Here is a 115,343-nt window from a genome sequence, read left to right on the forward strand (position 1 = left end):
CACTTTCTCATAGTCTGCCAATGTTTTTACTTGCGGGTAGCCCAGTTCTTTCAGCACGCGGTGCTGAATTTCAAAGCCGCCGCCAGCGTCGAAGGATTGTTGGTCAACCCCCATGTTTGTAGGAATGGAATAGATTTTTTGATCATCATTGCTGTATTTCAGACGGTTCATGTTTTCGCCGTAGATTTTCTTGAGGTTCGGAGCATACTTGTCGATCAGATCGGTCAGATCAAGAATCAGGCCTGCATCTACCAGGGTACCGAGGTTCCCTTTTGCAAAGATCATATCCGGCACGTCGCCGCTGGCAGCCATCATCGCAATCTTTTGGTCGCCGCCGCCGCTGCCTACGTCAAATTCCGCATCCAGTGTTACGCCTGTCTTTTCAGTAATAACTTTACCCACATCATCCTGCATCTTGTTCCAGTTCGGACTTGCATCCGCACCAAAGAATGTGAATGTAACCGGGCTTGTATCCATAGCTTCATCTGCTGGTGCACTTGCTTCCGCATTGTTGCCTGTGTTTGCTGGTGCATTGGTAGCAGTGCTGTCAGCTGCATTATTATTGTTGTTGCCGCCACAGCCTGCGATCAGCATAGAACTCATGAGCATAAGTGTAAAAGCGGTTTTAATGCTCTTGCTTTTCATTTGATATCCCCCTTGATAATTTGTGTAATTGATCTATGCATATCAGGTTAAACCTGAATATACCATTGTTAGCGCTTGCAATATAACCATAATAATAAATTCTGTTTTTCCAATTTCTGATGAATAAGCCGGGACGCTGTTTCTGACTGGCTACTTGCTAGCCAGAAATACGTCCCTCTTATTCAATCCCTGACCAGCAGGGATTAAGCTTTTACTGCACCGAGTGTCATGCCGCCTACGAAATACTTCTGCAGGAACGGATACACTACAAGGATAGGTACGGTTACTACAATGGTAATCGCCATCTTGATCGATTCAGGCGAGATTTGCGCCATTTGCTGCGCCATATCGTTGGCATTCACCATGCCGCTGCCCTGGTTGGTAGATGATAATACCTTCATGAGCTCATACTGGAGCGTGGTAAGATGCGGCTTATTGCCGTTGTACAGATAAGTGCTGAACCATTCATTCCACTGTCCTACGGCCAGGAACAACGCAATCGTTGCCAGAACCGGCTTACACAGAGGCAGGATGATCTTGTAAAAAATCACAAAGTCATTGGCTCCATCCAGCTTGGCGGATTCCTGAAGAGCGAACGGCAGCCCGTCCATAAAGGACCGGATGACGAAGACGTTGAAGGCGGAAACCGCACCCGGCAGGATGTAAATCCAGAAGGTACCGATCAGGTTCAAGTCTCTCATCAGAATGTACATTGGCACCATACCGCCGGAGAAATACATTGTCAGGGCCAGGAAATAAGAGACAAACTTTCTGGCTCTGAACTCCGGACGGCTGAGCGTAAAGGCCAGCATGGAAGAACTCAGGAGTCCCAGTAGCGTACCGGTAATGGTACGGAGTACAGATATTTTGAAGCCTTGTATCAGGCCGGTATAACTGAAGATACGCTGGTAATTCTCAAGCGTCCAGGCTCTTGGCCAGATATAGATGCCGCCCCGAACAGTGTCTGTAGATTCGTTAAAAGAAATCGCCAGTACGTTCAGGAAGGGATACAACGTCACGATCATGATTAGTCCAAGAGCAATGTATAGAAAGATGTCGAATATACGCTCACCTTTTGACATTTGAAATGCTTTGCCACCCACTTAAGATCCCCTCCTTTACATAATGCTTTCTTTAGTAACTTTCTTCATTACACCGTTAGCAACAAGCAGCAGGATTACACTGACTACCGAAGTGAACATACTGATTGCCGTACCGTAAGAGAAGCGGGTTATCTGTATACCATACTTAAGCGCATACATATCCAGCACTTCCGAATAATCGGTTACCATGTTATTGCTGAGCTGGAACTGTTTTTCGAAACCGATTCCAACGAGATGGCCAATCGACATAATCAGGAGTACAGTAATGGTGGTTCGGATACCCGGCAAAGTAATGTTAAACATCTGTTTGATTCTGCCTGCACCGTCAACTTTGGCTGCTTCATACAGCTCTTTGTCGATGCCTGTAATCGCTGCCAGATAGATAATTGCATTCCAGCCTGTTTCTTTCCAAAGGTCGGCGACCGTCAAAACTCCCCAGAACATCTTGGCCTTGGCCATGAACTGAATCGGTTCGTCAATGACATTCAGCCAGAGCAGCAGATCATTGACAATCCCGCCGTCGATCGAGAGTGTCTTGTAGACAATCCCGCCTACAACGACCCAGGATACAAAGTGAGGCAGGTAGGAAACCGTTTGAACTGTTCTTTTAAATACATTGCCCCGCAGCTCATTGAGCATTACCGCGAACAGGATGGGTACAACGAAACCAAATATCAGACCCAAAATGCTCATTGCGAGTGTGTTTCTCAAAACAAGATAGAAGCGTTCATCGTGGAAGAGTTCTTTGAAGTTATCCAATCCGACCCACTTCTGCTCAGTAAAGGATTTCTTCGGTTTATAATTTTGGAACGCCATCAACCATCCCCATAAGGGCACGTAGCTGAAGACGAATACCCAGATCACGAATGGAAGAGACATCAGATATAAGTACTTTTGCTGCAGTACGCTTTTCCAAAATCCACTATTCCGTTTCGTAGGTGGGTTGGGGGTTACGCTTTCATTAGCTGTAACACCGTTTTCAGTGAGCGCTTTCACGTCCATTATTCCCCCTTCGTTTTTATATTCATATCATACCTCAGCAAAATGTAAGCGAATACCCGACAGATTTCACGTAAAATCATATACAAATTAGACATTGAAACAGCAGCCGGGGAACTACTGTTTGTAATCGCTATCATGCGGGATGGAAAAGGCTATTTCTGTTCCCTTACCTTCCTCGCTTGTAATATTCAGGCCATGCTGTTCCCCGTAATACAAGACCAGTCTCTGATGCACATTGCGCATGCCGATCCGGCTCCGCTGCTCTTCTTCCGCCTGGGCAATGACCCCGCGCAGTTCAGAGAGCCGCTGCTCTGACATCCCTGCCCCGTCATCAATCACATATACCTGGATCTCATTGTCGATCAGCTTTACACTGACTTTCACATGAACGGGCCCTTCTTTATTCTCTAGACCGTGGACGACCGAATTCTCCACCAGCGGCTGAATGATCAGCGGCGGAATCAGAATCTCTGAGGCCTTGGTGTCAAAATCAATTTCATACATCAGCCTTTCCTCATAACGGAACTTCTGGATTTCCAGATAGGAGCGGATCATTTCAATCTCTTCCTTAAGCGGAGCCCGTTCTCTGCCGACTTCGAGGTTCTTACGCATCAGCTTGCCGAGCAGCCTGACGATATTCGCTATTTCCTTCTCACCTTTCAGGTGGGCATTCATCCGGATCGATTCCAGCGCATTAAAGAGGAAATGCGGATGAATCTGGCTGGCCATCATTTTCAATTTGATTTCCCGTTGGGCGATCTCCAGCCTGCTGTTCTTCTCATTGCTCTCAATGACCTGGCTGATCAGCTGGTTGATGCTCGACACCATATAGTTAAATTGGCGCGATAGCTGCCCGATCTCATCTGTACCGTCAATACGGGAGACAACGCTCAGATTACCCAAGGCTACTTGATTCAGCTGGCGGCTAAGCCGGAGCAGCCGGTTGGTGGTCAGCAAAGAGATCGTATAGACCATCACAAGGGCCACCAGCAATACACCGCTGATAATCAGCAGCCCGAGAATGCTTACTTTATTCGCGTCGCTGAGTATACTTTTGGTTTCGAATACGGAAATGATCTTCAGCTTGCTGATACTGAGTGCAGGGGTAATCTCATCAACGATAACGTAAGAATCGGCCCCTTTGACTTTCGTTTGGATAACATTGCCGGAATGGTGCTCCAGATCCACTTCAATATCAAATGAGTCCAGCGTCGTCCCGACCAGCTTCGGATTCTTTGCAGCCACAATATAGCCTTGCTCGTCTGTAATGATCGTCTCGAACGGTTCCTGGGACAGCATGTTATTCAGTTCATCCTGATTTACCTGAACCATGATAATTCCGATCTTGTTGTATTCCGGATAAGCTACCTGGCGGAGCAGGCTGAGTTTGTTTATGCTCCCCTTAGTGGTACCGATAAAACCCTCTTTGTCGTCAATATAGAGCCAGTAAATCCCTTTGGTTTCCATAACTTTTTTATACCAAAAACTAGATTCCTTCTCCGGAGTCAGCGGCGTAATCGACAGGTTGTTGACGAGTGTCGGATTGTCGATAAAAAAGCGGATGTTGGCGATTTCGCGGTACTGTAAAATGTAATCCTGAAAATCGGTATAGTCCATATAGGCCTTAGTAAGCTCAAGGATGTTCGGATACTGCCTGTTCACAAGCGTTTCCAGATTATCATCAAAAAACAGAAGATTGGAGATATCCGTAGGTACACGGAGCTTGGCCGACATCTGGCTTTTGATCTTCTCGACGTTATTTGTCGCCTGATCAATGGCCCGGTCCAGGGCTGCATTCCGGAAATAGCTAATCAGAATAATCCCGATAATCAGTACGGGAATCATGACAACCACAACGTAAAACAACATTAGCTTATACTTCAGCTTCATATTATTGATCATGCTTATTAGCTGCTTAATCTCAATCCCTCCATCCCAAATCATTCTCCCGAAAAATGTCAAACAGGCTGTTCCCTCATCAGCCAGCAGATGGGGAACAGCCCGTCTATCATAATCCTAGAATCCATGTTCAGCAAGCCCTTCCTGCTCACTGCTCCTTGCGGAAGGCGCTTGGAGATACACCTACATATTTGCGGAATTTCGCGTTGAAATAATCGGCATTCATGTAGCCGACCCGTTCGGCTACCTCGTATACCTTCATGCCCTGCGTGAGAAACTGCTTGGCTTTCTCAATTCTCACCTTGTCCAGATAAGTGTTAAAATGCTCGCCGATCTGATTCTTGAACATTTTGCCCAGATAAGCACTGTTATAGTTAAAAATCTGAGCAAGCATTCCCAGCTTCAGGTTCTCGTTATACCGGCGCTGAATCAAATCCGTAATCCGCTTAATCTCGTCGCCCCGTCCGCCGGTGTTCAGCTGCTTGGCGATATGTTCCAGATAATCGGCTACCATGCTAAGGATATCACTAAGATAATAGCTGTTGTACACTTCACTCGCAGGAGAGGCATTCTCGCTGATCAACGTGCGAACATCGGGATTTACGGCCTCCAGCCGGGCAATCGTACTGCTTACAATCCGGATCAGATTGTCTTTGATATAGGCCTCATCATGTCTGGTCTCAACCAGCTTGCAGATAATTTGTCTCACTAGCGGGGACAGTACCTCTGTGCTTCCTGTTTCAACCGCCAGCAGAAGCTCCATTTCTTCATCGCGTTCAGAATCAGCAAGCTCCCCGGGCTCCTCTACTGCTTCTGCCCACTGCTCTACTGCCCCGTCGACCAGAATCTCCCTGCGTCCGAAAAAGGCCTGCTCCAGCAGCTCCCGCGCAGCAGTATAAGATGCGGCAGCCTGTTCCGGCTCCGCCGCCGCTCCTCCGGATGCAGCATAAAAGTCCAGTCCTTCTTTGGCTATAATCCTGTTCAATTCCTGCCACAGTGCCGTACGGGCAGCTTCATCTTTCAGAGGCTCCTTCAGCAAAAGTCCTAGAAACGGAGGCAAACTGAAAAAGATTGCCCTCTCCGGCGGCAAATAGCTTTCCAGCAGGTTCCGGACCCGCTCTTCCCTTCCGTCCTCCCCCTTATGGGGACGCATCAGCTGGAGCAGAATAACCTCACTTTCCCCCTGCAGGCCAAGCCTGGATGCAGCTTCCGGGACGGTAATATCCTCGCTGCCAGGCTGAAGCAGCCCGCGCAGCCAGGCTTCATGATGGCTTACCTCAGCTTCCGTCTGCAGCTTGCTGAACTGCTCTTCCCGTTCTATCGTTACCCGGAGCTCCTGCAGATAAGAGATCAATTCCTCCTCATCCACCGGTTTCAGCAAATATCCGTCGATATGGCAGGAAATCGCCCGTTTAGCATATTCGAAGTCCGCATAGCCGCTAAGAATCAGCACATGGCAATTGGCGTTTTGTTTACGAAGCTCAGTAATCAGCTCCAGACCATCCATTCCCGGCATACGGATATCGGCGACGACCAGCCTGGGAGTAAAGGTATGGAACTTCTCAAGCGCCTCGAATCCGTTCGCCGCCGTTGCCACTACGGTATAGCCTTCTTCTTCCCAGGGGATCAAGGTCCGCAGCCCTTCCCGCAGCTTGGGCTCATCATCAACAATCAGCACTTTTATCATCAGTCTTCAACCCCCTTTAACGTAAAATCCGGAAAGGATCTTAAGTCCTCTCCGGAATCCGCGAGTGATCATCATTCCGCTTACCGGCGGGTGCTTACTTACGGTATGCCGCCAGCTTGTCGTTCAATTCACGGGTCTGGCCGTATACTTCCTGGTAAAGAGCGAACAATCCGTCATATACCGCCACCTGCTCCGCATTCGGTTTGAACACTTCTGCCGGACGGATGAAGGCTTCGGCGCATTCGCCCAGCGATGCGAACCAGCCGCTGCCATATGCAGCCAGCATCGCGGCGCCCATCGCAGGCCCCTGTTCGCTCTCCAGCTTAATAATTGAAGCACCAAAAATATCCGCCTGCATCTGCAGCCAGGCTTCATTCTTGGCACCGCCGCCAATCGCGACAATCTCCGTAATTTCCTTGCCGGATTCACGTACAATTTCAATAGATTCGCGAAGCGAGAACGTAATTCCTTCCAGCACGGAGCGGGTAAAGTGTGAAAGCGTATGCCCCGAGTCCATCCCGATGAAGCTGCCGCGGATATTCGCATCCGGATGCGGAGTGCGCTCGCCGCTGATATATGGTGTAAACAGCAGCCCGCCGCTGCCTGCCGGTACGGAAGTCACGCCCTGCAGCAGTTCCTCAAAGCTCTTATCAGCAGCAAACGTTTCTTTAAACCAGGTAAGGCTATGACCTGCAGCCAGGGTAACACCCATTATATAGAAGGCATCCTTCTCACTGTGGTTAAAGAAATGGACTTTGCCTTCCAGATTAAGATCCTTATTGGTCTCGTAGGAGAGAACTACACCTGATGTGCCGATACTGCACATCGTCCGTCCTTCACCAAGAATTCCCGCACCAAGTGCGCCGCAGGCATTGTCGGCTCCGCCGGCGAATACCTTCGTGGATGTAAGCAGTCCGGAAGCTTCCGCAATCTCCGGCAGCAGCGTTCCAGTCTGTTCGAAGGATTCTACCAGTCTTGGACACAATGAAACCGGCAACCCGAAGGCTTCGGCGATTTCCGGACTCCATTCCTTCGCACCAACGTCCAGCAGCAGCGTTCCGGCGGCATCTGAATAATCCATGGCGTAATCACCGGTTAACCGGAAACGTACATAGTCCTTCGGCAGCAGGAATTGATGGGCCTGCTCCAGAACCTCCGGCTCGTTCTCCTGAACCCAGAGGATCTTAGGCAGCGTAAACCCTTCCAATGCCTTATTTCTGGCGATGTCGATCAGCTTCGTTCCAAGCGTCTTCTCAATCTTGCGGCACTGTGCTGTAGTACGGGTATCATTCCAGAGAATAGCCGGACGCAGTACCTTGCCTTCACTGTCCACGAGTACAAGCCCGTGCATTTGGCCGGAGAAGCTGATTCCGTCTACCTGTGACGGATCAACACCCGATGTCTCAATTAGGCGGCGCAGGCTGACGAGTGTTCCGTTAACCCAATCCTCCGGATTCTGTTCACTCCAGTTGGGCTGCGGTCTGCTAAGCGGATACGCTGCCGAATGCTCAAAAGCTACCTTCCCCTGCGGATCAACCAATACCGTCTTTACCGCGCTCGTTCCGAGATCGACACCGATTACATATTTCATAGTTATCATAGTCCTCCTATTAGTGCTGCTTCTAATTATTACCCTGTTCTCCATATAAAAAAAGGGGGCTGCCGAAGAATGCTCTCTTCAGCAACCCCCGTTGCGTTAGTGATCCATGAATTTACGGACAGTGCCGCAAATCCGGTGTAGTCTTACTCAGCTGTCAGGATGTACTGGTTCAAAGTCGCTCTGAGCAGCTCTTGACGTCCGGACTGGTTCGGACGCGGAGTTTCATTGTTGAGGGCATAATCAGCCAGCGAAGCCAAAGTTGCTTTGCCGGATACGATATCAGCACCTACGCCTTCAGTGAAGCTGCTGTAACGTTTAGCGATGAAGTCGTCGAATACACGATCTTCAATAAGCTTAGCGGCAACCTTCAGACCCTTAGCATAGATGTCCATACCGGAGATATGTGCCAGGAACAGGTCCTCAGGCTCGAAGGAAGGACGGCGTACTTTGGAGTCGAAGTTGATACCGCCTTTGCCAAGTCCGTCGTTCTTCAGTACTTCATACAGGGTCAGGGTAGCATCGTAGATGCTTGCAGGGAATTCATCGGTATCCCAGCCCAGAAGCGGATCGCCCTGGTTCGCATCCAGCGATCCCAGCATGCCGTTGATGCGTGCTACACGCAGCTCATGCTCGAAAGTGTGGCCTGCAAGGGTTGCATGGTTAGCTTCAAGGTTCAGCTTGAAGTGTTTATCAAGGTTGTACTTCTGCAGGAACGCGATAGTAGTTGCTGCATCGAAGTCGTATTGGTGTTTAGTAGGCTCTTTCGGTTTAGGCTCGATCAGGAACTGGCCTTCGAAGCCGATTTCCTTAGCATAGTCTACAGCCATGCTGAACAGGCGGGCAATGTTGTCCTGCTCCAGGCCCATATCTGTATTCAGCAGAGTTTCATAGCCTTCACGGCCGCCCCAGAATACATAGTTGTCAGCGCCCAGACGTTTACCAACTTCCAGACCTTTCTTAACCTGTGCAGCTGCGTATGCATACACATCAGCGTTGCAGGTAGAGCCTGCACCGTGCATATAGCGCGGGTTGGTGAACATGTTGGCAGTGTTCCACAGCAATTTTTTGCCGGAAGACTTCATACCTTGTTCAAGGATGTCTACGATGGTATCAATGTTGCTGTAGAACTCACGCAAAGATGCGCCTTCAGGAGCGATGTCTACGTCATGGAAGCAGTAGTACTGCAGGTCCATTTTTTCCATGAACTCAAATGCTGCTTCTGCACGGGCTTTTGCCTTATCAATCGTGCTCAGCTTATCCCAAGCGCGGACTGCAGTTTCAGCACCGAACGGATCGGCGCCGCCTGCTGTTAATGTATGCCAATAAGCCATTGCAAATTTCAGGTGCTCTTCCATAGTTTTGCCGGCTACGATTTCTTTAGGATTGTAGAATTTGAATGCGTAAGGGTTAGTGGAACGGCTTCCCTCGTAAGAGATTTTGCTCACTGATTCAAAATAAGCCATTTGTAAAATCCTCCTCTATTATGCTTCGCCCGCAAGCAAGCGTTTACAGCATCATCTTAACACATCTTTCTGACTTTGTATATTGGTTAAACAAAGTTTTAATAAACTTTTTTGTGTCTGTTGTTTGTCCTCACACCCGGAGGCAACCTCTCTCCTCCTCCCGGTCTGCCTATTTATATGAACATAAAGTACCCCTTGGCCGCAGTACCTATTCGTAAGCTTACAGACCAGGATCCAGGCTTCATTCTATATATCCGGCTCCTCTGCCTGTTGCTTTTTGGCGGACATCGCTCTAGACTAAATGGCATGTATCAATGAGAACGTTGTCAAAAAAGGAAGTGTGCTTCGTGAAAGTTACAGGTGACCAGGCCCTGGTCAAAAAGATCAATAAATCAATTATTCTACATACGATCCGCATGTTCTCCCCGGTCTCACGGGCCAAGGTGTCCGAGATGACCGGCCTCAACAAAGCAACCGTATCGAATCTTGTTGCCGAGCTATGCGGCCAGGAGCTTGTCACTGAAGCCGGACCCGGCGAATCCAGCGGAGGACGCAAACCGCTGATGCTGCATTTCAATGCGATGGCTGGAAGTGTAATCGGCATTGAGCTGCGGGTAAAACAGCTTACGGCCGTACTATGCGACCTCGGCGGCGGCATTCTGCAGGAACTGGATTACCGGCTGGAGGCCCATGATTTCCCTTATGTACTGGAGCAGATGAAACGGATCATCGCCGATCTGATCGCCATGGCTCCGCCTTCCCCGTATGGCATCGTAGGGATTGGTGTAGGGGTACCGGGGATGGTTGACGAGCACGGCGTTGTGCTGTTTGCACCTAACCTTGGCTGGGAGATGATCGATCTGCGGTCCATCCTGGAAAACTCATTTTCAGTCCCGGTCACGATTGACAATGAAGCAAATGCGGGGGCACAGGGAGAGCTGAATTTCGGTGCGGCACGCGATGTCCGCCATTTGCTCTACATCAGTGCGGGGTCAGGGATCGGTTCGGGGATCATCATCGGCGGGGAGCTGTATAAGGGTGCCCGCGGATATGCAGGAGAGACCGGCCATATGACCATAGAGGCGGAAGGCAAGCCCTGCAGCTGCGGCAGCCGCGGCTGCTGGGAGCTGTATGCTTCCGAGAAGACCTATGATAATTCGGGGCTAACGCTGCCCGCACGTACAACCCGGGAACTCGTCCGCCATGCACGCAGTGGACAGGAGGACGCCTTAGCCCACTTCTCGTCCATGGGAGAGTATCTGGGAATCGGGGTAACCAACCTCATTAACAGCTTCAACCCTGAGCTGATTGTTATCGGCGGAGCCTTATCCGAAGCCGAGCCGTGGCTAGGCGAGCCGCTGCGCCGAGTGGTAGCCGAGCGTACGCTTCCCTATCACAAGCAGCAGTTAGAGATTACATTCTCCAAGCTGGGCAGCCGCGGAACGATGATTGGTGCCGGTTTCTCGGCCGTGATGCATTTTCTCGGCAATATTAGGGTTACACTCTGAACAATTGACGTAAAATCGCCGCAAATATAACAGCATAAGGTGCAGCAAAACACTTTCAAATCCATTATAATAAGGTTGCGTAAGTGTGACATATATCACACCACCCTTTTTGTTCTGAAACGGAGAGTGAGCCCATGACCTATGTTGACACATCTGATATTTCTGCGCAGATGTTCATCACTGTGCTGCTGCTTTTACTCATTATCGCCCCTTTAATCAGCCTCGGCGTGCTGCGGATGTTCCAATCAAAGAAGAAATCGGGATTTATGCTTATCTTTAGCGGTATAGCGGTTTATGCCATTTTTCAGGTGGTTATGTCCATTACCCACGCTTTATAATGATCTACTGATAACCCAATGACTCTGGCTGTATAAAAAATAGCCGGACCTCTTTCAAGTCCGGCTAACTTTTATACGGTAAGCTGTATCGTTCAGCTTACATTCTGCTCTGTGCTGCAGCGCCTACGGACAGAATACAGGCAAAGCGCTCAACTCCGGGATATTTTTCGCCCAGGCTGGTAATGGCAAATCCGGTACTCCTGTAAAAGCCCACAGCCTCATGATCAGTCTCTGCAGTAATCGTTTCAATTCCTGCGGTTCTGCTGATCTCCGTAATCATTCCTCTGCCAATTCCTTTTCCCTGCCATTTCGTCTGAACCGCAAGATGTCTGATTTCTAATGCTTGCTCACTCTGCCGGATAATCCCGGCTAATCCTGCCAATTCACCGTCTACAAAACAGCCGAACAATTCCTTGGAATCCTCTGTGTTGTAGCTGTTTATTTCCTGCCCGATCACCTCGCCGTCAGCCATCATGCACAGAGCCAGCAAGTCTTTCACCGCATCATAATTCCAATAATCCCTTAAGCATATTAACAAGGCCGACGACCCCCTATCTGTTTCATTATCCATTTATTTATATATAATAACGTGTCCGGTAAGTGCAAGTACTATCGTTCCAAAAAATCCGAACATAAAGACCGCCTCCGTTCAGGAAGCGGCCTAATGAAGGACTCTATATAAGCACGTCGTGTATTAAACAGTCGCCAATGCTTTGGTAAATTGGGTTTTATTCATCCCTACAATTTTGAAATCGCCGATAACCGTTACAGGCACGGCTCTTAGGCCCATATCCCAAACCTGTTGTGCAAAATCGTCGTTCTGCTCAATGTTGCGTTCCTCGTAGGATACACCCTGTTCGCTCAGGAAGCTTTTTACCTGGCGGCAATGTGGACAGTTGGTTGAAGTGTACACAATTACATTTTCCATTGTATGATTCCTCCTAAAGTTTATTTTCAATGAAATCTATTGTAGCACCGGAGTGCCTTGTTCACCAAATAGGGGTTACAGAATTACTGCGCTATGTTCCAGGCTTTCAATATATTTCTCAGCATCCATAGCTGCCATGCATCCGCTGCCGGCTGCCGTGATCGCCTGTCTGTAACGGGTATCCTGCACGTCGCCGCAAGCGAATACGCCAGGGATGTTAGTCTCGGAAGTGCCCGGATTGGTCACAATATATCCATTCGCATCGGTAGTGATCTGTCCGCCCAGGAAGGCTGTGTTCGGATGATGGCCAATCGCTACAAATACGCCGCTGGCTTCAATAATTTCTTCTTCACCTGTTAAATTATTCAGCACCTTAAGCCCGTTTACACCTTTGTCACCGGAGACTACTTCCAGCGGAGTGCGGTTCAGGCCCCAGGCAACCTTAGCGTTGTCACGGACACGATCCTGCATGATCTTCGAGCCACGCAGCTCTTCGCGGCGGTGTACCAGTGTTACTTTGGAGGCAAAGCGGGTCAGGAAGCCAGCTTCCTCAAGCGCAGAGTCCCCGCCTCCGACCACGACAATTTCCTTACCGCGGAAGAAGAAACCATCGCAAGTGGCGCAGGTGCTGACACCGCGTCCGATATTATCCTGTTCGCCGGGAATCCCGAGATATTTTGCTGTTGCGCCAGTGGAAATAATCAGGGTATCGGTCACGAAGGTTCCCATTCCCTCCACTTCAAGCTTGTAAGGGCGTTCCCCAAGATCCACACTGTTTACCCAGCCTGTAATGAATTTGGCCCCGAAGCGTTCTGCCTGCTTACGCATATTGTCCATGAGCTCCGGTCCCATAATCCCTTCAGGAAATCCCGGAAAATTCTCAATTTCTGTTGTAGTTGTCAGCTGTCCACCTGGTTGGGGACCTTCGATCACCAGCGGATTCAGGTTGGCCCGGGCCAGATAGATCGCAGCAGTCAGCCCGGCAGGTCCGGTACCGACGATAATTGATTTATACATGATTATATCCTCCTTGAGATGGACGCATAGACGTCGAATCTGCAGTTTCTTAATTAAAATAATTATAATGTAGTACTTATTATGATCATCTCAAGGGAATATGTCAATATGCCAGACACGTATGAATCGTCCTTTTTTGTGAACAATTCAATTTTGAACAACCTATTTTTCGAAATCACCCTAAACAGAACTTTTCTGCAGGAATTAGCGCAGCAATCTTAACCCATTCAGGATGACAAGAATCGTACTCCCCTCATGGCCGACGACTCCAAAAGGAAGAGCAATTCCCTGCAAAAAGTTGCTTAATATCAGGGTAAGGATCACCGTTACCGCAAAAATCATATTCTGCTTTACAATCCGCTGGGTACGGCGGGCCAATTCAATCGTCGAAGCAATCTCTTCGATATTATCATTCATTAATACCACGTCGGCGATTTCAAGCGCTGCTCCGCTGCCCTTCATGCCCATCCCCATCCCGACTGTCGCCGTAGCCAGCGCTGGTGCATCATTCACCCCGTCGCCGACCATGATAACATGGCCGTATTGTTCACGCAGCGTCTTGATATGGGTCACTTTGTCCTCCGGCAAAAGATCGGCAAACACAAGATCGACTCCCGTTCTTCCGGCCATTACGGCTGCTGTGGCTTCACGGTCTCCTGTCAGCATCGCCACCTTGATCCCCAGTTTCTGCAGCTTCCGCACAGCAGCTTCCGCCTGCGGACGTACCGTATCCTGCAATGCAATCATGCCGGCAATGTGATCTCCTTCAAGAATCAGTGAAACGGTCTTCCCTTCGCTCTCCAGCTGCTTCCGTACCGCCTTCCAGGACGCAAGGACTTCTTCCTCCGACGATGCCACAGCTGATTCATCCAGCACATTGGTTTTACCTATTCTCCACAATCTGCCGTTAATCCAGCCTTCGATCCCCCAGCCGGTCACGGATTTGCTCTCCTGGGTGCTGTAGAGCTCCACTTGCTCCTCCTCTGCCAAGCGGACAATCGCTTCCGCCAGCGGATGGCGTGACAGCTTCTCAATCGAGGCGCTTACCGCCAGCAGCTCATCCCGGCTGTACCCTTCTCCGGCAATAAAATCAGTAACCTGCGGAATTCCCTCAGTCAGCGTACCCGTCTTATCAAAAGCAACCACCGTTACCTTCGCCATATTCTCCAGGTGTACGCCACCTTTGAATAGGATGCCTTTGCGCGCGCTTTTGGAAATGGCCGACAGCATGGCGGGCATAATGGACGAGACCAGGGCACACGGAGAGGCGACAACCAGGAACACCATTGCTTTATAAAAAGTATTGCTCCAGCTCCAGTCCAGCACAAACGGCGGCAGAGCAATCAGAATAACCGTTGCGAGTACCACAACACGGGCATAAACTGCCTCAAGACGTTTAATGAACCGCTGTGAATCCGGCACTTCGGTTTCAGCTTCTTCAACCATTTTGATGATCTTGGCAAAGAGTGTATGCTCAGCGGCAGTGGTCACTTCGATATAAAGCGGGCCTTCCCCGTTAACCGTTCCTGCGAACACTTCACTTCCGGCTGTCTTCTCAACCGGCAGGGATTCACCTGTAATCGAAGCCTGATTGACTGCCGACTCGCCGCGATAGACCTTGCCGTCTGCCGGAATCAGCTCACCCGGACGCACCAGCAATAAATCTCCTACAGCCAAAAGATCAATCGGCACCTCGCTCATGGCCCCCTGCTCAATGCGTACAGCCGTAGCCGGCTTCAGTGCCATCAGCGAAGAAATGTCCTTTTTACTGCGTTCCATAGTATAGCTCTCCAGCGCTCCGCTCATGGCAAAAATGAAGATCAGCATCGCCCCTTCATTCCAGTAGCCGATGGAGGCGGCGCCCAGTGCGGCGGCTATCATCAGCAGGTTGACATCGAGATCACGTTCTTTAACCAGTGTCTCAACGCCCTCCTTCGCCTTGATCCACCCGCCTACTGTATACGAGATTACATAAATCAGCACGGAGAGCACTTCTGACCAGCCGCTGACAGCCCAGGCGATAAGCATAAGCACGCCGCTGCCAAGCGCGGCCTGCATTTCCCGGTTGCTCAGCATGGCACGCGGATCAAAGCGCCGCGGCTTCGGGGTACGCGGCTGCTGCGCATTGCCTTGGCGGGCTATCGGTTTAGGTAGTTGTTTGGATGTTGCTTGCATAATAAATCACCTTCCTGTTTGTAGTGAAGAGCATAAGTGAGCTGAGAGCCTGAGTGAGAGAGCCTGAGTGAGAGAGCCAACTGAGAGACGTACTGAGAATGAGAGCCATTATTAAAGCCCTTAAAATGACACATGCTGCCCCGGCTCAGCCGGGACAGCATGATAAATGAGAATGATAATCATTGTTGCAATAATACAACTATATTTCCTCAGTGCAACTTATACATATACTATACCACTATCCGCCGGAAAGTAAACCAGGAGACAATCTGAATTTGAGCGGCTGTATCCATTGATATGCGGGGCGAGTGAGGCCTATGAAGCATGTGAGACGAGTAAGGCGTGTGAGGCGTGCCAGGCTTGTCCAGCTTTACGCCGGCATACCGGGGAAATGCAACAGCATACTGAGTGTACTTAGGTGTGCAGATTGGGCGGGGAATGCGGGGCCATGGCTGATACTGATCTAATTGTATTCCATACCGTTAGATTCCTGATATCTGGTGATCCTGGAGCTCTAATTGCAGTCTGTACAATTGAAAAAGCGGAATCCCGCCTATTCGCAGGATTCCGCCTAAATACGTGTGCAGAGTACAGTTATTTCCTTAAGCGTACGAAAAAGAAATCGTATAGCTGTGCGTAGCGCAGTTACCACTAAAGATTACAGCCATCCTCCGGCGGCTGTATCCGCATTGTCCTGCCGGGCCATCCAGGTCAGGCAGGCTGCCCGGAGCAGCGCTTCGGTCCGCAGGCCCGCGCTGCAAAAGATCCCGCTCATGCCGATCCGGTACAGATCGGCAAGCGCTACCGCCGCCGGTGCCCCCGCGGCGAGTACCACCGCCGCCGGCTTCACGCGCCGCACGGCGGCCAGGACCTCTCCCGCCGTGCGGGCAAAGCCCTCGGCGGTAAGCTCTTCCGGCGCGGCTATGTCCGCCGCGCCGTCCAGCACCAGGAAATCGGCGATACGCGCGATTTCCCCCGCGGCGGCGGGCTGGACATCCGGGGCAACCAGTGCCCCGATGCTGCACGCCGCCGCGTAAGCGTGGCCGAGGGTCTGTTCGGCCACGTCCTCGATGAATTCGCGTTTCACCGCGAATTCGGCAGCGCTGGCGGGATAAGGCGCCAGCAGATCGATGCGGCTGTCTCTGCCCAGCCGCTGATTTGCCGCCACGGCGGCAAACAGGGCTTCGAGCTGGACATCGTGCAGCTCAGCCAGTTTGGCGGGCGCTGCGGCAAGCTCCTGCGTATAGAGCAGAGTGACGGCCGCCCAGGCGCCATCCGCCGATTCCAGCAGCGCTGCTGAAGCGGCCCGCAGCCGGTAATAAATCCGCTGAAGGGTGCGTTCAGCCTGGAATTCATCTTCACTGTTCAGCCAGCATTCATACAATCCGGCAAGCTCAGGGGTATGCAGCCATTCCTCACTCCGGATGAGGCAAGGTCCTCCCGGAAGTGAACCCGCCTCATCCCGGAATAACGGCCGGTCTTCGGCTCCCTCACGCAGCACCAGGAAGGACGGGCGGTCTCCTGCCCGCCTCATAAAAGCCCGTTTGGGCGCTTCCGCTCCCGCGCTCCGTCCCGCTTCAGTGATAAACTCCGCAGCAGCGGAGGCTACAGATGCGGCCTGGCTCATTTCCGCTCCTATCGCCCGGTCCCCAGCATTATACTTGAACGGGCGCTCCACACTGTTCCGGTTTTGATCCTGCTGACGTTCACCCTTCATCACCGCACCCACCTTTTTGGCTTTGGATTGCCGGCACCTATTCCTGTTACACGCTGATACCGGCATGTTACGAACCTTCTTTTTATAAATACGGGATCCGGCCTTGAAATATGCAAGCGGTATCAAAGGAGTCTGATATTTACGGTGCGGACGGCGGAACAACACTCACTCCAAACAACAAAAAAGCCCCCTCCGCAAGCAATCCCGGCTCTAAGTCTAGAGACAGGACTGCTCCCGGAGGAGGCTTGTAAGTTAATATGCTGTGACTGCTGATCCCGCCTTACTGCTGGCTTGCAGCAATAGCCTGTTCGAGATCATACAGGATATCATCAATGGATTCCGTTCCGATGGACAGGCGCAGGAGCTCCGGAGTTACGCCGGCAGTGATCTGCTCTTCATCCGAAAGCTGCTGGTGAGTTGTGCTCGCCGGATGAATAATCAGCGATTTCGAGTCTCCTACATTGGCTAAATGGGAGAACAGCTTCACATTCTCAATCAGTTTTACGCCGGCTGCAGCCCCGCCCTTAATTCCGAAGGTGAGGATTGCACCCTGGCCCTTCGGCAAATATTTTTGCGCAAGCTCATAGGACGGATGGCTCAGCAAGCCGGAATAGCTCACCCACTCTACATCCTTATGGCCTTCCAGGTATTGCGCCACTTTGAGCGCATTCGAACTATGGCGTTCCAGGCGCAAATGCAGGGTTTCCAGCCCTTGCAGCAGCAGCCATGAGTTAAATGGTGAGATTGATGCGCCTAAATCACGCAGCAGCTGCACGCGGGCTTTGATAATATAGGCAATCGGCCCAACCGCTTCCGTGTACACAACGCCATGATAGCTTGGGTCCGGCTCGGTAAGGCCGGGGAATTTGCCGCTCGCTTTCCAGTCAAATTTGCCTCCGTCAACGATAACTCCACCGATGGATGTGCCATGGCCGCCGATAAATTTGGTAGCCGAATGCACCACGATATCCGCTCCGTGCTCAATCGGGCGCAGCAGATACGGACTCGGGAAGGTATTATCGACAATCAGCGGAATCCCGTGCTCATGGGCGATCGCTGCCACGGCTTCGATATCCAGTACATTCCCCTGAGGGTTGCCGATCGTTTCGGCATAGAGCGCCTTCGTCTTATCCGTAATGGCTGCCCGGAAATTCTCCGGATGATCAGAATCCACAAAATTCACTTTGATTCCAAGCTTCGGCAAGGTGGTAGAGAACAGATTATAAGTCCCGCCGTAGAGGCTGGCAGAAGACACGATTTCATCGCCTGCACCGGCAATATTCAGCACAGAGAAGGAAATCGCCGCCGCCCCTGACGCCGTCGCCAGCGCCCCGGCCCCGCCTTCAAGCGCAGCAATCCGCTGCTCAAACACATCGGTGGTCGGGTTCATCAGGCGTGTATAGATGTTGCCGAATTCCTTGAGCGCGAACAGATTGGCGGCATGCTCAGCATCCCGGAATCCGTAGGAAGTGGTCTGATAGAGCGGTACGGCACGCGATAGTGTAGTCGGGTCAATCTCCTGGCCTGCATGAACTGCTAATGTTTCAAACGACAGCTTGCGGTCTTCTGACATTGGTATTTCCTCCCCTGTAATGGCAATTGGCAAACCTTAACAATCTTGAATTGTAACTATTCTCTCACAAACGATGTTATTTGGGAAGAGAAAATTCTCATTATTCCGGTGTGTTTTATTACACTTACAGTATACGCTTACATTAATACTCCCGCCGAACAGCCAGTCTACTAAGTATATACAAAAAAGCGGAGGCACAAAAAGTTTTGTATCCCCCGCTTGTCCATCCTTTTACAATACAGACGATTAGTAGCTGCTCTGGCTCTGCTCCCCCTTGGCAATGGCTACGCCGCCGCTCGTACCGATCCGGGTTGCCCCCGCTCCGATCATAATCAGCGCATCCTCGCTGCTGCGTACACCGCCGGAGGCTTTGACACCGATATCAGGACCCACTGTTGCCCGCATCAGTGCGATATCTTCCTTCGTAGCGCCTCCTGTGGAGAATCCGGTCGAAGTCTTCACAAAGTCTGCCCCGGCTTCTACAGCCAGCTTGCAGGCGCGGATCTTCTCTTCCTCGCTCAGCAGGCAAGTCTCAATAATCACCTTGGTCAGCGCTTTGCCGCGGGCCGCATCCACAACAGCAGCGATATCGCGTTTAACCAGTTCATTGTCACCGTCTTTCAATGCGCCGATATTGATAACCATATCCACTTCGCCTGCACCGTTTGCGATTGCATTGGTGGTTTCAAAGGCTTTGGTTTCCGGCGTCGATGCTCCCAGCGGAAAGCCAATAACGGTACATACTTTTACTTCAGGCGTATCCTTCAGCACTTCATGGGCAACTGCGACCCAAGCCGGATTAACGCATACCGAAGCGAATTTATAGGTTTTGGCCTCTTCTGCCAGCTTGATGATATCTTCCTTACGTGCGTCCGCTTTTAGCAGCGTATGATCAATGATCCCGGATATTGTGTTTTCACTCATTATTAATTCCTCCATGGTTGTAGATGTTCTCATTCCTTGTAATCATACCAATAGTGGACTGCTTTGGAAAGCGGAACAAGGGGATGCGTCAGCATCCCCTTGGATTGTTTGTTTGGTGAAAGAGTACTATTCACTACTTATAATTATTTTTGCGTCAGTGACTCAATATCAATAAAAGGTGTAGCCCCGCCTGTTACCGTCGGCAGAACGCCGTTCCATTTCTCCAAGGCTTTCTCCTGAACCTCGATTTGCTTCAGCTGCACTAGCTCGGGTGTAACCTCCTGCTTCTTAAGTCTTAAGGATTCCGCTTCCGCCTGCGCTTGCGCGATCTTCTGCTTCGCCTCAATCTCGATCCGCCGGAGGTCGTTCTCTGCCTTGAGCGCCTGCTGCTGGGCAACCTGTTTCGCTTCAATGGACTGGTCGAATGCATCCGAGAATTTGAAATTCACAATGTTAATATCATTTACAACGAGGTCGTATTTGGCCAAACGTTTGGTCAGGAGATCGCTGATCTCTCCTGCCACCACATCCCGCCGGGTAATCAGATCCTCAGCCGGATATTTGGCGGTTACTTCTTTGACAATCTCCTGAATCGCCGGATTGATAATCACCGCATCGAAGCTGCCTCCGATGTTGTTCATCAGATTGTATGCAGAATCTTTGTTGACGGAATAGTTAACCGCCACATGGGTGGATACCGGCTGCAGGTCCTTGGAGGATGCAGAGGTATCCGTCTCCGCTTTGGTGACCTGGGTGTTGACTTGTATGACACTCTGGAAAAACGGAATTTTCAGATGTATGCCCGGAGATAACATATTATTGTTGAGTTTGCCGAAGGTTTTGTAGAGTCCCACATGTCCGTACTGTACCGTTGCGAAGGAATTGGCGGCAATCAGCACCACTACCAGCACCCCTGCTGCGATGCTGATGATTTTCCCCGGCTTTGCCTGTTTTAATTTTGGATTAACTTCCATGATCGTGTCCCCCTAATTGATGCGCATTTTGGAATTGTTATCCTTTTATACGGTGGCATAGCCGCTGCGGTCGCAAGGATTTTATTAAGGAACTTTAACAGGTCATTCGGCCCGGGGCATCGCGGGAATCAATCCTTCCGGAATGAGCTGGTACTCTCCCCCTTCACTCTCCCCCATATCCGAGGCCTCATATATTAGGTCGTCTCTAAGCATCACGGAATCCGCGTGCAAAGCATCGTTTAAGCCTGCTTCCTCAGCATGGCCGTTATGCCAGCGGTAAATATAGGCGGTCATTGGGGTGCCATGCGCGGAGACCGCTTCAGGCGTTCCATCCCGGTCAACATCCGCTTCATGGGTATGTCCGGTGTCCACCCGGAGCACTCCGGCCGGTGTTCCCGCTTCATCTATTGTGTAGTAGCTGCTGAGCGATAAATTCGCCCCCAGCCCGCCGGTGATTTTCAGCTTCAATCCTGTGAACAGGGATGACACTTCGGCCGTAATATCCTCCGGCTTGCGGTAATTGTAGGTACCGACGGGACCGAGGCTGTAATGCCCCTTGGCAGTCCCGAGATCGGCATAGACGTGCTCCTCATCCCCCGGTTTGATGTAGAATGTGATCTGTACTCCGCCGAAATTCTCCAGCCACTGCCCGGAGATTGTCACCGCATCTGAGGGGATTCCAGCCCAGGCTTCCGCCTTGGGAATATCCTTCATTTCCTGCCAATTCAGCCGGATCAGCCCTGACGCCTGAACACCGCCGGGAAGTGAGGATTGTCCGGTCACCACCCCCCGCTCCATATCTATACCCTGGAAGGTAAAGGCCCGCTTCCAATCCCTGCCCCCGTTATCCGTTGTGTACAGCACCGCCGGATCGTCCGGGCTGCCGGTCACAAACCATCCATGCTGATTGTCTGCCATCGCCAGCTTTGCCGGTATATATCCGGGAAAAGACTGCTCCCCGTCTGTCCAGGTCTTGCCGCCGTCACGGGTCCAGCCCACTGTGTTGGCGTTATCACAAGGGGAGCAGTAGCCGCTCATATAGGCTTCCTCATTGCTTAGGACAACGAGCATGCCTGGGGCGGCACCGTTATTGGCCGGAATCTCGTTAACCTCATCCACCGCAAACCCCGGAGCCGGTCCTGCCCCCGCTGTCCCGTGGTTCAGTACGGTCAGCCAATGCCTGCCTCCATCTGACGTATGAAACAGTGAATACGCCGTCTGGTGCATGCCCGAGTCGCCGATACATTCGACCCAGGCATCGTCCGGACCTGTGGAGCGTATAACAGCACCGGTAAGGGAAACCGTCTTGCGCGTCAGTACGGTTCTCCATGTTACGCCGCCGTCCGTCGTCCGCTGGAAGGCGAAATCCTTGGGCGAAGCGCTGGTGACCGCCCAGCCGTTCAGCCGGTCATAGTAAAAGACACCGCCAACAACATTCCCCGGAACAGGGAGACTCCCCCATGTCTGTCCCCCGTCCGTTGTCACGGCAGCACCGCTAAAGCCGGTGTCCGGTGAAATGAAATGCAGGTCCTCCCGGTTCGGGGCAGAGCCTGTCAGCGTCCAATGCGCTCCACTGTCTTTGGTTCGCAGCAGGCTCCCTGTGTCCAGCTCTGCCCACGCATGCGCGTTGTCCAGGGCGAACAGGCTCAGCACCGTCCCCGGGCCGGTGTACTGCACCTGCCATTCCGCACCGCCGTTACCGGTGCGGGCAATCCATCCCTTGCCGCCGATCCAGCCGGCGTCCGGGCCGGTCATCCCCAGCCCGCTGATGCTGCGGATCGGGACCCCCCGCTGCGCGGCACTGCCGGCAGCCGGGGGCGCTGCCGCCGCTGTGCCGGACGGGGGCGGCACGGAGCTGGCTATCGCCGCCGATGCAGGCGGCGAAGCTGCGGGGGTTGATTCAGCGGCCTCCCCGCCGGAACCCCCGCAGCCTGCCGTGACCAGGAGCAGCGGAACCAGCAGCGCTGCCGCGGTTTTTCTCAGGATGTCAACAAACATAGTTATATGCACCTCTGCTTTACCGGAATCTATTGTCTCTATGTAGAAAAGTATAAGCAGCTTGTGACAGCCAGAGGTAACGGTATAGACGCCTGCGGGTTAAAATCTTGTTGCATTTTCCTGGATTTATTGCATAAAAAAACAGCTCTCTCCTAAGAGAAAGCTGTGAATAGATTTCTTATTGCCGTTACAGGTGGCCACCGGACAAAGCAAGCCCGATCCGGTTGACAAGACGCGTGCTTTCTTCGTTCAGCCCGGTAACCTTCACCTTTTTACCGAGTGCGTCATATCTGCTGATTGTCTTGGCAATGGCGCCAGCAGCCGACTGGTCCCATACATGCGAATGGGTAAAGCCGATAATAACCTGTTCAGGATCGCCATCATAATTGAACGCATGGACGAAATGGCTTGTCGTACCGAAGAACAGCTGCCCGGAGACCGTATACGTTGCCGTACCGCCGAGCACAAGAATAAGCAACAGCAGGAAAATGCCTTACTCCCCACAAAAGTTCCGCATCCGCTTGTAAGCGGTTGTTTAGGACTTATCCTCGCAATTGCTGCGAATATCTTAAAAATTCAATTGTTTTAAATTAACGGAACAACCCGGAAGCCTTAACCTCACTGAAGAAGGTATTGAACTCCTCAATGTTCAGCTGCTGCGCCGCATCAGAGAGTGCTGTAGCCGGATCAGGATGCACCTCGACCATAATACCGTCGGCTCCGGCAGCAAGCGCGGCTTTGGCACAAGGAATCAGGATATCTTTGCGTCCGGTGGAATGGGTAACATCGACCAGCACCGGCAGGTGGCTCTCCTGCTTGAGAATCGGCACCGCTGAAATATCCAGCGTATTGCGTGTCCATTTCTCATAAGTGCGGATCCCGCGTTCGATCAGCATGACCTGCGTATTTCCGCGTGACATGATGTATTCAGCGGCATGAAGGAATTCCTCCATCGTTGCAGCAAGGCCCCGTTTCAGCAGGACCGGCTTATTCAGCTCACCGGCGGCTTTCAGGAGTTCGAAGTTCTGCATATTGCGTGCACCGATCTGGATGATGTCCACATAATCCAGCGCAGGCTCAAGATGTGCCGGATCGACGATTTCACTGATCGTAAGCAGGCCGTATTCGTCTGCCGCTTCGCGGAGAATACGCAGGCCATCCATGCCCAGCCCCTGGAAATCATACGGGGAGGTCCGGGGTTTGAACGCACCTCCGCGCATTACCTTGATCCCGGCTTTTTGCAGTGCTGCGGCTACAGTGCGGGTCTGAAGCTCGCTCTCTACGGAGCAAGGTCCGGCTACCATCACCGAGGACAGGCCGCCGATCGTAATATCCCCCGGCAGGACAATAACGGTGTCCTCCTTGCGTGTTTTCCGGCTGACCAGCAGGCTTTTCTTATGTTCATCAGACTGCAGATCCAGAGAAGCAGCGAAGATTTGCTTGAAGAGGCTGCGGATCGTTCCGCTTGTGAAAGGCCCTTTATTGCTCGCTACAAGCTTCTCCAGCATCGCTTTTTCACGTTCCGGATCAAATTTCGGCACGCCCTGCTTTTCTTTTACAACTCCAATTTCCTGCACAACCTGGGCACGCTCCGAGATTAACTCCAGCAGCTGTCCATTGATTTCATCCAGACGGGCTCTCAGCCCATCCAATTCCACGTTAGTCATTACCTTCCACTCCCTCTTTTAAATTAATTGCATCTATGAACGCAAAAAGGCCCCCGTCGCAAGGGACGAGGAGCCGTGGTACCACCCTTATTTAGAGATTAACCCGAAATACGAGGCGCGGGGAATGGAAAGCTGCTTCTTCCCGGCCAGGATTAACTCTGTCTTACACCCGGTAACGCGGAGCGCGGGCCTCCCTACGCATATCTGCTGCAGCAAATACTTCAGGGGCCGACTCGGAAGTGAACTTCGGTACTAAACGTCTCATGAGGGTGCTCTCAGTCTCCGGCACGCCTTCCCTGTTAAGATCCGTACATAGCACTTACTCTCTTCGTCATCGTCGTTAGAGAATATTTCGGCACGTCTTATGTGCCGGTTTCTGCTATCTTAATCAAAATATTCACATGATGCAAGGGGATATTGCACCGTTTCACAGCTTTAATGCAATAAATTTACCTGGAGTTTATTTAATCTCCGAAAAATTTCGCAATCAGATTCGTAACCGCCTCACTGCGCAGCGGTTTGCTGATGTATTCATCCATTCCCGTCTCCAGGCATTGTTCACGGTCACCCTTCAGCGCATTGGCCGTGACGGCGATAATCACCGGCTGCTTGTCCGGAGCAAGTGTCCGCCTGATTGCCGCTGTAGCTTCCAAACCGTTCATTCCGGGCATCTGCACATCCATAAAAATAAGATCATAATCGGTACTGCCCGTCATCTCCACCACCTGCAGGCCATCCGCGGCCACATCAACGGAAAACCCTCGCTTCTCCAAAATTTTACGCAGCACGATTTGGTTAATCTCGTTATCCTCCGCCACCAGGATCCGCAAGTTGCGGTTGACCGGGCCTGAGCCTGCAAGTAAATTACCGAACGTGTCGGCGGAAGTATCGTTTCTCAGGCGGAGCTTCACCGTAAACTCAAAGGTCGCCCCCTGCTTCACACTGGTGTCCAAGCCGATGGCTCCCCCCATCAGTTCTACCAGCTGCTTCGCTATCGCCAGGCCGAGACCTGTGCCTTCATGGCGCCGGCCCATGAAATGATCCAACTGTACAAACGGCTCAAACAGCTTGTCTGCAGAGTCCTCAGGAATGCCAATTCCGGTATCCGCAACTTTGAAATGCAGTGTAACCTGTCCGCCTGTCTGGACCAGGCTTTGGACTTTAACCGTTACACCTCCGGTATAAGTGAACTTAATCGCATTGCCAACCAGATTCAGCAGGATCTGCTTTAACCGCTCCCCGTCACCAATCACCAGCTTGGGTATAGCGGGATCTACAAAGACCTCAATCGTCAGCCCTTTAGCCTCTGCCTTATGCTGCAGAAGTTCAAGAGCAGAATCTATACATTCCTCCAGCACAAAAAGATCCTCATGAAGAGCCGTTTTGCCGGCTTCATTCTTGGAGAAATCCAGAATATCATTAATGATATTCAGAAGGGTGTCACCGCTCTGCCGGATGATCTCCAGATACTCCCTCTGGGTAGACCCAGGCTCACTGATATCCAGCAGTAAATCGGTCATCCCGATCACACCATTCATTGGAGTACGGATCTCATGGCTCATCATCGCCAGGAATTCACTTTTTGCACGGTTCGTGCTCTCGGCGGTTTCCTTGGCAATTAGCAGCTTTTTCTGTTCCGTAATGTCCTTAACGATGATATAAAAGCCTACCGTAGCCTTATTGATGATGATCGGAGCAATAGTAGTCAACACTTCGACCGTATGTCCGTCCTTGTGCCAGACAAGGTCAATATTCCGTTCCTTACTGCTGTTTCCGTTGGTATAGCCGAGCACATCGTTAACATGATGATCCCCGATGATCCGGCCTACACTCTTGCCGGCCAGCTCAGAGACGGGGTAGCCTGTCAGCTGGCAGGCCTGCTCATTGCAATTGATAATGTTGCCCTGCAGATCCAGTGAAATAATGGCATCATGATTGTATTTCTTAAGGGAGGTGTAGCGTTCGATAGATTCCTGCAGCTTCCGCTCCACATTTTTGCGCTCGGTGATGTCCCGGCCTACAGCAAGCACGCTTGGGCTGTCCGGGTCATCCACTATACGTAAAGTGAATTCAATCCACAAATATCGCCCGTCAGCGTGAAGAACCCGCAGCTGAATACTCCGGAGTTCGGCTACTTGCGGAAGACTGAGGGAGGCACGATCCTCCGGATGGATCAGGCTGCGGATATCGCGTCCGATCAGCTCCTCCGGTTCATAGCCCAGCACTTCCTTAACCGACGGTGAGCAATACCGGCAAACATTGTCGGGTGTGGCATAATACACCACATCACTAATATTCGCGGCAATCAGCCTATACAGCTCGTCAGACGAGGGGTAACGAGTCTGGGCTTTTGCTTCAGCCGGAGGCTTCGTCAGGTGAATAATATAATACAGTTCTGTACCCGTAGAAGGATCTCTGATAAGTGCGGTATGCAGCAACACGGGAACCGGCATACCTTTACCATGGACCAGTCTGATTTCGCATTCAAAAAAGGGAACCCCGCTTGTTTTCAGAGCCCCCATCTTCCTGCTATGTAACTCTATAGAATCTTTGTACACAAGCTCCCTGAAATCATGCCCCAGGAGCTGTTCTTCCGTATATCCAAGCATCGAGACTACAGCCGGATTGATGCTCGTCCATTTGAGGTCAAGAGACAGAAAAGCCATTCCGCTGATACCCGTTCGGTATACTTCTCCAAAGTGCTGCTCTTTCAACATCTGATCCACCGCCCGTTTTGTGGAGTAATGAAAGCAATTCCATTATTTAAAAACTGTAATATTAATATCTTGCATATCCGGGCGAAAGTCAAATGCTATTAAATGGAATAAAATACCTGTTTGCCAGAAAGAAAATCCCTGCACTGGGAACTGCATACTTTTGCTGCATTTTCTTTAATCCAGCCGTTGCGGTTAGAATCATGAATGAAAAAGAGATAACTGATGAAAATGTCCATAAAGATTTGCCCTTCTATGTACCGGAGCTGGTCAAATTGAAAGTTTGTCTTAGAAGCATAGCCTTCCAGAAAGGTATGCCGAAGTTCACTTGGCAGCATAGAGGACGCACTGCCGAGATCAAACAGATAATATCCGTAACCGGAGAATCCGAAATCGATGTAACAAGGACCCTCAGGAGCGACAATAATATTTCCAAGCTGAACATCGGCATGGATGATCCCCCACTCCTGCTGGTCATCCAATTCACGGAGTTGTCCTTTTACACAGTCCAGAACCTCTCGAATGATCCCATAATGCTCCTCACTATACAGGCCGGCTTCAACACCATATTGCAGCTCCTTGATAGCGCTGTCTATCCGCTCAGCACCGTATACAGGCCTGCTCAGTTCAGGATGTACCGACTCGCGTGAAAACCTGTGAAGCTCCGCCAGCCGCTCGCCCAGTGCAAAAACAATCTGCGGGGCATTTTCTTCCTCCAGGGTAAGAACATTACCTTCAATCCACTCCAGCAGAGTTGCATAGCAATCACCAAGCTCACTTCCGGTATAGGCTGTTACAAACTGCCCCAGGCGGCCCGCGACCGGTTTCTGCACAGGCAAAAGGTTGCTATGGTCTAAGCCCAGAAGGATGTACATCTCGGACTCCAATCCTTCAAGCGTATGCTGTATACCGAACAGGCCCGCTGTTGCCGGTTTGTGAATACGGAGCAGGTAGGTCTTATTGCTGTCTTTATCCTTTACCTTAAACGTAATATTCTCATTATGTCTTATGAATTCTATTTCCGGGTCAGTTATTGAATATAGTAAAAGTACTTCAGCCGCATGATGGTTCATGTCATTGACAATGGCGAATTCCATGATAAATCCCTCATCCCTGAATTTTCCTTTTAATATATCATGTAATGTTTCGGTGTTATATGACCCTTTTCCCCACGAACCGGCCATCAGACGGAGTTCTCCCCAGTTCCCCATCTTTGATAAATCAGGGCTTCCAGGCTAACAGTGCTTTTACGGTATCCGTAAAGGCACTGACCTGAAAAGGTTTAGTAATGTAAGCAGCAAATCCTGTTTCCCGGGCCCGTTCAATATCTGTACGCAGGGCAAATGCACTGATTGCCACTACCGGTATATGCCGGGTATCCTCCCTTGCCTTTAACCATTCCAATGCCTCATATCCATTCAGGCCGGGTAAGCCGATATCGAGAATGATCAGATCCGGCAGCCGCCGGACTGCAATGTCCAGGCCCATCTCCGCCGTTTCAGCTTTCAGCAGCAATAAGGAGGGCAGATTTTTTTTGAAGATATGATGCATTAAGGCCATGTTAAGCTCATTATCTTCTACATACAGCACAGTCCGCTTGTATTCCTCCATCCGCCAAATCCCCCCCAAATGTTTACGATCCATGGAAAAAGAAAAAACCGAAGAAAGGGACCTTTCCCCCTTCTCCGGCTCATGTCCGGCTCATTCGCATGTCCGACTCATTTCCGCCTCATATATAGTTCGATGATCTGGTTTAAAGAAAAGTATATGCGATCACGCTTGTATCCTTATTGAAATCCCAATCCACATAAATGTCGGACAGCTCCTTGCCCAGCATTGGTGCAATTGTGGTGGTATCTTCGAGGTAGCGTTTTTCCATCTTGCGTTTCGTGGTTTTGAGCGTATTCTCATAGCCGAGGCCTATCAGTTCCTTCTCCAAAGGAATCAGGATGCCTTCGCGTTTGATGATCAGGGTACGGGGCCCCAGCCACCAGGAATCGGTAAACTCGGGTTCCTTCTGTACTTTTCTGCTCACTTCATTGATCTGGGCATGAACTTCATCCCGTCCGGCATACTCATCGACTGCTACTCCGTCGTTCTTCAGGAGGGCAACGATCATCCCAGACGCATTATGTATACCCCAATCATAAAAAATCTCGCCAACCTCAATCGACATATTGTCCTGCAGGTAAGCCGATAGCTCAGGAAGCAGTGACTTCATCAGAAGCTCACGTGTATAGCGGAACGCCTGCTCCTCTTCCTTATTCAGCAGAAATCTCTCTACAGGCCCGATAAAATTCCGGATATGCAGTGCGATGCATTGCTTCCCGATAGAAACATGTATAGACTCGGGGCCTTTCCCGAAACGTTCCCTAAGTAGTCTTCCTGTGTAACTGGAAAATTGGCTAGTAAGTTCTGTAGTACTCATTGGATTTCCTCCAGCAATGTATTCTTTTAAGTGCCTGGGGAGATACTCCGCCTGCCGGAGAAACGATTCGTACATCTTAGTATAATATCAACAGACAGCTTCGTACATAAAAAAATAAGCAGATCATTGACACGAACAATTAGATTGTATACAATCTAATTGTTTAATACATATAACGCGTATCGGAAGGATGAAGCTGCCAATGAGTGTCTATCCATATACAGCCCGCAACATTCGGGGTAAAGAAACCCCTCTTGAACAATACAAGGATAAAGTGCTGCTGATCGTAAACACAGCCAGTAAATGCGGGTTCACCCCGCAATATTCCGACCTGCAAAAGCTTTACGAGAAATTCCAGGATCAGGGTTTTCAAATTCTCGGGTTCCCCAGCGACCAGTTCGGTGAAGAACCCGGCTCTAATGAAGAAGTCGACGTGTTCTGCCAAATCAATTACGGTGTCACCTTCCCGCTCTTTGAGAAGATTGATGTCAAAGGGGAACATAAACATCCATTATTCGGCTATCTGACCGGCCAAGCGGGCTTTGCCGGCTTCGATCATAATCACACGGGCAGCAGACTGCTGCACATGATGCTGGAGGAGCGTGATCCTGCGTCTCTGGCTGACGATGAAGTGAAATGGAACTTCACCAAGTTCCTGATCGACCGTGAAGGCAATGTAGTGAAGCGTTTCGAGTCTTCTATTGATCCCCTCGATCTTGAGCCGGCTATTCAGGAATTGCTGTAAAGATCAAGAACTCAAGAGCAATTGTTGATTCCAAAATTTCCAAAAGAATTATACCGAGTGTCTGGAAGCCCAAATAAGGCTGAAGGATGCTTTTTTTATTTTTTTTGAGTGATTATATTATGACTTATGTTTTTGCAGATTTTTTCCATAGCCACAAAACACAAAACATAACAATTGCGCAGTGATAAAAGTCCTATGAATATATAAATTTCCCGAGAAATTTGTCGATATATGACTCATAAACATAATTTTTTTAAGTTCTAGGCCAGGAGGTTGTCTTATTGAGTAGCATTTCAGTCAAATGGGGAGCTGTTCTTATCGCTCTTAATACGTTATTCAGCACGGCGGCTTATGCGGATGCAGGCATAGCCGGACAAACAACAGGATTTACCGATCTCAAGCAATTGGATCCATCAAAGATCTCTGCCATTCTAGAAGCAGCCAACAAAGGATACCTGAGCGGTGATCCTAACGGGCAATTCCGGCCGAAAGCTACAATTACCCGGCAAGAACTGGCTGTCATTCTGAGCAAAGTCTTAAGCCTGGGCTCCGGCTCCGCCACCCCTTCCCTCTACTCGGATGTATCCGCCTCCAATTGGAGCGCCTCCGCCATAGAAGCAGTCAAACAAGCCGGGATCATGACCGGCGATGGCAGCGGACAGTTTAATCCTTATCGGCCTGTGACGAAGGAAGAGCTGGCAACGATTATGGTGAGAGCCATACATGGAAGCGGAGCGCGCAGTACATTGGCAGATCCGGCTGAAAACAGCACTGCAATCAGTTCATGGGCTAAAGCATCCCTTAACATTGCCACGCAGCTAAAGCTATCCGAATTATTCGAGGATCGCTCCAATCCTAAAGCTGCGGTTCAGCGGCAGGATATCGCCTCTCTCCTGCTCAATACATTTACCCAAACAGAGCAATCTGCAGTGATCACAAGTATAAATGGTGATTTTGTCACCATCGGTGATACTCCCTACCTGATCGAAGGCCAGCTTAAGGAGCTTATCGGAGATACCAACCGTGAAGCGCTTGAAGGTGCAGTACTCAAATTCAACTCACTAAATCGTCATTTAGATGGTTTGCAGGCGCTTGAAATTGTTAAAAAAGGGGTTCAGCTGCATACCTCCGCTCTTCCCTCCGGCACGCTGCTGGGCATTTCCGCGAATGATGTAACGATTGCAGGAAATGTTGCCGGCGAACTAAAACTGAATGAAGGCGTCTCCGCGATAAATCTTCAAGGAAACATCGGCCAGTTCATTGTTAACTCTTCCGCACCTGTTGTGATTAACGGCAGCGGTTCTCTGCAGCATTTCAAGGTTCTTGAAGGTGCAAAGATTACGATTAATCCAGCCCTATCTATTCAAGTGCTGCAGTTACCGGATAGCATACTCCCATCACAAATCATCCAGAATTATGCAGCTGTCCAGAGCAACATCAAACAAATACAGAATGCTTCTGGAAATTTTGTAAGTTACACACCTGCCCCCAGTGTCTCCACCGGTAATCAGCAGGCGGCGAATCAAGCGCCTATCCTGAAAAATACGATTTCCGCTCTTGCCAAGTCTGTGGTGGATGGCAATCAAACGGCAGACCTGAGCTCGGTCTTCGCCGATGAAGACGGCGACTTACTCTCCTTCTCAGCGGTTTCCTCCGACAGCGGTGTGGCTACCGTATCTGTTAGCGGCAGTACTCTGTCGATTATTCCGGTGAATGCTGGGACGACTACGATCACCGTAACCGCTAATGACGGCAACGGCGGGACGAAGGATACCAGCTTCACCGCGACCTTTACGGCTCCGCCTCCGGTGAACCATGTACCGACTGTGGCGAACAGTATTCCCGCCCTCGCTAAGTCTGTGGTGGATGGCACTCAAACGGCAGACCTGAGCTCGGTCTTCGCCGATGAAGACGGCGACACGCTCTCCTTCTCAGCGGTTTCCTCCGACAGCGGTGTGGCCACCGTATCTGTTAGCGGCAGTACTCTGTCGATTATTCCGGTGAATGCTGGGACGACTACGATCACCGTAACCGCTAATGACGGCAACGGCGGGACGAAGGATACCAGCTTCACCGCGACCTTTACAGCTCCGCCTCCGGTAAACCATGTACCGACTGTGGCGAACAGTATTCCCGCCCTCGCTAAGTCTGTGGTGGATGGCACTCAAACGGCAGACCTGAGCTCGGTCTTCGCCGATGAAGACGGCGACACGCTCTCCTTCTCAGCGGTTTCCTCCGACAGCGGTGTGGCCACCGTATCCGTTAGCGGCAGTACTCTGTCGATAACACCAGTTGGTGCGGGTACGACGACCATCACCGTAACCGCTAATGACGGCAACGGTGGAACGAAGGATACCAGCTTCACCGCGACCTTTACGGCTCCGGCTCCGGTGAACCATGTACCGACTGTGGCGAACAGTATTCCCGTCCTTGCTAAGTCTGTGGTGGATGGCACGCAAACGGCAGACCTGAGCTCGGTCTTCGCCGATCAAGACGGCGACACGCTCTCCTTCTCGGCGGTTTCCTCCGACAGCGGTGTGGCCACCGTATCCGTTAGCGGCAGTACTCTGTCGATAACACCAGTTGGTGCGGGTACAACGACCATCACTGTTACCGCTAATGACGGCAACGGCGGGACGAAGGATACCAGCTTCACCGCGACCTTTACGGCAGCCGCGCCTGCGGCTACAAGTGTATTCTTCTCGGAAACTATTTTTGGTAATGAGTATCTGCAGGCCATTGAGCTCTTCAATCCTACCGGTGAGATTATCGATGGTTCCAAGCTGCGGATTGAACGTTCAGACGGCGGGGACTCCACTGTGCTGAGTAGTGCATTACTCAATCCTAACCAGGCTTTTGTTATCATGGAATCTTTCTATGAGGGTGATGTACCTAGCGACTATTACTCCACGATGCTGTTCTTCCTGGATGATAGTGCGCCGGTTACCTTGTACCTGTATTACGATAATGAATTGATTGATGTGGCTGTAATCAGTCCGTACCAGTCCCTTGCGCGGAAATCCGGCACTGTCATCGGCTCCTCTACCTATGAGGCCAGCGACTGGGCCGATGAAGGGACAGATTATACCGCTGATCTGGGAAGCTACAACGCAGACTAATCTTTATTTCTTTATATTTGACCAGGAGGCGCTCTCTGATGACCATGAATAAGTTTCAAAAAATAGCTCTGTCTTCCCTGCTCGCCGCGGCGCTGCCTCTTTCAAGCGCCGCAGCCGCGGCAGGTCCTGTCCTGACCTCTGACTCTTCCAGCAAACTCACCGTTCTAAAGGATACCTCTTTGATTAAGAGCTCACTGCTTGAATCCGTGAACCGTGCCGTAGAGCTTGGTCTGATGGGCGGCTACAGCGATGGCAAATTCCATCCCGCAGATATCGTCAGCAGGCAGGAGCTGGCCGCCATTCTCTTCCGGACACTTGAGCTTATGCCAACCGCCGCCAAGAGCGCATATACAGACGTCAAAACTGCCAGCTGGAGCAGCAGCTCCATTAACGCGATTACAGCGGCAGGAATTATGTCGGGTGACGGAACCGGAAAGTTCTGGCCGAAGGCGCCGATTACCCGCCAGGAATCAGCAGCGATGCTGGTGCGGGCTTCCGGGCAGGAAATCATCCCCGAAACTGCCGATTTCACAGCGCCTGCAGACTGGAGCAGTGTGGCTGAATGGGCCAAGCCGTATGTACGTACTGCCATTGTTAAGGGGTATATGCCGCTTGAAGACGGTAAATTTTCACCGAAAGCAGGGGTACAGCGCCAGGAGATGGCCGGACTGCTTATTGCAACCTTTTTCTCCGGTACAACGATGGAAAATCTGCAAAGTGTGAGCAGCGGCAGCGCAACAATAAGCGGCGTGAAATTTGCCTTATCCGGCTCATCCGCGAGCCTTATGAATCCCGCCAATCAGGATATTCTGAACAAGGCCGAGGTTTCCTTTACTTCTTCCGGCAGAACCATCCAGTCTCTGAACACACTGTATCTGAACAGCAGCGGCAAAGAACCGGCCGTAGGGCAGGAGGAATTCAGCGGCAATCTCGTGCTGGACGGACAGGGCGCAACACTGGACGGAAATTTGGAGATCCGCGGCGATTACCTGTCGATCCGCAATCTGACCGTACGCGGTGACCTGATCGTTACTCCGAAGCTGCTGCATGATTTCAAAGCCACAAATGTAAAAGTACTCGGTAAAACAGAGGTGTTTGGCGGTGACAGCAATACTGTTATTTTTGAAAACTCTACCCTGAGCACTGTAGATGTTAACAAAACGGGGGTCCATCTTGAAACTACAGGCAGCACCACGGCCGGACAAGTCACGGTTTCATCGGATGCAACGATCAGCGCAAATGCGGCAACACCGCTCAGCAATATCGTTGTTAACGGGAGTGCCAGCCAAGTTGCCATTAACGGTTCAGTCGCTAACGTAACAGTAACGGGTAATCAGTCTCTCAGCTTGACCGGTAATGCTGTAATTTCTAATCTGAACGTTCAAAGTTCCGGGACTGTTGCTTTGAACAGTACCGGAACGGTGCAGAATCTGCAGGTATCCGGCGGTGCCAATGTTGCTATAAACAGCACTACCGTTCTATCAACATCAGCTGCGGCTTCGTCCACTATTACAACCGGCTCTTCTCCTGTAGTAAATACGGCACCGAAAGTCGTTGCGCCGGTTGCAGACCGTATCCTGACACTCGGTACGAGTGAAGTCATTGATATTGCCGGAGTATTCAAAGATGATGAACAGAGCCAGCTGAAACTAACAGCCGTCTCAGGAAGCTCTACCGTTGTCAAAGCTGTCTTAACCGGCACCCAGTTGACACTCACTCCATTAAAAGCCGGCAGCAATATCACAATCTTGATGTCAGCTGATGACCAGAACGGGAAGAAAACGAATTCCAGCTTCAAAATTAGTGTAAACACTCCGCCGGCCGCAACCTCCGCTGTCGCAGATCAGCTGGTAGTGCTTGGTGCCGCTGCGCGCGAAATTGATTTAAGCAGCTGGTTCAGCGACGCTGATTCAGACAGCCTGATTTACGAGGCGGTAAGCAGCGATCCTGTAATCGCTACGGCTCAACTCTCAGGTCATACGCTTACTGTAACAGGTCAGACGGCTGGAGCCGCCAAGGTCAAGCTCATTGCCAAAGACGGACGCGGCGGCACTGCCGAGTCCGAAATCACCGTAACCGTCAATAAAAATCCCGCGGCAGGCAATATGGAAGATCAGCTGCTGCCGGTTAATGGAATTCCGGTCGAGTTCCCGCTGGATCAATTATTCTCCGATGATGACCTTGATCCGCTTACCTTCACTTCACTTTCCAGTGATCCAGCCAGCGTCGGGGCTGCAGTATACGGTGATAAGCTGATTCTTACACCGCAGGTCCATGGCCATGCAACGGTTACAGTAAGTGTAGAAGACGGACGCGGCGGCTCAAGCCAGGTCACCTTTGCCGTCAATGTCAATACGATTCCGCAAGTATCAGCTATCCCGGACAGATCCATGAAAGGTGCAGATGAACCCTATACAATCCTGCTCTCTGATTATTTCAGTGACGCAGACAGTGATAATCTGACTTTTTCGGTACAATCGAGCAGCCCTGCAGTGGCCGAAGCCGAAGTGGCCGGCGATATATTGAAGCTGTTACCTGCCGGGCATGGAATAACAACAATCTCAGTGGTAGCCAATGATGGTTATGCGGGGATCGTCTCTGCCAGCTTTGAGCTTACAGTGAATGACACGCCTGGAACGGGGACAACACCGCTTGGTAATCAAATGCTGCAGGAGAACGGCGATACGCTGACTGTCGATCTCAGTACTGCTTTCGCTGACCCGGAGGGCGACGATCTCACTTATACCGTTAACAGTTCTGACAACGGCCTTGCTGCTGTTTCCATAACCGGACATACCCTAAGCGTGACGCCAAAGTCTCACGGAACCGCAACGGTTACAGTGACGGCAAAAGACAGCTACGGAGCTACTGCACAGCAATCTTTTACCGCTGTAATCAATGCCAAACCTGTTGCTGCTGCTATTGCCGCCCAATCTCTGCCGCATTACGGGCTTCCACAGGAACTTGAGTTGTCGTCCTATTTCAATGACCCTGACGGAGATGTCCTTGTGTACTCCGCAACCTCTGCGGATACTGCGACAGCCGAAGCCGCAGTAACCGGCAGCAAACTGACTTTAACGCCAAAATCTCCAGGAACCACCAAGGTTACTGTCCAGGCGCATGACGGTAAAGGCGGGATCACAGAATATACCTTTGATGTAACCGTGCTGCGCAATCAGGCTCCGGTCTTCGCAGGTGTAAGCAAACAAATTCTGCAGGAGAACGGCAGCACTGTTGATCTCGAGCTGTCTGCTATATTCAGTGATCCCGAACAGGATGTCATTGCGTACAGCGTCCAGTCGGAAGACACCAGCATTGTGGCTACCTTGCTTACCGGCACCAAGCTTACCCTGACGCCCAAAGCAAGCGGCTTAGTTAAGGTTCAAGTGAAAGCCAGTGACGATAAAGGCAATGACACTACACAAGATATCGAAGCACTTGTAAATGCGGCTCCGCTTGCCGCTGCGGGAAGTCTCCCCGATCTGGATCTGCAGGAGGACGGCAGCCCGCTGGATATAGATCTGCTGCCGGTATTCACTGATCCGGAAGCCGGGCCTCTAACGTATACTGCTGAATCAGGCGACCCTGCCAAAACAGCAGTTTCGGTAACAGGCAGTACGCTTACGATAAGTCCAAAAGCATATGGATCTCCGGTCATCCAGGTCACTGCCAGCGATGCCGACGGAGGCAAGACCAAAGTATCCTTTACCGTCCATGTCAACGCCGCACCAAAGGCAGTGGGGGACAAGCTTACCGATACAACGCTCTATACGGGCAGTCCGGCAACCGAAATTGACCTCAGCACCGCATTCACCGATGCAGATGGAGACACGCTCAGCTTCAGCGCCAGCACAGATGCCGGCAGCACCGTGAATGCAGCAGTTACAGGGAAAATGTTGAAGCTGACGCCAGCGGCTCAAGGAACCGCCGTAATTACCGTAACGGCCCAGGATCAGCGCGGCGGCCAAGTCACAGTCTCGTTCACCGTGACCGTGTCCTCCAAGCCGAATACCGCACCGGAAGCAGTAAGTGCAATTTCACCGCAGATCCTAACGCCTGGCGTCACCAATACGCGGACTTACGACCTGTCCCAGCTCTTTGAAGATGCTGATAATGACACCCTGACCTATACAGCCGTCATTGATTCCGCAGCAGCCGGAGCAGTCAGCGTTTCAGGAAATATGTTGTCATTGTCGCCGGCAGCCGGCTCCTCCGCCAGCGGAATAGTAACCGTTACTGCTTCAGACGGCAAGGGTGGTACAGCAGCTTACAGCTTTGCATTAACGACTGCCCAGCTTGTCAGCAACGGACTCGTACCTATCAACACCAAGCAGGGCGTACAGTCGCTATCTTATGATATTTCGAAGCTGTTCCCCGGCCAGACATCCTTCAAAGTGTATATGGGTACCGCTGACAGTACATTCACCGGTCCGACACCATTGAATGGCACCATCTGGACTGGTACTCCGATGCCGGGCTATGTGTGGATCGTCGGCGCTGACGGGCGTGCGATTGTATTGTCCATTACAGTCTCCCCGCAGGGGTCCGGCGAGCTCTTTTTCTCGGAGTATCTGGATGGCGGAGACGGTAGAATAGCCGTGGAGCTGTATTACAAAAACACAGGTACTCCAATTGCGAGTCCGCAAGGATACACCATTGAAGTGTACCGTTATATGAAGAATACCCAGACCATTACAAGCACGTCCCAGACCATTAATACGCAATGGCCTACTATGTCACCTTATCTTTTCATCAACGACATTTTTTACGATGCGTTCGATATCATGAATATCTGGTACTACAATGACGAGCTTTCGCTATACAATCCATCCAGTTATGACGTCGTAGCCATCGTTCTCAAAAAGAACGGCCAGATCGTGGATATGCTTGGCAATCCAGCATCCAATCAGAAGTTCCTGTCATCCGGCGGTACGATTATCCGCAAACCCGGCATTTATACCGGCTCCGGGCAGTTCTCGCTGGAGGGCGAATGGAATGTGTTCCCTAAAGGAACCTACCAGTATTTCGGAACGCATTCCCTCTAAAACAAACTGATGCTTCCTGCCTGAACAAAAGAACCCATCTTCCACGATTGTGGAGGATGGGTTCTTTGCTTTCCAATGAAGGCATCCCTGCGGCTGTACTTATTTGCCCCGGTATGTCTCCGTAAACACTTCAAAAAAAGGTGTCGTGTCCCGCTCCGCCATTGTATCCGGCGCTCCCGGGCTCCAGCCGATCTCCTCCCGCCAGCTGCCGAGCAGCCCCGAGGCAATCAGCTCCTGTTCATCAACATGAACCGATACCTCGCCTTGGGGTGCTACGTAGAGCGCATCCACCGGGCAATACGCTTCGCACATGAAGCAGGTCTGGCAATCTTCCTGGCGGGCGATGACGGCAAGCTTGCCCTGCATATCAAATACATTCGTCGGGCACACCTTCACACATAGCCGGCAGCCGATGCAGCGGTCTCCGCTGACCAGTTCGATCATATGACCCGCTCCTCTCTCGGCACCTGCAGCTCATGGGCATGTGGCACCTTTTCGGTAGTGATGCTGATCCGGTCAATGCCGGACAGAATCAGCCGGTGGGTCTGGCGCGGGTCCAGCGCCGGGTATTCTGCCAGCTGCTGAAGGCCCCGGCTCTCCTTGCGGGCCAGCGCGGCGGTGTAGATCCAGCGGCCGGCCTGAAGCATGGCCGCTGCTTCACGGGACTGCACGATGCCCTGCACCGTGGCCGGAGGCCGGCCGGCAAGATAGGGCATCAGGTTATCCAGCCGCTTCAAGGCTGCGGCCACCACCGGCTCGCTGCGGAAATAGTTGATCCGCAGCGGCAGGATCTCCTGCTGGACCGCCGCGATCAGCGGCTTCGCGTCCAGCGGCTCCCGTGCATCGGCGCCAGCCGTAAGCCCCAAGCGGCCTGCCGCGCGGAGCTGACGGCTGTCCGCCCGGCGCGGCTGCGCCAGCGCGTGCCGCGCCGCTCCCCGGCCGGCCCAGCTTCCGCTGCAGATGGCCCAGGAAGCGTTGTAGGCCCCGCCGCCGGAGATGGCGCCGGTGATCTTCTCGCGGGATGCGGCATCTCCGGCCGCATACAGGCCCGGCACCGTCGTCTCGCAGGCGGTGCCGGTCAGGCGCAGGCCGCCCGTGCCGCGCATCGTGCCTTCATAGCGGAGCGTAAGCGGGAATTTATCCTGGAACGGATCAATCCCCGCCCGCTCCAGCGGCATGAAGAAGATCGGGTGGGCGCGGCGCAGGAATTCGCGCTTCTCCACCGTATCTGCCAGGTCCAGCCTCGCATAGACCGGCCCTTTCAGCATCAGTTCGGGAATGCTGCCGAAGGTGCGGTCGCCCCGGTGCAGCGGATTACCTGCCGCATCATACAGTGTCGCCCAGGCCAGCATCCGCCCGCGCGTCACCGTACCGTCTGCAAAGCTTGGCGCATATTGCCGGGTGAACTCCATCCCCGACAACTCCGCTCCTGCTTCGGCTGACATCAGCAGGCCTTCACCGGTGAGCACGTTGCAGCCCAGCCCTTTGCTGAGGAAGGCGCAGCCTCCGGTAGCTATCACCACCGCGTTCGCCCTCACCTCCCAGGCTTCCCCGGTCAGGCGGTTGATTCCCCGGGCACCCCCGACGCCGTGTTCATCATGTAGCAGTTCCAGCGCCGGGGACTGGTCCCAGATCTTCACTCCCGCCTTGCGCACGACACGCCGCATCAGCTTCATATATTCCGGGCCATGCAGATGAGTGCGCAGCGGATTGCCATCCTGATCCTTCGGAAAAGGATACCCCCACTCCTCGACCTGGGCCAGATTCTGCTCCACTTGATCGAGTACGCGGTGAATCCAGGCATTCTCTGACAGGTAACCGCCTGCCCGGAGCCTGGACTCCACCGCCGCATCGCGCAGCTCAGCTACCGGCGGAATGACCAGCAGGGTTGTGCCGCCCGGAGCGGTAGCACCGCTTGTTCCCAGGTATCCTTTGTCGGCTAGAATCACCTGTGCTCCCTGAGAGGCTGCATTCCATGCCGCCCATGCTCCTGCCGGGCCACCGCCCAGCACAAGCACATCCGTTGTAATTTGCTGCTGTTGCGGCATTTCATTACCTCCCAAACTGTTGATTAACCCTATAAAATAGTTGATAAGATCGTCTGCCCGGTACAAATTGGTTTACTGCAAGTTCCAGAACGAGCCCGCTGCTTGGAAACGTTTAATTTGGCAGTACGCAGGCATAGTAGCGGGAATTTCTCCATCTAACTTCTTCTGGGCAAGACGAAGACAGACTCTAGCGGGATTTTCTCCATTTATTTTCCCGCGTATGGGTCAAAATCAGCGTTTCCGGGAGTTTAGTGGGGGTTTTTCCCGCTAAACTCCGATTTTCAGCAAATCCAGATGAATTAGCGGGAGTTTTCCCCACTTTACTTACTTAAGCCCCTATTGCACAACCTCACATCTCAGCCCAGCTGTTCATGCAGAAATTCAAGTGTCACAGCTACGGCCTCATTTAGTTCCGCGGTGGAGCCTTCATACGGATCTGCCGTGTTGAAGGTGTGGTCCGCCCCTTTCACTGAATAGTAACGGTGCTGCGGCGCCTGCTCCCGGAAACGGGCATTCTGCTGCAGCAGCGAATCCCGGTCCTGATCGCCCTGGATGATCAGGACTGCGGCGGATAAGGAGCTTAGCGCGTTCTCCAGGTCGAAACGCGCCTTGTTCTGCAGCTGGTCCTGCTGCTGGACCTGTTCCGGCAGCGTCAGCTCAGCGTAGCCGTCCGCAGATGTCCGGGCCGGCGGGGAGCCGCCGTTCCAGACCACGAGCGCCTGCACCTCCGGATGTTCGGCGGCGAACACGATATTACCGCCGCCCGCGCGGCTGTGCCCGAGAATCGCCAGCCGCGCAGGGTCAGCCCGCTCCGCCAGCGGGAGTCTGCCGTCCTGCAGGCTGCGCAGCACCTCCTGCAGATCATCCAGCTCCCGGCTAAGTGTAGCTGCTTCCGCTGCTCCCCGCTCGGTAATTCCGGCACTACTACGGGCAGCGATGCGCGAAAAGTTGAAGCTGACGGTATAGAAGCCGCTCTCTGCCAGCCTGCCGGAGACCTCCGGCCAGAAGGCCCAATCCTTATGGCCTCTGAAGCCGTGGCTGAGCAGCACCACCGGTGCCGGGCCTGCACCCGGAGGAAGCCTTACCTCACCTTCAAGATAGAGCCCATCCTCCAGCGGCAGTCTGAATCTTTGCACAATTAATGTCTCCTGCCCCATAAGTTCATCCCTCCGCTTAATTGCTTATTGCAGCTGCCAGTCGCTGATATTGAAATCTTTTTTGGCCAGCTTTTCTTCTACCAGGAAGTTCTTCGTGCCCTCCAGCAGCTTCGTGCCTTCTTCAGTGAAGGCTGTGTCCTTGATATCACTGATCGGATTCACCTGCTTCGCCAGCTCCGGCGTCGTATCGCCAATTTCAGCAAGGAAGGCATAATATTCATCTTCATGCTGCTTCAGATCAGCCAGCGCCTTCTCGCGCGCCTCATTCCACACCTTCGGGAAATCCGGGAACTTCGCCAGATATTCCTCCGAAACAACGGTAGCGCTGGAACCCAGCAGATCAGGGTGGCTCGAAGCATCATCCAGATGGGTATAGCCTTGTTCAATCAGCTTCAATGCCGGAACACCCAGATTGGTTGTCGCGTCCACATCTCCGCGGGCCAGAGCCGCTGTTGCATCAGGAATCAGCATATGGACCAGCTTATAGTCGGTGACACCTTCCTGCTTGAGCAACCCGACCACGTAGCGGTGCATGAAAGAGCCCTTTTGAATGGCGATCGTTTTGCCCTGCAGGTCCTTCACCGTCTGGGGTCCATTCTTCTTGCCGATCAGATAGCCGACGGTGTGGGCCGAGGATTGCGAAATCAGGCGCGTCTTCGCACCAGATGCGTAAGCGATAATGGCGGGCGTATCCCCAAGGCTGCCGAAATCCAGCCTGCCGCTAATGAGCGATTCCGTCTGGTCGGGGCCATTCGGGAAGCCGGTCAGCTTCACTTCGGTAATACCGTATTTTTTGAGTTCCTCTTGAATGATGCCCTTATATAAACCCCAGCCCTCTGCACCACCCGGCAGATTCAGCTTGTTGGAGCCGATGAAGCCGAAGTTCAGTACAGCCGGAACATTGCTGGCTGCTTCGCTGCCCGCTGCCTCCGCAGTGTTGTTGCTGCCTCCCGCTGCAGAAGAAGCCCCATTGCCGGAACCTCCATTATTGCCGCAAGCCTGAAGCACCAGCATGATCATGACCACACTGGCAAGCAGTGCCAGGCGAATCCCTTTTTTTCGTCCACCTTGAATCTCTCTGTACGTTTTCATTACTCTTCTCCCCCTTAGTTTCTGTTGGATGATTGGCCTTGCTTGTATGTTGTTCCGCCCAGTTGGTTCCGCCAGGTTCCTAGAACCCGGCTCTGGCCGCCAATTTGTACATAAAGTCGTGACTTGCCACCGGCTGTCTGCCTTTGCCCCAGCCTACCTTCTCCCTGTATCCGCCGAGCAGTCCCTGCTGCTCCAGTACCTCCTCGGTCACACCGGTCACACCTTCAGAATCCGGCGCGACATACAGGGCATCCACCGGACAATACAGCTCGCACATGAAGCAGGTCTGGCAGTCGCTCTGCCGGGCGATGACGGGAATTCCGCCCTCCACCCGGTCAAACACATTCGTCGGGCAGACGGATACACACTGATTGCACTCTACACACCTGGCAGCGCTGATGACTTCAATCACAACAATACACTCTCCTTCGCAACCTCTTCTGTCTTCACCCATACCTGATCCAGTCCGCCGCTGATCAGGCGGTGATGCTGGCCGTGATCTGTTTCTTTGTAATCCTCGCGTTTATGCATGCCCCGGGTCTCCGTGCGAGCCAGTGCAGAACTGTACATCCAGCGGGCGGTCGCTGTCATGGCTTCCGCTTCGCGGGCTTTAACCCCCTCCGGCGTACGCTGGATTTCCCGGCTGCGCTGTTCCTTCCACAATCCGTCCAGGCGGTCCAGCGAAGAAGTCAGTCCCTGTTCTGTGCGGAACAGATTGATGTCGTATGGCTTGACTTCGGCCTGCACGGCGGAGACGAACTCTGCTGTACGCGCCGCCGTTCCCGCTTTCACTTCCTGATTGACCAGGGGCGAGGAAGATAGCCCCCTAGGTGCGCGGTCAGCGGCATGCCATCCAAGCTGGGCGGCATACCCGGCCGCGCCTTCTCCGGCGAAGGAGCCGGAGGACATCGCCCAGGCGGCATTATGGCTGCCGCCGCCGGTGAAGCCGCCGCAGATCAGCTCGCGGGTGGCTGCATCTCCTGCGGCGTACAGTCCCGGAACGCCGGTGCCGCAGGATTCATCCGTGATGCGGATACCTCCGGTCCCGCGGACCGTCCCTTCCAGCCGCAGCGTGACCGGAAAAGCATCCTTAAACGGATCGATGCCCCGGCGGTCAAACGGCAGGAAAAAGTTCGTCTGCGCCACGCGCAGCAGCGGTCTTAAATCCTCAGATGCGCCGTCCAGCTTGGCGTAGACCTGGCGGCCCGCCAGCAGATTGCGGGCAATGACCGAGCGGCCCTTCTTGGAACCGGCACCTTCTACCACGCTGCCGTCCTCATAATAGAAGCTGGCATAGCTGTAATAGGCTGTCTTCGTAACGGAGGAGAAGGTCGGGCAGATGGCGTAGGCATTGGAGAACTCCATGCCTGACAGGCTCGCCCCGGCTTCGGCGGCGAACAGATAACCGTCGCCGGTAAGAACGTTGCAGCCCAGCGCCTTGCTGAGGAAGGCGCAGCCGCCGGTGGCAATAACCACCGCTCCCGCCTGGACGCTCCAGGCCTCCCCGCTCTGGGTCTGTACGCCGGTTGCCCCGGCTACCCCGTGCTCATCAGCCAGCAGCTCCAGTGCCGGACTGTGATCCAGAATCTTCACGCCCGCCTTCTTGACCAGCTTCCGCATCAGCCGCATGTACTCCGGCCCCTGCAGGCTACGGCGGTACTGGTTGCCCGATTCATCCAGCGGAAACGGATACCCCGAGAGGCCTAAGCGGTTCATATTCTCATAGGTGCGGTCAAGCACCCGGTCCATCCAGCGGTGCTCCGCCAGCTTCCCGCCCATCGAATAGCGGCTGGCTTTCGCTTCCTCGCGCAGCTTGTCATCCGGCTGTACATACCAGACGCCTGTGCCGGATGGCGCAGTCGCCCCGCTGGAGCCGCAATAGCCTTTGTCGGCGAGGATAACCTTCGCCCCTTTAGCTACCGCGGTCAGCGCCGCCCACGTCCCTGCCGGGCCTCCACCGATTACCAGTACGTCTGCCTTCAGGTTCAGTGACCCGTTAAGTCCTACCGTATGATTCATTACCTTCAGCCCCCTTGGATTCTTAGCCCTGATAGCTGTCACGCCAGTGCAGGAATTTGCGTTCAATGATGCGGAACAGCGAATCGATCAGCTTACCGACAACTGCGAAAATAATAATGCCTACGAAGATGACCTCGGTATTGGAGTTCTGCTTCGCTTCATTGATCAGGAATCCCACCCCGGACTGCGAGCCGATCAGTTCGGCAACCACCAGTCCGATCCAGGCTACTGCCATGGATAGGCGCAGTCCCAGCAGAATACCGGGCAGCGCCGCCGGCAGAATCAGCCGCCGCAGCTTCTGCAGCGGACTGAAGCCGAGGACTCTGGCCACCTCAAACAGCTTGTTGTCCACGCCGCGGATGCCCATAAAAGTATTGATATAGAGCGGGAAAAAGGAGCCGCTCAGAATAATGACTACCTTCGACATTTCACCAAAGCCAAACCAGAGGATAATCAGCGGGGCAATCGCCAGATGGGGAACCAGCCGCAGCACCTGGACACTGGGATCGAGCAGGTACTCCGCTTTACGGAACAGCCCGGTAAGCACTCCGAACAGCAAGCCGAGCACTCCGCCAAGCAGAAATCCGATCCCCGCTCTGCCGATGCTTACGCCTAAGTGATGGGTAAGCTCCCCGCTGGCCGTCAGAGCGGCAAACGCCGAGAGGATCGACAGCGGTGTCGGCAGAAATTCCGGCGAGATCAGACCCGCACTTCCGGCAAGCTGCCATACGGCCAGCAGTGCAACCGGAATAATAGCCCCGGTTCCCCAATCTGACAGGAGGGATTTCAGCCGGATTTTCAAATGGATTGAAGATGTCTTTTTCACCTTGTTAGACGTATTTTTGGGAGCTGTGCCGCTGAAATCATGTGCTTCCCTTATTCCTTTGGCTGTCTTGATAATGATTTCTATCCCATCGCTCATGTTGTTATTTCCCTCCTATCCTTGATAGCTGTCCTGCCATCTCAGCAGCCGCCGTTCGATCAGACGGACAACGGTATCGCTCAGCAGTCCGGCTACGGCAAAAATGATAATTCCGACAAAAACCACAGGCGTATCAGCAAACTGGCGGGCGTCCGACATCATATAGCCGATGCCAGAGGTGGAAGCAATGAGCTCCGCCACTACCAGCCCCAGCCAGGATAGTCCGAGCGACAAACGCAGGCCGAGCATAATGTTCGGAACCGCAGCCGGCAGCACCAGCCGGAGAATCTGCTGCACCCGGCTGAAGCCAAGCACTCTGGATACTTCAAACAGCTTGTTGTCGGTACCGCGGATACCCATAAAGGTATTGATGTATACCGGAAAAAAAGCGCCTTTGGCGATCAGCAGCACTTTGGATTCCTCGCCGATCCCGAACCACAGGATGAACAGCGGCACCACCGCCAGGCTGGGAATCATCCGGATCATCTGCAGCGAGGGGTCCAGCAGCCGCTCCGACCGCTTGAACAGTCCGACCAGGATGCCGAACAGCAGGCCCAGCCCGCCGCCGAGCAGAAATCCGGATAAAGCCCGTGCTACACTGACTCTGAGATTGCTCCACAAATCCCCGTCCCTTGCCAGCGTGATAAAGGACTGGGCAATGGTATACGGTGTCGGGAACAGCATTTCCGAGATGATTCCGTAATGGCCAAGCAGCTGCCACAGGATCAGCAGGCTTCCCGGCAGCAGCAGTCCAAGTCCGGCAATGGCTGCTTTTCCGGGTTTTCCCGGTCTTTCGGCAGTACTGAGCGCCACAGCCCGGTTGCTCATATAAGCTCCCCCTTTGAATTTGATGATATTTTACAATTCACATAGACTAAGTCGGATATATGGCGAAGAAGGTCCCCAGCAGGTATCTAAATCCCCGCCCCGTCGGTCAATTCCAGCTCATCCACCTTTTCAAAATAATTCAGTACCCTAAGGCGCAGCTCCTGAAAAGAATTCGTCGTCTTTTTACGCGGGTACGGCAGATCTACCGGCACTATCTTCCGGATTTTGCCCGGTCTCGGCTCCAGAATGACTACCCGGTTACCCAGAAACACGGCCTCATCAATATCATGCGTAACAAAAATCATCGTCGTCTTATTCCTCCGCCAAATGTCCAGCAGTACGGTCTGCATGTGGGCTCTGGTGAATGCATCCAGTGCACCAAATGGCTCATCGAGCAGCAGGATTTTGGGATTACGCAGCAGCGCCCGGGCAATCGCTACCCGCTGGGCCATTCCACCTGACAGCTCGCGCGGATAGGATTTCTCGAAGCCGTTCAGCTTCACCAGCTCAATCAGCTCATCCACCTTCTGCCGGATATCCGGCCGGTTAAGCGGAAGATCCGAGGCGATGTTCTTCTCTACCGTCAGCCAGGGGAAGAGGCGGTGCTCCTGAAAAATAAATCCTTTGTCGATCCCGGGTCCGGCGATATTCGCACCTTCCAGCGTCACACGGCCGGAATAGCCGGTGTCCAGACCGGCCACTATGCGCAGCAGCGTGCTTTTACCGCAGCCGCTCGGGCCAATCACCGTGATGAATTCTCCCTCCTGCACCTCCAGATCCACCTCATGCAGAGCCTTTACCTGGCCTCCGGCGGTGTCAAAGCTTTTGTTCAGCTGTGTAATGGACAGCATTACCTCTCCCATACTTGCTCCTCCTTCGGCTGTGTGGGCTGACCTATAGAATTATCCAACCGGCTCTGAACGTGACTGCAGTGAATGTTTGGACTTCCGGCCGCTGTTATGTTTGGATTTCTTGAATAAACCGTTATTCACGGTTGAAATCCAAACATAAAGGCGGACGCTACCGCTCCTACAGTTCCAAACTTCACCTCCGCCACTTCAGCCATTTGGCAGCCCCATAGTTCAGCTAATATTTTTATTGTAAAAAAAAACAGAGGGACCTCGTGCTTGATAGCACGGGCACCTCTGTCTGAACAGTCGGCCGATGTAATTCATAGTAAATCAATTTGAATTTGTGAATTTAAAATATCATCTATCTGCAAGTCTGTCAACAAAAAGACACAATTTAATGCCAAATAATTAATCTGGTAAACTAATCCATTTTGAGAACCGCCGGCTCTTTAAATGCTGTAACCTTTCCCTTACTCTGTACGATAATCATCCCGTCCTCCAGCAGCGTTGGCCCGAAGACTCTACCGGACGTTTTGAGCTGCAGCACCTGTGCTCCTGTAAGCAGATTCACCGCCACCAGCTGACCGTCTGCACGGGCGATATACATACCGTGACCGAGCAGGTCAAAGCGGGCAATCGGGGTGCCTCCGTAATACGATACCCCATACCTGTTGGTTGTCTTGACGCCATATACTACTTCACCGTCGCTGAACAGCACTCTTCCGTCATAAGGGCCAGCGGCATACCTTAGGGAGCTTCCGCCGCCTGCAGCCGAATAGGTAATCTTGGCCGTCTTGGCCGGATCCGCATCTGCCGGATAACAGTAAACGGTGTTTCCATTATTGATGTACAGCTGATTGCCGCTGATCCAAGCTCGTCCGCCGCTGCTCAGTGCCTCATCCGGATTCATATTTCCGGGGTTGTACTCTACCGATTTCAGCACCTTGCCGGTCTTGGCATCCAGTGTATCTACCGTGGTCAGGGGCACCAGTTCTATGAGGTTGGCTGTCCGCTGAGAACGGAGGGTTCCGCTGCCAGCATCAATGGGCAGAGCGTGATTATCTGCTTCCCACAGCTGTTTGCCTGTCTTCCGGTCAAAGGCGTGCAGCAGCTCGTATGAATACGCCCCGGATACTGAGTCCTCAGCGAATATCAGATCGCCTTGAACCTGTACAGGCAAATACAGCTTCTCACTATAATTATCCTTCCATTGCAGTTTGCCGTCTTTCAGATTATAGACCTGAATATCACCGTTAACAGCAAAAAGCTGGTTCTGGTCGATCAGGAGCTGGTACGGAGCTTTACTCGGTACGGAAGAGCTCCAAATGTTTTTGCCTGTTGCTGCATTGATGGCATATATAGTTCCTGCCTGTGAGCTTGCGTAGATCAGGCCATCCTGATACAACAGCGGTGCTGTCAGCTTCGCCCCATATTTCCAGACTCTTTTGCCGTTCTGGGCATTCAGTGCGAGCAGCTGGCCCTGCTGAATGATGTAGACTTTGCCGCCTCCGGCCACAGCAGATCCCCGGCTCATCGCTGATTCATCACCCTGCAGATCCATCGTACTGGACCATAAGATTTTAGCTGCAGGAGCTGCAGGAGCATCACTCCCGAAATTATTGGCCACGTAAGAAGTACGCGGTTCAGATGCCGCAGATTGAGCCGTACCGGCAGCAGCCAGCAGACTTAATCCGATCACGGCAGCGAAGGCCCCGTTTTTGATATTTATTCTCCCCATTTGATGAATCCCTCCCGGAATTAATTTCCTTGTCCATCCTTAGAAGCCACAACGAGTATATACCCTGATTCGCAGCATATTCAATAATTTTCCATGCGTATCGGATTTTGCTGGATGAATAGTGCAAAAATCAATACACTATAAGAGACAGCAAAAAGAGAGAGCCTATGCGCCAATCCGTCAGGATAATACCGTTAATCCGCTTACAGGCTAAAACATTTACTCACATACTTACATTTTGTAAGTCATTATGTTATACTAATCCGAATCCTACTTACTGCGGACAAGCACCAGCACTCTAAATAGATTGAACTTGAAAATGTGAAAATCTATATAGATAACCAACATTCTGATGAATAAGGGGTCTGTACTTATGACTAACAACGTAAATAATGATAAACAGCCTGAATTTGAATTCGGCATTTATACACTGGGGGACATGGTGACCGACTGTCATACAGGCCAGCTGATCAGCCCGCAGCAGCGGCTTCAGGAGGTCATTGCTGCAGCTAAGCTCGCGGATGAGGCCGGACTTGATGTATTTGGCGTGGGTGAGCATCACCGGCTTGATTTTGTCATCTCTTCCATGCCGGTTGTGCTCGCTGCAATTGCCCAGGTGACCAAGCGGATTAAGCTGACCAGTGCAACTACGGTGCTTAGTACTTCCGATCCCGTACGGATATTCGAGGACTTCGCCACACTGGATCTGCTGTCGGGCGGACGGGCGGAGATTATAAACGGACGCGGTGCTTTTCTGGAATCCTTCCCGCTGTTCGGATACGAGCTGGAAGACTACAAGAAGCTGTTCGCTGAGAATCTTGAACTGCTGCTGGAGCTGAATCAGCATGAGGTGATGAACTGGAAGGGAACCTTCCGCTCACCGCTGATCAACGCTGAGATTGCTCCGCGTCCGCTGCAGCCGAAGCTACCTCTCTGGGTGGGCATCGGCGGTTCACCCGAAAGCGCCGAGCAGGCCGGTCGGCTCGGAATCGGCATGGCTATTGCTATTCTAAGCGGCAGCCCTGAACCGTTCCAGAATCTGGCCGTAACCTACCGCCGCAGCGGCGCCGCAGCCGGGCATTCCGCAGAGGACCTGAAGATCGCCATTACGAGCCACGGCTACATTGCGAAGACCTCACAGCAGGCGCTCGATGAATACTATCCTTACTATTACAGCTACCGTAACGCCATCAGCCCGCATCCCGGGCAGGAATACCGGGTTTCACGCAGTGATTTTGGCCGCTTCGTCTCCCCGGTCAATACGCTGGCTGTCGGCAGCCCCCAGCAGATCATCGAAAAAATTCTATACCAGCATGAGCTGTTCGGCCATAACCGTTTTATGACTCAGCTCGATATCGGCGGACTGCCTTACAGCAAGGTGGCTACCGCAATTGAACTGCTTGCTACGGAGGTTGCTCCGGTTGTGCGCCGGGAAATCGCCAAGAAGACTAGCGCAGGCACTTCGCAGGCCTAATCACTCAGTCAGGCTCTGCGCCTGTACTAAACCACACCAAAAAACGGCTGTGCTATCCCGCTTGGGACGGCACAGCCGTTTTTGCTGCAACCGGACTGTTAGTCTGCTAACGCATATACCCCTTCAGTTAGATGCCTGCGGCAGACCTTGAGCAAAGCCTGATAGCTGTCTTCAAAATCAAGCTGTCTGAGAATATTTAAGTACCCCTTTAACTCAGCCGCGCTGTCTTTCTGCTTCAGGCAGAGCAACGTCAGCTCGTAATAAATTAACGTCACAATTTTATCGTACAGCAGATGGGTTTTATCCGCTAACGGCAGCGCTTTTTCGAGAAACAGCAGGCTCTGTTCATAGTTATGCTCGTTCAGGCAAATGATCGAGATGTTCTGCAGGAGATGCTGCTGGACTGTTCTGCTCTCGGGAAAGGAATGGTATCTGTCAAATTCTTTCGCGCCTCTGAGGCCAAAAAAAATGGCATCACTGCTGCTTAGTGTGAACAAAAAATTGTTGAGCAGCTTGAACTCGTACAGATACCATTTATCCACACCAAGCAAATACGGCTTGATATACGCTGCAATCTCATTCAGCGCTGTAATTTCATCCGGATAATGATGCTGAATCAACACCCCCTGGCCGAGCAGATATAAATGGTAATAGGCCTCGGTCCGTGTGGATTCATACATTGACCGGCACTCCCGGCTGATCGCCTTGACCTTGCTGAAGTCGTAGCGGTTTCCCGCTTCTGTAAGCTCGAGATGCAGCATCCGCTTCACCTGCGGAGCATTGTCCTGATGCAGGAAAAGCAGCTCCTCAAACGACATTTCGAGCTTGTCCAGAAGCAGGATCAGCTTGTCGTAGCCGGGATAATACTTCACGCCTTCAAAGCGTGAGAGGTTGGAGCGGCTCATGATGCCTCCAGCCAGAAGCGACTGGTTTATTCCTTTCGATCTGCGGATCTGCCCTATCGTTTTACCCAGAATCATGACTTGTCCACCCCGTTTGCCCGTGTGAGTATATGGCACAATTTGTAAGCCTGTTTTTTATTGTATGCTACACTCGGCACAAAGAAAATGACAAATTCCGGGGGTAGACGGCAATGAATCTGCGTATAGCACCTCAGCTTAACCGAAAGGTCTGGAATATCCTGGCCGGCACTTTTTTTACGAGAACCGCCCTGTTCATGAGTGTTCCTTATTTATCGATCTTTCTGACCGGTCAAAAGCACATCCCGCTCCTGCTTACCAGCCTCATCCTCGCGGTCAATCCGCTGGCGGGTGTAGCCTTCAGCTGGCTTGGCGGTGCGCTTGCCGATAAACTTCCGCTCCACAAAATCATCCTGTATACTCCGCTTATCTGGGGGACCGTGTTTATTCTGTTCTATTTTGCCGACAGCTTCCTGGTCTTTCTGCTGCTGAACGCGCTGAACGGCCTGTGCTATTCACTCTTTGAACCGGCAAGCAAAAAGGTACTGTCCACAGAGTCTCTCCCGGAGCACCGGCTGCTCGTATTCAACCTGAGATACACGGCGATTAACCTGGGCTGCTTTGCCGGTCCTCTGCTCAGCCTGCTGTTCAATATGAAAATGACCCTGTTCCCTTATGTCATCCTAGGTATCATGTATATTCTATACGGGGCTTCAACGATGTTCTTCTTCCGCAAAACTTCTGCTAACAAGGAGAATACTCAGTCAAAATCCCCTCCTAGTCTCCCGGCCCTCTGGGCGATCCGCAAAGATCATGTATATCTGCTGCTGCTTGCGGGGATGAGCTTTTCCTACTTTGGCTATTCGCAGCTGAACGGAACTGTCTCCCAGTTTCTATCGAACACTGGCACCTTGGCAGACGGCACCCGGTTATACTCCATCCTGTTGTCGGTCAATGCCGTTGTTATTCTCACCACCCAGTTTGCCGTGCTCCGCCGGATCTCTACATGGAATCCGTTTACTGTGGTTCTGCTCAGCAATCTGCTGCTCGGCCTGAGTTTTCTGTTCTTTCTCTTCCCGGCCGCCTACCCTCCGCTGCTGTTATTCATTACAGTGTTCAGTCTCGGAGAGCTGCTGATCGGCGCGCGGTTCGATGCCCTGGTGGATGAACTATCCTCCGCAGACAATAAAGGGTTATATTTCGGCTGCGCGGAAATCGTGAAGCTGGGGACCATTAGCGGCCCTATCGCGGGAGGCGGTCTGCTGGGGATGTTCGGCTTCCAGGCTGCCTGGCCCGTGTTCGGACTCCTCAGCGGTATAACCCTGACAGGAGCCCTTCTGATCCGGGCGGCCAGAATAAAAGACAGGCTTGCTGCTCCCCGTCTCCCCAGCGATAAAAAAAGGCCCCCAGCAATGACTGGGGACCCCTATATCCGTTAGGCAAACGAAGGTTTGTTATTATCGACCTTCCCGCTGACGAGCTTCTTGTATTCGTCGTCTCCGCCTTCCAGAGAAGGCGCAATGTATACGTTGATGGACGAAGGCGACAGCTTGGTGGGCCTTCCGGTCCCCGCTTTCCGCTTCGTGCGGCCTTTGCCGCCTTCACTGCCGCTGCCGTTTGCGGTTCGGCGGACAGCACTGGATAAACTGACTGCATTCTTCATGTTCTTCATCGTGTCAGTCCCCTCCCACTAAATGATTGACGGTACGGAACAAATCCCGGTTATACGACACAACCTCGGTAAGATCATCCGCGGACAATCCGTCGCTTCCGGAAAAATGTACAGAAAGGACATGCTTTTCACCTAAAGGATAGCATAGGATATAGACCTCCGCAACTTCCGTACGCTGAAAAAAGGTCCATTCCTTGCTCATAAAAGCATCCAGCACACCCGGACGTTTCCCCTGTTCCGCTTCATACAGCGACAACGGGTAGACATGTCCCCGGCCCACATTCCCGCCGACTTGCATCAGTCCCTCTCCCTCACGGGCCTGCCACATGGCGGCGCCCATCACCCGGCAATGCTTCGGCGGCAGAAAAGAATTGCGGACCGCTTCACTGAGCGCCTGATATTGCAGTTCTCCTTCAGGGGCAGCCACATTACTATTATATTGCCAAAAGAAGTGAAGGATACTTTCTTTTCGCCTAAGCTCATGCTTTAACTGCTCCAGCTCCTTCTGCGGATCACGGTAGCCCCCCTGCTCCTGAATGCTGTCAATGATCTTGCCGCAGCTTACATCTACGGCCGCCACCGGATTCTCATGCTGCCATTCATATTCCAGCGGAGTGAGGCCGGATAAATCCGACAACAGATGATATTCCTCGATGTTCTCTCCCGGAATTAAATCTTTGCGGACCGGCACCCGATCCGGCAGCAGGCAGAAGACACGGCTGCGCCGCAGCCTCGCCCAGAACAGGCCCATTTCAAACTGTGTATTATCACGGGTCACATAATAATATTTGCCGCGGATTCTGGCTACATCGTCCGGAGAGAACACGAAGACGGCAAAATCGCTCTCATCCAGGTTCCGTTCGAGTGCTTCCATTGTATATTCATTCGCTCGGAAGGCATTGGCATACCATGGATTCACCTGGGCCTCCCGCTTCAGCTGCTCATGTATCGCCCTGGCGTAACGGATAGATTCTCTGGAAGATCCAATGAATAGTTTTGGTCTGGTCACGGCGGCGCTCCTTTGTCAGTTTCCCCATGCTGTAATAATTATACAGCCCTTTTCTATCTGGGAACAGAGCCCCATTTCCTTAGATTTTAATAAAATCCTGTTCTTCTGCCGATGAAACGGGTAATAGGATTTTATACCACCCTGAAACGAGGCTTCTTATGAACAAAAGAATACATATTGCAGTACTGGCAGCCGGCCTCCTGATTGGAGGCTTGCTCCAAAGCACCCGTGTGGACGCAATGGCGTCTTATACGGCGAAGGTCTATACCAGTTCTCTTATCGTCCGCAGTGAGCCGGCCGCCGGTGCTTCAGTTGTCGGATCTTTGAAGAGCGGCACCACAGTAACAGTTACCGATGAGCAGCATGGCTGGATGGAGATACGCTCCGGATCCGTAAGCGGCTGGGTGGCAGGTTATTATCTTAAAAAGACTACAGGAACCGCGGCGGCCTCCTTGTCTTCTGCCAAGACAACCTCCGGCAGCAGTTCTGCAACTGTAACCGCAGATTCCCTGCGGATCAGGGGAGGTCCGGGAATCGGCTACCAGGTGGTAGGCTCCCTTAAGGCCCAGGATACCGTAACCGTTCTGCAGCGCGAGGACGGCTGGGCCCGGATCCGGACAACCGGCGGGGAGGTCGGCTGGGTATCAGCGCAGTATATTGCCAGCGGAAGCGCCTCAACCGGGAGCAGCAAGGCCAGTTCGGTCTCAAGTACAAGCTTCAGCTCTTCAGGCCGGATCAGCGGCAAACTGATCGTCATTGATCCCGGGCATGGCGGAAGCGATCCGGGCATGCTCGGCACGACTTACAACACAATGGAGAAGGATCTTACTTTGCAGACGGCCTTTTATGTACGCGATTATCTGATAGCAAGAGGAGCGCGGGTGCAGATGACGCGGACCTCTGATCAAAAGCCCACCCTCGCCCGGAGAGTCCAGATCGCCGCCACGCTGAACGCCGATGCCTTTGTCAGCATCCATTACAATTCCTCGCCGAAGAATGTATCCGGTACACTGACCTTCTTCTACTCTGAATCGGATGACCTGCGGCTGGCCCGGGCCATTGAGACCCGGCTTGGACAAGGCATTGGCCTGAAGAGCAATGGTTTATCTTACGGCAATTATCATATCCTGCGGGAGAATACCCTTCCGGCTACACTTGTGGAGCTGGGGTTTCTCAGCAATCCTTATGACGAAGCGATTGTCCGCACTTCTGCCTACCAGAAAAAGGCAGCCAAGGCCATTGCCGAGGGACTGGCTGATTATTTTAAAAAGTGACCCCCTGCGACCGCAAGCCGTGCTTAGCTCACTGCTTGCGGTATTCGCGCGGCGTCTGTCCGGTCGCTTTTTTGAATACCCGGCTGAAATATTTCTCATCCTCATAGCCGACCAGCTCCGAGATTTGCGACAGCCGGAGATTGGTGTTCTGCAGCAGCGTCTTGGCTTTATCTATTCTCAGGCCCGTTAAATAATCTGACAGGTTCTCGCCGCTGATCTGCTTGAACTTGCGGGACACATTCTCCCGGCTGATAAAAAACCGCTGCGCAATATGCTGAAGCGTCATGTCCTTAGCATAGTTCTGATCCAGATATTCCCGGATCTCCTGCACAAGCCGGCTGTCGGGTGGCTGGGGGCTTTCCTGTGATAAACGCTGCAGCAGCGCCTTCATCCCATCCCGCCAAAGCCGGGCGGAGAATAACCCCTCATGATCGTAGCATAGCTCGAAATGGATCTCCGCCTCCGGCCGCCAGCGCTGCAGAGCCTCGGCAATCTCTTTCTGAAGCCGCAGTAACCGGCTCTCTGTAAGTACAGGCAGACCGGCCAGCTGAACCGACCACTCCTCCACTACCCGCTCCATTTTGTCCAGCTCACCCGAGAGGACTGCTATGTTCAGCTTCTCCAGCTGCGTTTCGAAGGCGTAGTCTTCTACAGATCCACTCTCGTTGAAAATCTCCCGGTACAAGTGAATCCGCCCTTCCCGCTGCAGCAGATTCCGCTCGTTCAGCCCCTGCCGTGCCTGGTGAAAAGCCGTTTGTATCCCCTCGGGGAACTCACAAGCATAACTGAGTCCAATATCCATCAGCACTCCATAGGTCTGCTTAATCGACCCGTTGATCCCCCGCATCAACTCTTCCGCCTCCGAAACCGCTGACCAGAGGAGAACAACAATCTCTGCACCGGCCTGCCAGCTGCGGAAGGCGATGCCGCTCTGCTTCGATGCAAGCACCTCATTACAGACATTCACCAGCACAAAGGAGGTCAATCCCACATCACCGTGAAATCTCTGCAGCAGCCGGCAGTCTGCCCCCTGGAGAGAGAGCACCGCTATTCTGCATTCTGCGGCAAACAGCGGCATACCCAGCTCTTCGCTTAGGGAATGCTTCAGCTCCTGAAAGGACACCTGTCCTGCCACCAGATCGGAGAGCATCTTATCCCAGTAGAGCGGCCGCAGCACATTCAGCTGCATACTCTGGCGCAGGGTCTGCTGCCGCTCCGCCTCTTCCTCCTGCCACAGCTGAAAAGCATGCTCCGCCGCGGCGATCAGCTGCTTGCTGTTGAGCGGCTTCAGCAAATAATCCGTCCCCCCGTAGACAATCGCCGGCTTCACATAGTTGAAATCCTGATAGCCGCTGATGACTATGGTCTTCGTATTCGGATAATGCGTATGCAGCCATTCCAGCAGCTCTGCGCCATCCATCAGCGGCATGCGCATATCCGTGAATACAATCTCCGGCTGCTGCTCCTGCATAATCGCGATCGCTTCCTGCCCGTTAGTCGCTTCGTAAATGCCGGCAATCTGATGCTTCTCCCACGGCACAAAATAGCGGATCGCCTCCCGCACATGCTTCTCATCGTCTACTATCAGCACCTTCATTGTTTGCCGCTCCTTTGTGTAAGTGATCGGTAGTGTGTTTCTATTGCACTTTCTGCAGCAGATGTCTCCTTAATCAGCCAAGAAAATTAAATCTATTGTAGTTAGTACAGTAGAATCTTGGGCATCAGCTGTTTTTGCCCCATATTCCCGGATTCGGCTGCACAGAATACAACAGAATGGAATTAGCCTTCGTTTGCTAAGCAATCTATTGTACAAAATACAATCAGGTAACACACCTATTCTTGTTACCGGTTTAGCTTCACCATATTAACCTAGCTGCCCAGAGGAATTACCAGCGTAACGGTAACCCCCTGGCCCTCACTGCTTTGCAGCAGCAGCTGTGTCTCGCCGCTCAGCTGCAGCCGCAGCCGGGCCAGCACATTGTACAGGCCGATTTCTTCGTACTCGCCCTTGCCGCTATGCTCGAGACTGGCGGTGATTTCCTCCAGCCGCCCGCGGGGCATGCCCTTGCCGTTATCCTTGACGGCAAGAATCAGCCTGTCCTGCTCATCAAGCGTGCAGGAAATAGTAATTAACGCGCCGCGGACTCCATCCTCGAACCCGTGCTTAAAAATATTCTCGACGATCGGCTGCAGGATCATCTTAGGCACGACAATGTCGAGGGCAGCCTCATCGGTATCGATATCCAGCTGCAGATTGTCTTCCCCGAAACGCTCGGTTTGCAGGATGACGTAATTCTGCACATGCTCCAGCTCATCGCGCAGCGGTACCTGCGTCCGTTCGGTATTCATCGAATAACGCATCATGCTGCCAAGGGAATAGATGAGATCGTACACCTTTGGCGCATTATAGCGCAAGGACAGACTGGCAATCGACTGCAAAGCGTTGTAAAGGAAATGCGGATTAACCTGGGCCTGCAGCGCCTTCAGCTGATTGGTCTTATTGGCCAGCTCAAGCTTATATTCCTTGACGATCAGATCGTTGATCGTGCGGGTCATGCCGGTGATTTTGCGGGTCAGCAGGCCAAATTCATCCTCACGGTCGGCATCCATGTGGGCATCCAGCTGGCCGATCTGCACCTTCTGGGTGAAGGAGATCAGCTTCTTGATCGGCCTTGTGAAGCCGATGGAGATCACCACCGCGACGATTCCGCCCAGAATCAGGAACAGCACGCCGATACCAGTATTGAACCGGGTAATGACCTTTGCATCGGCGTACAAATCCTCGTAAGGCACCAGCTTGATAATATTACCCTTGAACAAGGGAGCGTCAATATGCCGGTACAATACAATTCCCTCGAAACCGTCTTTGTCCCAGGTGAAATGTCCGCTCTCTCGGCTGCCGGGAAGCCGGCTCCAGCCGGCCGATACCTGCTTCCCGATCCAGTCAGGATCAGATGCAAACAGCGCCTGTCCCTGTTCGTTCAACACATACAGGCGTTCTGTATCCGAATTGTACATCGATTTGGCAATCCCCTCCAATTCAGAGAGCCGGTAATCGATCGACAGATCAGCCAGCACATCGGCGCTGGGTGTACGGTAGAGCGGAAAATGGGCCGAGAAGACAGGAACTGTCCCTGATTTCAAATTCGGGAACCGGGACTTCATTCCGTATTGGTGATCCATATGGGTTACCTCTATAAAAGGCCGGTAGGTTCCTCCCGGAACCGCCGGCGGCACATATTTGTCCGATTCCCGGCGGAACAACCCGCCAAGCAGCAGATTCGACTGCTTCGCCGCTCTGACATACAGATGAATCTGAAATGTGTTCTGATCGGAGAGGAACAGGTTGTACATCTGGGTAGAGATAATCGCCCGGGTATCCGGTGCAGCCGTGCCTGCGGGCAGATCACCCGGATCTTTTGCCGTAAGCAGACTCGTATAAAAGGAGCTGGGCACATTAATTCCGCTGTACAGCGACAATGCCCGCTGGTTCATCCCGCTGAAATAGCTGCTGAGATTAGCTTCCCCGAGTGTCAGCAGCTTCGTATTCTGCTTCACGGACTGCTCGGTCACCGACTGCTTGGTGTAGAGATATGAGAACGTGACGGAGATCCCCGACGGGATCACCGAAGCCAGCAGCACAAGCGCCATCAGCCGGGTGCGGATGCTGTTTCTGAACATAACGGCCCCTCCTAAAAGTTTTGCGGAACATCCGCTTCATGGAATAATCTTTACAGCAAAACTTGCTTCGTAAGCATAATCTTAAGTTTTGTGGAACATTCGCTTCATTGAATTATCTTTGCAGCAAAACTCGCTTCGGAAGCATACGCTTAAGTTTTGCGGAACATCCGCTTATTTTTACGAACGCTGCCATATTAGTGGACACCATCTCGCAACGACAGCATACACCGAGTTTCGTGCGGGGCGCTACTGTGAATTTTTGACGCTGTGAAATTAGTCTGCTGCAATATAATCCACTTTTATGATCATCAAATTGAGTGTTGGAGAGACGCGGGGCTTTCTATAATGAAGCCATGAACCTGTAGAATAACTAGACAAAGGAGATTCCATATGAGAAAAGCTCTGCAGCTTAAACGGGGATGGGGCCAGCAAATTGTGTTCCTCGGACCCTGCCTGCTCTTTTTCCTGACCATTGTGGTCACGCCATTTTTTCTCGGCTTCTATTACTCCTCCACAGACTGGAACGGGCTGGATCTGGACAAAGCGGTCTGGACCGGCGCGGCCAACTGGAAACGGATTTTTCTGAATGATGATAAGTTTTGGGAATCCCTGCTCTTCACCCTGCGCTTCACGGTGGTGTCCGTAGTTGCCGCCAATGCACTGGCGCTGCTGCTGGCCTTCCTGCTGATGACGACACTGAAGACCAAAAAGGTGCTGCGGACGATTTTCTTCATGCCTAACGTAATCGGCGGCATTCTGCTCGGGTATATCTGGCAGTTTATTTTCACCAAAGGCTTCGCCACCATCGGAGAGATTACCGGCATTTCGTTCTTCCAGCTGCCATGGCTGGGCACACCAAGCACCGGCTTCTGGGGACTCGTCATCGTGTTCGTCTGGCAGACCGCCGGCTATATGATGGTAATCTATATCGCTGCACTGGCCGGAATTCCGAAGGATCTGATCGAAGCAGCCCGGATTGACGGCGCCCGCGCCCCGCAGCTGTTCCGAAGCGTCTATGTTCCATTGATTATGCCGGCTATCACCATCTGCCTGTTCCTGACTACCTCTAATGCATTTAAAATGTTCGACCTCAACCTGTCGCTGACCAAAGGCGGACCGGGAACCTCCACCCAGTCGCTGGCCTATAACATCTACGCAGAAGCGCTGATCAACAACCGTTACGGACTTGGCACCGCCAAGGCACTGCTGTTCTTCGTTGCTGTATCGCTGATTACGGTCACCCAGGTATGGATCACTAAACGGAAAGAGGTGTCGGCATAATGGATACCAGCAGATACCGCCCGAAAAATTTCATTCTGGAGATATTCGCCATCCTTCTGGCGCTCGTCTTCCTGTCACCGTTCTATCTGGTGCTGAGCAACTCTGTCAAAAGCCTCAAAGAAATTCTGCTCGATGCCGCTTCCATCCCGGCAATCTTTCATTGGGATAATTACTCCAAGGTCTGGGATGCGATCGATTTTCCGCAGGCGTTCTGGAATTCTTTATCGATTACGATTCTGAGCGTTATCTTTATCGTACTGTTCAGCTCCATGGCTGCGTACCAGATTGTCAGAAGACCGTCGCGCTTCAACAGCTTTGTGTTCCTGCTGCTGGTGTCGGCGATGATCATTCCCTTCCAGTCGCTGATGCTGCAATTGGTGCGTGTTACCAGTATTCTGGAGCTGCGCGGTGAACTGTATGGGATTGTGGCCTGCTATCTCGGCTTCGGTATGCCGCTGTCGGTCTTCCTGTTCCACGGCTTCATTAAAAGTGTGCCTTATGAGCTGGAGGAAGCGGCCCGGGTGGACGGCTCGAACCCGTACGGCGTGTTCTTCCGGATTGTTTTCCCGCTCCTGCTTCCGATCATTGTTACAGTCATCATTCTGAACACCCTGTGGATCTGGAATGACTATCTGCTGCCGGTACTGGTTATCGGAGGGAATAAGGATTTGACTACTCTGCCTGTGGCCGTAACAAAATTCTTCGGTCAGTACACCAAGAAATGGGACCTCGCGCTGGCCGGACTGGTGATGGCGATCCTGCCCATTCTGCTGTTCTTCCTGTCGCTGCAGCGTTATATTGTGGAAGGTGTAACCGCCGGCTCCGTCAAAGGATAACATGCTCTGCAACAATATCCACTTTTTCGAGCAAAATATTAAGTGTAAGTCGATTCTCAGATGCTATACGATCTAGTTGTAGGAACCAGAGACCAGGGAGGTTATTCTATGAAAAGAAAATCCGCATTCCTTATCGCAACCGCTTGCACCATGATGATCGCAGGCTGCGGCAACGGCGGCAATAATAATTCCGGGAGCAATGAAGCTGCCACGAATGCGCCAAAAGAGTCAGCAGCGGCTGAAGCAACAGCAGCTCCTGCCAAAGATGTGACGATCAAAATGTTCCAGTTCAAGGTCGAAATCGCTGAACAGCTGAATGCGCTGGCCGAAGAATATGAGAAGGAAACCGGCGTCAAGGTAGAAGTGGAAACGCATGGCGGCGGTGAAGACTACGGCGCTTTGCTGAAGGCGGAAATTGCTTCCGGCTCTGAACCGGAAATTTTCAACAACGGCGGCTATACAGCCCTGGTCCCTTATATGGATCGTGCTACGGATTTGTCCGACCAGCCTTGGGCGGCTAATCTGATTCCAACCTCCAAAACTCCGGCCACAGTCGACGGTAAGCTGTACGGCATGCCGATGAACGTTGAAGGATACGGTCTTATTTATAACAAGGACCTGTTTGCCAAAGCCGGGATTACCGAAGAGCCTAAAACCCTGTCCCAGCTGAAGGATGCTGCTGCCAAGCTCAAAGCCGCCGGCATCACTCCGTTCGAAGCTACCAATGAGTGGTGGTCGATGGGGATTCACCTGGTTAACGTAGGTCTGGCCCACCAGCCTGATCCGAAGAAATTCATCGAGGATGTCAAAGCAGGAACCGCGACCATTAAAGGCAATGCCGTATTCGAGCAGTGGCTGGATCTGGTTGACGTGATCTTCGACAATGCCCAGGACAACAAAATGACAACCGACTATGCTACACAGGTTGCAGAATTCGCCTCCGGTAAAGCAGCAATGATGATGCAGGGTAACTGGACGCAGGGCGATATCGATAAAATCGATCCGGCGCTGAACCTGGGCCTCCTCCCTCTGCCGATCAGCGATGAAGAAGGTACGATTCTCGTCGGTGTGCCGAACAACTATATCGTGAACAGCAAATCCGCGCATCCGGAAGAAGCCAAAGCGTTCCTGAACTGGCTGGTGACTTCGGAAACCGGCAAGAAATATATCACTCAGGAATTCAAGTTTATCCCGGCTGAAACGGACATTACAGCAGACGCTGCTGACATCGGCCAGGTTGCTGTAGCTGTACAAGAGAAATCCGACACCGCCCTCGGCTGGAACTGGGATATGTTCCCTGACGGCGTGACCCAAGGCTTCGGCGCTGCTATGCAGGAATACCTGGGCGGACAGGTTGACCGCGATCAGCTGCTTGAGAAGCTGGATAAAGCCGTGCAGGATATTGTGAAGCAATAATTCACCTGAGTATATAAAAAGAACCTTCAAACCCGGCGGGAAGCGGGATTGAAGGTTCTTTTGTTGTGGCCGCTGGTGCTTAGAGAACCGGCTGTTAGTGCTTTTACACGTGCCTGCCAGTGCTTGAATACTCAGCGACGATTATGTGAATAGCATATGAGGGTTGGAAGTATCTAAGTGGAAATAGTCCACCTCATCTTATGAATTTTGCGGCTTTAGAAACTTTAGGTGGAATGAATCCACTTCCATTAGCGAAAATTCTCTATAGGAGCGAAAATCGGCCGTATCGGAAATGTTAGCAGGAGTTTTTCCAGCTAATCTGATTTATTCTGCGTAAAATGCGATATTAGTGGGAGTATATCCACCTTAGATGAACATCTCCAAAATCAGGAACAGGTTCAGCGACACCACCAGCGCCGAGATGATCCAGCCGAGAATAGTGGTTATCTTGTGGTTGACCAGCCCGTTCATAATCTGGCGGTTACTGGTGAAGATCACCAGCGGAATTAAGGCAAAAGCAATCCCGAAGGACAGGATAACCTGACTCATAACCAGAGCACTTGTTGCATTAATGCCGAACGCGATAATCGCCAGCGGAGGAAGGATGGTTATCGCCCGCCGCAGATACAGATTGATTCTTTTATTGATGAAGCCCTGCATGACCACATCTCCGGCCATCGTCCCCACAGAGGAGCTAGACAGTCCGGCAATCAGGAGGCCGAGGCCAAACGAGATTGCGGTAACCGGCCCGGCCAGCTGGCGGAACTGTTCGAAGGCGACATCCAGATCTTCTACCACCAGCCCGTTTTTGAAGAATAAAGCAGCAGCTACAATCACCATCGCCATATTTACTGCACCGGCAATCACCATGGCAATCACAATATCGATCATTTCCCATTTAAAAATCTGTTTCTTCTCTTTATCGTTGGCTCCGACCACACGGCTCTGCGTCAGCGAGGAATGGAGATAGATCGCATGCGGCATGACGGTTGCGCCAAGAATACCTGCTGCCAGCAGTACGCTGTCCACACCCTGGAATCCCGGAGTGAAGATTCCGGCAACAACAGCCCCAGCATCCGGCTTCGCCATAATGACCTGGAACGCAAAGGCCAGGACGACGACCATTACCATAGCGGCAATCCCGGCTTCAAGCGTCCGGTAGCCGCGCCGCTGCAGCTCCAATATGGCGAACGAACCGGCTGCAGTAATCAAAGCGGCAGGCAGCATCGGAATGCCGAACAGCAGATACAGTCCGAGTGCCGCCCCGATAAACTCCGCTAAATCCGTAGCGATAATGACCAGCTCGCTTTGGATCCACAGGAAGATCGCTGCGCCCTTCGGGAACCTCTCCCGCGCCACCTCTGGCAGATTCTTGCCTGTAGCAATCCCCAGCTTGGCGGATAATGCTTGAATCAGTACAGCCATCAAGTTCGATGCGGCGATTACCCATAAGAGCAAGTAGCCGTATTTCGAGCCTGCTGTAATATTCGTGGCGAAATTCCCAGGATCCAGATAAGCCACCGAAGCAATAAATGCCGGGCCTAAGAATGGAAGCAGCCGTTTCAGGCCTCTGACATCTCCGTTTAGTACAGCTTGCGCCGAAGTCTTATTTTTATGAGTTTTTATTATTGCAGGTGTCTCCACCGCTGTTTGCTCCATCATGTTAAACCCTCCTCTAACCCAAAAAGTTGTCTCCCTACACGAAAGTTTCCCGTATGCAACTTTTACTTTGTATTCATTATAATCTGCCGAATGAAAAATGTAAATGTAATTTCCATGCATTTCTTTCTTTCATTCCTATTATCATTTAACTCCATTCCAGCTCCGGCAATCACTATTGTGCTTTCTTAATTGTATGTGCAACAGCTACGCGGAGTGAGCCGTTTAGTCTGGATGTTTTTTGAAGGGAAAACCGCCAACAGATAAAAGTCCGGTTTCGCACAAAAAGACGGGATCCAGGGTTACCCCTGTCTCCCGCCTCTGCTATAGCTCCGTTTGTGTTTATTCCGCTTACTTTGTAATGCCTTGATTAGCCTTCGCTGAGTGCAGCCAGCAGATCCAGTGCTTCCTCATGCTCCGGTTCCAGGACGAGGGCACGGCGCGTATAATCCAGCGCACCTGCATCGTCCTGCAGCTCATAGCAGCAAATAGCCAGACAGTAGAGCACTGTTACGACCGGCTCCTCATCGCTCTCCTGCAGCGAACGTTCCAGGAACCAGCGGGCTTCCTTGTACTGGTCCATTTCGAACAGCACCAGTCCGCTGTCCAGGGCCAGATCATATTTCTGCGGCATCGGATAATAGCCGTTCCACATTACCTGTATGCCCAGCTGAAGATCAATCAGCTCCTCATCATTGGCATCGGGCAGCAGGGCCGAAATCCGCTCTGCACTCTGGATGAACAGCTCGGCATCGTATCCGCCCAGACGCCAGAAGCCCAGCAGCGCCTGCAGGCCGATCGAGTCGTAGTTCTGGTCAACCCACATCTTCAGGCTGAAGAAGTCATCCGGTCCGAAGCGCTCGACAAACCGCCGGTAAGCCAGCCGCGTCTGCACATGGGCCTGCGGGTCCTTCAGCATTAGAATACAACCGACATTCAGGTTCTTGTAATGATGCGGGGTGAACAGCGACAAGGCACCCTTTTGCTCAAAATAGTACTGCATCGCGTGATAATTGGCGGTCAGCGAAATACTTCCGTGGTGCATCAGCTTCGGTGGATCGGCAAATTTCCAGTTCTCCAGCCGGTGATCACCCTTATCGGCAGTCAGCAGCACAAAACCTGCCCCGGACAGCTTGTCCAGCCGCTCCATACAAGCCAGCGCCGCAGCCGGAAACAGAATATGGGTATCCTCCAGATTCTGCTGATAGTGCGAAATTACCTCATGATACGGGTAAGCCTGCTCTTCATAGCCGGCTGCACGGCTGTAATGGTATTCCGGTACGATCTCTTTGAGCACCTGGGAAGTGGTCAGGTCAGCGGCATTGTCCGGGTAGCGCAGGGACACCTCGCAGTCAAATATCTTGCCTTCATCCACATACAGCAGCTCCTGCTGAATACTGTCGAAGAAGTAATTCGCGATGACCAGCAGCGGCTGCTTCAGATCGCCGGGCCGGATTACTGTGCCGCTCCCGATAAGCTTCAACTCTCCATCAGCCACAGCATCAAACTGTGCAAAATCAAGGATTCCCTGTTCTACAAAAGGAACCAGCCCGGGATGCTGCTGCCATCCGGTTATATTTTTGAGCGGAAGGTCGCTCATGACATATTTGAACGGAGGCAGGGCTATACCCGCATATTCAATCAATTCAGTTAGCTTCTGCAATACATGGAATGCAAGGCGGCCTGCCCCCGCTCCCATCTCCAGGATGATAACCGGCTCCTCCGGTTCCCCCTCAGCAGTCCGGTCCTGCAGAAATCCGAGGATCATCTCCGCATAGGCAGTTCCGATCATCGGGTTGCTGGTAATATATTGCGGCACCTGATCATTCGTCCAGGCCTGCATCCCGAGCTGCTCATAATAACTGCGCTGCAGCTCCCAGAACGGCGCCTCACTGAAGCGGTAGCGTTGTTGTTGTTGTTCATCTGTTGTCATCTGTGTTTGAACCTGCTCTCTAATAATCTTGGAAGCATATTTACTTCGTATGCGAACGGAAAATAACATATTCCGCCTCTGTAGGCACATTAAAGGTAAAGGAGGAGGCCCCGGCTGTTACCGTCTTGGCTTCTGGCCCTATTCCTTTCAATGCCTTGCTGCTGCCTTTGAAATCCACTGCAACCAATTCCAATACTACACTATTTTTGCCCAAAATGAACGGAGCGTTATTCAGTGTTTCTAATAGCAGCTTATATCCGCCGCCTGTAATCGCAGTCTGGTTTAACCGTACCGGAAATAACGGATGTAAATTGTTAAACGTCTCTAGTGTATAGACAAAAGGAACCTGCTGTTGTACAGGCGTATTCTGCGGCAAGGTTACCCCCCGTCTGCCCTGGATAACTCCGGCAAGCTTATTGATCCAGTTCCCCATATTCTCCCAACGGATGGACTTTGAGGTCTCCAGCACCGAGCTCATCGGAACGAACAGCGTCCCTTCCTTCACCTCCGGCTTAACACCAAGCGGCGCTTCAAGACCATTGTCGAATACGGCGTTCATCACTCCGGCTTTCAGTCCGCTGACCGATTGGCCCATAAAAGAAAAGGTATAGCTCTTCTCCGTGGAATTATAAGTCAGTCTTGCACCGATAACATCGGAGAACGCCCGGATCGGCATCATCAGCTTATTGTCCTTGATATAAGGAGCCAGCTTGCCCGGAAACAGTACATAACTGTCGTTAATAAACAGCGGGAGCAGCTGCTCTCCTCTGATCTCTGCGGCGGAAGCCCTGGCGGGCGCGAATGCTGTACCTGCACTTATTGCAGCAACCAGTATGAAGATCAGCAAAGCCCGGACTCTGTGCACGAAATGGTTCATTAGCGGATACCTTCTTCCTATCTATAATATATAAGTATGGACTCCAGCGTGACGTATTGCCGTTCAGCCGGGCTCAATGCTTCCCTTGAGCATTTGTCACTTTTTTCCTGCAACTCTCCCATCTTATAGACTCATGTAAGGCAACAAAAGTTTCGCGGAACCTGAACTTACATAAGAAGTAACCTGTCTGCGGGAAAAAGCGGCATTAATTATTTACGCCGTAAAGTACTAACGGCATGTAGAGTCTCATATTCTGAATTAGGGAAACCAAACCGCTCCTGGAGAGGAGATACCGGTCCGATAGAGCCATCCTGAAGCAGGATTGGAGGAAAGGACCATGAGTACAGATCAGCTTATTGCACTGCTTGTTCTTGTCATTATGATCGTACAGCTTGCCGTCAAGAAGGGGAAATCCTGACGTCACGCCACAAAGCCGGGCAGCCACGGATCTAGGATCCGGGATTGCCCGGTTTTCGTTTTGGGACCACTTATATTTTCCTATTCCTATCATTAGCACTGGAGATCTTCCCACTCTATAGGTCTGCGTGATACTTCAGGTTATCTCACAAAAATACGGATTTGGTCATCACGCGTCCTGTTCAATACACGGTATCCGGCTGGAGCGGCAGTCGCAATTCCATCATTATTCGGCATACAGTAGCTTCCCGGCTGGCAGGTGCCGTCATCGCGGACAAGCAGCTTGCCGAGGATGCCTACCGCGACCCATTCCTCTCTTTCGATACGCGGGATATAGGCCTGTGAAGCGTTCCAGTCGGGATTTAAGACCGGCTCTATTTTGGTTGTAGCGGTGCGGAGCACGTTGCCCGCCGGATCTCTGACCTCCGGAACCTCCACCTCCTGATATAGAATCCGGTCCCACTCATCAGTCACGAACAGCTTATGCCAGCGCAGATCGCTTGAATCCGCCAGGATAGCCGGTCTTGCACTCACTACACCGAGAATATAAGAATCCCCGGAGGTGGCCTTACGGATCTTATCGCCGGCACCGTCAAAGGTAACGAAATATCCAGGCTCCAGCGCTATACCGTCAGCCGTTTCGAACATCTCCGCATAATCGGCCGCTGCCGGGGAAATGACTGTACCATCCAAATACAAATTGCCTGTTGCTCCTTCGATCACTGCAGAATTAAGGCTAGGTCCCACCGTCAGCCCGTTCGCCAGATGCCAGGAGTAGGCAAACCGGGTGGAACCGTTCTGGCCCATAATATGCGCTCCTGTATGATCCGGCATTACCATCGTGTTCTCCCCTTCGGCATGGGAATTCGCCCCAAAGGCCTGAGTCATAAAACCCTCTGCGTGGGAAGCCTGACCATCGGCCGTGGTATTAGCGCCCTCTGCATGGGCATAAGCCCCGCTGGAGACGCTGCTTACACCTTCCGCATGGGCGAACGAGCCGCCGGCCACCGTGTTTGCCCCTTCCGCATGAGCGGCTGTGCCACTTGCGGTCGTGCTATGCCCTTCCGCATGCGAATGATCGCCCAAAGCCTGGGTGCTATTGCCTTCGGCATGAGCCTCCGCTCCGGCTGCCAGCGTCAATGCTCCCTCTGCATGCGTACTATTGCCGGTTGCATGGGTTAAATATCCTTCGGCATGCGATGCTTCTCCACTGGCGGTTGTAGAAGTGCCCTCCGCATGGGCCGTATCGTTCGTTGCCTGCGTAAGATGCCCTTCAGCATGTGCCGCACTGCCGCTGGCAATCGTAGTGCTGCCTTCGGCATGGGCGCTCTCCCCGCTGGCTTGTGTAGAATAGCCTTCCGAATAAGCGGCTGCAGCACCCGCCGTATTTCCTGCCCCATTCTCCACTCCTGATCACCGCTTTCGTCCGTAATACAATAAGCTATGTCCCAAGATGATGGCCAGTAACGGCAAACCGGTCCAAGTGTTCCAAATTGGCGCATTCTCCTATAACTCCAATGAAAGACCACTCATTTCACTTACTAAAGTTGAGAAACAGTAAAAAATATAGTAATATAGATTCATGAAGAAGGAGGCGGATGAAGATGGAGATTGGAATTAGCACATTTTTGGAAACTACACCGGACCCGGTGACCGGCAAGGTAATCAGCCATGCCGAAAGATTGCGTGAAGCGGTAGAGGAGATCGTACTTGCCGACCAGGTCGGGCTGGACGTATATGGAATAGGAGAGCATCACCGCGCCGATTACGCCGGAAGCGCGCCTGCTGTAGTACTGGCTGCTGCAGCGGCGATAACCAAGAACATCCGGCTTACCAGTGCCGTCACGGTACTGTCCTCGGATGATCCGGTCCGGGTCTATCAGGCATTCTCCACCCTCGACGGCATCTCGAACGGCCGGGCGGAGATTATGGCGGGACGCGGTTCTTTTATTGAATCCTTCCCGCTGTTCGGCTACAGCCTGGACGATTATAACGAATTGTTCGAAGAAAAGCTGGAGCTGCTCCTGGCGATCCGCGCCTCCGAGAAGGTAACCTGGCGCGGCGGCCACCGTCCTGCCATCGATAACCTGCCGGTCTACCCGCGGGCTGTGCAGGATCCGCTGCCGGTGTGGATTGCGACAGGCGGAAATCCCGAGTCGGCGATCCGCGCAGGCACGCTTGGCCTTCCGGTTGCGTTCGCCATCATCGGCGGAATGCCGGAACGGTTCGCTCCGCTGGTTAAGCTGTACAAGGAGGCTGCTGTCCGGGCCGGACATAACCCCGACAAGCTGCAGATCGCGACCCATTCCCACGGCTTTGTCGGAGAAACCACAGAGCAGGCTGCTGCCTTGTTCTACCCTTCGACCCAGGCGCAGATGAATGTCATCGGGCGCGAACGCGGCTGGGGCCAGACTTACAACCGTGCCACTTACGACGATGCCCGCAGCCTGCGCGGCGCGCTGTATGTCGGCGATTCCGAATATGTGGCGGAGAAAATTATTTTGCTGCATAAAAATCTCGGCGTGACCCGCTTCTTCCTGCATGTCAACGTAGGCACCATGCCGCACCGTGAGGTCCTGCGCGCCATTGAGCTGCTGGGCACCAAGGTGGCTCCGATCGTACGCAAAGAGCTGGCCCGGGGCTAAGAATTATTAATTACTAACCAAAGAGATGCTCTAATGGCGGTATATCCGGCTCATAGAACATCTCTTTTTTGGCGTTTTATTGGAGCTGTCAAAGAAACGACCGGTCTGTATAGCATTAAAATCCCAAACGTGCTGCTCATAAAATCCCATAATACGCTGTTGACTTGGAGTCGGCTTCCCCTTATATTATGTTTAACCCTAGTTAATTTATTTACTGCGGTTAATTTAATTCTCTGGAGGTCTTCTCATGATAAATAGGCTGGTTAAAGGTCTTGAAACTGTAACGGTTAAGCTTTGGTTGCTGTTTCTATTATTGTCCCAATCTATTTATGCCATCATGCAGAACTATTCTATTCCACGAACAAGCCGAGAGGCTGGTGATCTCTTGATCTTTGATATGAATCCTTTGGGGTATACTTATGAGTATGCGCATAGGTTTCTAACTCAGTTATCTGAAGAAGGCTATACACTCTATCTGCATGTGCAGTTACCCCTCGATATTATGTTTCCTATCCTAAATTGCTTGACTGGATTATCTACTTTCATTTTGTTGATTCGTCTATATAATAAGGTGAAGATTACATCAGCCTTTCCTATATACTCCTCTTTCTCAAAAACCGTATTAGCCCTCCCAATGGCAGCAATGTTATTTGATTACCTAGAGAACATCATGATATTTATGATGCTTTCGTACAAAGCGGCAGTACCCATAAGCCTTGTATATGTTGCAAGTACTTTTACAATTATCAAAAGCATATCAACTGTAGTATTTTATATTGTGGTTATCGCTATCTTACTAGTAAACGGTGTAGCCTGGATTAGAAGCAGGTCCAAGAAGGAGCAAAGAGATGGAGAATTTCGGGATTAGAGAAAAAAAAGCAGCTCTGCTGAGGGTTTCTATTCTGGAGGAGATGCTTCGTCTGCTAAGAATGAAAAGTATTAATGATTTAACCCTTGAAGAACTGTGTTCTAACATTAATACAACTAAAGTAACTTTTTTTAAAAACTTCAGCTACAAAGAACAGGTGTTAGATTACTTTATTTGCAAGTGGCTTTATGATAGAAGTTTTGATATCCACCGCAAAAGGTATCCAGGTGAAGCAGGATTGTATAAAGTATTTCAATCGATTTGTGAGGATACGGTTCCCGGTAAAAAAATCATGATATCACTCATTCAATATTACAGTAAGCTTACCGAAAAACCACCCGCTATCGAGCCTTCACCTTACGAGTATTATCTCTTTAATCAGGAAGCTTTTGAACAACAGGTAGAGCCGCTGAGCCTGCAGCAAGTTTTTAACTACCATCTTTCGGAGATAAAAAAGATACATCCTTCCCAGTATAATGAAGTAGTATCTCAATTATTCGCCTTAATGTATGGAGTACCCATTCAAACGCATATTATGGAACTTGAGAATATGTACCCTTTTTATGAGGCAGGTATCAAGCGGATTATAGGGGAATCGTCCTAAAAAAAGACGCATGGCTTTTGGTGGCGGCGGTATCCTGCTCATAGAACATCTCTTTTTTAGCGTTACTTACGGACGGAGCTGTGCTTCCACCACGTCTCGGTCGAATACGGGCGAAACCCGATGCTGTAGTAGAACTGCTGGGATGAACCGACATACGCCCTTTTCGCCCCGCGTTCTCCGCATCGTCTGACGCCTTCCAGAACCGCAGCCTTGCCTAAACCCTTCATCCGGTACGCCGGATCGGTTGCAACAGGCTCTACCAGCGCATAATCATTCCCGGGCAGATGCCACATCCCGCAGTAAGCAACAAACTGGCCGTCCGGGGCGGCAACGGCAATTTTCAGATTCAGATCCACATGAGGGCCGGAGAGCTCCGTCTGTCTATCCAGCAGATCCTGGATGGCTTCTGGCGCTTCTCCTTCGTGATTGAACCCGCGCCACAACACTTTATTATATTTGTTTAAATCGAACTCATCCGCCAGGCTGACGATACGGTATCCCTCAGGCAAGGTGTATTTCATTAAGGATTCTTCGATGGGGATCACAGCATTACACTCATGTTCCTGCGTGGGTTTTAAACCCAGCCCGGCGGCAATCTGCTGAAAATCACTGTCGGAATCACGGATCAGTACCTGGACTTCCCCGTCTTTTCTTAGCGAGTCTTTGGCATACAGCAGCATTTCCTCCTTCAAAAAAACATAACCGGGGTCCACACTAAACCAGACATTACCGACATTTTGTTCATAGGTAGCGAGTCCCACGATTCTCCCGGCGTCCTCCCAGATCCCGATTTTATGGAGATTCGCTGTATCCAGGAACGGTAAAGAAAACATCCACTCCCAGCGCCCCCACAAAAATCCTTCATTAATAACCTCCGGATCATTCAGCCGGAATAGAAACTCATGAACACGCTGAAACTCCGGAGTAAAACCGGGTACACGGGTATAGGGTTTAAATGATATTGGCATATCCTTTAGCCTCCTGTAACGCTTGATGCCTCTTATTATAGGAGCCGTCAATGGGTAAGGATATTCCCAGAATGTTTTAAAAAGAAATGACCCGCTCATCCGCCAACAGAATCAAATATGCTAGCTGCTCCGTTAATGTAAATTTGAATGACATTGTAGACTTGGATCCCTTTGTATTCAGCTAACGTTCCTCTTTAGTTGAACTAGAGTCGTTATAAAGCGAATCTGTTTTTTCAAGATAGTAATCTACCAGAACATAGATGAACCCTGCAATGACATAAAGAATAATAGCCGTCCTACTATCCAAATGATATTCCTCTATAAATCGTGATTCGTAAGACATGTGGAATAAAACGTATCCTCCAATACCACTCAGTGCTAAAATCATTAAACGGTCTATAAAAGGATTTGCTAACTTTCGAACAACCCAGGCTAAAGGAAACAGTACAATGGGGTATAGCACAGACGAAAGAAGGTACATCAAAAAAATAGTAACAAACCCCAGGTTTCGAAAACCGTAGTAATCAGTTGTGCTTATTTTATTCCCTTCCAGAAGCTCCAATCCAAAGTATGCCAAGGTATATAAAACTGATGAAATAACCCATAGCATTATGTGTTTAACTGCGCGCAAAGTAACCCCACCATTTATTTATTTTTATAACAAATAGGAATGCTGCCCGTTAGTAGAATAAAAGCAGCCCTCACGTTGATCGGCTGCCTTCTTGTTTTTATGGATCTGTCGTTTCCCGTTAGCCAATACAAGCTGCTTGTAGGTCACAAAAGTAAAGCCTTTATAAATAAATAGGAGTTTAAGAGTGTTTAGCCTTTTTTGTTTTGCGGGAAATAGTTGGACAATATTTTTAGGCTTTCTTCTCGCAATATTCCGCCTGTAACTTCAGGTTTATGGTATGAGTTTCCAAATACAATTTGAGAAGCATTGCTTCCCTGCTCGTCTAAAAGATCACATAGATCGATATCACTGGCGGCATAAACGAGTCGCCCAAGCTTTGTCCAAACCATCGCACCAGAGCACATAAAACATGGTTCACAGCTTGAATATAACGTGTAATCTTGTAAATCGGTTATGTGTGTTTCTGCACAGAATTTCCGTAGCAAGCCTGCTTCTGCATGGAACGTTGGATCAGTCGCTGAATAAATCTGGTTCTCGTTACTATAAACAATTTCACCATCTTTAACCAATACTGCACCAAAAGGTTCGTTACCATGCTCAACAGCAAGTTGAGAAAGTCTAATTGCTTCTTTCATGAAAAGTTCGTCTTGGCTCATTATTCTTTCCCTTCCTTCTACCCTCTATGATAGTTTTAACAAAATGGAATGTGATTTACGATTATAGCGTAATCACATATTACCTACTCTGACCCCTTAAGCGTAATAACTCTAATTCTTGAAGAACTTTCTTTACATCACAGTTGGGATTTAAGATATGGATCATCTCTTCCGTAATGGGGAAATCATCGTAAATTTTTGCAACAACATCTAATGATGGTGAACATTCAAAATAACCTATTGCAAATTCTACAAAATCCTCTGGTGTAAGGAATATACCGCCCACTAAAAAATCAGAGCCATCGCTTTCACCTTTTGGAATATCAACTTTTCCCTTGTGCCAGTTAATGTCACTGTTTTTACGCCAAATACAAAAAGTCACATCGTCTTTTTCAATTGCATCATCTTCAAGCAAAGATAATAATTCCTTTGGAACATCATCATAAATCCCTTGCCATACTTTATGTTCATCCTGCGCATATGGGCTTAATTCAGATTCATGATCGAAGCCTTTTATTATGGAGCCTTCAGAGGAAAACAAAATAATTAGATGATCACCTGCTCCATTATCTATTTTCGCCATACAAACACCCACATCCCAATCTTGAACAAAGCTATGGTAACGAAGCCATTCATCTTGACAAAGAATAATATTTAATGATGCTTGGAATTTCATTAGCTTTTTTAAGAGTATTGGGTTTGGTAAACGCTCTAACACATTTCCTTCCATGACTCCTCACCCTTTCATCTTTCCTTGCAAAGCAATTCACCCTCTCTTCATCTGCACAGCGTTTACGGCGAAGTCACATTATATGTTACAGTCTTTACCTTCCCGTCAGGCAGCGTGGCATAGGTGAACGTCATCACATTGCCCTCCCGCTTCTTCAGCACCAGCATTTTGGTCAGATAAAAGGAATCTGTCCCATCTGCCCGATCCCATTCCTTACGGTCCTCGCTGCTAATTAACTTCTCGCTCAGATTCGAGCCTAGTCCGCTCGCCGTATGAATGGCATACAAGCGCGTGTTTGTCATTAAACGCACCAGGATTATGTCCTCGGAAGCATACTCAACAGAGAAGTTTCCTTCCGTTCCTGTGATTGTCTTCAGGTCAAAGAGCTTGCCCAGACTGCCATCACTGTTGATGTACTGGATGCTCTTGCCGTCGGTCATATAGAGCTGTGTAGTCTTTAACAGCGGGGCTTTGATATAGGAAGCGCCGCTGTAGTGATATTCCATTTGCTTTACTATTTTCCCGCCTTGAATCAGAGCCTGGTAACCATTGCTGAAATCATTAAACATCGCATAGTGGTTATCAGTAAGCAGCAGCAGATCATAGCCTTTACCTACGTTCTTAATCTCCAGGGCATGCGTGTACGGCAAATCACCAAACGGAAGTTCGCCGATCAGCACGGGTTTGCCGGCAGATGAGGCGCTGTAGAAGACATCACCATTTTTTTGTGAGACCCAGTAGAATCTGCCTTGGGCAGATGCGACCGAATAACGGAGCTCATCCACAATATTCAGGCTGTTGCTGCTTTTGTCGTACACCGTTTTGCCGCCCATTGCACTGACCGCTGATACCAGCGGCACATAGATTTTACCTTTCAGGATCCGTGGAGCTTTGGTCAAGGCTGACGCTTTACCGTCTATTGTGGAGTTGATCACACCGGCTGTCACTGTAACTTCGCGTCCGGGACGAACGAGCTTCGCAGACTTAGTGCTCTGGTTCCAGCTAAGGGCATAGCCCATCGTCTGTGCCAGCTGCTGCAGCGGAACAAGCGTAGTTCCCCCCGTAACCACCTGGCTGCTTCCAAGTAAAGTCTCTTTATAATTCAGCAGAATATGGCTATCCGCCGCAGCGGACACGGAACCCGGGCTTAAAGCAATGGCTGCCGCCAGAATGCCAATTGAAAGCTTCCATTTTCTCATTGTGCCAATCTCCCCTCATCATTAGTTCTCTTTAATATTGGACGAGGCGCATTGGAAAAAGTTTCTATATAAATTGAAGTAGAACAGGTTCCGTCGCAACTACGGTGAATGTTTGGACTTCCGGCCGCTATTGTCTGCATATTTCTTTATTTTAACCGCTGCTAGCGGCAGAAATCTGAAGACAGCTTATGCTTCCGATGCTAGCTTTTCTGCGCAAAGCTTTCGGCGGACGCTTCCGCTCCTACAGTTCCAAAATCCCCCTCTGTTACTCCTTTCCCTTCCTCAATTTTATAAATCAAATCTACCAAAATAAGAACCTTTGCTGTGACATGCGCTTCTAATGAGCTTCAGGTTCTCTACAGACTATTTATTCTGTTAAACTAGTTATCAACATCATCCAAAGTATTCCACAATCTGTAAGGAGGCCTCCTATTATGTTCGAAACTATTAATTTTCCTGCATTAGTGCCTAATCCCGGTACAGTGATGGATATGCACGCCCTGCGAGGAATGGAGCCGCAGGCGGTATCCTTGCTGGCCTTAAATCAGGAGGGAGAACTCTGGCGGCTTGAACTGCATTCGGGGATTGCAGTCAAGCTGCTGCAAGTGGACATCCCCGGGTTCAATCCCGCACATCCGCAGCAGATTGTCCTCTCAAGGAATGAACGGTTTGCGGCTATTTCCAACCGCTTCGGCCAGAATGCCGCGCTTTATGATCTGCAGAGTCTTCAAGAGGTGATGAAGCTGTCCCGGGATGACTATCATTATGAAACCTGTACCTTTCCCCTGGCCTTCGCCGAGTTAGATAACCGTACGGTTCTTATCAAGGGCACAGAATGGAGGCGTCTGGATATGCTGGACATGGAGTCCGGTGCGCTGCTGACCGGGCGTGAATCGCCAGTATTCGATAGCGAGGACAAAGTGAGGTCGGAACATTACCTCGATTATTTCTATGGCAAGCTACATGTCTCACCAGACGGGGAATGGATCGTTAACACAGGGTGGATATGGCATCCTATCGGCAGCATCCGCGCCTGGCATCTTCCCTCCTGGATCGCCAACTGCTGGGAGGCGGAAGACGGTCCGACTGCTCATAACGTGTGGGAGTATCTGGAGGACTGGGACTATCCTATAGTCTGGATGGATGATCATACGTTCGCGGTGTGGGGCAAGATTTCTTCCGATATGTACGAAGAAGAGGAACTAGAGATATATGGGGATGATAAATATTCTACTATACTGGCTTTTTTTGATGTCAGGACCGGAGAGCGGAAGAAATTCTTTGTGAAAATGCCTGGATACCGAATGCAGTCGGACATAAAAGGAGTCTATTATCCGCATGCCCAAATGGCACAGGTACACGGAAAGCTTGTGTTATGGGGGCAAGATAACGGTCTCTCCGTCTGGAATACCGGCAATGGTGATATGGAGTACGCAGAGCAAACGTTATGTCCCGATTTCTACCATGAGCATGCGGGGCTATTTCTCCAGACTGACGAATCCGGCCGCTTTAGCGGTCTAAAATTAACATAACGGCGGCTATATATCAAACCGAAGTCACAAAAACACCCCGCCTGCCTGCAGTAACAACTACTGCAGACGGACAGGATGTCTTCAACATTTATTGATTAATCAGATAAGGGATTACCGGATAAGAGATCAGGTTGCGGTCTCTGTGTGCAGAAATGATTACGTCGCTATGTGCGCTCAGAATTCCATTTTGCAGCAGAACCGGCCGGAAGCCGCGCTCACTTGCCCCATTATAGGTGAATTGCACGCAATGCTCAGCCGAGAAGCCGGAAATGATCAGCAGCTCAACTCCATGATCCGTTAAAATCTGCTCCAGTTCCGTCTTCCAGAACGCATTGGAGTACTCTTTGGTTACCTTCAGATCACTATCCGACACTTGAACTTCGGGAATGATATTATAGTGCTCCTTCGTTGCTTCCTCCATGCCTTCAATATCCTGAATATGAATGATCAGCTGGTCCTTCGCCCGGAGTATATCTGAGACATAATTGATATATTCACAGGCCCGGTCCAATGTTTTCTTGTCCACATGATCCCGCACGTGGATTTCCTGCATATCGATAATCAAATAGCCCAGCTTCATTAAGAACCTCCTTGTAGGAAACGTTATGCCGATATCGTACAACATTGCAGGCGTGAAGCCAACTAAAGCAAGAAAAAAAGACCGCTCATTTGAAATGAGGCGATCTTCTGAACTGGCCTATATAATTCGTTATTCCTTCACGCCTCCGAGTGCTACACCCGCGATAATATACCGGGACAGGAGGAAGTAAACCACGAACAGCGGCAGAGATGTCAAAGCCAATCCCATATAGATTGAGCCGAACTCCATCTTGTAAATATCGCCCTTAAGTAAGCTTACCATGATCGGCATCGTATATTTTTCCTTCCTGGTCAGCAGTATCATCGGCATGAACAGGTTATTCCAGTTGGCTACAAAGGCAAAGATCGCCTGTGTCGCTACAGCTGGCATCATCAGCGGCAGGATAATCCGGTTGAATGTCTTGATTTCACCGGAACCATCCACACGTGAAGCTTCCACAATCTCATGGGACAACGTTGCCAGCAGATACTGGCGCATGAAGAAGACTACCGCAGGCGCTGCAATTGCAGGCAGAATCAGCGGAAGGAAGCTATTGGTCCAATGCAGTTTATACATAAACTGATAGAAACCGATTGCGCTGGCCTGGGATGGAATCATCATTACGCAAATAATGAAAGTAAAGAATGGCTTGCGCAGCTTCCATTTATAGGTCACAAGTCCATAGGCGGCCAAGGACGAGAAATAGACTGTGCAAAGCGTTGCAAAAGTGGAAATAATCAATGAATTCAGAAATCCGTGAAGCGGATCAAAGCTTTTGTCGAGCAGTACATGCAAGTTTCTCGACAGGTGGGACGAAGGAAGCAGTGAAAGGCCGCTTTGGATTTCTGGTGTAGAGCGCGTGGCATTGACAAACATGATCCAGAACGGAAGAATACTGAGCACCGCCAAGAAGATACAGATGATATAAATGATTGTCTTGCTTATTTTTGTGTTAACGGCACTGCTTTTCTTAATTTTTTCCATGGTCTACACCTCCCTCACGGCTGCTTTGGCAGCTTTTCTATAAGTTTTTTGTGCTTTTTTCAATTTAGCTTCATCACGGTCACGCATCAGGTAGAACAGGAAGCCTGACAGAATCCCGGAAATTACGAACATGATCATGCTCGCTGCTGCAGCGCGGTTATACAGATAGCTGCCCTTGAACGCTTGCCCGTAGATAAACATAGAAGTGGTGAGGGTAGAGTCATCCGGTCCGCCTGCAAGGAACAGCTGCGGAATATCAAACATAGTCAAACCACCGACCATGGATGTAATCAATGTGAACAATAAAATGGTACGCAGGCTCGGCAGCGTAATGCGGAAGAAGGTCTGGAACCCGTTAGCACCATCAATCGCCGCAGATTCAAAGAGCGCAGGATTGATACCCATAACGCCAGCAATAAGAATGATCATCGTGTTACCGTACCACATCCAGAATTGGATGAACGCCACAATGCCACGTGCCGTTGACTTATCCTGAAGGAAGTTAATCGGTGCGTGGGACCATCCCATCATATCAAATAAGCTATTCACAGGGCCTACCGGATAGGCAAACAAAGTGCTGAATAGTACGGCGATTGTACTCGCAGTGATAATATTAGGCATATAGAGCAAAACCTTGAACAGGCCTTTCCCCTTTATGTTAAGACGCGCGTTCGTGAACCATGCAGTGAGCAGGAGTGCGAGGATAATCTGGGGAACAAAGTTGAGAATCCAGAGTACTCCCGTATTGATTAGAGACTTCCTGAATGAAGGGTTGTCAAACAGGAGATCTTTGAAGTTTTGAAAAGGATTATCCAGAATGTGGATTGGTTTCGGTATGAGTCCCTGCATATTGGTGAATCCGATGAATGCCGTATATAAAATGGGATACAGCGAGAAGATCAGAAATGCCAGGACAAACGGAAAGGTAAAAATATAGCCGAATTTCGAATAGTTGACACCTTTGCGGCGCATGCTCTCACCTCATATTAATTGATATTAGGGGCGGGAAAACTCGCCCGCCCCTTCTGCTACCGCTTATTCGCTTTCAATATTAAGCTGGTCTTTAACTTGCTGTTTGAAGGTTGCGAGCGCTTTATCACGGGACTTGTTACCCGCTGTGTACTCACGCACTTGATCACGCCAGAGCTTATTGATCGTTTCATCGTACTGAGTCAAGTTCTTACCGGAAGCGTTAGCATTAGCTGGAACAAATACATCGAACATATTCTGTCCGCCGAGCAATGGAACTTCACCATTGGATTTGCTCATAACTACGGAGGAAGCTACGCTATCCTTAGTACCTTGCTCGCCTTCCTTCATAGTGCCGTTAGCCCAGTAATATTGGAGGCCTGTTTCGGAAGTATCGAGTGTTACCCATTTGATAAAGTCAGCAACTGCTTGTTTCTTAGCATCATCCTTGGTAACTTGTTGGTTGGCAAGCAACCAAGTACCTCCCCAGAAGAATCCTGTTGGCGGCTCAGTTACAGCCCAGTCGCCGCTTGTATCTTTCACTTGATCTTTCATCGTATAGTTGATGAGCCAAGCAGGACCGAAGAAGCCGAATACCGGTTGAGCGCCTGAACCGGACATATCTGCGAACCAAGCTTCTGTCCAGTCAGTCGTATCATTGTAATAGCCATTGTCTTTCAGCTTTTTGGAGAGATCAAGGAACTCTTCACGCTTAGGATCAATATGAAGCTTGCCGTCAACAAGCCAGCCTGTGTCAGAACTGTTCTCAATTGCGTGCCAAATGTCTCCATCACCGGATACCATGCCATAACCCTTAGCTTTTACCTTGGCAGCTGCTTCGAAGAACTTATCCCAGCCCGGGCCAATTTCGGTTTTGATTGTAGCAGGATCGTCTGTTCCAAACACATCCTTGGCAAGCGAGCGGCGATAGATGAAGGCACCGCCAGTCGCCTGGTAGCCTAGACCCTTCAGCTGTCCGTCTTTACTGCCGATATCTACGGAGTATTGGGCGATGCCCGCATCCTTAACCATCTGGTCATCAAGGCCCAGGTCAGCATAATTCGCTGCATAGGAGGAAGCGTCGCCTTGCGTATACTTGAGCACGAATGCTGATTCTGCTGCATAAATGTCCGGGGCATCTTTACCACCAGCAGCCAGGGCCTGGTCAAGAGCTGGCTGATAAGCGCCATCGGTAGTAGCAATAACTGTGGTTTTGAACTCTACATTTGCATCAGGATGGGTTTCAATATACTTTTTGGTCATGTTCGGAATCTCATCCGTGAAACTCCAGAGATTGATGGTGACTTTCTCACCATTGCTCTTTGCCGGAGCTTCGGTAGCGTTTGCAGCCGGGGCTGTAGTTGGGCTTGATGCGTTTGAGTTCGAGTTTGAATTTGAGTTACCGCCGCACGCTGCGAGAGCAGATGACATCACGAGCAATGTGGAGATTCCTACTAAAACACGTTTCATACTTTTCATACTTTGCCTCCCCTTTTTTTCTTAATCACTCGGTTTTATGTAACCGCATTCATATTATAGAACCTAGGGATCCCGGACATAAGTCACCTGCCATTGGGAGAAATTCCACTATTTTTGGATTTCACTCCCTATTAGACAAAAAAAGACACCCGGGCTATGCCCGGGCGCCTCATGCTCTCAAATGTTCTATTATTCTAGTTCAGCAGGTTTTGTAATCGGTGTAACCTTGTTGTTCTTAGAATATTTAGCTTCAATTTTTGTGGTATATGTATCCTTTGTTCCGTCCGCAGCCAGCGCATAACTTAGATCCACGGTCAGCTTTTCTGTCTGCCAGGTCTTGGTATTGAGGAACAATTTCCAGGTCGCGCTTTTCGGCTCCAGCGTCTCGCCGTCCCAGAGATTTTCCTGGTCGTAGAGGGCAATGAGTCCCTTAGCCGCTGCCGGATCGGTTACCGTAACCTGCAGAACAGTCTGGGTGCCGACAGTAGTAACTTTCATCGACTTTTTAACATTTTTAACCGAATTCAGCATCGATGCAGGATCATACTGGGCTTTGGAATAAAAAGACTCCCATTCCTGCTTCTCCAGTCCAAGCCAATACTGTGCCTCAGGATCGATGGGCTCTCCGTCGCCGTCCGTTACTGCATCAGAGCTGCTAACCTCTCCATCTTCTCCGGTATCTGCGGCTGTATCCTCAGAATCAGCAATAAGTTCGCTTCCGTCTACAAGATAGTAGAATTCCTTATCATTGGCATATAAATCGTAAGATGTTTCCAGTAAACTGATATCCACATTGCCTGCAGCCGCAAAATTCGGCAGACGGCTGATATCCAGCTTCAGCGTGTTGGTGTTGCTGACCTTCACTCCGCCGGTCTGAATCTCCTGTTTCTTGATCACATCCAGGTGGAAATTTTTCAGCGTTTTGGCAGCTGCTGTTACTTTGCCGATGACTTGATCCACGGTAGGCGGTTTGGCAGCTGTTGTTGCTGCTGAGGCTACTTCAGGACCAGGCATCCAGCCCACCGTTCCGGACAGCAGCAATGCACCTGCGGCCATAATTGTACCTACTGTTTTTGAAACCTTCTTCATGTAGTTCCCCTTTCGGGTCCTTGCGTTAATCATAGATATCCCTATGCAGCCTGGCAATCATGACCGTCTATCCGGCGGCTTTAGACCCATGGCTTTGTGTCATCCTCTTTCGGGGATTTTACCTTTAACGCGGACATTCGATTATTGGATTTAACTTCCGGGATGCTTGTCCCTTTAATAATTTATCATGGTTATAATTACCTGTAAAACAAAACCGGTCTTAGTCCCCTGCAATTCAGGACCAAGACCGGTTTGTGGTTTATAAATTCGCTTAATGCGCTATACTTCTCCCGTTCCCACACTGGAAAGGAAGAACTCATATTCAAGGGTTTGCTCTGCCGGAATCGTATATTCCTTATGCACCGGCGCGCCCCAGCTATCATCTCCGCCTACACCCATTTGTCTTCCGGCTACCGTCACTACAGTGTAGTGAACCGGCGGGAGCTCAAACGGATGTGCGGCATGCTCCAGCTCGAATGCAGTATAAGGAGACAATGTACACTCTACAGGAGCGTTTGCGGGAGCTGTGATCTGCAGGCCGATCCCCGCTTCATCGGTAATCTTCACACGGCGTACACCGGTACGGTTACCGGATTCCTGCGGCACGAGATACCTGGACGGCAGCTCCTGCACCTTCCGGCTGAACACGCCAAGTCTGGCGCCGAACGCACGGTCGATGTAGTTCTCCTCAGGTCCCATCGCATACCATTCCGACTGATTGTAATCCGCTGACATTTTGAAGGATAAAGCCACGATTGGCAGGTTCGGAAGTCCGGCAGCACCGGTATAACGCGTACGTACTCTTACTGTTCCGTCACCGTAGACGGTATAAGCTGTCTTGAACGCCAGCTCTTCATGAATACTGAACCGGTAATCGAAGCTTACCGTTACTGAACCTTCCTGCTGCTCAAGGCTGACCTCAACGCATTTGCGTGCCAGACTTGCCGCATACCAGGTTCCGGCATGGTACCCGAGCTGGGTTCCCTTGTCATTGTCGGTAGTCGCACGCCAGAACAGCGGGGCCGGAGGGGCCTCAATCATTTCGTGTCCATGGTAGTTCAGCGACACCAGCGAACCGACCTGTTTGGAGAACAGCACAGTGAAGCCTTCACCGAGGACGCCGATCTGCACATCCCCTTCCACAACCTTAAGTTCGCCGGCTGGCAGCTCTGCTTCAGTCTCCTCTACTACAAAGACAGACTCGCCGAAGGCAATTTCATATCCCGCTTCGGCCCAAAGCTCTTCTTCCTTCAGCACCAGGGAAGCCTGAATGCTGTATTCGCCCGGAGTTCCTTCCGTCTGCGGAAGCTCAATCGGTACCAGCACTTCACTTTGCGGAGCTGTATTAACTTCAGCAGTCCACTTGCCGAGCAGCTCACCTTCACAGTACAGGCTATATTCCAGGGCCAGATGATCTGTTCCTGCGAACAAGCTCTCATTGATGAGACGAATACCCGTTTTTCCAGGCTCCAGCTTGTAGTTCTGATACAGGAATTTAACCTCCTGCATCTTCGGAGTCCACTTGCGGTCTGCGAAGACAATGCCGTTGCCGCAGAAGCTATAATCTGTCGGACGGTCGCCGAAATCGCCGCCGTAAGCGAAGAACTCATTACCATAGCGGTCCTTCTTCAGTATCGACTGGTCGATATAATCCCAGATGAAGCCGCCCTGGTACATCGGGTACTTGTTCTCCAGCTCCGTGTATTTATGCATGCCACCGACAGAGTTGCCCATTGCATGCATGTATTCGCAGCTGAGATACGGCTTGTCCGGACTAGCGTTCAGATATTCCTCGATGTCGGCCGGCTTGGCGTACATCCGGCTCTCCATATCGCTTGTATCATTATAATTGCGGTCATAGAACACGCCTTCATAGTGAACCAGACGGCTGTTATCCCGGCTGCGGAACCAGTTCGCCACATCCAGAATGACTTGCCCTGCATACGATTCGTTACCGCACGACCAGATCAGAATGGACGGATGGTTCTTATCCCGCTCAACCATGTTGATCGCACGGTCCAGCACGATGTCATGCCATTTCGGATCATTGTGCGGAATGTTCCAGGAAGGCTCAACCGCGCCCATCTTCTGCCAGGATCCGTGGGTTTCCAGGTTCATCTCATCAATCACATAAACTCCATATTCATCGCACAGCTCATACCATAACGTCTGGTTCGGATAGTGCGAGGTACGGACGGCGTTGATATTGCTTCTCTTCAGCGTCTGAATATCCCACAGCATATCCTCGCGGGTAATATTGCGGCCGGTGCGGCAGTTGAATTCATGACGGTTAACACCTTTGAACACAATCCGCTTGCCGTTGATGCACATCAGCTTGTTCTTCATTTCGAACCGGCGGAAGCCGGCTTTCTGCACAACAGCTTCCACAACCGCTCCGTCTGCACCGGTTAGCGAGATACAAACCGTATAGAGATAAGGATTCTCAGCACTCCAGGTCAGCACATCTGCCACTTCTCCGGAAAGCGTAAGCTCCTGTCCGTTAAAGGCTCCTTCAGTGCTCAGACGGACTTCCCCGTCCCGGTCCTTCAGCTCAAGCTTGGCGCTGACGGCTTCCTGCGGCGTATCCAGCAGCCGCATGGTTACGCTCAGGCTGCCTTGCGTATAAGTATCATCCAGCTCTGCCCGCACCTCAAGATCACGGATATGATGCTTCGGAACAGTGTACAAATAGACCTCACGGAAAATCCCGGAGAACCGCCAGAAATCCTGATCCTCCAGCCAGCCCCCGGTACTCCGTTGATACACTTCAACGGCCAGTTTGTTTTTGCCTGCCCGCATAAACGGGGTCAGATCAAATTCCGACGGGGTAAAACTGTCCTCGGCATAGCCGACGAATTCGCCGTTCAGCCAGACGTAGAAGGCCGACTCCACACCCTGGAAGGAGATGAAGAGCGGTCCATTCTCCATATTCTCCGGCAGGCGGAATTCCTTTACATAGCTGCCGACCGGGTTATGCTCTGGAGAGATATGCGGCGGGCGGAGATCAATCAGTCCATCCCAGGGGTACATTGTATTGACATATTGCGGCCGGCCGTAGCCCTGCAGCTGGATATGTCCGGGAACCTGAATATTGTCCCAGCCGGTGCAATTATAGTCTTCTTTATAAAAAGCTTCTACACGGCTCGCCGGATTCGGCGCGTAGCTGAATTTCCAGCTCCCGTTCAGACTGTAGCGCATATCCATCGGCGCACCAGCCTCTGCCTCAGCCATATGATTATAATAACGGTGGTCCGAATGAGCCTCTACCCGGTTCACCTTGAAGGTACCCGGATCTTCCAGCCAGCTCAGGCTTGGAGTAACTGCCAATTTCATTTCCTCCTTCAGAACGTGGACTTGATATCATTTATTTCACGGATCCCACCATGCCGGCAACGAACTGCTTCTGCATTAGGAAGAAGACAAGTGCTGTCGGAAGTGTGGAGATGACAACTGCGGCCATAATCACGCCGAAATCCGGGGAGTAGCTGGAGCCCAGGTTCGAGATCAGCAGCGGAATGGTCCGTTTCTCCGGGGTCTGCAGCACGATCAGCGGCCAGAGGTAGTTATTCCAGCTGGACATGAACGTGATGATTGCGGCAGCAGAGTAGGTAGTCTTCATTGTCGGAATATAAATTTTGAAGAATAGACCCAGCTCCGATAATCCGTCGATCCGTCCGGCTTCCAGCAGCTCCCGCGGGAACATCTTCGAGCTCTGCCGGAAGAAGAAGATCAGGAACGCCGTAGTGAACGTCGGCAGGACAACCGCAGCGACTGTGTTAACCCCGATAAGCGGAGCAGCAGCCGACAGTTTGGAGAACATTTGATACAGCGGAACCATCAGCGCGGCGAAAGGGATCATCATGGATAATAATAACAGATTGAAGACCATATCCTTCGCTTTGCTGCGGTAAATTTCAAATCCGTATCCGGCCAGGGAGGCAACCAGCAGGGCCAGAACCGTTGTTGTCAGGGCAATTTTGAGTGTATTCCACAGGGCAGGCACAAGGTTGATGGACTCCGTCAGCTTTCGGATATTGTCAAACAGATGCGTACCGGGAAGCATTCTTCCCTGAGTTACGTCCACTGAAAGATTTGTCGCGCTGATAATCATCCACAGAAACGGAAAAATCGAAACGAACGCTACAATGGACAGAAAAACATAAATTGGGGCACGGCGTAAAGTTCTCATTATTTATCATCACCTGCCAGTTTGATTTGAAGGAAGGCCAATACAATGATCATGATTACGATAGAATACGATACAGTCGCAGCATATCCAAAATCAGGCGTGTACTTGAACGAAAGATTGTAAATATATTGGGAAATGGAGAGCGTCGCGTTGCCGGGACCTCCCTTAGTTATATTCATAATTTCATCGAACAGCTGCAGAGTACCAATTGTCGAGGTAATCGACGTAAAGAGAATGATCGGTTTGAGCAGCGGTACGGTAATCGAGAAAAATTGTCTCGGGCCGGAAGCACCGTCAATCCGTGCAGCTTCATAAATGGAACTGTCGATGTTTTGCAGCGAGGAGAGGAAGAAGATCATATTGTATCCCGTCCAGCGCCAGGTTATGGCGATAATAATCGTAACTTTCGCCCAGAAGGGATCGGAGATCCACTGGATCGGTTCAGACAGGATGTGCAGGTTCATTAAAGCCAGGTTGATCAGACCGTCATTCCCAAACAGATATTTGAATACAACGGAGTAAGCTACAAGTGAGGTTACACAAGGCAGGAAGATCGCAGTACGGAAAAAGCCTTTGAAGCGCAGCTTGCTGTCATTCAGCAGTACCGAAATCATCATCGCAAACACGATCATAACCGGCACCTGCACAATCAGGAACAAGAAGGTATTCTTGACGGCGGTAAAAAAGGTTTTGTCACTCAGCAGGCGCTTGTAATTCGCTAACCCGTCGAAGTGAAGATTAGCCCCTGCGCCCGTTTTGAACGAGAGCAGCAGTGCCTGAATCATCGGATAGAAATAAAACAGACAGATCATGAGGACGGCCCCGGCAATAAATAACCAGCCGGTAAGCTTAGCGCGGTTGCGTATGGTATGGTTCACAGCTCTCATTCCTTTCTCTATACAGGCGTAAATCTTTAAAAGGAGAATCCGCCGTCCTCCGTCCTGGCACTAGACGGCAGGTTGGGAGGACAGCGGATCAATCAGGTGTTTCGGTTTTTACTGGATTTGGGACTCAGCCTGGGACTGTGCATCGCTAAGCGCTTTGTCCAGCTCCGTACCGTTCAGGAAGTTCTGCATTTCAACCTTGAGGATATCCTCAATGGCATAAGTGTGCAGGCCGTAGTTTACGTTCGGGATTTCAGCTGTCCATTTTGCGAAGTCAGCGATAACCTTTTGTCCGCCGAAGAATTCATCAGCTGCACCGTAGGCTTCGCCTTCAGCAGCAGGTTTGTATGTTCCTACAACGCCTACATCAGTTACAAGCTTCTGGTACAGAGCAACGTCGGAGCCGAGTGTTGCACCCAGGAATTTAACCGCTGCTTCTTTGCCGTCATTGTTAAGCACATACCAGGAGCTGCCGCCGAGGTTCGAGGCATGTACAGAGTTTGCTGCATTTTTGAGTTTAGGGAAAGGTACAACCGCCCATTTGCCGGACTGGTCAGCAGAAGCTTTCACCGAAGGTGTAATCCAGTTACCGGTAGGAACGGAGGCAACGTCACCGCTGTTGAAGCCGGCAAGGAACGAGCTCCAGTCAGAATTGACTTTAACGATATCGGCATTCATCAGCTCTTTGTAGCTTTCGAACGCTTCTTTCAGAACTGCGTTATCTTTCAGGTCAGGTGTTGTACCGTCTTCTTTCAGATACCAGGAGCCTGCGGACTGGATCATCATGCGGATCAGCCCCAGATCGTTAGGGTCCTGGGTCAGCATGTCTTTGCCTGTTTTGGCTTTAACAGCTTTACCGATTTCAATGTACTGCTGCCAGTCGATATCCTGCAGATCGTCAACCGTATAGCCTGCTTCCTGCAGATAATCTGTGCGGACATAGAGGCCTACAACACCGGAGTCGAACGGTACGCCGTATTGCTTGCCGCCAAAGCTGGTCGGCCCGAGCTTGTATTCGGCGAAATCTGAAGTCTTAATGGCATCACCCAGTTCCTGAAAAGCGTCTGGATACGTTTGCAAGAAGCTCTGTGCACGGTAATCTTCAATCAGAACGATGTTCGGCAGACCGGAAGCGGACCCGGAGTTAAGTCCTGTGTTCAGCTTCTGGATAATGTCATCCTGCGCATATTCAACCACTTCGATTTGCGCATCCGGATTTTTAGCCACATAAGCATCTTTAGCCAGATTCATTGCAGCGATGTTGAAGTTTTTGTCCCATGCCCATACTGTGATTTTCTGGGAACCGGTTGTATTCCCTTCCGTTCCGGTATTGGCCTGGTTATCGGTATTGGAGTTGCTGGAGCAGGCTGTCGCCAGCAGCATAAATCCGGCGAGCAGAAGCGCGGTAGCTTTTTTCTTCATGATGTAGATCCCCCTAACATGTATTTGAAAGTGCTTTCTTTTAAAGAATATCATCCCGGATGCTCATTTCGTTAGAAATGATTTTAGTTAAAATAGTGATAATATTGTCTACTGTATCCGCTTCCACGGTCTACGGATTAGCATTATTTTTCCCCTTTCGCACTTTTTTTAGGTAAAACAGGCCGCGCAGATACAAGAAGCCGGCGCCGGTATGCGGCGCCGGCTTGCGGCGTAGCTGTCATATTATGCTGCAAAATCATCGTTTCAATGCGCCCTCAGCACGGTATTCTGATAGAGACCTTTGTCCCTTGTCCAGGGGTGCTTGAGATGGATACGCCATAAGGTTCCCCGTACAGCAGCAGCAGGCGGTCATGGACATTGCGGATGCCGATGCCGCTGAACAGCTGACGGCTGCTTGTGGAGGCCGGGATTGTCTCTTTGTTGTCCAGATCCATACCGTCGCCCGTATCTACCACCTCGCAGTGCAGCATATCCCTGTCCTTCATGATGGTGACATAGATGTAGCCCGAGGTTTTGATATTGAAGGCGTGAAAGAAGGCATTTTCAATAAAAGGCTGCAGAATCAGCTTGGGTACCTTGGCGCTCATGCAGTCCGGCGAGACGAAAGTCTCAACCTTGATCCTGTTACCGTTACGCACCTGGGTGATAAATACATAATGCTTCAGGTTGATCAGCTCGTCCTCTACTGTAATCGTTTCTTTAACGTTGCTGATCGTATTCTGCAGCAGCGAAATCAGGGCATGAATCGTCTCTGTTGCCTGCTCCTTGCTGCCCCGCTGCACCAGAATATTGACCGACGCCAGTGTATTGTACAGAAAATGGGGATTGATCTGCTGCTGCAGAGCGGCCAGTTCTGCATTGCGCTGCTCCTTCTGCGTCTCTACCAGCTGGGCGACATAATCATTCAGCTCCCTGAGCATGTAATTAAACGCTGTACTCAGCTGTCTTGTCTCATAGCTGCCGGTCACAGCCATATAGTTATGGAAATTCTTTTTGGTCACATTGGACATTTTTTTGACCAGCGTGCGCAGGGACTTCGTCAGCCGTTTGGTCAGGAAATAGATCAGGAGCAGCGCAACCGCTGCAATCGCCCCGCCGATCAGGAAAAGCATCTTTTTATCGAACAGCGTGCCGATGGTCTCATTTTTATCAATCAGATTCACAATATAAAAGTTATAGGACGGCAGATAATCGGCCAGCACAATGACTTCCCGCCCGCCGAGTGTCAGCTCCTGGCTGGCAAGCCCCGATTCGGCAATCTGCTTCGCGCTGTTCAGGAGCTCGGGAGACAGGCTGCCGACCTGCTCCGTCCGGTTGCTCGACACAATCCGTCCCGCAGTATCCAGAAACATGACATCATTGCCCTTACTCGTAAAGCTGGCGTAGTTCTTGCGGAAATCACTCTCGCGTGTGAACATGTACAGCGTACCATACGGCTCTGTAAGTCCGGGTGCAGTCAGCGCCTTGGCAGCAACCAGATAACGGCTCTCTGAATTCAGCGGGCTTGCGTCCATAAAGCTGTAAAACAGCTTCCCGCCCTGCTCCTGCGCAGCCGCTGTAATCGGATTGTTCCTTAGCTGCTCGGAAGAGCCGGACCAGTAGGTCACATCACTGCTATAGCTTCTGCCGTTCCCTCCCAGTATGGACAGGCCGGTATTAGCGGCCCCGATACCGGACTGAATACGGTCCATCTGGTCGCGCATACTGTAGTACCGCCGGAAATTGGCCAGTGAGCTGCCATCCTTCTCGGTCATGAAGCTGCGGATGACGCCGCTCTGCCCGACATTTATCGCTGTATTCACGGTAGTATAATGCGAGTTATCCAGTGCACTTTTAATCTGGTCGATGATTTTTGAATTGGTAATGCTGAACGTCTGTACAAACAGCCTTTGCGACATTTGCGCCGTTACCGTGGTAATCAGCACCGTAACGAGCACGATGCTGATGACCATGACGACGAAAATTTTGCTGAACAGACTCTGGTCCCTAAGCTTTCTGAGCCATTTTTCCATTAATCCCATTTCGGGCTCCTTCCAACTCCTGCATTATCCCTTCCGGTATTGGCTTGGTGATATCCCCATCAGCTTGCGGAATACTCTGGTGAAATAGCTGTGGTCTGAATATCCCACAAGACTGCTGATCTCGGCAATGGACAGGCCGGGGTTCTCTTTCAGCAGCAGGCAGGCTTTTCCGATCCGCACCCGGTTTAAATATTCGTTGAAGCCTTCCTTATTGTGCAGGGTAAAATAATTCGACAAATAGGACGGGTTAAAATGAAACTCCCGGGCGACTTCTGTCAGCGTAAGCTGGCGTGAATAATGCTCATCGATATACAGGAGAATCTTTTGCATAGCCGGTGTACCGCCACGGTTCTTCGTAACACATTCGGTCGCATCTTGCAGAAACTGCAGCAGCCGCTCCTCCGTCTCCCCGATATGCCGGGCTTCATGGATGGAACGGAAGTACTCATATTTACTGTCATCCAGGGCACGGGCCTCATAATGGAATTGCAGCAGCATGCCGATGATCTGGAAAATGCTGTGGCACAGGAGGGACTTGAATTCAGACACTCCCGTATCGCGGCGGCCGGACATCGAAGATACATAGGCACTTAACCGGGTAAAAGCCTGATCGAACTCCTGCCGGTTCAGCTCTGCAGCGAAGACCTCCTGGTCAAAAACCGGTCCCGGCTGCACCTCCCCGCCATGATCCACCAGCAGACAGCGTTCCGGCAGGAAAAACCTGCGGTCCAGCAGCTGCATCAGATCATCCGCATAGATGGTATGCATCGCCTCCAGCTCCGTAAAGGTTCGGCTGACCGCCAGATTCAGGAACATCCCCGTCCGGATGCCGGCTGCGAATATCTGCTCTGCCAGCTGCATCAGTGCCTCCCGCTCCTCCCCGGCCAGGTTAAACAGGAAGCGGACATGCCCCTCCAGCGGAGACAGACGGCGGAAGGCCACTAGGCTGCCACTGCTCTGCAGCAGGGAACGGATGCTGCTCTCCAGCCACTCTTCCTTGCGGCTAATGGCCGCAGGATCGTCCCCCGTATCCGCAAGCAGCAGCACAAACTCCGGAAAAGGAAACATCGTCCGGAGCACTTCTGCCTCATACTCGATCGGATAGCCGCTAATCAGCTTGTCCAGTATATAGTCCGCAGACTGCCGCTTATTGCTTCTCCAGTCAAAGTGCTGAAGCTGCGGAATCCGCTGTGCGGTTTTTTTTAGAACGGCTAACAGGGAAGCAGCCTCCAGCTTAGGCTTCAGAATATAATCGGCGACCCCGCTCTGGAAGGTTGAACGCACATATTCAAACTCACTGAAGCTGCTGAGCACGATCACTTCAATTTCCGGATACATCCCCTTGACGAGCCGGATCAGCTCCTCCCCGTCCATCACGGGCATAACGATATCAGTCAGGATGATATGCGGCCGCTGTATTTCAATTAATTCCAGAGCTTCTCTTCCGTTGGAGGCTTCACCCGCAATCTGAAACCCTTCCCCTTCCCAGTCCAGCAGATGGATAATCCCCTGCCGGACCAGCATCTCATCGTCTACCACCAATATTTTACAGAACGTTGTGTCCATGTCTTCTCCTTTTTGGAAACGAAAATACGCTAAAAAAACAAAATGAAACCCGCTTGTTCAAGTGGGTTTCAGCTCACAGAGACATAACTTCCAGCCAGAAATGAAACAGCTTTCATAATCTGATTTACATTATAGGTATAGGCCCGAGGACTGTCAATTGGCGGGTGGCCGACTAACCCTATCCCAAAAATAAAGCCATTGCACGCATCCTCTGTATATGCTGGTCCTTGACAGGCGTATGTTATATTAACATTAACGGCAAAAAATCTGCATACCAACAGGAGAGAATATGGAACGTAATAAAGTAATACCAGACAACATTACAGAAGATGACCATCGGCTTTTCGCTTTATTAAGCGTTTATCTAAACCATACATCGGATTTCATTAGCAAAGAGGACATTGAGGAGATTGTTAACTATGGTGTCTCTGTGGAGTATGCTTTTAGAGCTGTATTCGCAGCTGCTTTAGGACTGGATATTGTTGAGAACCCCGAGGATAAGGACTTATTCAACAACTATTTCTCCAAAATGATCCATAAACTCGATACCAATGAATATTATAACAATCCATATTTCAAGAATATCAGAATACCTGCAATCCGGATTGGCAATAGTGAACTCAAATATGAACAATACAAGCCTTACGAGGGCTTTGTCTGCAATGACATCATCACCACCCAAGAAGGCAGACAAATCCCGCAGATTGGTTTCTTTGAAACGGAATTTATGTTTCCGGCCATTTTAGAGAACAACAGAATATGGATGACCATCACGCCGAATGAAATTGAAACCATGAAAGATCCTGTCGATAAAGCATTTGGCAATGTACTGACGTTTGGACTGGGACTTGGCTATTATGCCTATATGATCTCAGAAAAAAATCAGGTTGAACGTGTTACGGTTGTTGAAAATAATGAAAATGTTATTCAATTATTTAAGCAATACATTTTGCCTCAATTCAAAAACAGTCAAAAAATAAACATCATCCAGTCAGAAGCGTTTGAATACGCACAAGAATATATGGCCAAGGAGAAATATGATTTTGTGTTTACGGATTTATGGCATGATGTTTCGGATGGAATGGACCTGTATTTAAGAATGAAAGGCTTTGAACAAGAACATCCGGCCACTGAATTTATGTATTGGATAGAAAAATCGATTTTGTGCTATCTATAACTTACGGCGGCTTCCCGAATACTCCGATGATTTTAACCCCTGCACACCTGCACGAAAAAAAGTCCCGGTGATCAAAAAGCATCCCCGGGACCTCCATTTATGCTTATCCTGTAACGTTATTTCTGGCTGGCAAGGAATTCATCAAGCTGCTTTTGCTTCTCGGCAATGACTTTGTCGAGGCCGGCCGATTTTTGGGCGGCGATAAATTTGGGCAGCATTTCGTCCAGATCAACCGAGCCCGTCTCCAGCGCCTTCTGATATTCTCTCAAAACGTTAGCCAGTGCTCCGACCTCCGATTTGACCGGCTCGCTGTCAAAGGTAAAGCCGAGTGCCGGCGATGATTTGGCGCCTTCATTGAACTTCTTGAACTGCTCCCACTTGTCAGGGGCTTCCGAGCTCCACACATAGTTCAGGAATTGGTTCCCCAGCTCCCAAGCGACGCCCGGCGCATACTGTCCGGATTTCTCCGTCTGGGTCATGACATTGCCGCTGCGCGTATAGTGTGTGCCTTCAATGCCGAAATTCAGCAGGTTAATAATCTCCTGATCCGTGTGCAGCAGGTTAATCAGCATCATGGCGCGTTCCGGATCCTTGGACGTCGTAGAGATGGCCAGCATGGCGCCGGTAGTCTCCGATGTCGCAACCGTTTTACCGGTCAGCGTAATTTGGGCAAGCTTGCCGTCAAGCGCTGTCGCGGATGCAATTTCCTCTGCCTTGCCCGGCTTGAGCGGCTCTACGGTAGAGAACACGTTGCCGGTTTTGTAGGCATCGAGGGATGAGGTTTGGGAGGTGGCTGCATCCTTGTTAATATAGCCCTTCAGGAAATAATCCCGGGTTACTTTCAACGCATTTAAATACTGCGGAAACTCTTCGGCCGGTTTGACTTTGGCATCCGTGCCATTCTTATCGATAGCGCCAGGTATTGTCGTATCCCCCAAATAATCCAGCTCCACAAAGGAGTGAGAGGAGAACGTGCCCCCTGTTGTGTACAGCGGGTACATATTCGGCTTCTTCTCTTTGATGATCTTATAGACGGCATCGAGATCTTCGATCTTCTGGACCTTGCTCATATCGATACCAAGCTCATCGGCAATGTCCTTCCGGTAGACGATCCCCCCTGACGATGCCAGCTCTTTATTCGTTGGGACTGCGTAGTTTTTACCCCCGATTTTGGAGCCGCTTAAGAAGGCAGGATCCAAGCTGTCCTTAATTCCCTGGCCATACTGATCAAGCAGAGGGCCGAGGTCCATGTAAACGCCCTTGGCAACATTCTTCGCATAACCGTTCCATGAGGCTGTAAACAGAATGTCTACGGGTTCTCGTGAAGCGATCATGAGGTTAATCTTATCGTCCCATGCCCCCCAGTCGATCGGCGCGATATCGATCGTCGCATTGATTTTCTCGGTTAAAATCTTGTTCAGCGCTTCCTCGACAAGAGCTTCGTCCGCCTGCGGTGCGCCTTCGTAAACCAGCTTTAGCTTATAGGGCTTCAGCTTTGAGACATCTGTGGACGCGTTACCGGTGCTTGGGTCCGCTGAAGCGTCCGGTGCGGCGCTTGCTGTTCCGGAGTCTTCCGGTGCGGCCTTGTTGGAGCTGTTTGCCTCGTTTGAATTGCCGCAGGCCGTAGCCGCCAACGAAGTAACAATCATCATTGTTAGAAGCAGTGCAGTCTTACTTTTGGTATGCTTCATCTTCAATTAATCCCCCCAAAATGATATATGGTGCCGGCCCCCTCAGCCTTTGACAGAGCCGACCGTAAGTCCCTTGATAAAGTACTTCTGGAAGAACGGATAGGCAAAGACGATCGGCCCGACCCCCACGACGACCATCGCCATCCGCACGGTCTCACTCGGGAAGTTGACCATTCCGCCAGCCCGGGTGATCTCGGCCATTGCGTTCGGGTTGCTGGAGAGGTACTGAATATTGACCATCATCTTGTAGAGAAAGTACTGTACCGAGATGTTGTGATTGTCGGAAATAAACACCAGGCTCAGGAACCAGTCGTTCCAGTACGTCAGCGTCTGGAACAGTGCGACTGTCGCCAGAACCGGCAGCGACAGCGGCAGCACAATCCGGATAAAGATCCGCAGTTCCCCCGCTCCATCGATTTTGGCCGACTCCAAGACCGCCTCAGGTACCGTCTCCTTAAAGAAGGTTCGCATGATCAGCACCCAGAACGCCGACATGATGAGCGGCATGATCAGTGACCACAGCGTATTTCTGAGGTCCAGCATCTGCACGTATACCAGATACCAAGGGACCAGACCGCCGGAAATCAGCATCGTGAGAAAGACAAAGAATGTAAAAAACTTGGCCTGCGGGAAGTGACTCCGCGAAATCGGGTACGCATACAGTGCGATCACGATAACGCTCAGTATTGTGCCGATCACCGTGACAGTTATCGAGATCCCGTAGGAATGAACGATCTGGTCGATATCTTTAATCAGAAACCGGTAAGCCGCCAGATTGAAGTTCTCCGGCAGGAACCGGTAGCCGTGTGTCATGACGGACTGCTCATCGGAGAACGAGACCGATACAATCAGCAGTAACGGCAGGATACAGAGCGCCGAATAGATCACGAAGAAGATGTTGATGAGGGCCGATGCCCTTCCCGACAGCTGATTCTTTGAATGGGAACCGGATACAGATTTGCTCATTATATTTGCCATAGGCGATCCTCTCTTAGAACAGCGCGTTCTCGCGGTTAAAGCGGCGAACGACCCAATTCGATATAAACACCAGCACAAAACCGACTACCGACTGGAACAATCCAGCCGCTGATGAAAGACCGATATCCCCAACCGTCAGGAACGTACGGTAAACATAGGTATCGATAACGTTCGTGACGGGGAATAGCGCCCCCGATTCACGCGGCACCTGGAAGAAGAGACCAAAGTCGGCATTGAAAATCCGGCCAATCTGCAGCAATGTCATTATGGTGATGACCGGCATGATCAAGGGAATCGTGATTTTCTTCATCTGCTGCCATTTGTTCGCCCCGTCAATCGTCGCTGCTTCATAGTACTCTTCATCGATACCGATGATTGCCGCCATATACACGACCGTGTAATAGCCCATGTTCTTCCACGTGTTAATGATCGGCAAGATGACCGGCCATACTTCCTTCGTGAAGTACCAGCGCACAGGCTCGAGGCCCAGCGCCGGCAGCAGCGTACCGTTGAAGTATCCCCGTTCGTCGCTCATGAACCCGTACACCAGGTACGAGATGACGATCATCGACAGGAAGTACGGCAGGAACATGATCGTCTGGTGCAGCTTCGAGAGAAAGCGGTTCTTCATCTCGTTAAGCATCAGGGCGAACGCCAGCGGAAACACGATGTTGAGTACAATAAACAGTGAGTTATAGAGCAGCGTGTTGCGGATGATAATGTAAGAATCTTTCGAAGCAAACAGATATTCGAAATTCTTCATTCCTGTCCAAGGGCTTCCCAGGATTCCTTCCTGGTAGTTGATTGTTTTAAAGGCAATAATGATCCCGGACATAGGGATGTAGTTATTGATCAGAAGCAGAACAATTCCCGGCAGCATCATCACATAAAACATCCAAAAAGTACGAAGATTCCTCACAATGGAATAGGTAAATACCGCCTTTTGTTTCGGTGGAACCAGCATAACTTTCAAGAGAATTGTTTCACTCCTTTCACTCCGTTTCACCATTCTTTAGGGCTCGATTCCCCATTGGAGTGCTCCTGCGACATAGCCGGTCGTTTTACTCCAATCGGCGTAAGCCGTAGCAGACTGATTGAAGGAGTAATCGCCTGTCTGTGTGTAATTCGTCCAATCGGTCTTGGTCACACGGATCTGAATCTCAATGCTGGCTCCAGCCGCCAGGCTTCCGGCTCCGCTTGTAAAGCCAACCTGCAGATAAGTGTCAGCTCCGCTCAGCGGAGTTGCCAGCTTGACGAAAGTACCCGTCACATTGCTGCTGCCGACAGTTGACCAGTCGCACCAGAAGTTTTGTTCCTTCTCCCCGTCGATTGTGTAATAATAACGCAGCTTCACATCGGACAGATTGATGGCGGAGGTGCCGGTGTTAGTCAGCTTGATCTTCGGATTCAGTGTATTGACCGTTGCTGCGACGCTGGAATTATACTGCTGCACCTTGATCGACCCGTTTCCGCCGGTGGCGGTATTGATTACTGAGATCGTAAGGGCCGCACTCGCTCCAGCGCTGAAATTGAATGTCAGGGTTGTTGTGCCCACCGGCTGGGCGCCCAAGTATGCCTTTTGAATGGTTACCGTGGAGCCCGAAACCGTGTAGTCCGTTCCGGCAACCAGGGATGCCGTACCGTTCTTAATACCAGTGAGCGTGTTGCCGTTTAGCGTCAGCGTCACCGGAATACCGGCCGGATTCACGGCATTCTTGTCATAGACAGCGACCGTCGGAGTGATCACCGCGTTGGTGACTGACGAATCCTTCACTGCGATGGATAGCGTGGCAGAGGAACCGGCGCTAAACAGGAACGTGAGGTTCGTTGTTCCGGTTAGCTGCTGCGCGAGATAGCTTTTGAGTAGCGTAATGGTGTTGCCTGATACAGTGTAATCCGTACCTGCAATCAAAGACGCCGTACCATTCTTAATACCGGTGAACGTGTTGCCATTCAGGGTCAGAGTCACCGGAAGGTTGGCCTGATTCGCAGTTTTCTTGTCAAAGGCAGCAGTCACCGGGGTGATAGTCGAGTTGACGCTGTTCCCGGTTGCGAATGCGGCCACGAATACCAGCCCCGAATTCCAATAGACGGTATGCTCGTTTGTCGTCCATTCCTGGAAGTTATCGTTATAGTTTTTACCCGCGAATCTCGATATCTGGTTCCCTACGGTCACATCATTGGAGAATTTGTTCGGTCCTCCCACCAGATATCCCTTAGGCACCCCGCTTAAGCCATCCGTTCTGTACATAATACTGAATGGATATTTCACGCTGTTATCCCCATAGCCCGATACGAAAGATACGCCGACCGGGTTCTGACCGAGAATCCAGTCTAACTGGCTATAGGTAATCTGATTAATGACAGCTCGGTTGCTCTCAAAGGTTCCCAGCAGTTTCGTACCAATAATCATTTCCATTGGTGTATCCGCCACCTGCATAGTGATTCCCCAATAATAGTTGCCGTCTTTGATGATGCTTTTCCAGGCGCTTTCGTTAGTTCTGCTCACTTTATCATTGAACCATTGCTGGAATTTGGCTGTATACCAGCTGACGACTCCGGAATCCGGGTTAGCGGCTTTCAGATAGCTGAAGAAGCCTGTATTCCAGGTGTTTGCCCAGCCGCTGGCAAAATCAAGGGGATCCGTGAAATATATTTCCATAGCCTTGTAATTGGCAAGGAAATAACTGTTGTATTTGGTATCACCGGTCGACCGGTACAGGGAGCCTGCAGCCCACAGACGATTCGAAGCGTCATCCGTTACATCATAAGGCCATCTTCCTGTGTTAGGTGTCCGGATATTCTCCGGATGAGCCTCCAGATACCCCCACGCCGCTATTGCCGCATTCAGACAGCTCTGGGCAAAGGCCGGATCAATCGTCTTATAGATCAGGTAGGCATGTGCTAATGTGCCGGCTGCGGTAGCTGTATCAGCGGTCGTTTTGATACCGGTCCGCGAGCTAACCGTATCCTTATCAATAATTTGTCTATCCACCATATTATCGTCGTCCTGGAAAGTTACACGCGCATAGAAACCGCCGGTTGCCGTATCCTGCATTTTGAGCATCCACTCCAGCTCCCACCGTGCTTCATCCAGGATATCGGGAATGCCGTTTCCGCTCTCAGGAATATTAAATTGACTGTCCGTAAATTTCTCCGGCATGATTTCATAGGCCCAGAAGAGATCCGACAGGGCTTTGGCGCCGGCATTCACGTACTTGCCTTTATCCCCCGCATCGTACCATCCCTTGGAAACATCTTTTTTAACGGAAGGATTGGACATGAAAGGCACTGCTGTATCAGGAGTGAAATCACTTCTCTGATAATTCTGGGTGTACGGGCTGGTAATATTCATTCCGGTTCTCTGGTAATAGAAATATCGCGATACATCAGTTAAAAAAGGTGCATAAATGTCACTCGCCTCGCCGATGGAGAACGTGGGCGATTTCTGAAGCCCCTGCACGGCAACATAATATTTTCCCGGAGCCGTTAAATTGGTGAAATCAGCGGTAAAAATCCGTTCCCCGCTGTCGATGGCATCATAATTTTTGGTGAGCACCAGCGTTCCGGAGAATGCCGTGGAATTATTAGCCGTGTTAATCACGCTGAATGGAGTACCCGCATCCACCGTGAGAACATCCTCAAACCCGGTGACCAGCGCCTGCTTTGCACCATTTACGGGATACCCTACCTGATTGACCTTAATCGGTGCATACTCCTTCTCCTTGCCGGAAGACGTAACCCTAATATCATTGAGCCAGACCTTTAAAGGCTGAAAACCATTATTCTTGATGGATAATGCATCAATGGATGTAATATCAATTCCCTGCGGGACCTGCATGACATCCTTCAGCGGGATCTTCACATGAGTCCAATTCTTTGTAATGGTTGTATAGCTGTTAATATTTACTGTAGTGGTAATTTCATTGCCGGCCGCCCTTTCGAATACTCTGTCCTTGAAGCCAAGCAGAAAGGTCTCTCCGCCTGCGTTCCCCTTGATATTAAACTCAAGGAATCCATTAGGATAATAAGAGGTGAAGTCATATGCTTTCCAGCCGGCAACCGTGATCAAGGCGTTATACCAAGACGGACTGGTAGGCGTCTTCGTGTTTAACAGTAATGAAGGCAGGCCGTTATACATAGCGGTAGAATCGATGGGCAGCTTGCTGTTCTCCGTCTCGAGTCCGAACCCGCTGTCTCCTGCCCAGCCGTCCGATACAGTACTGAATATGCGGTAATCGAGCAAGTCTCTCCAGCCTGCAGGCGCTTCGGCGGTAGCTGCATTTGTCTTAACCGGATACGAAAAAAGAATAGCCGCAAACATAGTTAATGCCAGGAATAAACTTAACTGTTTCCTCATTGCTTCTCCTCCTGAAAAGTTTTAGTGAAAACGTTTACCACTAAAATCATTTTAATTCACCCGGCTGACGCTGATATATAGAAGAAATAAGTGAACATAGAAGAAAACAAGCCACAATATCATGGCTTGTTTTCACTGTACCAATCATTTACTTCTTTAGTGATCACATCACCGCCATTCTTGTAGAATAGCGCTGTAAATTCATCGAAGTAGGAGAGCGGCTTCTCACCATAGATGATGCTCAGGTAACTCTCCGTTGCGAGTTTCTGCAGGAACACTCCATGCTTCTCCATTCCGTCCGTTAGAGGGCCGTGGTACCGGTTGGGAATTTCCAGCCCCTGCTCGGCAATCGCAACCCCGGCTGCCGCCAGTTGAGCCGAATTCAGCCCCTTGATTCCCTGTTCGATCGGCGTACTCATTTCGGCATCGGAGTTTTCAGACAACTTTTTGATCGCTTCCGCATTCATATAAGGCAGTACCGGCGCACCGCCGGTCAGCGGATACAGCATCCAGCGCATATCCATGGATGACCCGTCCGCAAGCGGCCACTTCTCATTCGGCACCCCTTCGGTTGCAAAATTGACCGTGATGACCTTGCCGTCCTTAATCACATAATCGTAGCCTTCATGATATCCTTTGGCGAAACGGGGATCCAAATAGGGATCGTCCGGGCCGAAATTTTGGGCAAGCAGCTTGTTATAATAGGCGAACCAGGCCTCTATATGCTGAAAGTCCTTACTAAACACTGTATAGACGCCGTAAATCGGCTTCTGCGCCTTGCCCTTTAAACCCTCCGGTCCTGCTGGAAGGGGATAGGCCTGCCAGTCCGCTTCCCGATCGGCTTTCACCGTATCCCCGAGCGGCCAGGCCCCCATCCAGAACGGGCCGAACATCACCCCTGCCAGTCCTTTAACCGCCAGCTCGGACGCTTGGCCTGAGTCCTGGATGCCAGCATTCCTGTCTATGTAGCCTTTGGCCATCCAGGACGCCATCGTTTCGAGGTACTTCTTGGCATCCGGGTGAACGGCTCCATAGACCAGACCGCCATGCCCGTCTTCATTCCAGAACAGCTTAATGTCAGCTGTGCTGAGCATCTGTGTGGAGAGGGCGCCGGCTATGACATCCGTCTGCCCCATCCAGCTCCATGGGCCTTCCTTCAGTGGAACCGCCAGGCCGACTTCGTCATCTTGGCCATTCCCGTTAGGGTCCTGCTCAGAAAATGCCTTCAGCACTTGCTCGAGCTCGCTGATCGTCGCCGGCGGGTTAAGCGACAGCTTCTCCAGCCAGTCCTTTCGGATCCACATGACCGTTCCCTCATTTCCCTCGCTAAAGCGGGGAAGTCCGTAAATCTTGCCGTCTTTGGTCACCTCCGTCATAGTATAAGCATACTTCTCCAGCGCCTCCTTCAGCTTCGGATGCGCAAATTTCTCAATCGCATCATCCAGCGGAAGCAGCCTGTCCGCTTGGAGCAGATTCTTCAGGATGTCTCCTTCTGCGTTGAAGGTGTCCGGCAGCTTGCCGTTCACGGCCAGCGCCAGCCGGATTTTGGTATCCGCATCCTCAAACTTGCTGACAATCCAGTCAAACTTCGTGACAATCCCCAGATGTTCTTCCATCCAGCGGGTGTGCACATTATCTGTAAGACTCTCTCCCGGCTTGAAAGCATTAGGCCGGTTCTCGTCCACGATTGCTGTGGTAATCGTAATCGGCGGATCATATTTAAAGTCCCATATCGGCTTCGTTTCCCCGCTCTCCGTCCTGTTTGCGGTTGTTTTGCCGCTGCTGTTTAAACAGCCGGCAAGTACCAGAGCTCCTGACAGAACCGCCAGCATAATGATTCTTTTTCTTTGCTTTTTCACCGGCCTAATCACTCCATTCCCAATCGGTATCTGTCCCTGAATTCCTGCGGCGTCATCTGATAATAGTCACGGAATTTCCGGATAAACCAGTTGGTATTGGGATAGCCGATACTTTCTCCAATATGATAGATTTTATGTTCCGTATGCTTCAGCAAATCGCAGGCCTTGAGCATGCGCTGCTCGTAAATATATTGGGATACAGTACTGTCCGTACATTGCTTAAAGAGCTTAGAGAGATGGTTAGGATGTACGAAGACCCGTTTAGCCAGCAAAGTAAGTGACAAGTCCTTGTCCAGTTCCTTCCGGATGTAAGCTTGCGTCTTACGGACAACAGCCTTGCTGTGGTCCTCGGTCTCCTCTCCCAGCTTCTCATGAAGCGTGCGCAGTGCGTTCAGTGCCCAGTTCTCCAGCTGTGACGCATGCAGCATGGCTCTCCCCTTAACAAAGGCGGATTGCTCCGGAGTGAGCATCTGGGCCAGCGTCCTGCCGCTGCGATTCGCAATATACTGGAAGCTATTCGACAGAAAGAAAAAAACGTCGCGCATCAGATCGGGTGAACCTGTATGCAGCAAGGGAGAGACGAACGCGCGGATCTTGGCTTCCGCCTCTTCCCATTGCTCCGTTTCCAAAAGATGCGTCAGAAGCGGCGCTTCGTAGAGCTTGCGCATAAGACGCAATTCCTCCTCGTTCCTTCCCGGTACCTGTATGGACGACCGGCCGCTATTAGCCAGGTGCGATTTGGCTATCATATAACTGGCTTGCATCCCTTCCGGGAAGAGACAGCCGGATTCTCCTACTGTTATCTCGCCTTTAAGCAAGTTTCGTGCTTCTTGCCTTAAACGGTCTAACCGCTCATGCACCCATTCCGCATCCGGCGGGGCCCCCGACAGGTCGTACACCAGAACGAGCAGGTTTTCTTCATCGTCCGCAGCCGGCCAGCAGTCATATCTGTCCATCAGCAGTTCTTCCAGCATGTTCGTCACCGCGAACCGGATCAGGGACTGCGAATACAGATCCTGACTGTCGAAGGGCGGACCCAGGCGGACGAGGCACAGCAAGACAGAGCCTGGTATCGGAATCGGAAGGTCGAACAGCTTCAGCTTCTCCGCAAGCACCTTGACGTTCAGCGTGCCGCTTAACACCTTGAGCAATAGCCCTGCCTTCAGCTCTGTGCAATTGTCCCGGTAGATACGGAAGCCCTGTTCGATCGACCGCTCCTGCTCCAGCTGCTTAACGATCCGGCCCATTGCCGCTAGTAATTGTTCGTCCTTGACCGGCTTCATCAGGTAATCGAGCGCTTGCAGCTCAATAGCTTTGCGGGCATAATCGAAGTCCGCATACCCTGTGAGCAGCAGGCATTTCAGCCCCGGAATGCGCTGCCTGGCCTGCTCGATCAGCTCGAGACCGTTCATACGCGGCATACGGATATCCGTCATGAGAATATCTACCGGCAGTGATTCCATGAGGGCCAGCGCCTCGCCCGCGCTGTAAGCCTTCAGCACCCGGGAGATCCCGAGTGTAGTCCATGGAACCGTATCCGCCAGACTGTCCGCATAATGCTTCTCGTCATCCACTACAAGCAGGCTTTTCATACCGCTTCCTCCTTCGTTTCTTCTTGCGTCCCCAGCCTCCAGTGGAGTTTCACGCATAGGCCGCCTAGCCTGGATTGACTAAGCACAATTTCGGCATCCGGGCCGAAGTTGCCTTGCAATCGCTGGTACACGTTCCATAGGCCGCAGCCGGTATATTCGCCGGCGGGAATATCCAGCTCCCTGTACAGCCGGTCGGTCTGCTCCCGGTTCAGCCCTTTGCCGTTATCCTCCACTTCCAGGCTTAACCAGCCATCCTTGACGCAGACGCTAACTTCTACCCGGCCCGGGTAATCGACATTCTCAAGTCCATGCACGACCGCATTCTCCACAAGCGGCTGGACCAGCAGCCGGGGAATTCTCAGCTCCGCCAGTTCCTCCGGCAGTCCGATGCTGTAGGTCAGCGTCTCATTGCGAAGCCGGATAATCTCAAGGTGGATGCGGACAAAGGCCAATTCTTCCTCCAGGCTGACTCCCTGATTGTCCATTCGTGTCGTATACCGGTAATAATCGGCCAGATGATACGCCATATCCATGACAGCCCGTTTCTTACCCATTTTGGTCATATTAATGATGAATCCCAGGCAATTGTATAGAAAATGAGGATGGATCTGCGCCTGCAGCTGCTTCAGCGTGGCATCGCGCGCCAGAATACGCGATCTCAGATCATTCTCGATGAGATCCTGGATCTGCGTTGCCATCTCGTTGAAGTTCTGCATAAGGAAGGTGAATTCATTGTTCGATTTCGCCGGGAGACGGTAGGCGTAATCGCCTCCCTTGATCCGCTGAACGGCGCGTACAAGATGGAAGATAGGCCGGTGTACGTTCCAGTACAGGGCAGACGCGGCGGTGATACCGGTCAGGAGGAGAATGACCGAAGACGCTCCAAACAATATCCTCTGCTGTCTGATAGGTCCAATGATCTGGTCAAGCGGAACGGAATCGATCAGATGCCATTCCAGGAGATTGGAATAATAATAGGTAATCAGATACGGCCTGCCGCCATACGAATGGATCAGGAAGCCTGAATCCCGGCTGTGCACCCTGTCGCCCAGATCTGTGGCGATTTGCTCCATTTCAGGGCCTTTCGCGGACCGGCTGGCGATGATAGCGTGCCCGGCTTTGTAAAAAAACGGATTGTCGGAGTGGTCAGACTTGTAGGTGTCGAGCAGATTCTCGAAGCTCCACTTGTAGAGGTTGATGCGGACAGCAACATCCAGATCGTCCGGACGGGCCGGTTTGTATCCTGTGGTGACATAGGTCCGGGTAAAGCCGGAGCCAATCTCCAAATCTTCGCTGTAGCTCCACCCCAGCGAGAACCGGCTATCGAACTCTTCAAGATCATACTCATAGGAGGGGGAAGAAGAAATACTGTCGCCCCGTTGCGGGAAATAGACAGTCACGTCATTACGCCAGTTACCCGAAGCGCTGGCCAGCGACAGCTTCTCCTGAATCAGCAGCCTTGTTTTCATTAAGGAATAATCGCTCATCTCATGGTTGTACAGATATTCCAGCACATTTGTGTCAACGAGCATAGGGGCGGAGGCCAAATCGAACTTCTCGATACTGGCATCCATTTGCGCCACGAATAGCTCCATCCGGTTGAGGCTCGCTTTAATAAGCTCCTCCTGTATGACGTTGATGCTCTTGGAAGTAGAATAATAATACAGCGCCACGACCGGTGTCAGCAGAATTAGCAGTAAGATCAGCATTTTCTGAAAGATGTTGAATTTGATTCGCACCGGATTCCCATCCTTGTTTCGTAATCACAACTCAACCTGTATTTTACAATATGTTGTAAGCGTTTTCCACATTCTTTGATGCATGGATCTCTGTCTCTCTCTTGAAAGCATAAAAAAGCCGCCCATTGGAATGAGCAGCTTACTGAGATCCTATACATTCAGTGTCATTTTTGTTGATATTTTTCCACCAACATCTTAAGCTTTCTTACCACCTGTAATCATTTCAATCCGGAGATTAGAATTTAAAGCAGCTTAATCAGCTCTTCTAGCTCTTCAACCAATACTTTAGCTAGTTCAAAATCAGTATTTTTTAAAGCCACTTCTATTTTTGTTTCGACTGATTTTTTCTGTTGTTCCGTTTCTAAATAGTCCTTATCAAAATGACTGGCATAAATCATCTTTCTAAATTTCCGCATACTCATTTTTCTAATCGTCTTATCGTCAATGATTAGAACATAGTCCATACCATTTACCACAGAATAGAAATCATGAGAAATCATGAGAATCGCGCCTTTATAGTCCCCAATGGCTTTCTCCAGTGCTATTTGTGTATAGGTGTCTAAATGGCTTGTCGGTTCATCAAGAAGCAATACGTTTGCTTTGCTGGCAGCAACTTTAGCCAATTGAAGCATGTTTTTTTCTCCGCCAGATAAAGATTCTATCTTTTGATTAACGATTTCTCCTTCAAAGCCATAGTTTGAAAGATACGATCTAATCTCATCATAAGTTGTAAACCCGGCATCAATCAATTCCTCAAGAATAGTATTGGAATCTTTTAGCATTTCGCCTTGAAGCTGAGACAAATAAGCCACTTTAACATCAGCATTGATTTCAATGGAATCATGATTATTTTTAAAGATCTCCCGGAGTAAAGTCGTTTTCCCGGTGCCGTTTGGACCGATAAGGGCTACTTTATCCGTAGATTTGATCTCAAAGTTAACATTTTCTAAAAGCAGCTCATCAAAAGCAATACTATAATCATTAACATTTATAACAACGGTGTCTTCAATTTCATGATCCACACCGAAACTGATATCCGGTTGCTTAATATCTACGAAGGGTGCTTTAATTCTGCGCGCTTCCAATCTTTCCTGAAATTTAACTCTGGCTTTTAATGCTTTCCCTCTGGATGCTTCCGAATTATAAGTTGCGATAGCTCTAAGATTATCGATGATATTGTCGTTTCTCTTAATTTCTTCCTCTTCAGCGACTGCGAGCTCTTGCAGCTCAATTTTAGTTTGGAGTAAGGAGAAGTTATATTCAATATACCGCCCGTCAAACTCTTGGATCTCCATGTTTTCAAGGTGAATGATTTTGTTGAAACAATGATTCAATAAATAACGGTTGTGCGTAACAACCAGCAGTATTCCTTTGTGGGAATTAATTAGATGTTTAAGCGCATTTAGGTTTTCAAAGTCCAAAAATACATCGGGTTCGTCCATAATCATTAAGTCCGGACTATTAAGCATTTCCTTCATCACCTGAATAAGTTTGAACTCCCCGCCACTCAGGTCAGATACCTTAACATCTTTTAGCTTCATGAGGTTTGCCAGATTTAATTTCTTATTAATGCTGCTTTCGTAATCATCCCCGCCCAGGGCATCAAATGCGTCTAAAGCTAATTGATACTTCTCAAGCAACGGATCAATATCTGTGGCTGTCTCCATTTCAGTGAGAATAGAGTTTATTTCATTTTGAATCTTAATAAACTTTTCGCCGATATATTCAAAGACGGTTGTTTCTTGAGATTTGTCTGGTTGTGAGAACTGACTTACATACCCAATTGTGCAAGTTGGGTCTATCTCTAATCTGCCTTCGTACAAATATCTTTCCGGGTCCATCAGTATATCGATCAGTGTACTTTTCCCACTGCCACTTGTCCCAATAAAAGCGCAATGTTGTGCCTCTTCAAGTGTAAATGAAATGTTTTTATATAGCTCTTTTTGCGGAAATGCGAAGGATAAGTTATCAACTTTTATCATAGGATTACCTTTCTTTATAACTAAATTTGTGACTAATATTAGATACATTGAAGAGCTAGAATAACACTGTTTACAACTAACTTCAATCCATTCACATTAAAGTTGTTCAATAAATGGAAAAACCTAACTTAGAACAATATGATCACTTGGAGGGGATTCTTCGTATGGCTAAAAAAGGACAGAAGTTTCGAAGTTACGGAGAAGATTTTATAACGGAGGCGGAACAGGTTCATTTGAGAGGGACAGATAGCTACTCCACCGTTGCAACCCGTTTAGGATTTCTGAGCAAGACACAGCTTCAAGAGTGGGTAAAGAAGTAAAGAGTGGCGAAGCCTATGACTTTGTCCTTTAGGAAGCCAGTTGTACTGCTAAGCCAAATAGGCCTGGCCTGTCCCTTTGAAGACAATTGAACCATAGTTAGCACTGTATGTATCAAAGTCTCCGTATTTATTTTTTCCGCTAGACTGGGAAAACGACCAAGCACCTTCAAGCCGCTGCCGTAGCGTTCAATGAGTTCAGCATTTGAATCTGCACTGGGATCGTCGGGATTCAGATGCAAACGGACAGCTAAATATCTTTCATACATGCGCGTACTTTCCGTTACTTTCATAGCCGTTGTCAGCTTTTCAATCTCTTTTTCATGTGTCACTCAGGTTCCGCCCTTTTCGGTTCGTTACTATCTTTTACCCGATTAGGCGGTTCTCAATTTTATGAGTTCAATCTATATGGTTACGTTTTTTGCTTATAAATACATCTTTTTTCCATCTTCCTGAAAAATAATACCAAAGACTATTTATCGTGGTTACAGCAAAGCTAATAACGATGGCGAACCAAATACCGTGTATCCCCATACTAGTATGCGATAGCAAGCCTGCAAGCGGAATCCTTACTACACAAAGTGAGATAAACGAAATGACCATTATAGAAATAGCATTACCTGCTCCGGTTATGACTCCATTAGACACATAGAATATGATCATGAATAGATATCCTACTCCTACAATCCTTAAATACCCTATCCCTGTTTGTATGACATCAGCCTCATCTACAAATATGCGCATGATCGTTCCGGGAAAGCTGACACATAAGACAGAAATTGCAGCAATCACCGGTATATTAATAATAATTCCCCACTTAAATATATCCTTGATTCGTTCTGACTTTCCTGCTCCAATGTTTTGAGCGGTTAACGTGGAGGCTGCCATCATCATCGCTATCGCAGGCATTGCAACAATCGAATCTATCCTGCTGGCAATCCCAAAAGCCGCAATAGAAGCTGCGCTAAAACGGATTACAAAAATAGTCATAAACGCATACCCCATAGAAACAAGCATTTGCTGTATAAATGAAGGTAATCCTATCTTCAATATTTCCATAATTGTTTTTCTCTCAAATAAAAAACTTGAAGGGTTTATCGGTTCCTTCTTATATTTATACTTCACATAGATGAATCCCATGATCGTAGCTGCCCCAGAGGAAATGAATGAGGCAAGAGCTGCACCATTAAGTCCCAATCTTGGTATTGATCCAATGCCCATAATAAGGAGAGGGTCAAGCACTGCATTTATAACTGTAGATACAATAATAAATATTAAAGGGATAACCGTATCCCCGATTCCCCTTAAAACTGAAGAAATTAAATAGGATATATAGAGGCCTGCAAAACTCAAAAAACTTATTTTCAAGTATCCTGTTGCAAGCTGCATGATATCTTCAGGTGTCCCGATAATTCTGAGCATAGTTTCGGATAACAGCAGCCCACCTAAAGTTACAATCAGAATCAACACAGTAGCAATTGCCCAAGAATTATTTACGGTTTTTTGAATCATATCATTGTCTTTCGCTCCATATGCTTTGGAAACCAATATGGAAGTTGCAAGGGTTGCACCTGAGCAGAGTGCAACCATCGCAAGAAAAATCGGGAAGCTCAATGCAATTGCAGCTACAGCGTCTTTGCCAAGCAGTTTCCCTACCCATATGGTATTGATGACGCTGTAGCCGGTAGATACCAGATTGCCGATGAGTATAGGCAATGCAAATTGAATCAGGTGTTTCGGTATGCTGCCCGTGGTTAAATCTTTTCCAAACTGATTATTCAAAATAATTCCTCATTTCTGTGCATCTTAGGGATTTTGAACCCGGTTTAATTCATCCAATACTTCCTTGATATACATTTTGATATCTTCATCTTCAAAGGTCACCTTCAATGCTTGCAGATTATATATTGACAATCCATAGGACGAATCTGTAAGTTTAACTGCTTCGTCACCCTCTAACCAATCAAGGATCAGATAGTAAAAAGAACTTTCAAAAGCAAGTGCTGCTATTCTTTCGTCCGGAATATTTACGGGGTTATGAACTTTAAACCTCTTAAACCATCCTTCCATTGTCCTACAAGACTCCCTTACGCTATCAGACCTTTTTTTCTCAAATTCAGGATTAAGGCCTACAGCTTCAATCAACATAATCCTTGCCAATTCCCGGTTGCTTTGATACATCCAAAGATTAGCTGAAATCACACGTGTAAAATTCTTTGCAAGATTATAGTTTTCTATATCTAAAACCTTCTGAGCAGTATCTTGAAAAGCCTTTACAATATTGAGGTAAAGCTCGGTAAACAGTTCCTCCTTACCTTTAAAATAAAAGTAGAAGCTTCCCACAGAAATACTTGCCTCTTCAACAATGTCTTTTACTGTCGTATTATGATATCCCCTATTAGCAAAGACTTTTGCTGATGTGTCCAATATATATTGGCGTTTGGCATCCTTACGGTCCTGAGTCTCTTTTGAAGTTTTATACACAATTATCAACCTCTCTTCAAGCATAGAATGAATATTCATTCTTTATTTCAACTATAATTATGATTATTGCATATGTCAACAAAACACAGTAATTATCCCATTCAATCTGCGTATGGATACGAACCGGGAAGAAACAAGGGAAATGATATACAAAATGCCTAAAGGAGTATCTTTCATCGATTGAGTCAGCGTGTATGAGAACGAAAAATGACCGGGTGAGCAGCTGCTCACCCGGTCATTTCTTTATCTGAATTACGCCGTACCACTACCGATGATACGGCTCTACATATCACCAGAGTCTGTAAATATAATGTGTAAACTCTCAAATCCATTAAAATGAAAGTAAGAGAAAGGTTGGGGAGAACACATGAGACTTTGGGCAAAACAGCAGTTACGGGAATCTATTAAGGAAAACAATTGGTAAGCGCACAGGATGCGCAAAATGCACTAATAGAGCTATTCGCTGAGGCGATTCAGGAGATGCTGGAAGCCGAAATGGATACTCACTTAGGCTATAGTAAAGACGAAACTCACTCCAAATAGTCGCAATGGAAAGAGTCGCAAAACGGTCGTCAGTGAGTACAATGAACAGGAAATCACTATCCCTATATTATACAAACCACGAATAGCATCATTGGTATTTGACGGGCCAACATAAGACTCTTCTCCTTCAAGTCATTCTGCTTCTTTATGGGTTCGTTTCGTAGTCGAATAGCGTTTTACCAAAGCTCGCAAAGCATCCTGTACATTCCCTTGAAAGGATCCGCCATGGTAACAGATTAAATGATCGATCTCATAAGACATGAGCCTTCGTACTGAAGCTATCGCTTCTTCCAGGTCTAAGGTATATTGCGGATTGGCAATATGAAGTTCGCCATCCTCGATGACAACGGCATCACCCGCAATCATCGTCTTGCTAGCAGGCAGATAGAGCGAGATATGCCCCGACATATGCCCCGGCGTGTGAATCACCTCGGGGTCGCCGCACCACGGTAGAACATCGCCATGACGAACTTTATGATCGACTGCGACTTTCTCAATGGATGCGAGCAACGCAATGAATTGTTCTGCAGCAGGCACCGCTTCCCGAGGCAAGACAGGCAGCGTTGACTCTGCTTGCTCTTGTCGTTGAGATTTCAGCGTCCCCTCAAGATACGGGACTTCAATTTCATGCGCGATAATGACGGCGTCAGGTAACAACCGCTTTAAAGCCCCAAGTGACCCAATGTGGTCAATGTCATGATGTGTCGCTATGATTCTCGTAATGCGTTCCAGTGGGTATCCAATCTGCGCCATCGCTTGTTTGAGTTGGGGAATGGAATCGGGATACCCACAATCGACAAGGATACATTCATCCCCGTCGTGCAGTAGTACAGGCGTAATGACTTGACTCTCGCCGTAAGTTTTTACTTCGATCGACAATTGATGACAGCCGTGCATGGTTTCCCTCCTGATCATGAATTGCTGCTGCATGTATAAAGGCGTTTGCTGCATAGGCAAAGAATAAACAGTAATAAGCCGGATCATCGTTCCCAGTCAGCGGCCAATCCATCTTTGCCTGTAAATTACTCCTTCCGTTAAATAGCCGCTGGCGAGTATCAACCTCACCAGCAGCCTACTGTCATTGATGCTGTTGATTCTTTTACGAGCCTCAGCGATCCAGTAATCGTCCTTTAACGAGCAGGTAATTCACTTCTTCGCCGATCGCCCCGTTCTGGATGCTCTCCGTGACGATACCGTCCTTTTTGACGGCCGGCCGTTCCCGCTTCGGATTCAGGAATTGAACGCCTGCGTCGGTAAGCATGTAGGCCGCCACGTCTGCCTCTCCCTTTGGCACATCGGCGCCCGTGATGTTCTTGGCTTTGACGGTGAAGCTGTCCTTTTTATCGTCGTACGTATAGGAGACGGGAGCGAAGGCCTTGTTGCTCACAATCTTGCCGGGAGGCACGATCTTCGCGCCGGTCTCGGTATCTTCTAGCGTGTATTTGATCATATCTGTCTGCATCAGGTTGTCGCCTGTCATCGAATAGATCTTTGTCTGCGGATCCGTGCTGCTCTTGATGCCCAGATATTTAGACAGCACGCTGACCGGGATAAAGATCGAATTCTTGTCCAATACCGGCACCGTATCCATCTGTACGGGGCTGCCGTCGACCGTAACCGTCTTGGAGCCAATCGTAAATTGAATAGTCTTCCCGTTTAGCACGATTGTCGCCGTTTTGGACTTGGTGTCGTAGCTCACCTTTGCCCCGATTAATTCACTGATCGAGCGTAGCGGAATCATGATGCGCGACTGCTTATCTACGTACGGTGCCTTCGGCGACGTGTAGAGCACGTAATAATCGTTGATCTTAAGCAGGGCTGGATACGTCTTTGACGCTGCTTGAGCCGGTTTCGAATCAATCCCCGCGGAACTTCCTACTGCCAACAGCGCCGCAAGTCCGAGCATTACAAACCTCGATTTCATTTTCATAACACTACCTCCAATTCATGTATTTCGACATCTTTGACTCAACTAACAACTAGAATGTTCCAAATATTAATATATTTTCCATTCAGTGGGATCAAAGCATATGAAAACTTCAATTCTTGGGAGCAAACTAATAGTACCGGGAAAAGCAAAATAAGGTCAACGGACTATAAGTATCCTTTACGGCTAGCCGGCAATGCTATATTATGCTGCTGACAGGACAATAATCTTGGGCATTTCTTCTTTATCGAATAAGGAATACGGAGGCTGAGTTATGATAATTCAAATTGTCCCTTATCAAGAAGACTATCATGACAAGTTGATGGATATTTGGTACCAAGCCGTGTGTCTTACACATACATTTTTAACTGAAGAGGATATTAAGTTTTACTATGAAATGCTTCAAAACGGAGCACTGAACCAAGTTGAGATTTGGTTGGCACTAAACGAAAACAATGAGCCATCCGGATTCATTGGGCTTGATGGAAAAAAGATAGAGATGTTATTCGTACATCCTCAATATCATAGAACGGGTGTAGGGAGTCGGCTAATACATCATGCAGTAAAAATCAAAGGCATTCATATACAATTGGATGTAAATGAGCAAAATGAAAATGCGTACACATTCTACAAACAAATGGGTTTTGTGCAGATCGGAAGATCGGAACTAGACCATTCAGGACGACCTTTTCCTTTGCTTCATTTAATATTAAAAAGTCAGTGATAGTTAGCCTTAAGGTGCGGATTTTCCTTGAAAAAGCTTTCCAGTCACTACTGTATCCTAAGTTCATTTCCCATCCAACTGATTTTAAATCAATACTTTTCGATTATATAGCGAAACTCCAAAGCTCTTCGACCAGATTTTGCTCCGGTGAATACTTGTGCAGAAAGACGAATGCAAGACGCTTATGTTGTTCAAATAAAGCTGTACTTAGGCCGCATGATGAATCTTTCCGTTATCCAGCAACATGACAACTTTCCAGATGGATACCGTTTAAGAGTGGTTTTGAGGCAGTCTTGTATATTCAAGCCAATAAATAACGATCGATCGCCATAAACAGGCAAGAGGCCACTCTTTGGGCGCTATGTCCACAGGATGGCCTTTCATTTCGGCCTTCTCACGTGTTTAGATAAGTGAGTTGGACAACGCCGGAGGATAACGTTTTTATATGACCTAATTTTAAGTTAAGCCTCTGTTTGATATCGATAAACCACGGCTTTCCTTCTCCCAATACAGCCAAATGTCTTTACCAGGCTATTCTTTATTTGATTAACTTCTTCCGCCAAATTATCGTTTATGAATTTTACTTTGTCATCGTCGCTTTTTGCGTTCTGGAGAACACGTATTTCTCTTTGCGGTGAATCATTTCCCATATGATTTTTTCATCATCCGATTAATCTGCTTCTGGAACGAATTGTCCCCATAAATCATAGCAACGTTCCATGGATTTTGACTATTCGTTTTAGGCGGGATGGTGTAGGATGCCTGCTTAGCTGTAATCCAATTCCGGATCGCTTCGGAGCCATATGCTTTGTCGCCTAGAATATGACTTTTAGTAATATCAAGCTGCTGAAGTAAATCGATCGCTAGAAAATCGTTTCAGTCTATATAGGACAAAAAAAGGCGGCACTAAAAGAGTGATGTACCGTTGTACACCATTCTCTTCTTGTGCCGCCTGGCTAGAAGAAATATCGTTACCATCAATTTATTTTGACGACCGTAACTATTTCCATTTGAAGTTTTCAATAAGCATCAGTTACCAACTTTAATGTCTCTGAACAAGAATCTCAACAACCCATTTAACCCTTATTCCACCGTTACACTCTTCGCCAGGTTACGTGGTTTATCCACATCGTGGCCCAGGGCCAGCGAAGCGTAGTAAGCCAGCAATTGGGTAACGACTACCGATAACGCGGAAGTCAAGAGTGGCAGTGTCTTAGGAATAACGAACGCCTGATCGACGGATCTCAGCAGGTCGGTTACATGCTCTTCGTGAGTGATCGCCAGTACGTCTGCGCCGCGGGCTTTCACTTCTTTGATGTTGCTGACGGTTTTCTCCAGAACGGATTCCTGGGTTGCCAGGGCAATAACCGGTACGCCTTCTTCGATCAGCGCCAGTGTTCCGTGCTTCAGCTCACCTGCTGCATAAGCTTCAGAGTGAATGTAGGAGATTTCCTTCAGCTTCAGCGAGCCTTCTTGAGCTACTGCGTAGTCTACGCCGCGGCCGATGAAGAACAGGTGCTTGTGCCCGGAGATTTGCTCCGCATAAGTCTTGATGGCTTC

At 50.4% G+C, this 115,343-nt stretch carries 88 protein-coding genes, 3 pseudogenes and 1 riboswitch (2 of these 92 running past the window's edge); of the genes and pseudogenes, 18 read left to right on the forward strand and 73 right to left on the reverse strand.

Features of this window, described 5'->3' with window-relative positions:
• The 7 genes from QU597_RS24950 to xylA all read right to left on the reverse strand — a co-directional run.
• Positions 1-645: the beginning of an ABC transporter substrate-binding protein gene (locus tag QU597_RS24950; protein ID WP_310830276.1), read on the reverse strand. Its footprint begins 1,107 nt before the window's first position; only the first 645 of its 1,752 coding nucleotides appear in the window; the start codon lies at positions 643-645; the stop codon falls past the left edge of the window.
• Between the two features lie 203 nt (positions 646-848).
• On the reverse strand, positions 849-1,748 hold the full coding sequence (locus tag QU597_RS24955) for a carbohydrate ABC transporter permease (RefSeq protein ID WP_206102070.1): 900 nt from the start codon (positions 1,746-1,748) through the stop codon (positions 849-851).
• 15 nt (positions 1,749-1,763) lie between these two features.
• Positions 1,764-2,750: an ABC transporter permease gene (locus QU597_RS24960; protein WP_310830277.1), complete on the reverse strand. Its 987-nt coding sequence runs from the start codon at positions 2,748-2,750 to the stop codon at positions 1,764-1,766.
• Positions 2,751-2,864: 114 nt separating this feature from the next.
• The gene (locus tag QU597_RS24965) at positions 2,865-4,652 is read right to left on the reverse strand and encodes a sensor histidine kinase (RefSeq protein WP_310830278.1); all 1,788 of its coding nucleotides are present in this window, start codon (positions 4,650-4,652) and stop codon (positions 2,865-2,867) included.
• Positions 4,653-4,797: 145 nt separating this feature from the next.
• Entirely contained in the window at positions 4,798-6,336 is a 1,539-nt protein-coding gene (locus tag QU597_RS24970; RefSeq protein WP_310830279.1) for a response regulator transcription factor, read from the reverse strand.
• A gap of 94 nt (positions 6,337-6,430) precedes the next feature.
• Positions 6,431-7,927, reverse strand: coding sequence for a xylulokinase (xylB, locus tag QU597_RS24975; protein WP_310830280.1), 1,497 nt, complete (start codon positions 7,925-7,927; stop codon positions 6,431-6,433).
• A 152-nt stretch (positions 7,928-8,079) separates the two neighbouring features.
• Positions 8,080-9,399, reverse strand: a complete 1,320-nt coding sequence (gene xylA, locus QU597_RS24980) for a xylose isomerase (protein ID WP_206102075.1) — start codon at positions 9,397-9,399, stop codon at positions 8,080-8,082.
• 347 nt (positions 9,400-9,746) lie between these two features.
• Here xylA and QU597_RS24985 point away from each other — a divergent pair, with 347 nt between their 5' ends.
• The gene (locus tag QU597_RS24985) at positions 9,747-10,907 is read left to right on the forward strand and encodes an ROK family protein (protein ID WP_310830281.1); all 1,161 of its coding nucleotides are present in this window, start codon (positions 9,747-9,749) and stop codon (positions 10,905-10,907) included.
• A 134-nt stretch (positions 10,908-11,041) separates the two neighbouring features.
• Positions 11,042-11,245 carry a hypothetical protein gene (locus QU597_RS24990; protein WP_310830282.1) on the forward strand — a complete coding sequence of 68 codons (204 nt, stop codon included), beginning with the start codon at positions 11,042-11,044 and terminating at the stop codon, positions 11,243-11,245.
• A 97-nt stretch (positions 11,246-11,342) separates the two neighbouring features.
• On the opposite strand, the gene QU597_RS24995 is transcribed toward QU597_RS24990, so the two are convergent.
• The 15 genes from QU597_RS24995 to QU597_RS25065 form a co-directional block, all read right to left on the reverse strand.
• Complete coding sequence (locus tag QU597_RS24995) at positions 11,343-11,783, reverse strand: GNAT family N-acetyltransferase (RefSeq protein ID WP_310830283.1); 441 nt, start codon at positions 11,781-11,783, stop codon at positions 11,343-11,345.
• Positions 11,784-11,939: 156 nt separating this feature from the next.
• Positions 11,940-12,173, reverse strand: coding sequence for a glutaredoxin family protein (locus QU597_RS25000; protein ID WP_054943465.1), 234 nt, complete (start codon positions 12,171-12,173; stop codon positions 11,940-11,942).
• Between the two features lie 75 nt (positions 12,174-12,248).
• Entirely contained in the window at positions 12,249-13,190 is a 942-nt protein-coding gene (trxB, locus tag QU597_RS25005; protein WP_310830284.1) for a thioredoxin-disulfide reductase, read from the reverse strand.
• 204 nt (positions 13,191-13,394) lie between these two features.
• The gene (locus QU597_RS25010) at positions 13,395-15,365 is read right to left on the reverse strand and encodes a heavy metal translocating P-type ATPase (protein ID WP_310830285.1); all 1,971 of its coding nucleotides are present in this window, start codon (positions 15,363-15,365) and stop codon (positions 13,395-13,397) included.
• Between the two features lie 658 nt (positions 15,366-16,023).
• A complete protein-coding gene (locus tag QU597_RS25015) occupies positions 16,024-17,082 on the reverse strand; it encodes a hypothetical protein (RefSeq protein WP_310830286.1) in 1,059 nt (352 codons plus the stop codon).
• 280 nt (positions 17,083-17,362) lie between these two features.
• Positions 17,363-18,655 (reverse strand): homocysteine synthase, encoded by a 1,293-nt coding sequence (locus tag QU597_RS25020; protein WP_310830287.1) that lies wholly within the window; start codon positions 18,653-18,655, stop codon positions 17,363-17,365.
• A 246-nt stretch (positions 18,656-18,901) separates the two neighbouring features.
• Positions 18,902-19,579, reverse strand: a complete 678-nt coding sequence (gene deoC / locus QU597_RS25025) for a deoxyribose-phosphate aldolase (RefSeq protein WP_310830288.1) — start codon at positions 19,577-19,579, stop codon at positions 18,902-18,904.
• A 143-nt stretch (positions 19,580-19,722) separates the two neighbouring features.
• Positions 19,723-20,553, reverse strand: coding sequence for a prohibitin family protein (locus tag QU597_RS25030; protein WP_054943474.1), 831 nt, complete (start codon positions 20,551-20,553; stop codon positions 19,723-19,725).
• A 102-nt stretch (positions 20,554-20,655) separates the two neighbouring features.
• Complete coding sequence (locus tag QU597_RS25035; protein WP_310830289.1) at positions 20,656-22,551, reverse strand: WD40/YVTN/BNR-like repeat-containing protein; 1,896 nt, start codon at positions 22,549-22,551, stop codon at positions 20,656-20,658.
• Positions 22,552-22,738: 187 nt separating this feature from the next.
• Complete coding sequence (locus QU597_RS25040) at positions 22,739-23,029, reverse strand: STAS domain-containing protein (protein ID WP_310830290.1); 291 nt, start codon at positions 23,027-23,029, stop codon at positions 22,739-22,741.
• A 112-nt stretch (positions 23,030-23,141) separates the two neighbouring features.
• The gene (locus QU597_RS25045) at positions 23,142-24,218 is read right to left on the reverse strand and encodes a bifunctional 3-deoxy-7-phosphoheptulonate synthase/chorismate mutase (protein ID WP_206102086.1); all 1,077 of its coding nucleotides are present in this window, start codon (positions 24,216-24,218) and stop codon (positions 23,142-23,144) included.
• 464 nt (positions 24,219-24,682) lie between these two features.
• Positions 24,683-26,935, reverse strand: a complete 2,253-nt coding sequence (locus QU597_RS25050) for a PAS domain S-box protein (protein WP_310830292.1) — start codon at positions 26,933-26,935, stop codon at positions 24,683-24,685.
• 98 nt (positions 26,936-27,033) lie between these two features.
• Positions 27,034-28,029, reverse strand: coding sequence for a phosphotransferase enzyme family protein (locus tag QU597_RS25055; RefSeq protein ID WP_310830293.1), 996 nt, complete (start codon positions 28,027-28,029; stop codon positions 27,034-27,036).
• Positions 28,030-28,153: 124 nt separating this feature from the next.
• Positions 28,154-28,543, reverse strand: a complete 390-nt coding sequence (locus QU597_RS25060; RefSeq protein WP_310830294.1) for a response regulator — start codon at positions 28,541-28,543, stop codon at positions 28,154-28,156.
• Positions 28,544-28,685: 142 nt separating this feature from the next.
• On the reverse strand, positions 28,686-29,360 hold the full coding sequence (locus QU597_RS25065) for a Na-translocating system protein MpsC family protein (protein ID WP_310830295.1): 675 nt from the start codon (positions 29,358-29,360) through the stop codon (positions 28,686-28,688).
• Positions 29,361-29,562: 202 nt separating this feature from the next.
• Between QU597_RS25065 and QU597_RS25070 the strand changes: the two genes are divergently transcribed.
• The 3 genes from QU597_RS25070 to QU597_RS25080 all read left to right on the forward strand — a co-directional run bounded on the left by QU597_RS25070 (position 29,563) and on the right by QU597_RS25080 (position 38,269).
• Positions 29,563-30,105, forward strand: coding sequence for a glutathione peroxidase (locus QU597_RS25070; protein WP_310830296.1), 543 nt, complete (start codon positions 29,563-29,565; stop codon positions 30,103-30,105).
• Positions 30,106-30,386: 281 nt separating this feature from the next.
• Positions 30,387-33,224 (forward strand): Ig-like domain-containing protein, encoded by a 2,838-nt coding sequence (locus QU597_RS25075; protein ID WP_310830297.1) that lies wholly within the window; start codon positions 30,387-30,389, stop codon positions 33,222-33,224.
• Between the two features lie 38 nt (positions 33,225-33,262).
• Positions 33,263-38,269, forward strand: a complete 5,007-nt coding sequence (locus QU597_RS25080; RefSeq protein WP_310830298.1) for an Ig-like domain-containing protein — start codon at positions 33,263-33,265, stop codon at positions 38,267-38,269.
• 99 nt (positions 38,270-38,368) lie between these two features.
• On the opposite strand, the gene QU597_RS25085 is transcribed toward QU597_RS25080, so the two are convergent.
• From QU597_RS25085 to QU597_RS25130, 10 genes are all read right to left on the reverse strand, one after another.
• Positions 38,369-38,713: a 4Fe-4S binding protein gene (locus QU597_RS25085; RefSeq protein ID WP_310830299.1), complete on the reverse strand. Its 345-nt coding sequence runs from the start codon at positions 38,711-38,713 to the stop codon at positions 38,369-38,371.
• A complete protein-coding gene (locus QU597_RS25090) occupies positions 38,710-40,317 on the reverse strand; it encodes an FAD-binding protein (RefSeq protein WP_310830300.1) in 1,608 nt (535 codons plus the stop codon). The genes QU597_RS25085 and QU597_RS25090 overlap by 4 nt, the downstream gene beginning before the upstream one ends.
• A gap of 356 nt (positions 40,318-40,673) precedes the next feature.
• The gene (locus QU597_RS25095) at positions 40,674-41,453 is read right to left on the reverse strand and encodes an alpha/beta hydrolase family protein (protein WP_310830301.1); all 780 of its coding nucleotides are present in this window, start codon (positions 41,451-41,453) and stop codon (positions 40,674-40,676) included.
• Positions 41,454-41,498: 45 nt separating this feature from the next.
• The gene (locus tag QU597_RS25100) at positions 41,499-42,566 is read right to left on the reverse strand and encodes an ABC transporter substrate-binding protein (RefSeq protein ID WP_310830302.1); all 1,068 of its coding nucleotides are present in this window, start codon (positions 42,564-42,566) and stop codon (positions 41,499-41,501) included.
• Positions 42,567-42,645: 79 nt separating this feature from the next.
• Positions 42,646-42,978, reverse strand: a complete 333-nt coding sequence (locus tag QU597_RS25105; protein WP_310830303.1) for a 4Fe-4S binding protein — start codon at positions 42,976-42,978, stop codon at positions 42,646-42,648.
• Positions 42,975-44,585, reverse strand: coding sequence for an FAD-dependent oxidoreductase (locus QU597_RS25110; protein ID WP_310830304.1), 1,611 nt, complete (start codon positions 44,583-44,585; stop codon positions 42,975-42,977). The genes QU597_RS25105 and QU597_RS25110 overlap by 4 nt, the downstream gene beginning before the upstream one ends.
• A gap of 22 nt (positions 44,586-44,607) precedes the next feature.
• Complete coding sequence (locus QU597_RS25115; RefSeq protein ID WP_310830305.1) at positions 44,608-45,507, reverse strand: ABC transporter permease; 900 nt, start codon at positions 45,505-45,507, stop codon at positions 44,608-44,610.
• 15 nt (positions 45,508-45,522) lie between these two features.
• Positions 45,523-46,335 carry an ABC transporter permease gene (locus QU597_RS25120; protein ID WP_310830306.1) on the reverse strand — a complete coding sequence of 271 codons (813 nt, stop codon included), beginning with the start codon at positions 46,333-46,335 and terminating at the stop codon, positions 45,523-45,525.
• Positions 46,336-46,421: 86 nt separating this feature from the next.
• Complete coding sequence (locus tag QU597_RS25125) at positions 46,422-47,198, reverse strand: ABC transporter ATP-binding protein (protein ID WP_310830307.1); 777 nt, start codon at positions 47,196-47,198, stop codon at positions 46,422-46,424.
• A 409-nt stretch (positions 47,199-47,607) separates the two neighbouring features.
• On the reverse strand, positions 47,608-48,924 hold the full coding sequence (locus QU597_RS25130; RefSeq protein ID WP_310830308.1) for a PQQ-like beta-propeller repeat protein: 1,317 nt from the start codon (positions 48,922-48,924) through the stop codon (positions 47,608-47,610).
• A gap of 373 nt (positions 48,925-49,297) precedes the next feature.
• Here QU597_RS25130 and QU597_RS25135 point away from each other — a divergent pair, with 373 nt between their 5' ends.
• Entirely contained in the window at positions 49,298-50,398 is a 1,101-nt protein-coding gene (locus tag QU597_RS25135; RefSeq protein WP_310830309.1) for an LLM class flavin-dependent oxidoreductase, read from the forward strand.
• A 98-nt stretch (positions 50,399-50,496) separates the two neighbouring features.
• Here QU597_RS25135 and QU597_RS25140 read toward each other — a convergent pair whose 3' ends face one another.
• Positions 50,497-51,378 (reverse strand): Rgg family transcriptional regulator, encoded by an 882-nt coding sequence (locus QU597_RS25140; protein ID WP_310830310.1) that lies wholly within the window; start codon positions 51,376-51,378, stop codon positions 50,497-50,499.
• 113 nt (positions 51,379-51,491) lie between these two features.
• Here QU597_RS25140 and QU597_RS25145 point away from each other — a divergent pair, with 113 nt between their 5' ends.
• A complete protein-coding gene (locus QU597_RS25145) occupies positions 51,492-52,757 on the forward strand; it encodes an MFS transporter (RefSeq protein ID WP_310830311.1) in 1,266 nt (421 codons plus the stop codon).
• Here QU597_RS25145 and QU597_RS25150 read toward each other — a convergent pair.
• Both QU597_RS25150 and QU597_RS25155 read right to left on the reverse strand, forming a co-directional pair.
• Entirely contained in the window at positions 52,754-52,990 is a 237-nt protein-coding gene (locus QU597_RS25150; RefSeq protein WP_054943502.1) for a hypothetical protein, read from the reverse strand. The genes QU597_RS25145 and QU597_RS25150 overlap by 4 nt on opposite strands.
• Before the next feature lie 4 nt (positions 52,991-52,994).
• A complete protein-coding gene (locus QU597_RS25155) occupies positions 52,995-53,999 on the reverse strand; it encodes a TIR domain-containing protein (protein WP_310830312.1) in 1,005 nt (334 codons plus the stop codon).
• Positions 54,000-54,157: 158 nt separating this feature from the next.
• Between QU597_RS25155 and QU597_RS25160 the strand changes: the two genes are divergently transcribed.
• Entirely contained in the window at positions 54,158-55,273 is a 1,116-nt protein-coding gene (locus tag QU597_RS25160) for an N-acetylmuramoyl-L-alanine amidase family protein (RefSeq protein ID WP_310830313.1), read from the forward strand.
• Between the two features lie 28 nt (positions 55,274-55,301).
• On the opposite strand, the gene QU597_RS25165 is transcribed toward QU597_RS25160, so the two are convergent.
• Both QU597_RS25165 and QU597_RS25170 read right to left on the reverse strand, forming a co-directional pair.
• Positions 55,302-56,870, reverse strand: coding sequence for a response regulator (locus QU597_RS25165; RefSeq protein ID WP_310830314.1), 1,569 nt, complete (start codon positions 56,868-56,870; stop codon positions 55,302-55,304).
• 272 nt (positions 56,871-57,142) lie between these two features.
• Positions 57,143-58,954, reverse strand: a complete 1,812-nt coding sequence (locus QU597_RS25170) for a sensor histidine kinase (protein ID WP_310830315.1) — start codon at positions 58,952-58,954, stop codon at positions 57,143-57,145.
• Between the two features lie 390 nt (positions 58,955-59,344).
• Here QU597_RS25170 and QU597_RS25175 point away from each other — a divergent pair, with 390 nt between their 5' ends.
• The 3 genes from QU597_RS25175 to QU597_RS25185 all read left to right on the forward strand — a co-directional run bounded on the left by QU597_RS25175 (position 59,345) and on the right by QU597_RS25185 (position 62,487).
• On the forward strand, positions 59,345-60,235 hold the full coding sequence (locus tag QU597_RS25175; protein ID WP_310830316.1) for a carbohydrate ABC transporter permease: 891 nt from the start codon (positions 59,345-59,347) through the stop codon (positions 60,233-60,235).
• Positions 60,235-61,071: a carbohydrate ABC transporter permease gene (locus QU597_RS25180; protein ID WP_310830317.1), complete on the forward strand. Its 837-nt coding sequence runs from the start codon at positions 60,235-60,237 to the stop codon at positions 61,069-61,071. The genes QU597_RS25175 and QU597_RS25180 overlap by 1 nt, the downstream gene beginning before the upstream one ends.
• A 108-nt stretch (positions 61,072-61,179) precedes the next feature.
• Positions 61,180-62,487 (forward strand): ABC transporter substrate-binding protein, encoded by a 1,308-nt coding sequence (locus QU597_RS25185; protein WP_310830318.1) that lies wholly within the window; start codon positions 61,180-61,182, stop codon positions 62,485-62,487.
• Between the two features lie 366 nt (positions 62,488-62,853).
• Here QU597_RS25185 and QU597_RS25190 read toward each other — a convergent pair whose 3' ends face one another.
• From QU597_RS25190 to QU597_RS25205, 4 genes are all read right to left on the reverse strand, one after another.
• Positions 62,854-64,146, reverse strand: a complete 1,293-nt coding sequence (locus tag QU597_RS25190) for an Nramp family divalent metal transporter (protein ID WP_370656283.1) — start codon at positions 64,144-64,146, stop codon at positions 62,854-62,856.
• 370 nt (positions 64,147-64,516) lie between these two features.
• Complete coding sequence (locus QU597_RS25195; protein WP_310830320.1) at positions 64,517-66,079, reverse strand: tetratricopeptide repeat protein; 1,563 nt, start codon at positions 66,077-66,079, stop codon at positions 64,517-64,519.
• Positions 66,080-66,119: 40 nt separating this feature from the next.
• A complete protein-coding gene (locus QU597_RS25200) occupies positions 66,120-66,956 on the reverse strand; it encodes a stalk domain-containing protein (protein ID WP_310830321.1) in 837 nt (278 codons plus the stop codon).
• A 558-nt stretch (positions 66,957-67,514) separates the two neighbouring features.
• Positions 67,515-68,780: a peptidase G2 autoproteolytic cleavage domain-containing protein gene (locus tag QU597_RS25205; RefSeq protein WP_310830322.1), complete on the reverse strand. Its 1,266-nt coding sequence runs from the start codon at positions 68,778-68,780 to the stop codon at positions 67,515-67,517.
• A 197-nt stretch (positions 68,781-68,977) separates the two neighbouring features.
• Between QU597_RS25205 and QU597_RS25210 the strand changes: the two genes are divergently transcribed.
• The 3 genes from QU597_RS25210 to QU597_RS25220 all read left to right on the forward strand — a co-directional run bounded on the left by QU597_RS25210 (position 68,978) and on the right by QU597_RS25220 (position 71,490).
• Complete coding sequence (locus QU597_RS25210) at positions 68,978-70,018, forward strand: LLM class flavin-dependent oxidoreductase (RefSeq protein ID WP_310830323.1); 1,041 nt, start codon at positions 68,978-68,980, stop codon at positions 70,016-70,018.
• 247 nt (positions 70,019-70,265) lie between these two features.
• Positions 70,266-70,886 (forward strand): hypothetical protein, encoded by a 621-nt coding sequence (locus QU597_RS25215; RefSeq protein ID WP_310830324.1) that lies wholly within the window; start codon positions 70,266-70,268, stop codon positions 70,884-70,886.
• Positions 70,867-71,490 carry a TetR/AcrR family transcriptional regulator gene (locus QU597_RS25220; RefSeq protein WP_310830325.1) on the forward strand — a complete coding sequence of 208 codons (624 nt, stop codon included), beginning with the start codon at positions 70,867-70,869 and terminating at the stop codon, positions 71,488-71,490. The genes QU597_RS25215 and QU597_RS25220 overlap by 20 nt, the downstream gene beginning before the upstream one ends.
• Before the next feature lie 62 nt (positions 71,491-71,552).
• Here the strand turns inward: QU597_RS25220 and QU597_RS25225 are convergent, their stop codons facing one another.
• The 5 genes from QU597_RS25225 to QU597_RS25245 form a co-directional block, all read right to left on the reverse strand.
• Positions 71,553-72,458, reverse strand: coding sequence for a GNAT family N-acetyltransferase (locus QU597_RS25225; RefSeq protein ID WP_310830326.1), 906 nt, complete (start codon positions 72,456-72,458; stop codon positions 71,553-71,555).
• A gap of 181 nt (positions 72,459-72,639) precedes the next feature.
• Complete coding sequence (locus tag QU597_RS25230; protein WP_310830327.1) at positions 72,640-73,089, reverse strand: hypothetical protein; 450 nt, start codon at positions 73,087-73,089, stop codon at positions 72,640-72,642.
• Positions 73,090-73,277: 188 nt separating this feature from the next.
• Positions 73,278-73,745, reverse strand: a complete 468-nt coding sequence (locus QU597_RS25235; protein WP_310830328.1) for a nucleoside deaminase — start codon at positions 73,743-73,745, stop codon at positions 73,278-73,280.
• Between the two features lie 79 nt (positions 73,746-73,824).
• Entirely contained in the window at positions 73,825-74,475 is a 651-nt protein-coding gene (locus QU597_RS25240) for a hypothetical protein (protein WP_310830329.1), read from the reverse strand.
• Between the two features lie 62 nt (positions 74,476-74,537).
• A complete protein-coding gene (locus QU597_RS25245; protein ID WP_310830330.1) occupies positions 74,538-75,674 on the reverse strand; it encodes a copper amine oxidase N-terminal domain-containing protein in 1,137 nt (378 codons plus the stop codon).
• Between the two features lie 434 nt (positions 75,675-76,108).
• Here QU597_RS25245 and QU597_RS25250 point away from each other — a divergent pair, with 434 nt between their 5' ends.
• Positions 76,109-77,206 carry a hypothetical protein gene (locus QU597_RS25250; protein ID WP_310830331.1) on the forward strand — a complete coding sequence of 366 codons (1,098 nt, stop codon included), beginning with the start codon at positions 76,109-76,111 and terminating at the stop codon, positions 77,204-77,206.
• 88 nt (positions 77,207-77,294) lie between these two features.
• Here QU597_RS25250 and QU597_RS25255 read toward each other — a convergent pair whose 3' ends face one another.
• The 11 genes from QU597_RS25255 to QU597_RS25305 form a co-directional block, all read right to left on the reverse strand.
• Positions 77,295-77,786, reverse strand: coding sequence for a cysteine hydrolase family protein (locus tag QU597_RS25255; RefSeq protein WP_310830332.1), 492 nt, complete (start codon positions 77,784-77,786; stop codon positions 77,295-77,297).
• Between the two features lie 129 nt (positions 77,787-77,915).
• Positions 77,916-78,770: a carbohydrate ABC transporter permease gene (locus QU597_RS25260; RefSeq protein WP_310830333.1), complete on the reverse strand. Its 855-nt coding sequence runs from the start codon at positions 78,768-78,770 to the stop codon at positions 77,916-77,918.
• Between the two features lie 3 nt (positions 78,771-78,773).
• Complete coding sequence (locus QU597_RS25265) at positions 78,774-79,742, reverse strand: carbohydrate ABC transporter permease (RefSeq protein WP_310830334.1); 969 nt, start codon at positions 79,740-79,742, stop codon at positions 78,774-78,776.
• Between the two features lie 63 nt (positions 79,743-79,805).
• Complete coding sequence (locus QU597_RS25270) at positions 79,806-81,218, reverse strand: ABC transporter substrate-binding protein (protein ID WP_310830335.1); 1,413 nt, start codon at positions 81,216-81,218, stop codon at positions 79,806-79,808.
• Between the two features lie 189 nt (positions 81,219-81,407).
• Positions 81,408-82,307, reverse strand: a complete 900-nt coding sequence (locus QU597_RS25275) for a DUF6612 family protein (protein ID WP_310830336.1) — start codon at positions 82,305-82,307, stop codon at positions 81,408-81,410.
• A gap of 41 nt (positions 82,308-82,348) precedes the next feature.
• Positions 82,349-82,440: riboswitch (cyclic di-GMP riboswitch) on the reverse strand.
• 146 nt (positions 82,441-82,586) lie between these two features.
• Positions 82,587-85,640, reverse strand: coding sequence for a beta-galactosidase, LacZ type (gene lacZ / locus QU597_RS25280; RefSeq protein ID WP_310830337.1), 3,054 nt, complete (start codon positions 85,638-85,640; stop codon positions 82,587-82,589).
• Between the two features lie 31 nt (positions 85,641-85,671).
• Positions 85,672-86,496 (reverse strand): carbohydrate ABC transporter permease, encoded by an 825-nt coding sequence (locus QU597_RS25285; protein ID WP_206102131.1) that lies wholly within the window; start codon positions 86,494-86,496, stop codon positions 85,672-85,674.
• A complete protein-coding gene (locus QU597_RS25290; RefSeq protein ID WP_310830338.1) occupies positions 86,496-87,383 on the reverse strand; it encodes a carbohydrate ABC transporter permease in 888 nt (295 codons plus the stop codon). The genes QU597_RS25285 and QU597_RS25290 overlap by 1 nt, the downstream gene beginning before the upstream one ends.
• Positions 87,384-87,491: 108 nt before the next feature.
• Positions 87,492-88,802 carry an ABC transporter substrate-binding protein gene (locus QU597_RS25295; RefSeq protein WP_310830339.1) on the reverse strand — a complete coding sequence of 437 codons (1,311 nt, stop codon included), beginning with the start codon at positions 88,800-88,802 and terminating at the stop codon, positions 87,492-87,494.
• Between the two features lie 275 nt (positions 88,803-89,077).
• Entirely contained in the window at positions 89,078-90,835 is a 1,758-nt protein-coding gene (locus tag QU597_RS25300; RefSeq protein ID WP_310833411.1) for a sensor histidine kinase, read from the reverse strand.
• Positions 90,836-90,868: 33 nt separating this feature from the next.
• A complete protein-coding gene (locus QU597_RS25305) occupies positions 90,869-92,410 on the reverse strand; it encodes a response regulator (protein ID WP_310830340.1) in 1,542 nt (513 codons plus the stop codon).
• 289 nt (positions 92,411-92,699) lie between these two features.
• Here QU597_RS25305 and QU597_RS25310 point away from each other — a divergent pair, with 289 nt between their 5' ends.
• Complete coding sequence (locus tag QU597_RS25310; protein WP_310830342.1) at positions 92,700-93,587, forward strand: spermine/spermidine synthase domain-containing protein; 888 nt, start codon at positions 92,700-92,702, stop codon at positions 93,585-93,587.
• 116 nt (positions 93,588-93,703) lie between these two features.
• Here the strand turns inward: QU597_RS25310 and QU597_RS25315 are convergent, their stop codons facing one another.
• From QU597_RS25315 to QU597_RS25365, 11 genes are all read right to left on the reverse strand, one after another.
• Entirely contained in the window at positions 93,704-95,278 is a 1,575-nt protein-coding gene (locus tag QU597_RS25315) for an ABC transporter substrate-binding protein (RefSeq protein WP_310830343.1), read from the reverse strand.
• A 42-nt stretch (positions 95,279-95,320) separates the two neighbouring features.
• Positions 95,321-96,256 (reverse strand): carbohydrate ABC transporter permease, encoded by a 936-nt coding sequence (locus tag QU597_RS25320; protein ID WP_310830344.1) that lies wholly within the window; start codon positions 96,254-96,256, stop codon positions 95,321-95,323.
• A 13-nt stretch (positions 96,257-96,269) separates the two neighbouring features.
• Positions 96,270-97,220, reverse strand: coding sequence for an ABC transporter permease (locus QU597_RS25325; RefSeq protein WP_310833412.1), 951 nt, complete (start codon positions 97,218-97,220; stop codon positions 96,270-96,272).
• A 48-nt stretch (positions 97,221-97,268) separates the two neighbouring features.
• On the reverse strand, positions 97,269-100,616 hold the full coding sequence (locus QU597_RS25330; RefSeq protein ID WP_310830345.1) for a glycoside hydrolase family 9 protein: 3,348 nt from the start codon (positions 100,614-100,616) through the stop codon (positions 97,269-97,271).
• A gap of 119 nt (positions 100,617-100,735) precedes the next feature.
• A complete protein-coding gene (locus tag QU597_RS25335; RefSeq protein WP_310830346.1) occupies positions 100,736-102,475 on the reverse strand; it encodes a type 2 periplasmic-binding domain-containing protein in 1,740 nt (579 codons plus the stop codon).
• Between the two features lie 8 nt (positions 102,476-102,483).
• Positions 102,484-104,067: a response regulator gene (locus QU597_RS25340; protein WP_310830347.1), complete on the reverse strand. Its 1,584-nt coding sequence runs from the start codon at positions 104,065-104,067 to the stop codon at positions 102,484-102,486.
• Positions 104,064-105,806: a sensor histidine kinase gene (locus tag QU597_RS25345; RefSeq protein ID WP_310830348.1), complete on the reverse strand. Its 1,743-nt coding sequence runs from the start codon at positions 105,804-105,806 to the stop codon at positions 104,064-104,066. The genes QU597_RS25340 and QU597_RS25345 overlap by 4 nt, the downstream gene beginning before the upstream one ends.
• Before the next feature lie 242 nt (positions 105,807-106,048).
• The gene (locus QU597_RS25350; RefSeq protein ID WP_310830349.1) at positions 106,049-107,788 is read right to left on the reverse strand and encodes an ABC-F family ATP-binding cassette domain-containing protein; all 1,740 of its coding nucleotides are present in this window, start codon (positions 107,786-107,788) and stop codon (positions 106,049-106,051) included.
• Positions 107,789-108,086: 298 nt separating this feature from the next.
• Entirely contained in the window at positions 108,087-108,437 is a 351-nt protein-coding gene (locus tag QU597_RS25355) for a hypothetical protein (RefSeq protein WP_310833432.1), read from the reverse strand.
• Between the two features lie 67 nt (positions 108,438-108,504).
• Positions 108,505-109,887, reverse strand: a complete 1,383-nt coding sequence (locus QU597_RS25360) for an MATE family efflux transporter (protein ID WP_310830350.1) — start codon at positions 109,885-109,887, stop codon at positions 108,505-108,507.
• Between the two features lie 24 nt (positions 109,888-109,911).
• Positions 109,912-110,589: a TetR/AcrR family transcriptional regulator gene (locus tag QU597_RS25365; RefSeq protein WP_310830351.1), complete on the reverse strand. Its 678-nt coding sequence runs from the start codon at positions 110,587-110,589 to the stop codon at positions 109,912-109,914.
• Positions 110,590-110,956: 367 nt separating this feature from the next.
• Between QU597_RS25365 and QU597_RS28860 the strand changes: the two are divergent.
• Positions 110,957-111,196: pseudogene (locus QU597_RS28860) on the forward strand (transposase); the annotation flags it as partial.
• Between the two features lie 68 nt (positions 111,197-111,264).
• Here the strand turns inward: QU597_RS28860 and QU597_RS25370 are convergent.
• Both QU597_RS25370 and QU597_RS25375 read right to left on the reverse strand, forming a co-directional pair.
• Complete coding sequence (locus QU597_RS25370; RefSeq protein WP_310830352.1) at positions 111,265-112,029, reverse strand: MBL fold metallo-hydrolase; 765 nt, start codon at positions 112,027-112,029, stop codon at positions 111,265-111,267.
• Between the two features lie 211 nt (positions 112,030-112,240).
• The gene (locus QU597_RS25375; RefSeq protein WP_310830353.1) at positions 112,241-113,062 is read right to left on the reverse strand and encodes a copper amine oxidase N-terminal domain-containing protein; all 822 of its coding nucleotides are present in this window, start codon (positions 113,060-113,062) and stop codon (positions 112,241-112,243) included.
• 271 nt (positions 113,063-113,333) lie between these two features.
• Between QU597_RS25375 and QU597_RS25380 the strand changes: the two genes are divergently transcribed.
• Complete coding sequence (locus QU597_RS25380; protein WP_310830354.1) at positions 113,334-113,783, forward strand: acetyltransferase; 450 nt, start codon at positions 113,334-113,336, stop codon at positions 113,781-113,783.
• Between the two features lie 394 nt (positions 113,784-114,177).
• On the opposite strand, the pseudogene QU597_RS25385 reads toward QU597_RS25380, so the two are convergent.
• The 3 genes and pseudogenes from QU597_RS25385 to glmS form a co-directional block, all read right to left on the reverse strand.
• A pseudogene (locus tag QU597_RS25385) lies at positions 114,178-114,498 on the reverse strand (dihydrofolate reductase family protein); the annotation flags it as partial.
• Between the two features lie 23 nt (positions 114,499-114,521).
• Positions 114,522-114,644: pseudogene (locus QU597_RS28810) on the reverse strand (transposase); the annotation flags it as partial.
• A gap of 222 nt (positions 114,645-114,866) precedes the next feature.
• On the reverse strand, positions 114,867-115,343 hold the 3' portion of the coding sequence (glmS, locus tag QU597_RS25390; RefSeq protein WP_310830355.1) for a glutamine--fructose-6-phosphate transaminase (isomerizing). Its footprint extends 1,356 nt past the window's final position; only the last 477 of its 1,833 coding nucleotides appear in the window; its start codon lies off the right edge, out of view; the stop codon is at positions 114,867-114,869.

Origin of the sequence: Paenibacillus pedocola (assembly GCF_031599675.1) — a bacterium.
Lineage (GTDB): Bacteria > Bacillota > Bacilli > Paenibacillales > Paenibacillaceae > Paenibacillus_AQ > Paenibacillus_AQ pedocola.

Bases quoted from the DNA above. Each gene is read 5' to 3' on its own strand.
- QU597_RS24960 (WP_310830277.1), bottom strand. From the start codon at position 2,750: ATGGACGTGAAAGCGCTCACTGAAAACGGTGTTACAGCTAATGAAAGC.
- QU597_RS24965 (WP_310830278.1), bottom strand. From the start codon at position 4,652: ATGATCAATAATATGAAGCTGAAGTATAAGCTAATGTTGTTTTACGTT.
- QU597_RS24970 (WP_310830279.1), bottom strand. From the start codon at position 6,336: ATGATAAAAGTGCTGATTGTTGATGATGAGCCCAAGCTGCGGGAAGGG.
- xylB (WP_310830280.1), bottom strand. From the start codon at position 7,927: ATGAAATATGTAATCGGTGTCGATCTCGGAACGAGCGCGGTAAAGACG.
- xylA (WP_206102075.1), bottom strand. From the start codon at position 9,399: ATGGCTTATTTTGAATCAGTGAGCAAAATCTCTTACGAGGGAAGCCGT.
- QU597_RS24990 (WP_310830282.1), top strand. From the start codon at position 11,042: ATGACCTATGTTGACACATCTGATATTTCTGCGCAGATGTTCATCACT.
- QU597_RS25000 (WP_054943465.1), bottom strand. From the start codon at position 12,173: ATGGAAAATGTAATTGTGTACACTTCAACCAACTGTCCACATTGCCGC.
- trxB (WP_310830284.1), bottom strand. From the start codon at position 13,190: ATGTATAAATCAATTATCGTCGGTACCGGACCTGCCGGGCTGACTGCT.
- QU597_RS25010 (WP_310830285.1), bottom strand. From the start codon at position 15,365: ATGCAAGCAACATCCAAACAACTACCTAAACCGATAGCCCGCCAAGGC.
- QU597_RS25015 (WP_310830286.1), bottom strand. From the start codon at position 17,082: ATGAAGGGTGAACGTCAGCAGGATCAAAACCGGAACAGTGTGGAGCGC.
- QU597_RS25020 (WP_310830287.1), bottom strand. From the start codon at position 18,655: ATGTCAGAAGACCGCAAGCTGTCGTTTGAAACATTAGCAGTTCATGCA.
- deoC (WP_310830288.1), bottom strand. From the start codon at position 19,579: ATGAGTGAAAACACAATATCCGGGATCATTGATCATACGCTGCTAAAA.
- QU597_RS25030 (WP_054943474.1), bottom strand. From the start codon at position 20,553: ATGGAAGTTAATCCAAAATTAAAACAGGCAAAGCCGGGGAAAATCATC.
- QU597_RS25035 (WP_310830289.1), bottom strand. From the start codon at position 22,551: ATGTTTGTTGACATCCTGAGAAAAACCGCGGCAGCGCTGCTGGTTCCG.
- QU597_RS25045 (WP_206102086.1), bottom strand. From the start codon at position 24,218: ATGACTAACGTGGAATTGGATGGGCTGAGAGCCCGTCTGGATGAAATC.
- QU597_RS25050 (WP_310830292.1), bottom strand. From the start codon at position 26,935: ATGTTGAAAGAGCAGCACTTTGGAGAAGTATACCGAACGGGTATCAGC.
- QU597_RS25055 (WP_310830293.1), bottom strand. From the start codon at position 28,029: ATGGAATTCGCCATTGTCAATGACATGAACCATCATGCGGCTGAAGTA.
- QU597_RS25060 (WP_310830294.1), bottom strand. From the start codon at position 28,543: ATGGAGGAATACAAGCGGACTGTGCTGTATGTAGAAGATAATGAGCTT.
- QU597_RS25065 (WP_310830295.1), bottom strand. From the start codon at position 29,360: ATGAGTACTACAGAACTTACTAGCCAATTTTCCAGTTACACAGGAAGA.
- QU597_RS25070 (WP_310830296.1), top strand. From the start codon at position 29,563: ATGAGTGTCTATCCATATACAGCCCGCAACATTCGGGGTAAAGAAACC.
- QU597_RS25080 (WP_310830298.1), top strand. From the start codon at position 33,263: ATGACCATGAATAAGTTTCAAAAAATAGCTCTGTCTTCCCTGCTCGCC.
- QU597_RS25085 (WP_310830299.1), bottom strand. From the start codon at position 38,713: ATGATCGAACTGGTCAGCGGAGACCGCTGCATCGGCTGCCGGCTATGT.
- QU597_RS25090 (WP_310830300.1), bottom strand. From the start codon at position 40,317: ATGCCGCAACAGCAGCAAATTACAACGGATGTGCTTGTGCTGGGCGGT.
- QU597_RS25100 (WP_310830302.1), bottom strand. From the start codon at position 42,566: ATGAAAACGTACAGAGAGATTCAAGGTGGACGAAAAAAAGGGATTCGC.
- QU597_RS25110 (WP_310830304.1), bottom strand. From the start codon at position 44,585: ATGAATCATACGGTAGGACTTAACGGGTCACTGAACCTGAAGGCAGAC.
- QU597_RS25115 (WP_310830305.1), bottom strand. From the start codon at position 45,507: ATGAGCGATGGGATAGAAATCATTATCAAGACAGCCAAAGGAATAAGG.
- QU597_RS25120 (WP_310830306.1), bottom strand. From the start codon at position 46,335: ATGAGCAACCGGGCTGTGGCGCTCAGTACTGCCGAAAGACCGGGAAAA.
- QU597_RS25125 (WP_310830307.1), bottom strand. From the start codon at position 47,198: ATGGGAGAGGTAATGCTGTCCATTACACAGCTGAACAAAAGCTTTGAC.
- QU597_RS25130 (WP_310830308.1), bottom strand. From the start codon at position 48,924: ATGGGGAGAATAAATATCAAAAACGGGGCCTTCGCTGCCGTGATCGGA.
- QU597_RS25135 (WP_310830309.1), top strand. From the start codon at position 49,298: ATGACTAACAACGTAAATAATGATAAACAGCCTGAATTTGAATTCGGC.
- QU597_RS25140 (WP_310830310.1), bottom strand. From the start codon at position 51,378: ATGATTCTGGGTAAAACGATAGGGCAGATCCGCAGATCGAAAGGAATA.
- QU597_RS25145 (WP_310830311.1), top strand. From the start codon at position 51,492: ATGAATCTGCGTATAGCACCTCAGCTTAACCGAAAGGTCTGGAATATC.
- QU597_RS25150 (WP_054943502.1), bottom strand. From the start codon at position 52,990: ATGAAGAACATGAAGAATGCAGTCAGTTTATCCAGTGCTGTCCGCCGA.
- QU597_RS25160 (WP_310830313.1), top strand. From the start codon at position 54,158: ATGAACAAAAGAATACATATTGCAGTACTGGCAGCCGGCCTCCTGATT.
- QU597_RS25165 (WP_310830314.1), bottom strand. From the start codon at position 56,870: ATGAAGGTGCTGATAGTAGACGATGAGAAGCATGTGCGGGAGGCGATC.
- QU597_RS25170 (WP_310830315.1), bottom strand. From the start codon at position 58,954: ATGTTCAGAAACAGCATCCGCACCCGGCTGATGGCGCTTGTGCTGCTG.
- QU597_RS25175 (WP_310830316.1), top strand. From the start codon at position 59,345: ATGAGAAAAGCTCTGCAGCTTAAACGGGGATGGGGCCAGCAAATTGTG.
- QU597_RS25180 (WP_310830317.1), top strand. From the start codon at position 60,235: ATGGATACCAGCAGATACCGCCCGAAAAATTTCATTCTGGAGATATTC.
- QU597_RS25185 (WP_310830318.1), top strand. From the start codon at position 61,180: ATGAAAAGAAAATCCGCATTCCTTATCGCAACCGCTTGCACCATGATG.
- QU597_RS25190 (WP_370656283.1), bottom strand. From the start codon at position 64,146: ATGGAGCAAACAGCGGTGGAGACACCTGCAATAATAAAAACTCATAAA.
- QU597_RS25195 (WP_310830320.1), bottom strand. From the start codon at position 66,079: ATGACAACAGATGAACAACAACAACAACGCTACCGCTTCAGTGAGGCG.
- QU597_RS25200 (WP_310830321.1), bottom strand. From the start codon at position 66,956: ATGAACCATTTCGTGCACAGAGTCCGGGCTTTGCTGATCTTCATACTG.
- QU597_RS25210 (WP_310830323.1), top strand. From the start codon at position 68,978: ATGGAGATTGGAATTAGCACATTTTTGGAAACTACACCGGACCCGGTG.
- QU597_RS25215 (WP_310830324.1), top strand. From the start codon at position 70,266: ATGATAAATAGGCTGGTTAAAGGTCTTGAAACTGTAACGGTTAAGCTT.
- QU597_RS25220 (WP_310830325.1), top strand. From the start codon at position 70,867: ATGGAGAATTTCGGGATTAGAGAAAAAAAAGCAGCTCTGCTGAGGGTT.
- QU597_RS25225 (WP_310830326.1), bottom strand. From the start codon at position 72,458: ATGCCAATATCATTTAAACCCTATACCCGTGTACCCGGTTTTACTCCG.
- QU597_RS25235 (WP_310830328.1), bottom strand. From the start codon at position 73,745: ATGAGCCAAGACGAACTTTTCATGAAAGAAGCAATTAGACTTTCTCAA.
- QU597_RS25240 (WP_310830329.1), bottom strand. From the start codon at position 74,475: ATGGAAGGAAATGTGTTAGAGCGTTTACCAAACCCAATACTCTTAAAA.
- QU597_RS25245 (WP_310830330.1), bottom strand. From the start codon at position 75,674: ATGAGAAAATGGAAGCTTTCAATTGGCATTCTGGCGGCAGCCATTGCT.
- QU597_RS25250 (WP_310830331.1), top strand. From the start codon at position 76,109: ATGTTCGAAACTATTAATTTTCCTGCATTAGTGCCTAATCCCGGTACA.
- QU597_RS25255 (WP_310830332.1), bottom strand. From the start codon at position 77,786: ATGAAGCTGGGCTATTTGATTATCGATATGCAGGAAATCCACGTGCGG.
- QU597_RS25260 (WP_310830333.1), bottom strand. From the start codon at position 78,770: ATGGAAAAAATTAAGAAAAGCAGTGCCGTTAACACAAAAATAAGCAAG.
- QU597_RS25265 (WP_310830334.1), bottom strand. From the start codon at position 79,742: ATGCGCCGCAAAGGTGTCAACTATTCGAAATTCGGCTATATTTTTACC.
- QU597_RS25270 (WP_310830335.1), bottom strand. From the start codon at position 81,218: ATGAAAAGTATGAAACGTGTTTTAGTAGGAATCTCCACATTGCTCGTG.
- QU597_RS25275 (WP_310830336.1), bottom strand. From the start codon at position 82,307: ATGAAGAAGGTTTCAAAAACAGTAGGTACAATTATGGCCGCAGGTGCA.
- lacZ (WP_310830337.1), bottom strand. From the start codon at position 85,640: ATGAAATTGGCAGTTACTCCAAGCCTGAGCTGGCTGGAAGATCCGGGT.
- QU597_RS25285 (WP_206102131.1), bottom strand. From the start codon at position 86,496: ATGAGAACTTTACGCCGTGCCCCAATTTATGTTTTTCTGTCCATTGTA.
- QU597_RS25290 (WP_310830338.1), bottom strand. From the start codon at position 87,383: ATGAGAGCTGTGAACCATACCATACGCAACCGCGCTAAGCTTACCGGC.
- QU597_RS25295 (WP_310830339.1), bottom strand. From the start codon at position 88,802: ATGAAGAAAAAAGCTACCGCGCTTCTGCTCGCCGGATTTATGCTGCTG.
- QU597_RS25300 (WP_310833411.1), bottom strand. From the start codon at position 90,835: ATGGAAAAATGGCTCAGAAAGCTTAGGGACCAGAGTCTGTTCAGCAAA.
- QU597_RS25305 (WP_310830340.1), bottom strand. From the start codon at position 92,410: ATGGACACAACGTTCTGTAAAATATTGGTGGTAGACGATGAGATGCTG.
- QU597_RS25310 (WP_310830342.1), top strand. From the start codon at position 92,700: ATGGAACGTAATAAAGTAATACCAGACAACATTACAGAAGATGACCAT.
- QU597_RS25315 (WP_310830343.1), bottom strand. From the start codon at position 95,278: ATGAAGCATACCAAAAGTAAGACTGCACTGCTTCTAACAATGATGATT.
- QU597_RS25320 (WP_310830344.1), bottom strand. From the start codon at position 96,256: ATGGCAAATATAATGAGCAAATCTGTATCCGGTTCCCATTCAAAGAAT.
- QU597_RS25325 (WP_310833412.1), bottom strand. From the start codon at position 97,220: ATGCTGGTTCCACCGAAACAAAAGGCGGTATTTACCTATTCCATTGTG.
- QU597_RS25330 (WP_310830345.1), bottom strand. From the start codon at position 100,616: ATGAGGAAACAGTTAAGTTTATTCCTGGCATTAACTATGTTTGCGGCT.
- QU597_RS25340 (WP_310830347.1), bottom strand. From the start codon at position 104,067: ATGAAAAGCCTGCTTGTAGTGGATGACGAGAAGCATTATGCGGACAGT.
- QU597_RS25350 (WP_310830349.1), bottom strand. From the start codon at position 107,788: ATGATAAAAGTTGATAACTTATCCTTCGCATTTCCGCAAAAAGAGCTA.
- QU597_RS25370 (WP_310830352.1), bottom strand. From the start codon at position 112,029: ATGCACGGCTGTCATCAATTGTCGATCGAAGTAAAAACTTACGGCGAG.
- QU597_RS25375 (WP_310830353.1), bottom strand. From the start codon at position 113,062: ATGAAAATGAAATCGAGGTTTGTAATGCTCGGACTTGCGGCGCTGTTG.
- QU597_RS25380 (WP_310830354.1), top strand. From the start codon at position 113,334: ATGATAATTCAAATTGTCCCTTATCAAGAAGACTATCATGACAAGTTG.